We start from the raw sequence: 113,577 nt of genomic DNA, 5'->3' as shown, positions 1-113,577 counted from the left end.
CGGTCGGCGGGCGTCGGGTGCGTCGTGCCCAGGCCCGGCAGCAGCTCGTCGTCGCCCGCGTCGTCGTCCGGGTCCCCGGTCTGTGGAGCCGGTGCTCCGGTCTGCGGGGCCGGTGCTCCGGGTGCCCCGGTGGCGCCGGCCGGTTGGCGCCGCTTGTCGGGCGTCCAGGCGAAGGCGAGTGCCCCGCCGACGAGGGCCAGCAGCATCCCGACCAGGAAGCCGCCCAGGTTCGAGGTCAGCCAGGAGACCAGCCCGAGCAGCAGGGAGAGCACGGCGTAGAAGACCCGCTGCTGCGGAGTGGCGACCAGCAGCACCCCGCAGAGCACCAGGACGGCCGGCACCAGGTACGCGGCCAGCCCCTGCGGCCCGACGTGCAGCAGCACCCCGAGCGGCGCGCGCAGGGTCACGAGCATCTCCGTGCCGCCGAGCGCGATCAGCACCCCGGCGGTGAACGGGCGGCCCCGCCGCCAGCGGCGCCAGCGCCCGCCGGGTCGGCGGGCGGCTGGCACCGGGTGGTGTCCCGCGGTGGTCACGTCAGCATCCGTCGGAGGTGAACGCCATGCGCAGGTCGGGCAGGTTGAAGACGGCGGCCGTGGTGGCGTAGTTGTTCTGCCGCAGGTTGGTGATGATCACCGTGTCCGACTGCTGGGCGAAGACGCCGGGGTTGCCTTTGACCCCGGGGACCTGGTCGAGGGTGCTGGCGTCCTGCCCGACGTTGATGTTCTTGAAGGAGGCGTTGCCGGCGACCTCGTCGCCGTCGACGACCAGGGTGCGGGCGGTGACCGGCGTGCCGGCGCCGCCGGCGGTGATCTTCAGGTAGACGCCGCCCAGGTTGATGCTCTGGCAGAGGTTCGTCAGCTCGGCCTTGTCGATCGCCGACACCATCACCAGCACCTGCCCGCCGGTGTCGCCCTGGTTGGGGCTGTCCGGAATCATCTGGTCGATGGTGGCGAACTGCTCGAACCCCGTGCCGGTGAGCTTGTCGGCGGTGACGGTGAACGGCATGCCGGAGATGGCGAACTGCGCGCCCAGTACGCCCTGGGCGGTCAGCACGACCATGCCGGCGGCACCCGCCACGACGGTGCCCAGCGTGGCGGCGAACCGGCGCCAGCGCACGCCGCTGCGCGGCGGATCGGGTTCGATCGGTGCGATCTGCTCCGACATGGCGGGCTCCCTTTCGAAGATCGATTGATCGGCGACAATGGGAAATCGGCTCAAGCTCTGCGCAGGCTGAAGTTACCGCCGAGTAAATGCCGGGTCAACGGCCGGTGGGGGCAGGTTGAGGCGGTATCTGCCAAATGCGGCCAAAGTGAAAAACCGCTGCGGTTTCCGACCGCGCGGTGTCGGCTGCCCGGCCGGGGTCGGGTCGCCGTCAGGAGCGGGTGGCCGCCTCGCCGGCCGGCGCGCACGGCGCGGTCGTGCCCGGGCCGTCGGCCGGGCGTGCCAGCCGCGTCGCCCGGGCCGCGTCGTCGGTGCCGAGGAAGGGCGCGGTGGCCGCGTAGGTGAGCACCGGCAGCAGCTGGGGCAGCTCCGTCGCCCGCCCCTGGGCCACCCGGCTGCGCACGGTGGCGTGGATCCCGCCGACCACGGTGGACACCAGCGCGTCCCGGTCCACGTCCGCCGTCGGCCCGGGGCCGGCGTCGGCGAAGAACCGGCGGAAGCTGCCGAGCAGGGCGTCGCGCTCGCGGCGGGCGTCCGGGCCGGCCGCGTCCACCTCGACGAGCGCCATCCGGGCGAAGGCGGGCACGCTCGCCAGCACCTCCAGCAGGGTGCGCAGGGCGGCGCGGGCGGCGTCCGACCACGTGGGCCCGGCCTCCCGGTAGGCGCTCTCCATGAGCTGCGACAGCACGGCGACGCCGTGCCGGTACGCGGCGAGGAAGGCGTCCTCCTTGCCGCTGAAGAGGGCGTAGAAGGCCGGTCGGGTCACCCCGGCGGCGTGGCAGATGTCGGTGACCCGGGCGTTGTCGTAGCCCTTCGTCGCCACCTCCCGCACGAGCCCGTCGAAGAGGCGGTCGCGCTGGGTCGCGGCCACCGCCTCGGCGGAGAGCCGGCGCGGACCACGTTTGATCGCGCGATCGGGGTCGCGACCGGGGCGTGCGCCCGGCAGGGGCGCCGGATGCGGGCGGCGCTGCGTGGTCAACGTGCCTGCCTCTCCGTTCGATTGACTTTACGACCCTCCGGGGTTTATAACTTTCTGCACGCTCAGTTGGGATCCCGTCACCATGGGTGATCTTCCGGATGGTCACCCGTCGGCTCATCGAAGGAGGGCTCGATGGCTGCCATTATCGCGGAACAGGAGCGCCCTCCCAAGGCCGGAAAGACGCAGGTGACGCCGCTGCGCCGCGGCGCGCCACGCCGGCCTGCCCGCTGACTCGCCGCACCACCACCGCCACCGCCGTCCATGACGCGACGGCCCCGGTCGCCACGCGGGCACCCCCCGCCCGCGCGAGTCGACCTCCCCCGCCCCCGGAAAGGAAGAACCATGCTCAGGTACGGACGAATCGGCGTGGGTCTCACCACCCTCGCGCTGCTGACCGGCCTCGCCGCCGCCCCGGGCTCCGCCGCAGCTCCGCGCTCCGCCACCCCGGCACCGTTCGCCAACAACGTGCTGACCTACCCGACGCCGGGCGGCACCGCCGTCGCCGTCAACGACGTGATCCGGGCCAGCCTCAGGACCGGCACCAACGCCACCTTCTACTCCTCCGCCTCGGGCACCACCGGCGTGAAGTGCGCCGTGTCCACCTTCAGCGCCAAGGTGCTGAGCAACCCGGCGGCCCCGGGCACCGCCACCGAGAGCCTGACCGCGCAGTCCTTCACCAACTGCACCACCAACGTCATCGGCACCACCGGGGTGCAGAGCGTGACCGTGCAGAACCTGCCGTACGCCACCTCGGTCACCAGCGCCGGCGTGGTCAAGATCAGCGGCACGGCGGCGGCGCCGATCCAGAGCACCGTCGTGCTGAACTCGCTGCTCGGCGCGATCACCTGCGTCTACCGGACCAGCACCAACAGCCTGACCGGCACGGCGACCAACGCCAACAACTCGATCACCTTCACCAACCAGACGCTGACGAAGTTCTCCGGCCCCAGCCTCTGCTTCGGCACGGCGTACTTCTCCGCGGCGTACTCGCCCGTGCAGGACGCCAGCAAGGGCAACGCCCCCGTCTACGTCAACTGAGCGCGGTCCACGGGCCGGCGCGCGGCGATCCGTCGCGCGTCGGCCCTCGGCCGTGGGCCGCTCAGCCGTCGCCCAGCGCCGTGTGCAGGGCCCGCACGGACCGGATGGCCGAGCGGATCTCCTGGAGGTAGCGACCCGGGGTGAGCGCCGGTTCGGGCAGCCCGGCCAGGTCGGGCAGGGCCGGGTCGACGCCGACGGTCTCGATCGCGCAGCCGTACGGCACGGCGAGGGTGCGCAGCGCGTCGCAGTGCTGGAACGGCACGTAGATCGGCGCGGTCACCATCAGCACCGCGTCGCCCGCGCGCAGGCGGACGTGCTCGGCCCAGAACCGCTGGGTGTCGGCGGTGTGCGCGCGGCGCCGCGCGGGATCGCCGGACGGGGCGGCCAGTACGCGCACCGGCGGGCCGCCCTCGGGCCGGTACGTGCGCGACGACCAGGAGCGGTGCGGGTGGTCGGCGTCGTGGCCGTCCTCCTCGGCCGGGACGGCCACCGCGAACTCCCGCCGCACCGCCGCGTCCAGCGCCGCCACCTCGGTGTCGCAGGGCGGGACGCCGGCCACCTCCAGGGCCCGGCACTCCGCGTCCGACAGCGGGCGGAAGCTGCCCAGCACCGCCACCTCGCCGCCGACCCGGGTGCCGCCGCGCAGCAGGTGCGCCGCGTACGCGACCCGGCGCTGGCAGGCGTGCGCCAACCCGCCGAGCACGACCAGGTGGGCGTACCGCGAGCGGGCCGGCGCCGCCGGACGCACCATGCCGAGCGCGGCGGCGGTGGCGAGCACCAGCCGCGCGGTGGCCGCGTCGACGGCCGGTTCGCGGGCGTCCGGCCGCTCCCGGCCACCCCGGAAGTCCCAGTGCCGGGCGGAGAAGTCGTCGAGGCCGGCCAGCACGCCCGCCACGTCCCCGTCCGGCCACGTGCCGCCGAAGTGCCCGACGAGGTCGCGCAGCGGCCCCGAGCCCAACCAGGCCCGTACGCCGGCCGCGATCGCTCCGACGCTCGTGCCCGCCGCGCCGGTCGGCAGCGCCGGCGCCCCTCGTGGCGCTTCCTCACCGGTCCGCACCGCCGGATCGTACCGGCGGCCGGGCGCCCGGGCGGCGCACGACCGGGCCCGGCGACGGTGTGGGGCGGGCCCGGTGCCGCGCCACCCACCGGCCCTTGTCCCCGCCGCCGGCTGGTGGCAGCGTGCGGGTACCGCGAACGCCGCTGAGAGGGTGCGACGATGACCACCGACGATCTGCTGGCCCGGCACCGGGCCGTGCTCCCGTCCTGGATGCCGCTCTACTACGCCGAGCCGATCGAGCTGGTCTCCGGCTCCGGCCGCCGGGTCACCGACGCCCGGGGCCGCAGCTACCTCGACTTCTTCGGCGGCGTGCTGACCAACATGATCGGCTACGACGTCCCGGAGATCCGGGAGGCCGTCGAGCGGCAGTTGCGCACCGGCATCGTGCACAGCTCCACCCTCTACCTGATCCGACAGCAGGTCGAGCTGGCCGAGAAGATCGCCCGGCTCTCCGGCATCCCCGACGCGCGGGTCTTCTTCACCAACTCCGGCACGGAGGCGAACGAGGCGGCGCTGCTGGCCGCCACCAACCACCGCCGCTCGCACCAGATCCTCGCCGTGCGCAACAGCTACCACGGCCGGTCGTACGCGGCGATGGGCGTGACCGGCAACCGGGGCTGGTCGGCCAGCGCGCTCAACCCGCTCCAGGTGGCCTGGCTGCACTCCGGCGAGCGGCTGCGCGGCCTGCTGGCCCGGCTGGGCGAGGCCGAGCGGGTCGAGGCGGCCGTGGAGGACCTGCACGAGGTGCTCGCCACCCAGACCGCCGGCGACGTGGCCTGCCTGATCGCCGAGCCGATCCAGGGCGTGGGCGGCTTCGTGCACCCGCCGGACGGGCTCTTCGCGGCCTGGAAGAAGGTCCTCGACTCCCACGGCATCCTGTTCGTCTGCGACGAGGTGCAGACCGGCTGGGGGCGTACCGGGGAGCACCTCTGGGGCTACCAGGCGCACGGCGTGACCCCGGACCTGCTCACCTTCGCCAAGGGCATCGGCAACGGCTTCGCCCTGGCCGGCGTGGTCGGCCGCGCGGACGTGCTGGAGTCGGTGCCGGGGATCAGCTTCTCCACCTTCGGCGGCAACCCGGTCTCGACGGCGGCCGGCAACGCCGTGCTCGACTACCTGCTCGACCACGACCTCCAGGCCAACGCGGCCCGCACCGGGGCGATCCTCGCCGACGGGCTGCGCGCCGCCGTGGGGGGTCTCGACGGCGTCGCGGAGGTACGCGGCAAGGGGCTGATGCTCGGCGTCGAGTTCGTCCGGCCGGGCACCGCCGAGCCGGACCCGGCACTGACCGACCGGGTCTTCGAGGCGTGCCGGGCCGGTGGGCTGCTCACCGGCAAGGGCGGCCTGTACGGCAACGTGCTGCGGATGGGCCCGCCACTGACCCTGACCGAGGACGAGGCCCGCGAGGGCCTGGCCATCCTGGTCGACGCGATCCGCTCCTGCGTGGCGGCGGAGGTGGCGGCGTGAGCGCGGCGGAGCACGGCGTGGACGTCATCGGCCACTTCGTCGACGGCAAGCCGTTCAGCGGCTCGTCCGGGCGGCACGGGGACGTCTTCGACCCGGCGACCGGTCGGCGTACCGCCCGGGTGGAGCTGGCCTCGGCGGCGGACGTCGCGGTCGCGGTGGAGGCCGCCGGGCGCGCGGCCCGGCTCTGGCGCGACGCGTCGCTGGCGAGGCGGACGGCCGTGCTGTTCGCCTTCCGGGAGCTGGTGCACGCGCGGCGGGACCGGCTCGCCGGGGTGATCACCGCCGAGCACGGCAAGGTGCTCGCCGACGCCGCCGGCGAGGTGCAGCGCGGCCTGGAGATCATCGAGTACGCCTGCGGCATCCCCTCCGCGCTGCGCGGCGGGTTCAGCGAGAACGTCTCCACCGAGGTCGACTCGTACAGCTTGCGGCAGCCGCTCGGCGTCGTCGCGGTGATCTCCCCGTTCAACTTCCCGGCGATGGTGCCGCTGTGGTTCCTGCCGATCGCGGTGGCCTGCGGCAACGCGGTGGTGCTCAAGCCGAGCGAGAAGGACCCGGGCGCGGCGCTGCTGCTGGCGGAGTGGTTCACCGAGGCCGGCCTGCCCGACGGGGTGCTCAACGTCGTCAACGGCGACGCCGAGGCCGTGGACGCGCTGCTGGACCACCCGGTCGTGAAGGCCGTGTCGTTCGTCGGGTCGACCCCGGTCGCCCGGCACGTCCACCAGCGCGGCACCGCCGCCGGCAAGCGGGTGCAGGCGCTGGGCGGGGCGAAGAACCACATGGTGGTGCTCCCCGACGCCGACCTGGACCTGGCCGCCGACGCGGCGGTCAACGCGGGGTTCGGCTCGGCGGGGGAGCGGTGCATGGCGATCTCGGCCCTGGTCGCCGTGGAGCCGGTCGCCGACGCCCTGGTCGCCCGGATCGCCGAGCGGATGGGCCGGCTGCGCACCGGCGACGGCCGGCGCGGCTGCGACATGGGCCCGCTGGTCACCGCCGCGCACGCCGCCCGGGTGCGTGCGTACGTCGAGGCGGGGGTGGCCGCCGGCGCGGTGCCGGTGGTGGACGGCCGGAACGTCGAGCCGGACGGCGACCCGAACGGGTTCTGGCTGGGCCCGACCCTGTTCGACCGCGTCACCCCGGACATGTCGATCTACACCGACGAGATCTTCGGCCCGGTGCTCGGCGTGCTGCGGGTCGGCTCGTACGACGAGGCGGTGGAGCTGGTCAACGCCAACCCGTACGGCAACGGCACGGCGATCTTCACCAACGACGGCGGCGCGGCCCGGCGCTACCAGCACGAGGTGGAGGTGGGCTTGGTCGGCGTCAACGTGCCGATCCCGGTGCCGATGGCGTACTACTCGTTCGGCGGCTGGAAGGCCTCGCTCTTCGGCGACCTGCACGCGCACGGCGAGGACGGGGTGCGCTTCTTCACCCGGGCCAAGGTGGTCACCAGCCGCTGGTTGGACCCCCGGCACGGCGGGGTCAACCTCGGCTTCCCCACCCAGACCTGAGCAGGCGCAGGGTGCCGGCCCCGGCCAGGTACGCCACCAGCGCCGCCGCCGGTAGCCCCAGCGGCTCGGGCGCCGACCTCGGCGTCTGGGCGTTGACCACCAGGGCGTACACCACGGCGGCGAAACCGGCGGCGGTGAGCGCGCTGCGCACGGTGGCCCGCCACCCGCCGCCGGCCGGCGCGCGGCCCGACACGGCCCCGCCGCCGGCCGGCCGACCCTGCCCGGCGTGGCCGGTGCGGCCGGTGCGGCCGGCGTGGCCGGTGCGGGCCTCGACGGGGCCGAAGACGGCGACCAGGGCGGCCAGCACCACGGTCAGCATCAGCACCCACGGCACCCGCCAGGCCAGCCAGGCCGCCGATCCCGCGGGTGGGGTCGGCAGCCTCCCGGCCGCGTCCAGCGCGCCGACCAGCAGGATCGCGGCGGTGAGGTGCCAGAGGAAGACGGTGAGCACGACGGCGTTCACCGCGATCACCGCCTGCCACGGGCGGGGGCGGCGCAGCCAGCGCTCCGCCGGGTCGCGCAGCAGCAGGATCAGCCCGAACTGGGCGGCGGTCAGCGTCAGCAGGGCCAGGCTGGGCGGGGCGGCGTTGTCCAGCCGCTCGCCCGGGACGTTGAGCATGCTCACCGGGTACGGTCCGACGGTGGTCAGTAGCACCGTCGCGGCCAGGCCGCCCAGCAGCGCCGCCGCGCCCGCGCGCCGCGACAGCGGCAGCCGACGTTCGCGTGGCCGGTCGCGCGCGGACGCGGGGCGCGGCGGATGCCCGTCCGTCGCGTCCGGGTGGGCGTCGTGACGCCCGGCGTCGGCGTCGCGCCAGGCGATGCCGAGCTGGTGCACGGCCAGCCAGCCGAGGACGTAGTTCGGCAGCGCCAGCTCCGCCGGGCCCAGCGCCCGCCCCACGTCGCCGGCGACGACCAGCGCGGCCAGCGCCGCCGGCACGAGCAGGCCGAAGCGCCGGTGCAGGGCGAGCATCGCCGGGGTCAGCGGCACCACGATCAGGTAGGCGGCGAGGAACCAGAGCGGGATCGTGGCGAACCAGGCGACGGTACGCACCAGCGTCGCCCCGACGCCGACGAGCGACGCGAGCGCGGCGCCGCCGGCGATCACCAGCAGCAGCGCGGTCGTCGGGCGCAGCAGCCGGGCGCCCCGGTCCAGCAGCCACGCGGTGGCGTCGACGCCGGCGGCCCGGCGGGCGGTCAGCGAGGCGGCGTTGGCGTACCCGCCGACCAGGAAGAAGACCGGCATGACCTGGGCGACCCAGGTGAGCGGGTACGCCCACGGCAGGTCGGGCAGCGCCGAGCGCCCCGTCGGCCGGCCGGCGGCGTCCTCGCCGATCGCGGCGACCGCCCAGTGGCCGAGAACGACCATGCCGATCGCGAGCGCCCGGAGCAGGTCGACGTAACGTTGCCGACCAGCGGGGGTGCGCGCGGCGAGTTGCCGCAGGCGGCGCATGGCCCCGAGGGTACGTCAGGCGTGGACTGGCCGCTGCTGATAACGGTTCGGTCCCCGGGGGTTGAAGTCCGCGCCCTCCTGCCGTAGAAATTCTTCAGCAACATATTGCGAACTGAAGACAAATTCCCCCTGCGCCTCGTGCGGCGGTCACCATCCCCCATCCGGTGACCGCCCGGACCGATCCGAGGAGAGACCATGAACAGGCGTGACATCCTGCGGCGCACCGCCGCCGCCGGCCTCCTGGCCACCCCCGCCGCCGGCCTGCTGACCGGCTGCGCCACGGGCGGCGGTGACGACGACAAGGGCGACGCCGGCACCTACAAGGGCACCAAGAGCGAGCAGAACCCGCTCGGTGTCAAGGAGGACGCGCCCCTCGAGGTGGTGATCTTCAACGGTGGCTTCGGCGAGGAGTACGCGAAGGCCCACGAGGCCATGTACACCGAAAAGTACCCGAAGGCGAAGATCAACCACTCGGCGACGCAGGAGATCGCGAAGACCCTCCAGCCGCGCTTCGTCGACAACACCCCGCCGGACGTGGTCAACAACTCCGGCGCCAACCAGATCGACTTCAACGGCCTGGTGTCGCAGAACGCCATCGCCGACCTGGGCGAGCTGCTGGCCGCCCCGAGCCTCGACATCCCGGGCAAGACGGTCAAGGACACCCTGCTGCCGGGCGCCGTCGAGGTCGGCTCGTACGACGGCAAGTTCCTGGTCATGAACTACACCTACACCGTCTACGGCATCTGGCACTCCACCAAGCTCTTCGCCGAGCGCAAGTGGGAGTACGCCAAGACCTGGGACGAGCACATCGCGCTGTGCAAGCAGATCAAGGCAGCGGGCATCGCCCCCTGGACGTACGCGGGCGCGCACCCGCGCTACATGAGCTGGCCGGTCATCTCGACCGCCATCAAGTTCGGTGGCCCCTCGGTCGCCACGGCGATCGACAACCTGGAGCCCAACGCCTGGAAGTCCGACGCGATGAAGACCGCGGCCGACGCCTGGCACCAGATCGTCAAGGACAAGTTCATCCTGGAGGGCTCGCCCGGCCTCGACCACAAGCAGTCGCAGACCGCGTGGTGCCAGGGCAAGGCGGCCTTCATCTCCTGCGGTTCCTGGCTGGAGAGCGAGCAGAAGGACGTCACGCCGGCCGGCTTCAACATGACCATCCAGCCGACCCCGAGCCTGGGCAGCGGCGACAAGCTGCCGTTCGAGGCCGTCCGGGGCACCGCCGGCGAGCCGTTCATGGTCCCGGCGAAGGCCAAGAACGTCGCCGGCGGCCTGGAGTTCTTCCGGGTCATGCTCTCCAAGAAGGGCGCGCAGGACTTCACCAAGAAGGTCTCCAGCCTGACCGTGGTGGCCGGCGCCAGCGAGGGCGTCGAGCTGCCGTTCGGGCTGAACACGGTCGTCAAGGCGCTGGAGGCATCCGGCAGCAACGGCTTCAACTGGGTCTACAACAACTACTACCGCAAGCTGGAGCGCAACCTCATCGACGCCGCGTGCGGCGAGTTCTTCAGCGGGCGGATCGGCCCGGCGGAGTTCCTCGACCAGTGCCAGAAGGGCGCGGACTCGATCGCCCAGGACAGCTCGATCAAGAAGTACAAGCGGGCCGCCTGACACCCCGGCCGGTGGGACGGGGTGGACCGCCCCGCCCCACCGGGCCGCCGCTGAAGAGGTAGGACCTCATCGTGAGACATGGCAAGTACCCGCTGATCGTCACCTTCCTGGTGCCGCCGGTGCTGCTCTACGTCATCTTCGTCGTGTCGCCGTACCTGCAGGCGTTCCAGATCTCCACCACCGACTGGCTCGGCTACTCGGCCGACGCCAACTCGGTCGGGCTGGCGAACTTCAAGACGCTCTGGAACGACGACTACGTCTGGAACGCGTTGAAGAACAACGCGATCCTGCTGGCGCTGGTTCCGGTGCTGACGATCGTGCTCGGCCTCTTCTTCGCCGCCATGCTCAACATGGGCGGGCGCAAGGGCCGGGCGGGGGTCAGCGGGGTGCGCGGCTCGTCGTTCTACCGCACGGTCTACTTCTTCCCCCAGGTGCTCTCCGTCGTGATCATCGCGCTGCTGTGGAAGGAGGTCTACCACCCGAACAAGGGCCTGCTCACCAGCGCCCTGAACAGCGTCGGTCTGGGCGCGCCCACCTGGCTGGGGGATCCGCGGACCGCCTTCTGGTGCGTGCTCGCCGTGATGATCTGGAGCAACGTCGGCTTCTACGTGGTGCTCTTCGGCGTGGCCATGTCGGCCATCCCCAAGGAGATCTACGAGGCGGTCATGCTCGACGGCGCCTCCCGGCTGACCACGCTGTGGAAGGTGACCATCCCGCTGCTCTGGGACACCGTCCAGGTCGCCTGGGTCTACCTGGCCATCTTCGCCCTGGACGGTTTCATCCTGGTGCAGTTGATGACCAACGGCGGTCCCAACTTCTCCACCGACGTCATCGGCGTACGCATGTACGACACGGCGTTCGGCAGCGAGACCAAGTTCGGCTACGCCTCGGCGATCGGCGTGGTGATGTTCTTCCTGACCCTCACGGTGGCGGTGCTGGCGCTGCGGGCCAGCAAGCGAGACAGGATCGAGTACTCGTGACGACTCTGGACAAGCCCGCGTCCGTGGCGCTGCCCGACGAGCCTCCCGGCCCCGCCGACCGCCCGGTACGCCGCGAACTCGGCGTCGCCAACGCGCTGTCGCACGGCTTCCTGCTGTTCTGGGGTGCGCTGACCGTACTGCCGCTGCTCTGGATGTTCATCAGCTCGTTCAAGAGCAACGCGGAGATCCTGGCCGACCCGTGGTCGCTGCCCGGCGCGTTGCGCTTCGACAACTGGTCGCGCGCGTGGAGCGGGGCGCACATCGGCCAGTACTTCCTGAACAGCCTGGTGGTGGTCGCGGGCTCGGTCACCCTGACCATGCTGATGGGCGCCACCGCCGCGTACGTCTTCGCGCGCTACGAGTTCCGGGGCAAGCAGGTCGTCTACTACCTGTTCGTCGGCGGGCTGATGTTCCCCGTCTTCCTCGCCCTGGTGCCGCTGTTCTTCGTGGTGCGCAACGCCGGCCTCTTCGGCACCTGGACCGGGCTGATCCTGGTCTACGCGGCCTACTCGCTGCCGTTCACGGTGTTCTTCCTGACCGCCTTCTTCCGTACCCTGCCCACGGCCGTCGCGGAGGCGGCGCTGGTCGACGGCTGCGGTCACTTCCGGCTCTTCTTCCAGGTGATGCTGCCGATGGCACGTCCGGGACTGATCAGCGTCGCGATCTTCAACTTCCTCAGCCACTGGAACCAGTTCCTGCTGCCCCAGGTGCTCATGCAGGGCGACGAGTCCAAGTGGGTGCTCGCCCAGGGGCTCGCCGCGCTCTCGGTCAACCAGGGCTACGCTGGCGACTACGCGCAGCTCTTCGCCGGCCTCACCATCGCGGTGGTCCCGGTACTGCTGGTCTATATCCTCTTCCAGCGCCAGGTCCAGTCCGGCCTGACCGCCGGCCAGCTTAAGTAGTCCCGTCCGCTACCGATCATCCGGCCCGGAGCCTCGGGGCCTCGGGGCCTCGGGGCGGCGGGCGGCGGGAGCGGCTCGTCCGTCTCGTCGCCCGACCGCCCATGACCGACCGGCAGGGAGGGCGGCGGTCCGGACGCGCTCGCTGTCGAGCTGCCCCATCCATAGGACCACCACGCCGTTCCCGCAGGGCCACCACGCCGTTCGCGGGACGATAACGCCGTGCCTGCGCCGGTGCCTCGCTCTGGCAACCGATGCGCAAAGACCGCGTCGACGTCTCCTTCCACACCCGCTTCGACGCCACCGGGTTGACCGGCAGTGCAGGTGGCGGCTGCCTGCCAAGGCCGGCCTGTCCGTCCGGCGGTCCGACGCGACCGGGGTGGAGGCGTGTCCGTCCGGCGGCCCGACGCAACGGGGGCGAGGCGTGTCCCACCCGGTGCCCCGAGGCCACCGGTGTGAACGATCCACGCTGGTGGCGGCTCCCCGCCAGGGGGCGGTATGTCCGCTGGGCGGATCTCGTGGCCACGCAGACCGGTGGTCTCACAGATGGGGCAGCTCGACAGCGACCGCGCACCCGTGTCGCGGTCCCTCGCACGCCGTGTCACCGCCCGGCGGCCTCTCGTCCCGCAGCCTCGCCGTCCCAGAGACCCGCTGCTCCCCGGCCCTGCTGCTCCCCGAACCCGCCGCTTCGCAGACCCGCCGCTTCGCAGACCGGCTGCTCTTCAGCGCCGGCCGCAGCCCATGAGCCGGGCCTCCTGGGACGGCGCCGGGCCGGTCAGGCGGTCCGTGGCACCAGGAGGGCGTGCAGGGCGACGGGGTCGGTCACCTCGGGCAGGTCGCGGGCGGCGAGCCAGGCCGCGGCGGCCGCGCCGTCGCCCGCCGAGTGCAGCGGCGCGTCCGGCCACCGCCGGGCGATCTCGGCCCGGACCGCTGCGGCGAGCGGGGTGGCGCCGGTCAGCAGGCCGCCGCCGAGCACGATGGGGGAGACCTCGCCCGCCGGGCGGATCCGCGCCGCGCTCTCCGCCAGGTGCGCGGCGGCCTCGTCGAGGAGCCCACAAGCGACCGGCTCCCCGTCGACGGCGGCGGCGACCACGAGGGGCGCGAGCCGGGCCAGTTCCACGGGGGGTCGCCGGGTCACCGTCTGGACCAGGGCGTCGACGGTGTCCCGGGGGCGGGCCGCCACCTCGGCGGAGCCGAGCAGTTCGGTGAGCACCCCGGTCGCCAGCCGGCCCGGTGCGTGCCCCCGGTCGAGGTCGGCCAGCAGCCGGCGGACCGCCTCCCGGCCCAGCCAGAAGCCCGAGCCCGCGTCGCCGAGCAGCCAGCCGTGACCGTCGGCGACCCGGTCCAGCCGCAGCTCTCGAACCCCGGCGGCGATCGCCCCGGTGCCGGCGATCAGCACCGTGCCGTCCGGGCTGGCGGTGCCTGAGGCGTACGCGACCAGCGCGTCGCCGTGCACGGCGTACGGGCAGCGCAGGCCGGCGTCGTGCCAGGCCCGGTCGAAGGCGTCGCGGCCCGCCGGATCGGCGAGCAGCAGGCCCGCCCCGGCCAGTCCGATCGTGCCGCCACGCACCCGGGCGGGATCGACGCCGGCGAGCGCCTCCCGCAGGGCGGCCAGGAGTTCGCCCGCCGCCCGCTCGGCACCATGGCTGGTGGGGTTTCCGCCGCCCGCCCGGCCGCTGCCCAGCCGCCGCCCGTCGAGGGCCAGGGCGGTCGCCCGCGTGGACGTACCCCCGACGTCGAGACCGACCACGACGCTGCCGGACATCCGCACCCACCTCTCGATCGACGCCGCGTTCATGCTGGTCGGCCCGGCGGCGGTGGGCAAGGGGCGGACAGGCTCGGGAGCCGTGCGCCAGGTAACAGTTTGAAAACTTCGCCCGCAGCCTTGACACGGAGGGGCCTTTAGTAAGAACTTTTACCACTAACAGTTAACACTCTTTTCCGAAAGGTGCCCCATGGTTGATCACGAGGTGGACGCCTCCGCGGGGACCGCGGTGGTCGACGCCGGCGCGGTCGACCGGCGGGGTGCGCTCGGGGTCGGCTCCGACGGCGTGCTGGCGCGGGTCCGGGCCGGCGCGGGCGAGCTGACGGGGGCACTGCGCCGCGTCGCCGAGCACGTGCTCAGCGACCCGGAGGCCGCCGCCCGGGCGACAATCGTGGAGTTGGCCGAGCGAAGCGGCACCTCCCCGGCGACGATCACCCGGTTCTGCCGGGCGATGGGCTTCGACGGCTACGCCGACCTGCGACTCGGCATCGCCGCGGAGACCGGCCGGGCCCGCTCGGCGGGCTGGACCGTCGACATCGGCCGCGAGATCCAGCCCAGCGACCCCCTCTCCCGGGTCCTCGACCAGATCATGGCCGCCGACACCCGCGCCATGCACGACACCGCCGCGCTGCTCGACCTCGCCGAGGTGGAACGGGCCGCCGTCGCCATCGCCGGGGCGTCCAGGGTGAACATCTTCGGGGCCAGCGGCAGCGCCCTGGTCGGCGAGGAGATGCAGTTCAGCCTGCACCGCATCGGGGTGGCGGCCTGGGCCTGGAACGACGTGCACGAGGGCCTCGCCAGCGCCGCGCTGCTGCGCCAGGGCGACGTGGCGCTCGGCATCTCGCACACCGGCCAGACCCGGGAGACCATCGAGATGCTCGCCGAGGCGGGCAGCCGGGGCGCGACCACCGTGGCGCTGACCGGGTTCCCGCGCTCGCCGCTGGCCGAGCTGGCCGACATCGTGCTGCTCACCGCCAGTCAGGCCACCACCTTCCGCCCCGACGCGCTCTCCGCCCGGCACCCGCAGCTGGTCGTGCTCGACCTGCTCTACATCGCCGTCGCCCAGCGCACCCACGACCGCGCCCACGCGGCCTTCCGGCGTACCGCCCAGGCCGTCGACGGGCACAAGGCCGCGAAGGGGGCCACCGCATGATCAGCGCCCAGGGGTACGCCGACGCCGTCCGCCCGGTGCTCGACCGGCTCGTCGACGCCAGCGCCGACGCGATCGGCGCCGCCGCCGACCTGATCGCCACCAGCCTGCGCACCGGCGGGGTGCTCCAGGCGTTCGGCGCCGGCCACTCCGAGGCGTTCGCCGCGGAACTGGTCGCCCGGGCTGGCGGGCTGGTGCCCACCAACCGGCTCTCCCTGCACGACCTGGTGCTGCACGGCGACGCCCCGCGCGACGTGCTCGCCGACCCGAAGCTGGAGCGCGACCCCGCGGTCGCCCACCAGCTCTACGAGCTGGCTGCACCGCAGCCGCAGGACGTGTTCGTGGTGGCGTCGCAGTCCGGCATCAACGGCTCGGTGGTCGAGCTGGCGACGCTGGTCACCGGACGCGGCCACCCGCTGATCGCGGTCACCTCGGTCGCGCACACCGCACGGGTCGCCCCGCGGCACCCGTCCGGCCGGCGCCTCGCCGACCTCGCCGACGTCGTGCTGGACAACGGCGCGCCGTACGGCGACGCACTGCTGCCGCTCGAGGGCGGCGGCGCGGTCTGTGCGGTCTCCTCGGTCACCGCGGCGCTGCTGGCGCAGCTGCTGACCGCCGAGGTCGTACGACGGTTCCACCAGGCCGGGGAGGTACCCCCTATCTACCTCTCCGCCAACGTCCCCGGCGGGGACGAGCACAACCACGCCCTCGAGTCGCGGTACGCCGGGCGCCTCCGGCGGACCGCCTGACCCGAACACACAAGGAGAGACGACGATGTCGATTACCCCCGACAACCCGGCCGACCTGAGCCGCCGGACCGTGCTGCGCCGGGCCGCCGCGGTGGGCCTGCTCGCCACCCCGGCCGCCGGCCTGCTGAGCGCCTGCGCGACCAGCGGCGGCGACGAGAAGAACGAGCAGGTCGCGGACGGTGCGAAGAGCGCCACCAACCCGCTCGGGGTGGCCGAGGACGCCCCGATCGAGGTGGTCATCTTCAACGGTGGCTACGGCGAGAAGTACGCCACCGACGTGCACCAGCCGCTGTACAAGAAGGCGTTCCCGAAGGCCGAGGTCAAGCACCAGTCGACCCAGGCCGTCTCCACCGTCCTCCAGCCGCGGTTCGCCTCGGGCAACCCGCCGGAGTTCGTCAACAACTCCGGCGAGAAGCTGATGGACTTCGGCGCCCTGGTCGCCGACGGTCAGCTCCAGGACCTCACCGAGCTCTGGGACGCCCCGTCGGTCGACGACCCGAACAAGAAGGTCCGCGACACCGTGGTGCCGGGCACCGTCGACGTCGGATCCTTCAACGGCAAGCCGTACGTCCTGTACTACGTCTCCACCGTCTTCGGCATCTGGTACTCGGGCAAGCTGTTCAAGGACAACGGCTGGGCGCCGGCGAAGGACTGGTCCGAGTTCACCGCCCTGCTCGACAAGATCAAGGCCAAGGGCATCACCCCGTACGGCTACGCCGGGGCGAACGCCGCGTACTACCAGTGGAACGTGATCCTCACCCACGCGGCGAAGATCGGCGGCACCGACGTGCTGAAGAACATCGACAACCTGGAGGACGGCGCCTGGCAGCAGGACGCGGTCAAGCAGGCCGCCGCGGCGTGGGCCGAGATCGGCGCCAAGTACGTCGACAAGAGCTTCGAGGGGCTCAAGCACACCGACGTGCAGCTGCGGCAGAACCAGTACAAGCTGGCGTTCTACCCCAGCGGCGACTGGCTGGAGGGCGAGCAGAAGAAGGACACCCCGTCCGGCTTCGACTACCAGCTGATGCCGGTGCCGAGCCTGTCCGCCTCGGACAAGCTGCCGGCGACGGCGCTGCGGGCGACCGCCGGTGAGGGCTACTTCGTCTCGGCCAAGAGCAAGAACCCCAAGGGCGGCCTGGAGTACATGCGCCAGATGCTCTCGGTGGCCGGCGCGAAGGGCTTCACCGAGGTGGTCAAGGCCCCGACCGTGGTCACCGCCGGCTCGGAGGGCTTCGCCTTCCCGCCCGGCGTGGCCAGCTCGCAGGCCGCGCTCAAGGCCGCCGGCCAGGACGTGTTCAACATCTACTTCGACGGCTGGTACAAGGAGCTCGACACGGAGGCCCGCACGGCCACCAACGAGCTGATGTTCGGCCGGATCAAGGCGGACGCCTTCGTGGAGCGCATCCAGAAGCGTGCCGACGCGATCAAGAAGGACAGCTCCATCACCAAGTTCAAGCGCTGATCGGGGCGTGGGGGTCATGCGGCACGGCAAGTATCCGTTCGTGATCGGGTTCCTCTTCGTTCCCGTCACGCTGTACGTCGTCTTCGTCATCGCGCCGTACGCGCAGGCGTTCCAGATCTCGATGACCAACTGGCGGGGGCTCTCCGCCCCGCAGTGGGTGGGCTTCGACAACTACCGGAGGTTGTTCGACGACGTCAACTTCTGGAAGGCCGTCCAGCACCACGGCGTACTGCTGCTTGCCCTGCCGCTGATCACCATCGCCATCGCGCTGTTCTTCTCCTTCATGCTCAACGTGGGTGGGAAGAGCAGCGGCGGGCAGCGCCAGGGGGTCTGGGGGTCGAAGTTCTACCGGGTGGTGTTCTTCTTCCCCCAGGTCCTGGCGGTGGCCATCATCGCGGTGCTGTTCCAGATGGTCTACCGGCCGAACGAGTCCGGCCTGATCAACGGCGTGCTGATGAAGCTCGGCTTCGACCCGGTGCTCTTCCTGGTCCGGCCGAACCTGGCGCTCTGGTCGATCATCGGCGTGCTGGTCTGGCAGGCGGTCGGCTTCTACGTGGTGCTCTTCTCGGCGGGCATGGCCTCCATCCCCGGCGAGATCTACGAGGCCGCCGAGGTGGACGGGGCGAGCCGGGTGACGCTCTTCTTCCGGGTCACCCTGCCGCTGCTCTGGGACACCCTCCAGGTGGCCTGGGTCTACCTGGGCATCGCCGCCTTCGACGCGTTCGCCATCGTCTCGGTGCTCTCGGTGGACGGCGGCGGCCCGGACGGCGCCACCACCGTGCTGGCCATGGAGATCTACCGCAACGCCTTCGTCTACTCGAAGTACGGCTACGCCTCGGCCATGGGCGTGGCGCTGTTCTTCCTCACCCTCACGTTCGCGGCGCTGACGCTGCGGCTGACCAAGCGGGAAAGCGTGGAGTACTGATGAACCCGCAGACGACGCTGCCGCCGACGCCGGCGGCGCTACCGCCGAAGACCGTGAAGCCGGGCGCCGCGGGTGGGCGCGGAGGCAGAGGCAGGCGCTCGGAGGTACGGCTCTTCGCCAACCTCGGGCACGTGGCGCTCGCGGTGTGGGCGGTCATCGTGATCGTGCCGATCCTCTGGACCTTCCTCGCCTCCTTCAAGAACACCACGGAGATCTTCAGCAGCCCGTGGACCATGCCGGCCGAGCTGCGCTTCGAGAACTACGTCCGGGCCTGGAACAAGGCGAACGTCGGGCGCTACTTCATCAACAGCGTGATCGTGGTGGCGTGCAGCACCTTCGGCACGATGCTCTTCGGCTCGATGGCCGCGTACGTGCTGGCGCGCTACAAGTTCTGGGGCAACCGGGCGATCTACTACCTGTTCGTCTCGGGGCTCGCGTTCCCGGTGTTCCTCGCCCTCGTGCCGCTCTTCTTCGTCGTGCGCAACCTGGGGCTGCTGGACACCCACACCGGGGTGGTGCTGGTCTACATCGCCTACTCGCTGCCGTTCACGGTGTTCTTCCTGGCCGCGTTCTTCAAGACGCTGCCGTCCTCGGTGGCCGAGGCCGGGATGATCGACGGCTGCTCGCACACCCGGCTGTTCTTCCAGGTGATGCTGCCGATGGCGAAGCCGGGCCTGATCAGCGTCGGGATCTTCAACATCATCGGCCAGTGGGGGCAGTACCAGCTGCCGCTCGTGCTGCTCTCCAACGCCAAGGACAAGTGGGTGCTCACCCAGGGCATCGCCGACATCTCGGTCAACGCCGGCTACGAGGCCGACTGGTCCGGCCTCTTCGCCGCACTGACCATCGCCATCCTCCCGATGATCGTCGTGTACGCGATCTTCCAGCGGCAGATCCAGTCGGGCCTCACCTCCGGCGCGGTGAAGTAGACCCGGGCGGGTCAGGGGTGCCAGGAACGCCACAGGGCGGCGTACGGGCCGTCGGCCCGGACCAGCTCGTCGTGGCTGCCGAGCTCGGTGATCCGGCCCCCCTCCAGCACGGCCACGCGGTCGGCGTCGTGGGCGGTGTTGAGGCGGTGCGCGATCGCGATGACGGTCCGCCCGGTGAGCAGGGCGGCCAGGGCCCGCTCGGTGCGCCGGGCGGTCGTCGGGTCGAGAGCGGCGGTCGCCTCGTCGAGGATCAGCGTGTGCGGGTCGGCGAGCACCAGCCGGGCCAGCGCGAGCTGCTGGGCCTCGGCGGCGCCGAGCGGGTGCGCCCCGTCGCCGAGCAGGGTGTCGAGGCCGTCGGGCAGACGGGCGTGCCAGTCGGCGCCCACCGTGGCCAGCGCCGCGCGCATCCGGTCGTCGGGGGCGTCCGGGGCGGCGAACGCGAGGTTGTCGCGTAGCGAGCCGATGAACACGTGGTGTTCCTGGGTGACCAGGGCGATGCGCCGCCGGCGCTCGGCCGGGTCCAGGTCGGTCACCGGGCAGCCGCCGACGCTGACGACCCCCTCCCGGGGCGCGTCGATCCCGGCGAGCAGCCGCGCCAGGGTGGACTTACCGGCCCCCGACGGCCCGACGAGCGCCAACCGCTCGCCGGGCCGCACCTCGAGGTCGATGCCGTGCAGCACGTCGGGTCCGCCGCCGTACGCGAACCGGGCTCCCCGGACGACCAGCCGCTCGTCCACCGGCGCGGCGGCCCGGCCGGGCCGCTCCGGCGGCACCTGACCGACACCGAGCACCCGGGCGAACGAGGCGAAGCCGCGCTGCGCCTGCTCCGTCCACTGGAGGATCCGGTCCAGCGGCTCGATGGCCTGCTGAAGGTAGAGCGTGGCGGCGACCACCGCGCCGAGGGACACCTCGCCCCGCGTGAGCAGGAGTCCACCGGCCAGCAGCAGCACGGCCACGGGCAGCGGGTAGCTGGCCTCCACCACGGTGAAGAACACGGTGCGCAGCGCCAGGGTCGCCCGCCGGGCGGCCCAGACCCGGCCGATGCGCGCGGTGCCGTGCCCGATCCGTTCGTCGGCTAGGCGGAACGCCTCGACCGTGCGGGCGCCCTCGGCGGTGCTCGTCAGCGTCTCGGTCAGCTCGGCGGCAGCCGCCCCCTCGACCAGGTACGCCGGGCTGGCGCGGCGCAGGTACCACCGGGTCACCAGCGCGATCGTCGGCAGACCGGCGAGCGCGGCCAGCCCGAGCAGCGGGTGCAGCAGGAACACCGCCCCGAACAGCAGCGCCAGCTGCACCGAGGCGATGACGATGGTGGGCACCACGTCCCGGACGGTGGTGCCGACCGTCGCCACGTCGACCGAGCTGCGGGTGGCCAGGTCCCCGGCGCCGGCGCGCTCGACGACGCCGACGGGCAGGTTGAGCGTGCGTTCGACGAACTCCTCGCGCAGGCGGGCCACGGCCCGCTCGCCGAAGCGGTGGCCCGCGTACCGCGCGTAGCGCGACAGCAGCGCCTGGACCAGCACGGCCCCGCCGATCGCCAGGGCGAGCCGGTCGACGGTGGCGACGCCGGCCCCGGCGGACACCCGGTCGACGATGGCGCCGAGCAGCCACGGCGGGGCGAGCCCGGCGACCGTGGCGGTCGAATGCAGTGCCAGCACGACCGCGACGGCGCGCCGGTCCCGGGCGATCAGCCGACGCGTCGCCCGGCGTACGGTGGCCCGGTCGGCTACCGGCAGCCCGCTCACCGCAGCGCCTGCTCGGCGTCGGCGTCGCCGCGGGCCACGAGCCGCCGGTAGCCCGGGTCCCGGTCGAGCAGGTCGGCGTGTGTGCCGGTGGCGGCGACGCGCCCCGCGACCAGGTGCGCGACCTCGTCGGCCCGTCCCAGCAGCAGCGGCGAGGTGGTGAGCACGACGGTGGTCCGTCCGGCCCGCGCGCGGCGCAGCCGCTCGGCGATGCGCGCCTCGGTGTGCGCGTCGACCGCGGAGGTCGGCTCGACGAGGATCAGCACCTCCGGTTCGGCGAGCAACGCCCGGGCCAACCGGACCCGTTGCCGCTGGCCGCCGGAGAGGGAGCGGGCGCGGGTGTCCAACGGGGCGTCGAGCCCGTCCGGCAGGGCGTCGACGACGTCCTCGGCCGACGCGGCGTGCAGGGCGGAGGTGATCCGCTCCCGGTCACCGTCGGGGCGGGCCCCGCGCAGCACCTCCCGCAGCGTCCCGGCGAACAGGTAGGCGTCGTGGTCGGCGACCAGGATGCGGGCCCGCACCTGATCGAGTTCGACGGCGGTCAGCGGTACGCCGCCCCAGGTGGCGTCGCTGACGGCGTACCGACCGAGCCGGTCGGCCAGCGCGAGGGCGTCCGCCGGGTCGGCGGCGGCCACCGCGGTGAGGCGACCGGCCCGGACGGTCAGCCCGCTCGACCGGTCGTGCAGGCCGGCGGGACCGCCGGGGGCCGCGACCGGGCCGGCGGGGCGGGCCGGCTGGCGGCTGCCGGGAACCGTCGCCGCGCGGGCCCGGGCCGGCGTGTCGTGCGGCCCGCCGACGCCGTCCGGCTCGACGGCGAGCAGGGCGACGATCCGGCGGGCCGCGACCCGGCCCCGGATCAGCTGGTGGCCGCCCTCCAGCAGGAACCAGACCGGCACGACGAGAGTCGCGACGTAGCCGTAGACGGCGACCAGCTCCCCGACGCTGACGTCGCCGGTGGCCGCCATCCGGGCCGACAGCCACACCACCGCCGCGAGAAACAGCCCGGGAATGGCCACCGTCGCCGCGTCGATCCAGCTGTTCACGGCGCCCACCCGGTAGCCCTCGACGAGCAGGTCGCGGGAGCGGGCCGCGTAGCGGCGGGCGAACAGGCCCCGGCCACCCACCCCGGCGAGCACCCGCAGCCCGGCCACGATGTCGCCCGACCGGGCGGTCAGCTCACCCTGTTGCTGCCGGTAGACCGACTCCGCCCGCTCCAGCCGGCGCAGCAGGGGAGCGACGACCAGGACGACCGACGGCACGCCCACCAGCACGCAGAGCGCGAGCAGGGGCGAGATCGACCAGAGCACGACGGCGACGACCAGGTATGCGACCACCGCGCCGACGCCGGGCCCGGTCACCGTCATCACCTGCGCCGCCCGGTCGATGTCGGTGCCGCCGACCGTGGCCACCTCGCCCGCCGCGGCCCGGCGCGGCAGCACGGCGCCGACCCGGGACAGCTGGCGGAGCACCACGGCGGCGGAGCGCGCCTTCGCGTCCTCCCGGATGAAGGTCATCGTGCGGTGCCGCATGATGCCCAGCCAGGACAGCGCGACGCCGGCGACGACGATCGCCGCCACCCACAGGGCCAGGGACCGGTTGTCGCCGGCCCGCAGTCCGTCGTCCACGGCGCGGGAGATCAGGTAGGGCCGGACCGCCAGGCCGGTCATCCAGGCCGTGCCGAACAGGCTGCCGCGCAGCACCCGCCACGGCTGGCAGCGGACCAGCCACCACAGGTACCGCAACGGGCCCCGGAGGTCCGGAGTACCGGGCTCGGGATGGGGGATCCGTGGTGGCACCGGCCCACGCTACCGAGCCGCGGCACCGTCGCACCGCCCCGTTTCCGCCGTACCGCCCGCCGACGTTTCGTCGGCGACGCTCGCGGCCGGCCCGCCCGGCGTGGGGGGCGCGCCGGGGTGGTTGGTGGGTGGAGTGTCGCAGGGGCGAGGCAGAATCGCATCCGTGCTGGTGACGGTGGCCTCGGACGAGCGGGGCGGGGGAGCGCTGCAAACCCTCGACGCCGCCGGGCTGCCCGTCGGCCCGGTGCAGCCGGTCACCGACCTGGCCGCCGCCGTCGCGGCGCGCGAGGCGGCGGACCGGCCGCGCTGGGTGTGGGCCTCCGGCGCGACCGTCTACCCGGCGCTGCTGCGCGCCGGGGTGCGGGTCGAGCGCTGCCACGACATCGAGCTGACCGAGGCCCTGCTGCTCGGCCACGCCGGCCGCTGGGGCGAGCCCCGTTCGTTCACGGCGGCCTGGGCCCGGCTGACCGGCGCGCCGGTGCCGGCCGACCCGCCGCCCCGCCCGGCCGCGCCGCCCGGCCACGGGCAGGGCGCGCTCTTCGACGCGCTGCCCGGCCCGCCGGGCCCCGGCGTCGAGGCCCTGACCCGGGTGTACGCCGACCAGCTCGCCCGGATCGCCGCCACCGAGCATCCCGGTCGGTTCCGGCTGCTGGTCGCCGCCGAGTCGGCCGGCGCGCTGATCGCCGTGGAGATGGGGGCCGCCGGGCTGCCCTGGCGGGCCGACGTGCACGACCGACTCCTCGCCGAGCTGCTCGGTGAGCCGTCGCCGGTGGGCGGCCCGCCCCGCCGGCTGGCCGAGCTCGCCGCGCGGATCGCCGACGCGTTCGGCGTACGCCAGCTGCACGCCGACTCCCCGGCGGAGCTGTTGCGGGCGTTCGCCCGGGCGGGGGTGGAGCTGCCCAACACCCGGGCCTGGGTGCTGCGCGGGGTGGACCACCCGGCGGTGCCGCTGGTCCTGGAATACAAGGAGCTCTACCGGATCTGGACGGCGCACGGCTGGGCCTGGCGCGACGCCTGGGTGCGCGACGGCCGGTTCCAGCCGGAGTACGTCCCGGGCGGGGTCGTCTCCGGCCGCTGGGCCACCCGGGGCGGCGGCGCGTTGCAGATCCCCAAGGTGATCCGGCGGGCGGTGGTGGCCGATCCGGGCTGGCGGTTCGTGGTGGCCGACGCCGGCCAGCTGGAGCCGAGGGTGCTCGCCGCGGTCTCCGGCGACGCCCGGCTCGCCGCCGCCGGTGGTGCCGGCGACCTCTACGCCGCCCTCGCCCAGGACGCCTTCGGCGGCGACCGGCCCCGGGCCAAGGTGGCGCTGCTCGGCGCGATGTACGGGCAGACGGGCGGGGCGGCGGTGCCGGCGCTGGCGGTGCTGCGGCGCAACTACCCGACGGCCTTCGGCTACGTGGAGGCGGCGGCCCGCACGGGGGAGGCCGGCGGGCTGGTGCGCTCCTGGCTGGGTCGCACCTGCCCGCCCGGCACGGCCGGGTTCGGCGACCCCGACGCCGACGTGCCCGACGGCGGCGACGATCCGCAGTCGCCGCGGGCGCGGGCGGCCCGGTCCCGGGGGCGGTTCACCCGCAACTTCGTCATCCAGGCCACCGCCGCCGAATGGGCCTCGACCCTTCTGGCGACGCTGCGCGGCCGGCTCGCCGCCACCGGCGGTGAGCTGGTCTTCTTCCAGCACGACGAGGTGATCGTGCACTGCCCGGCGGAGCGGGCCGACGCGGTCGCCGACGCGGTCACCCGGTGCGGGGAGCAGGCCGCCGCGCTGCTCTTCGGCGACACCCCGGTCCGCTTCCCGCTGGACCTGTCCGTCGTCGACTGCTACGCCGACGCGGCCTGACGGCTCCCGTTCCGGCTCAGGAGACGCCGGAGTCGGGGTTGGCGGCGTCCCACGCGTGCCGCGACTCGGCGATGGCGTCCTTGTGCGCGAGCGACCAGTCGGCCAACTGCCGCACCAGGTGCGTGAGGCTCCGCCCGCGCTCGGTCAGCTCGTAGGTGACGGTCACCGGGACGGTCGGGTACGCGGTGCGCAGCACCAGCCCGTCGCGCTCCAGCCGACGCAGGGTCAGGGTCAGCATCCGCTGCGAGATGCCGTGGACGGCCCGTTGCAGCTCCCGGAACCGGCGGACGCCCGAGGAGAGCTCGACGATCGCGAGCACCGACCACTTGTCGCCGATGCGGTCGAGCACGTCGCGGATCCCGCAGTCGGGGTGCTCGGGCAGGCCGCAGGGCGCCAAAGCGTCGGTTACCGCCGTGTGCCCTGCCGACATCGAAGTGCCTCCTTGTGGCCGCGTCCGTGGTTCCCGACGATGAGGCTAGTTCCGATCCGGTACCACCGAAAGGCTCGCCACATGCTGCTGGTCACCGGCGCCTCCGGGCACCTGGGCTCCCTCATCCACGCCGGGCTGGTCGAGCGAGGGCTCGCCCCGCTCGCCGGTACCCGTACGCCCGGTCGCTTCGGCGACGCCGGGCGCAGCGTGGACTTCGACGACCCGGCGGGGCCGGACCTGACGGGCGTACGCGTGCTGGTGCTGGTCTCCGCCGGGTACGGCGAGGACGACGTCGTCACCGCCCGCCACGACCGGGCGATCGCCGCCGCCGAGCGGCACGGGGTGCGGCACGTGGTCTACACGAGCCTGGTCGGCGCCGGCGACCACCTGGCCTTCGCGCTCGCGCACCGGTGGACGGAGCGTCGACTGCGGGAGAGCCGGCTCGACTGGACGATCCTGCGCAACGGCCTCTACGCCGAGCTGTTCGGTCAGCTGGCCGCCCCGGTCGGCGGCGCGGTCACGGCCCCGTTCGGCACGGGAGCGCTGGCTGCGGTGGCCCGACAGGACCTGGCCGACGCCGCCGTGCGGGTGGCCGCCGACCCCGCCGCCCACCGCGGCCGCACGTACGAGCTGACCGGGCCCGTCGCGCTCACCGCGGCCGGTGTCGCCGCCGGGTTGGGCGTGCCCTACCGCCCGGAGTCGCTGGGCGAGCGGCGTGCCGCCCTGACGGGCGCGGGCCTGCTGCCGTTCCAGCCGGCCATGCTCATGTCGATCTACTCCGCCACGGCGGCCGGGTTCCTCGCACGGACCCACGGCGACCTGGCGCGCCTGCTGGCGCGTCCGCCCCGCGACCCGATGCCGGTCGCGGTCGCCGCCGCCGGGGCGCCGTCCTGACCGTACGCACAGCCTCGACAGGGCTACCCGACTCCGAGCCGGACGGGCCGGAGGCGGGCGACGCGGTGCGGTTCCGGGCCGGTAACGGTTGCACTATTTTCCCTTTTCGCCCCGCTACCCGGTCTGCCTTGTCCTCGTTGCTCCCGATGTCCGTACGACGGAGCGGGCCGTGCCCTCGCGCCACGGTCCGCTCCACGGTGGAGGGGGCCCAGCTGAACCGGATCGCAGGAATGATCATCGCCGCGGGCGGGGGGCGTCGCATCGGCGGCCCCGAGGCGCTGCTGCACCAGGGGGAGAAGCCCCTGGTGAACCAGATGATCGACACGATGACCGAGGCGGGCTGCGAGCGGATCGTGGTCGTGCTCGGCGCCGCGGCCGACCAGGTCCGCGAGACGGCGGACCTGAGCCGGGCCACGGTGGTGATCAACCGGGCGTGGGGGACCGGCGTCGGCTCGTCCATCCGGGCCGGCCTGGCCGCGCTCGACGACGAGGGCATCGAGGCGGTCGTGGTGGTGCCGGTGGACATGCCCGGCCTGACCGCCACCGCTGTGCGTCGGGTCGTCGCGCTGCCGTACCCCGACGTGCTGGTCTGCGCCACCTACGACGGGCTGCGCGGCTACCCGATGCTGTTCGGACGCCGGCACTGGTCCGGCATCGCCACCCTGGCCAGCGCGGACGTGGGCGCCCGGCCCTACCTGCTCGCGCACAAGGACCAGATCGTCGACATCTGCTGCGACTCGGTTGCCGACGGCAGCCGGGTCGACACCCCGGAACTGATGGCGCTCTACGGGCTGACCGTTCCACCCCAGCGCATCGGCGCCTAGCCGTTCGGTCAGAGCGGTGACGGGTCGTCGCGCAGCCGGCTGTAGAGCCACCCGTCGCGCCAGGCGCCGGCCCGGAACTCGCAGGCCCGCACGACCCCCTCCAGCTGGAAGCCGGCCTTCTCCAGCGACCGCTGCTCGGCGGTGTTCTCGGCGTGGGTGCTGGCCTGGATGCGCTGCGCCGGGGTGTGGCTGAACAGGTAGTCGCAGAGCAGCGCCTGGGCCCGCCAGCCGATGCCCTGGCCGCGCCACTGGGGCAGCAGCACGATGCCGATCTCCCAGTACGGTGCCCGCCCGCCGTACTGGCCCTGGAGATAGCTGAGGTAGCCCGCCGGGGCGTCCGCCGCCGGCTCGACCTGCACGATCAGGCCGCCGGTCCGCTCGCCGAGATAGCCGTCTTCGGCGAAGCGGCGGGCCGGCGCGGCGGCGTCCCGGAAGCCGGCCCAGTCGAGCCCGATCAGCCCGGGTTCGACCGCGAACCGGCGCAACATCGCCAGATCGTTCTCGGCCACCGGGCGCAGCCGTACGGTCGAGCCGGGCGCCTGGTGCACGATGCCGGCCACCAGCGGATGGGAACTGTCCATCCTCCGCACCGTAGCGACGGGCCGGGCCGCCCGCTGCCCCGTGCCGGCTCAGGGTGCGGCGCGCCGTACGACGAGGCCCGGTGAGGGCGTGGGCCCGGACGGACGGGCGACCTGCCGGGCGGCGGCCAGGATGTCCGGCTTCTGCGCGATGATCGGTGGGCCGGGGCACTTGTCGTGGCCCCAGGCCGAGCCTCCCATGCTGTGGTGGCCGAGGCCTGTGCCCGACGGGTCGGCCGTCAGGGCGAGCGGGACGCCGCACTCCTCGTGCACCCTGGCGAAGATCCGGCCGAGGGCGGCGATCTGCTTGTCGGTCAGCCTCTCCCAGCCGGGATGGCTGGCGTGGTGCGGGCTGCCGACGCTGAACCCGGAGCACTCCACCGAGAGCCAGTGCCCGTTGCCGGCTCGCTGGGTCCAGGCCTTGTCCGCCGTGTCGACCATCTGCGCGATGTCACCCTCACGACTGACGATGAAGTGCGAGGAGTTCTCGGTGCCCGGGTCCCGCTGGTGGCTGATGGTGCCCTCATAGGTGCCGTCGGCGATGTGTACCACCAGGCCGCGAACCTCCACCATGCCGTTCGGGACCCGGTTGGCGGTGGGGCCGCGCCAGCTCGCGAGATCCTCCCAGAGGGCCATCGAATGCTCCTTTCGGACGCCGGTGCGGATGGCCGGCCGGGGGCTCGACAACCCGAACGTATCGTCGTCCCCAGTCCCGTTGCCGGCGATTCGGCCGACTGCTCGTGCGCCGCCTGGCTGGTGGGCGTCGCCGAGGGACCGGCCGGCTACCTGGCGCTGGAGGCCCCGTGACCACGTCCCGCCCGCCGACCGACCTCGTCCCCGCCGACGTGCCGGCCGGGCAGCTCACCCACAACGTGCTCAACGGGGTGACCGACGGCATCTGGCGCACCCGCCGGGACGGGCGGTCGGTCGTGCTGAAACTCCTCACCCCGCCCGGCCGCCCCGGCCCGGCGCACTGGGCCGGCAGCGACGAGCCGGGGCACTGGAACTACTGGCGCCGCGAGGTCGAGGCGTACCGCAGCGGGCTGGCCGCCGCCGCGTACGCCGACGCCGGGCTGGCCGCGCCGACGGCGCTGGCGGTCGACGACCGGCCGGACGGCTCGGTCGCGCTGTGGCTGCCCGAGGTCGCCGGTCGGCCGGGCGTCGCCTGCACGCCCGTCGACCTCGGCGAGGTGGCCGTCCGGCTCGGCGCCGGACACGCCCGCTGGCTCGGCGACCCCGCGGCGCGGGAACTCGCGGCCGGCGGTCGCCCGCCGGACTGGCTGGCGCGCGACTGGCTGCGCGACTACACGCTGAGCCGCCCGGTGGCCATTCCGGTGCCGTGGGAGCACCCGGTCGCCGTCGCCGCCTGGCCGCGCCCCCTGCGCGACGCGCTGCGGGTGCTGTGGGAACGGCGGCACGACGTGCTGGCCGCCACCGACCGGCTGCCGCGTACGCTCTGCCACCACGACTGCTGGCCGATGAACCTGGTGTTCGCCGCCGACGGCCCGGTGCTGCTGGACTGGTCCGGCGTCGGCCCCGGGCCGGTCGGCGAGGACGCGGCCAACCTGGTGCTGGACACCTTCCTCGACGGGCTGGTCGACGTCGCGCTGCTCGACGAGGTGGCCGCGACCGTGCCCGACCGGTACGCCGAAGGGCTGCGCGGTGCGGTCGCGCCGGTGGAGGTGGCCCGTGCCGTCCGCCTGACCGGTGCGGCCAAGTACTTCTGGCTGGCGCCGATGATGCTCGGCCGGCTGGGCCGCTCCGCCATCAGCGGCACCTACGACGCCCGCGACGAGGCGGAGATGATGGCGGGCCGCCGGCCCGTGCTGGAGCTGCTGGCCCGCTGGGCCGCCGAGGCGTGGGACTGACCGGGCGCGGGCAGGCCGTCAGACGTCGATGTTGAAGCGTTGCAGCACCGACGGGGCGACCAGCCCGGCCGCCGCGAGCACCGAGATCGCGGTCAGCACGGCCCGGACGACCACCACCTCGGTCTTGCTGCCGGCCCGCAGGGCGATCTTGTTCGGCAGGCCGATCGGCGTCCACATCCGACGCTTGATCGGGATGGGCCAGAGGATGGGCACCCCGGCCCGGGTGATCATGTCGCCGAGGATGTGCACGAAGCAGCCGACCCCGACGGCGGTGCCGATCAGCGGGTAGCCCCGGCCGCCGGGCAGGTTGGCGAAGGTGTACCAGGCGGCGGCGGCCGACGCGAGGGTGACGATGACCCAGCCGGCGCGCTCCGCCCACTTGTCGAACAGGCCGCGCAGCGCCAGCCCGAACATGAAGAACAGGATGCCGATGACAGCCCACTTGCCGTACGCGGCGCAGAGCGTGGTGGTGCCCCAGCCGACCAGCAGGGTGAACGGGATGGTGTGGGTCAGGGTGCGGTGGCCGTTGTTGCGGCGCGGATCCTTGCTGAGCTTCGTCGCGTAGTAGACCCCGAGCGAGACCTTCTCCATCACCTCGGCGATGAAGAGCGAGAACACGCCAAAGGTGCGGGCGACCGTCGCCCCGCCCTGGTTGCGGGTCACCTTGCCGGAGAGGTCGAGGTCAGGGAAGAGCGCGCCACCGGCGCAGACGGCGGTGCCGACGGCGAGCTCCAGCGGCGACTGGTGGTAGTCGGCGAACTGTTGCAGCGCCCAGGATCCGGCCAGCCACACCGCCGCGCCGGACAGCGCGTGGGACGGTCCCATCATGTCGGCTCACCCTCCCCAGGGATCTTGAGCGCCAAAACTACGCCACTGTAGTTCGCCGACGCTCCGCAGGGGCATCGCCCGGACGGTCCACCGGGGACGGTGGCGGGGAGGGGTGGGTGGATCTGCCGCACCGGCAGGAAGTATGCCCTTGCCGGGCGGCGGACGGGGCCGGTCTGTCGGCCACCGGACGGCGGGGAGGCGGCGACGGCCCGCTCAGCGGACGGCGCCGCCGACCGCGAGCAGGTTCCCCTCCGGGATGGTGATCTTCTGGCGGGCCCCGCCGAGTCGGGCGGCGGCGCGCCGGGCCTGCGTCGGGCCGTGCTCCCGGCCGACCGTCGCGTACGTGCCGGCGGTCCGGGCGGCGATGGTCGTCCAGCCGTAGTGACGGCCGACCATGGCGCGCGCCCGCCGGGCCACCCGCCGGGCGAAGACCTCGTCGCCGAGGAGCTGGTCGACCGCCTCGCCGAGGGCGCCCGGGTCGCTGTGCGGGAAGGTCACCCCGGTCACGCCCGGCTCGACGATCTCGGCGAGGCCGCCGGTGCGGGCCACGGCCAGCGGCGCACCGGCCGCCGCGGCCTCCAGGGCGACCATCCCGAACGGCTCGTAGAGGCTGGGCACCACGGTCGCGTCGGTGGCGCCGAGCAGCGCCGGGAGCCGGGTCGAGTCCAAAAATCCCGCGAAGCGTACGGTCTGCCCGAGCCCGAGTCGGTGGGTCTCCTCCTCCAACTCGCCGCGGTAGGGGCCGTCGCCCGCGATCACCACCCGCAGCCCGGGGTGCCGGTCGCGCAGGTACGGCACGGCGTGCACCAGGTGCTGCACGCCCTTCTCGTAGACCAGCCGGCCGGCGTACCCGACGAGCGGGCCGTCGCCGGCGAACCGGGCCCGGGCGGCCGTGACCGCCCCCGGCCGGGCGCGCCAGGCCCGGTCGTCGACCCCGTTGGGCACCACGTCGACCTGCCCGGCCGGCACGTCGAAGAGCGTGGCGACCTGCTCGCGCATGTAGCCGGAGCAGACGATCACCCGGGCGGAGGCGTTGCTCAGCCAGTGTTCGACGCCGTGGATGGTGCGGTTCATCTCCTCGGGTAGCCAGCCCTGGTGTCGGCCGGCCTCGGTGGCGTGGATGGTGCTGACGAGGGGGATGTCGAGGTGTTCGCGCAGGGTCATGGCGGTGTGGGCGACGAGCCAGTCGTGGGCGTGGATGACGTCGTAGGTGCCGGCTTCGGTGGCGCGTAGGGCGGCGCGGGTGAGGGTGTGGTTGAAGGCCATGGTCCAGGCGAGCAGGGAGGAGGTGGCCAGGGGGAAGGTGACGGGGTCTTCGGCGGCGCGGACGATGCGGACGCCGTCGGCGTACTCCTCGAGGGGTGCGCCCTCGCTGTGGCGGGTGACGACGGTGACCTCGTGCCCGGCGGCGGCGAGGGCGACGGAGAGGGCGTGCACGTGCCGGCCGAGCCCGCCGACGAGGACCGGCGGATACTCCCAGGAGAGCATCAGCACCCGCTGTCGCCGGGCGGGATGGATGTCGATCACGTCGGCGTCAGGTGACAATGCGGCCCCCTTGAGTTGTCCCCGAGTGCGCGTCGGCGACACCGGAGCGGTGCCCGTGACGGTCGGGACTGGATCGGGACCCATCCTGCTGGCGGCTGGCTAACCGCCGGAGACGCCGCCGTTGCGGTCGTGTAAAGCGCTACCGGCCGTTCCTGCGGGCGCGTAGCAGTTCGGCGACCGACCACGCCTGGAACGGGCACCCGGTGGCGGCGTGCGGCGCGAGTCCGTCGGCCGTCTCACTCACCGATCCCAGGCCATATTCGGTCAGATGGGCCTCGATGCCGACGAAAAGGTCATCGACCGGCATCTTGGCCCGCCGGGCGGCGTCGGCGTACGGGCCGAGCAGCCACGGCCAGACGGTGCCCTGGTGGTAGGCGCCGTCCCGCTCGGCCGGACCGCCCCGGTGCCGCCCGACGAACTCGGGCGCGTCCGGGGAGAGACTGCGCGGGCCCAGCGGGGTGAGCAGCCCGCCGGCGACCCGGCGCACGGTGGGCTCGTCGGGCTCCAGCGGGGCGTACGGCAGCGACCAGGCCAGCAGCTGGTTGGGGCGCAGCAGGTCGTCGTCGTGCTGCGCGGCCCCACCCAGCGGGTACGCCGGCGCGGGCGCGTCCACCACGTCGTGCAGCCAGCCCGTCGGGGCCGGGAACCGGTGCCGGAACGCGGCGCCGGCCCGCTCGTGCAGCCGCCACAGCTCGCCCGCGTCCCGCCCCGCCAGCTCGGTCAGCTCGGCCAGGCCGGCCAGCCCGTTGACCCAGAGCGCGTTGACCTCCACCGGCTTGCCGGTGCGCGGGGTGACCGGCACCCCGTACACCCGGGCGTCCATCCAGGTCAGCGCCGTGCCCGGGGTGCCGCCCTGGGTGAGCAGCCCGTCGGCCGGGTCGACGGCGATGCCGAAGCGGGTGCCGGCGAGGTGCGCGTCGACCACCCCGTGCAGCGCGGGCAGCAGCTCGTCGCCGAGGTCGGTGTCGCCGGTGACGGTGACGTGCCGGCTGACCGCGTGCAGGAACCACAGGGTCGCGTCGACGGTGTTGTACTCCACCCGTCCGGTGTCGGCGGTGTTGGCGAGCATCCCCTCGGACAACGTCGCCGCGTACGCCCGCAGCAGCTCCCGGCCCTCGTCGGCCCGGTTGGTGCAGAGGAACAGCCCCTCGTAGGAGATCATCGTGTCCCGCGACCAGGCGCCGAACCACGGGTAGCCGGCCACCACGTCCGGCCCGGTGGAGGTGCGGACCACGAACGCGTCGGCGGCCAGCGCGAGCGTCGCCTCGACCGGGTCGGCCGGCTTCGCCGCGGCCACCACCCGCCGGTTGCGGGCCCGGGCCACCGCGACCACCTCGGTCGCCGGCGGCGGCTCCTCGGCCAGCTCGCCGGCCCAGGCGAGCACCGACACCGTGTCGCCCGGGCGACCCAGCTCGCCCGAGAACCGGCCCGCGTACCAGAGGTCCTCGTCGGGGTTCAGCCCCCGCGCCGCCTCCTCCCGGTGGTGCGCGCCGAGCCACCACTGCCCCTGCGGGGTCCAGTCCGGCCCGGCGAGCCGGAACGCGCCGTCGACCACCGCCCCGCCAGGCACCGGCTCCACCCGCGGGGCCGGGCCGTCGGCACGGCGCTCGCCGTGCGCGTCCCGCCAGGTGCAGGCCGCCGCGAGTTCGAGCCGCACCGGCCCGCCGGAGACCAGCCGGTGCACGACGGCCACGCAGGAGCGGCCGTACGTCATCGCCAGCTCCCGCTCGATCACCACGTCGCCGACGCGCCAGCGCCACCGGGGCAGGCCGTCGGCCAGGTCGAAGCGCTCCAGCAGCTCGAAGCCGCGCGGGTCGACGTCGCCGGAGGCCCACTCGTGCGCGCCCAGGCGCACCCGGGCGCCGGAGGGGAACAGCACGGCCGGGTCCAGGCCGACCAGTCCCACGCGGCGGGACGCCGGCGTCTCGCCGGCCACCACGAGCAGCCCGTGGTACCGACGGGTGCGCAGCCCGCTGACCGTGCCGGTGGCGTAGCCGCCGAGACCGTCGGTGACCAGCCACTCCCGGGCGGTGCCGCCGGTCAGGTCGCCGCACACCTGCGGGCCGAAGCGAATGTCGATCAACTTTCCTCCACCGGCGGCGGGGTGCAACACGCCACGACGAGAATGGCTCCTGTGGTGAAGTCCCCCGTCGGCGTCGAAGATGTGCGAGTGATCACCGACGTGCCGCCCCCCGACGACTCCGCGCCCGACCCCGAACGGCTCCGGCTGGCTCAGGCCGACGCCGGGGAGCAGGACTGGCGCGCATGGGGTCCCTATCTGTCCGAGCGGGCGTGGGGGACGGTACGGGAGGACTACAGCGAGCACGGTACGGCCTGGGACTACTTCCCGCACGACCACGCGCGGTCCAGAGCCTACCGCTGGAGCGAGGACGGCATGGCGGGCGTCTGCGACGACCGGCAGACGTTCTGCTTCGCCCTCGCCCTGTGGAACGGCAGGGACCCGATCCTCAAGGAGCGGATGTTCGGCCTCGGCGGCGACGGCGGCAACCACGGCGAGGACGCCAAGGAGTACTGGTGGTACGAGGACTCCACCCCCACCCACTCGTGGATGCGCTGGCGCTACCACTACCCGCAGGCCGCCTTCCCGTACGACGAACTGGTCGCGGTGAACGCGCTGCGCGGCCGGGACGACACCGAGTACGAGCTGGTCGACACCGGCATCTTCGACGACGACCGGTACTGGGCGGTGACCGTCGACTACGCCAAGGCCACCCCGACGGACCTGTGCGTCGTCGTCACCGTCGCCAACCGGGGCGACCGGGCGGCCACCCTGCACGTGCTGCCCACCCTCTGGTTCCGCAACACCTGGGCGTGGGGGCTGCCCGGCGGTGACCGGGTGCCCCGGCTGGTCGGCGAGGGATCGCGGCTCGTCGGCGAGCACCGGGTGCTCGGTCAGCTGCTGCTGGAGGGCGACGGGGAGCCCACACCGCTGCTCTGCGACAACGACACCAACGCCGAGCGGCTCTGGGGGCTGCCCGGCCGCTCGGCCTATCCGAAGGACGGCATCAACGACCACGTGGTCGACGGGGCCGACACCGTCAACCCGGCCCGGGAGGGCACCAAGGGCGCGCTGCACTACGTGCTGGACGTGCCGGCCGGGGCGCAGCGGCGGATCCGGCTGCGGCTGACCCGTACCGCCCCACCGCCCGGCGGCGCCCCGCCCCCGCCGGCGGACCTGGGTGACGGCTTCGACGCGGTGGTGTGGGCCCGGCGGGCGGAGGCGAACCGGTTCTTCGCCGGCGTCATCCCGGCCGCCGCGACACCGGACGAGACCCTCATCGCCCGGCAGGCGATCGCCGGGCTCATGTGGGGCAAGCAGTTCTACCACTTCGACGTCAAGCGCTGGCTGGAGGGCGATCCCGGCTCCGCGCCCCCGCCCTCCGGGCGGCGCCACGGGCGCAACAGCGCCTGGTGGCACATGACGAGCTTCGACGTGATCTCCATGCCCGACCCCTGGGAATATCCCTGGTACGCGGCCTGGGACCTGGCCTTCCACTGCGTCAGCATCGCCCGGGTCGACCCCGGCTTCGCCAAGGAGCAGCTGCTGCTCCTGCTCCGCGAGTGGTACCTGCACCCCAACGGCCAGATCCCGGCGTACGAGTGGGCGTTCGGCGACGTGAACCCGCCGGTGCACGCGTGGGCGGCGCTGAAGGTCTTCGAGATCGACGGCAGCCGGGACCACGACTTCCTGGCCCGGGTGATGCACAAGCTGCTGCTCAACTTCACCTGGTGGGTCAACCGCAAGGACACCGGCGGCAACAACGTCTTCGAGGGCGGCTTCCTCGGGCTGGACAACGTCGGCCCGTTCGACCGGTCGGCGGCGCTGCCCGTGGCCGGGGTGCTGGAGCAGTCGGACGGCACCGGCTGGATGGGCATGTACGCGCTGAACCTGCTGGACATCGCCATTGTGCTGGCCGAGCACGACCGCACCTGGGTCGACACCGCCACCAAGTTCTTCGAGCACTTCGCCTACATCGCCGCCGCCGCGTACGAGCAGGGCCTGTGGGACGCCGAGGACGCGTTCTTCTACGACGTGCTGCGCCTCGCCGACGGCTCGAAGGTGCCCCTGAAGGTCCGCTCGGTCGTCGGCCTGCTGCCCCTGGCCGCGACGACCCGGCTCACCGCCCACACCCTGCACCGGCTGCCCGAGCTGCACGCCCGGTTGCGCTGGTTCCTCGCCAACCGCCCCGAGTACGCCGACGTCATCGGCGCCCGCCGGCTCGGGCCCGACGGCCGCCAGCACCGGCTGCTGTCCATGGTCGGCCCGGAGCAGATCGCCCGGCTGCTCGCCCGGATGCTCGACACCGACGAGTTCCTCTCGGAGTACGGCCTGCGCACGCTGTCCCGGGCCCACCTCGACAAGCCGTTCTCGGTGACCCTCGGCGGCCAGGAGTTCAGCGTCGGCTACGAGCCGGCCGAGTCGACCAGCGGCCTGTTCGGGGGCAACTCGAACTGGCGCGGCCCGATCTGGATGCCGACCAACTTCCTGCTGATCAGCGCGCTGCGCGACTACGCCGCCTTCTTCGGCGACGACCTCCAGGTGGAGTATCCGACGCGGTCGGGGGTGAAGCGGACCCTCGACGAGATCGCCGACGACCTCTCCGCGCGGCTGATCTCGCTGTTCACCCGCGACGGCTGGGGTCGGCGGCCGATCTACGGCGCCGCCCAGCTCTTCCAGACCCACCCGGACTGGCGGGACCTGATCTGCTTCCCCGAGTACTTCCACGGCGACAACGGCGCCGGGCTGGGCGCCTGGCACCAGACCGGCTGGACGGCCCTGGTCGCCGACCTGATCCTCACCCTGCGCCGCTGATCCCGGGCGGGCCGTGGCCGCCGTGCCGCGGTCGCCGTGCCGGCCCGCTCCCAGACGGTCGCGGCACGGCGAGGTGAACGGGGCAGATCTTGGCAGGAATCGGCCCCTCTGAGGGCGCTCCGGTACCAAGATCTCTGGCGACGGCGACGGCGACGGCGACGGCGACGGCGACGGCGATGGGCGCAGAGTCGTCAATCCGTCGCGGATGCCTCACGGGCGGTGACGGTCGCTAGCATCGGCGGCGTGTCGCCAGCAGAGGAAGCAGACGCCGCGCCGGCCGAGCGGGAGCGCCTCGTCCTGGCCGCCCGCCAGCTGGCCGAGGCCGAGGGGTGGGCGGCGGTGACCCATCGCCGGCTGGCCGAGCGGACGGGGATCGACATCGAGGCCCTCTACCGTCGCTTTCCGGATCCGGCCGCGTTGATGTCCGCCGTGGCGGTGCTCGGCTTCGCCGACCTGGCCGCCGCGCTCGCCGCCGCCCGGGACGCCGCCACCGGAGGCGAGCGCGGGCAGTGGCCGGCCGTGGTGACGGCCTACCTGGACTTCGCGTACGCCAGTCCCGAGGTCTACGACGCGATGCTCGCCCACACCTCGGACCTCACGCTGGGCCGCGACCCGGGGCCCGGGGCGCCCCGGGCGGCCTCCGCCGAGCTGCGCGCGGCCCTGACGCCATTGGCTGCCGGCCGCGACCCCGACACCCTCGCCGAGGTCGGGTGGGCGCTGCTGCACGGCACGGTCATGCTGACCCGGGGCGGGCGGCTGCGCCCGGACGTTCAGGAACAGCGCGAGGAGATGATGTTCGGCATATTCGCCGCCCCCTGACCCCGCGCCCCAACCCCCGCTCCCCAACCTCCGGTGCCGCGGCCCGGCCCCTCCCCGGCCACACGCTGCGCGGTCCCGCCGCCCCGCCGCCGCTCGCAACCCGCTTGCCGCTCGGAATCTTGGACAGTTACGGTGCGCACCGCACGGTAAGTGTCCAAGATCAGAAGCGTGCGCCTCCAGGACGGTGCGGGAGCCGCATCGCGGGGAGGGGAGGCATGGGGAACGTGACGCGCCGCCGCGACGGGCAGGTACTCGTCTTCGACGCCGACGACACGCTCTGGGAGAACAACGTCCTGTTCGAGCGGGTGATCGACGACTTCCTGGAGTGGCTGGACCATCCGACCCTCGACCGGGCCGAGACCCGGGCCATCCTGGACGACATCGAGCGGGCCAACGCGGTCGCGCACGGCTACGGCAGCAAGGTGTTCCTGCGCAGCCTGGGGGAGTGCCTGGAGCGGCTGCGGCAGCGGCCCGCGACCGAGGCGGAGCGGCGCGAGATCGAGGAGCTGGCGGCGGCCCTGGTCGCGCACCAGGTGGAGTTGATGCCCGGGGTGGCCGAGGCGCTGGACACCCTGGCCGTGCGGCACCACCTGCTGCTGCTGACCAAGGGCGAACGCGAGGAGCAGCAGCGCAAGCTCGACGCCTCCGGTCTGCTGCACCACTTCCGGGCCGCGCACATCGTGCCGGAGAAGGACGTCGACACCTACCGGTGGCTGGTCCGGGAGCACGGCGTCGACCCCGCCGTCACCTGGATGATCGGCAACTCCCCGAAGTCCGACATCCTGCCCGCCCGGGCCGCCGGGCTGAACGCCGTGTTCATCCCCAACGACAACACCTGGGTGCTGGAGCACGAGGAACTGGACCCGGCCGACCCGGGCGTGCTGCGGCTGTCCGCGTTTCCCGACCTGCTGCGCCACTTCTGAGTCGCGACTGCGCCGCCGGGGAGCCGCAGCCGGGCCGCCGGGGAGCCGCAGCCGGGCGGCCGGGAAGCTGCGGCTGCGCCGCCGGGGAGCCGTGGCCGGGCCGCCGGGGTGCGGCGGCGGCGCACCGGACACAATGGTCGCCTCGACGGGAAACAGCGTTGGCCCCGGAGGGCGTGTTACGTCGACATGCCGCTTTTTCACCTTGACATCAATCACGCCCCCGTGGCCCCGGCTCGTCCTTGTCCGGGCCCCGGCGGCACGCCTAGCCTGATTCGGCGCTCACGGCCCTTCGGGGTGGGCCGGGAGCGTGCCGAAGTCCGGTTGCCGGGCACACGGAGCTGAGTGCAGGCGGCAGGCTCGCCGCGTCGAGCCCGGCGTGGGCGGCGTGCCACGCCCACGTGCTCACGCGGTGCGTCCGTTACGACGCCGGACGGCTGGGGGCAGGACCGGGGAGTTGCGGCCCCGGTCCTGACACCCTCGGCGACCGAGGAGCGTGCGGCGGGGTTCAGCAGCTCGGGGCGACGGTGCCCGACGAGCCCGGGTGGACGAGGCCGTCGGAGACGGACCGCCCGTGCCGACCACGTCTCAGGAGACCTCGCCGCGCACGATCGCCACCGCCACCCGGCAGAACTCGTCCATGTCGGGGTTGAAGCCGGCGGCGATGTCGGGGTGCAGCCCCGAGCGCGTCTCGTCGAGCAGCCGCTGGCAGACCTGCTCCACCGGCTCGCCGGCATAGCTGGCGCTGACCCGTTCCGTGGCGGCCTGCAACGCCGAGGTCAGCTGGTCCTCCAGCGGGCCCTGCAGCTTCTGCTGCACGGGATCGAGCCCGCGAGGGTCCAGCGTGACGTGTGGCTCCGACATCGGCGCTCCCTTCGTCGGCGTCCGCGGTACCCCACCGCGGCCGTCGGTCAAACCACGTGCGGTACGGCGGCCACCCGCACCCGGTACGAGAAGTCCTCGGCCGGCTCCTGCGCGTACGACAGCCGGCGGATCTGCCGGTCGTCTTCGTAGAGGGCGACGTCCACCAGGACGCCGAGGTGGGCCAGGCCGATGCTGGCCACCCGCTTCTTGTCCTGGAGCACCGCGCACACCCCGCCCAGCAGCGTGCTGGCGTCGGAGGTGCGGTGCCCGGGCGGGCAGCGCAGCACGAGGTCCACCTCGATCGGCCCCGACAGCGGCGTCCAGCCGGTGCGCTGGGCCGCTTCGCAGGCCGCCTCGAGCAGGGCGCGGACCCTCGTCGCCTGACGGTGCCCGGCGGCGAAGACGGACAGCGCCTCGGTCCTGACCGGTGGCAGGCCACTCACCTCGAACGTCAGGGCGAGAGCGCGGGTGTCCTGCACGACGGCACCTCCTCGTTGGCAACGATCCTGCCCAACCGGTGTGGCGGCGGCGGGGGTTCCCGCGAGAACCCACCGATCGGGGCAGGGTGGGGCGATCTTGTTACGGTGTGGCCGTGGCGGGTGGAGCGGCTGGTTGGGGGAGGAAGGTCCTGCTCTGGGCCGGGCTTCCCTTCCTCGCCCTCCTCGGGCTGGCTCTCGGCGTACCCGACGTCGCCCCGGCCTGGCAGGCGAAGTCCGGTGGCGGCACGGCGGGGACGTTCACCGCCCTGCACGAGAGGTGCAGCCGCTACTGCGTCTGGTACGGCGACTTCGTCCCGGACGGGGGCGGGACGCCGCGTCACGACGTCATCGTCTACGACGGGCCGGACCGGCTGACCCAGGGGACCACCGTGGCGGCCCGCGACACCGGCGCCCGCAGGGGCGTCTTCGCCGTCCGGGGCGGCGACACCTGGCTGCTCTTCTCCGGGCTGGCGGGGGCCGGCGCGCTCGCCGCGATCGGCTGGGTGGTGCTGCTGGTGCGCGCGATGACCAGCCGGCGCCGGGTCGGGCCCTGACAGGGCCGGCCGGCCACGCCGCGCCGACCGGGCGAGGCGCCTCGCCCGGGAAGACCCGAACAGGCGACTGCCGCAGGCCCGGGAGGCGACGCCGCAGGCTCGGGGCAGCAGCCGACTGCCGCAGGCCCGGGGCAGGCGACGGCCGCAGGCCCGGGAAGGCGACGCCGTAGGTCAGTGGCGGGCGCGCTTGACCTCGTGGAAGGCCGGCATCCGGATCAGGGGTAGCAGCGAGTCCCAGATCGTCAGGGCGTCGTCGGTGCCGGGGACCTCGGTCAGGATCGGACCGTGGATGCCCCGCTCGGCGCCCGGGACCATGAGCACCGGCGCGCCGATGTCCGGGCCGGCCGAGGCGTACGCCAGGGCGTGCGACTCGCGTACCGCCTCGTCCCAGCGGTCGTCGTCGAGCGCCGGCGCGGCCTCTCGCAGGCCCGCCGCCTCGATGGCCGCGTCCACGATCTTCGCTGACAGCGGGTTGCCCGCGTCGTGGCTGCGGGCGCCGACCTCGGCGTAGAACCGGGCGACGTCGTCGTGGCGGCCCTCGGCGCGCAGCGCCTCCACCAGCCGCAGCGCCCGGCTGGAGGCGGTCATCGCGTCGGCGTACTCCGGCGGCACCCGCCCCGAGTTGAGGATGGCCAGGCTGAACGCCCGCCACTCGATGTGCAGGCCCCGGGCGTCGGCGACCGCGACGAGCCAGCGGGAGGTGCGCCAGGTCCACGGGCAGGCGGGGTCGAGGAAGAAGGTGGCGTCCATCGGCCGAGCCTACGGGCGACCGGGCCGGCCCGCACGGCGGTGATCCGCGTCACAGTCGGTGCTGTCGGCACCGTCCCAGCAGCGTCAGGTTTCGCAACTTCGCAGGTCGGGCAGTGTTGGGGCCACGAAACGTCCGGGCGACGGAACCGCTGGTCAGACGGCCCGAACGGCTCGCCGTGTGCCGGGGCGCGGAGCCTCTCCCCGGCCTTGGCCGACACGAGGGGAGGGGTGATGAGCGACCCTGACAAGGCCCGACGCCGACGGCGGCCACGCGTGCGCGCGGTGGCTGCCGCCGCGGCGTTGACGCTGGTGGCACCGATGGCGGCCGCCTGCGGTTCCGACGGGGACGGCGGCACACCCACGATCAACCTGTACTACCCGCCGGAGCAGAACCTGCAGAAGGTCGTCGACGACTGCAACGCGCAGGCCCAGGGGCGCTACAAGATCGTCTACCGGGTGCTGCCCCGGCAGGCCGACGACCAGCGGGTGCAGATGGTCCGCCGGCTCGCCGCGCAGGACAGCGGGATGGACGTCCTCGGCCTCGACGTGACCTGGACCCAGGAGTTCGCCAGCGCCGACTGGATCAGGGAGTGGACCGGTCAGGACCGGGCGGAGGTCGAGCAGGGCACCCTCGCCGGCCCGCTGGAGACGGCGCGCTACGAGGACAAGCTCTACGGCGCGCCGAAGAACACCAACGTCCAGCTGCTCTGGTACCGCAAGGACCTGGTGCCACAGCCGCCGAAGACGTGGGACCAGATGATCTCCATCGCCCAGGAGCTGAAGCAGCAGGGCAAGCCGCACCAGGTGCTCACCATGGGCGCCCAGTACGAGGGCCTCGTCGTCCTCTACAACACCCTCGCCGAGAGCGCCGGCGGCAAGATCCTCAGCGACGACGGCAAGCAGGCCGTCATGGACGAGGGCACCGTGCGGGCGCTGGAGCAGCTCCAGCGCTTCGCCACGTCCGGCGTGACGTCGCCGTCGTTCAGCAACGCCACCGAGGACCCGGTCCGGCTGGAGTTCCAGTCCGGCGACGGCGCGTTCCAGGTCAACTGGCCGTTCGTCTACCCGGCGCTGCAGGAGGCCGACCCGGAGCTGGCGAAGAAGGTCGGCTGGGCCCGCGTCCCGGGCGTCGACGAGAACACCCCGAGCAAGGTCACCATCGGCGGGATCAACATGGCCGTCAGCGCCTACTCGAAGCACCCCGAGGAGTCCTTCGAGGCGGCCCGCTGCATCCGCAACGAGAAGAACCAGAAGTTCTCCGCGGTCAACGACGGCGTGCCGCCGACCATCGAAAAGGTCTACGCCGACCCGGAGATGGCCGAGGCGTACCCGATGCGGGACACCATCCTCGAAGAGCTCAAGGAGCCGGCGGTCCGGCCGCTGACCCCGGCGTACCAGAGCATCTCCACCGTCATGTCGGCGATCCTGTCGCCGCCGTCGGCGATCCGGCCCGAGCAGACCGCCGACGAGCTGCGCGACGCCATCGCCGACGCCCTCGAATCGAAGGGGGTCCTGCCGTGAGCCAGCGCACCCGGCGACTCGACGCCGACCGCCCGGAGGTGGCGGCATGAGCGTCAACGCCACGCCGGCGGGCGCCGACGTGGCCGCCGACGAGACGGCCGCCCGGCCCGGCCGGGACGCCAAGGTGCCGGCCCAGCGCGCCGGTCGGGGCCGCAAGGCGCCGCTGAGCGAGAACAAGAAGGCCGAGCGCCGGTTGGGCTGGCTGCTCTGCGCACCCGCCGCGCTGGTCATGGTGCTGGTGACCGCGTACCCGATCATCTACTCGGTATGGCTGTCCCTGCAGCGCTACGACCTGCGCTTCCCCGCCGAGCGCGAGTTCGTCGGGCTGGAGAACTACGCCACCGTGCTGACCAACGAGTTCTGGTGGACGGCCTTCGGAGTCACCGTGTTGGTCACGGTGGTCACCGTCGCCGTCGAGCTGGTGCTCGGCATGGGACTGGCGCTGATCATGCACCGTACGCTGGTCGGCCGGGGCATCGTGCGGACCGCCGCGCTGATCCCGTACGGCATCGTCACGGTCGTCGCGGCCTTCTCCTGGCGGTACGCGTGGACGCCGGGCACGGGCTACCTGGCCAACCTGTTCAGCGACGGCGCGCCCCTGACCGAGCGGGCCAGCTCGCTGGCGATCATCATGCTGGCCGAGATCTGGAAGACCACGCCGTTCATGGCGCTGCTGCTCATGGCCGGCCTCGCCCTCGTGCCGGAGGACCTGCTCAAGGCCGCCTCCACCGACGGCGCCACCTCCTGGCAGCGCTTCACCAAGGTGATGCTGCCGGTGATGAAGCCGGCGATCCTGGTCGCGCTGCTGTTCCGCACCCTCGACGCGTTCCGGGTGTTCGACAACATCTTCGTGCTGACCGCGGGCGGCAACGAGACCTCGTCGGTGTCGATGCTCGCCTACAACAACCTGATCCGGGGCCTGAACCTCGGCATCGGGTCGACGATGTCGGTGCTGATCTTCCTCACCGTGGCGATCATCGCCTTCGTCTTCGTGAAGCTGTTCGGTACCGCTGCCCCCGGCAGCGACGACGGGGAGAGGCGTTGAGATGGCTGACACCACCACCCGGGCCAAGCTGCGCTGGGGCCTGCTGGACGCCATCGTGGTCGTCTTCGCGCTGGTGCCGGTGCTCTGGATCATGTCGTTGTCGTTCAAGACGCCGGCGACCCTGACCGACGGGAAGTTCATCCCGCAGGAGTGGACGCTGGACAACTACCGGACGATCTTCCAGACCGACCAGTTCGTCCGGGCCCTGGCCAACTCGATCGGTATCGCGCTGATCGCCACCGTGATCGCCGTCGTGCTCGGCGCCATGGCCGCGTACGCGATCTCCCGGCTGGACTTCCCCGGCAAGCGGCTGCTGGTCGGTGTCTCCCTGCTGATCGCGATGTTCCCGCAGGTGTCCCTGGTGTCGCCGCTGTTCGAGATCGAGCGGCAGCTCGGCCTCTTCGACACCTGGCCGGGCCTGATCCTGCCGTACATCACCTTCGCGCTGCCGCTGGCGATCTACACGCTGTCGGCGTTCTTCAAGCAGATCCCGTGGGACCTGGAGAAGGCGGCGAAGATGGACGGCGCGACGCAGGCCCAGGCGTTCCGGCGGGTCATCGCCCCGCTCGCCGCGCCGGGGCTGTTCACCACGGCGATCCTGGTCTTCATCTTCTGCTGGAACGACTTCCTCTTCGCCATCACGCTGACCTCCACCGAGCGGGCGCGCACGGTGCCGGTGGCGCTGTCGTTCTTCACCGGCGAGTCGCAGTTCGAGGACCCCACGGGGGCGATCTGCGCCGCCGCCGTGGTGATCACCGTTCCGATCATCCTGTTCGTCCTCTTCTTCCAGCGCCGCATCGTCTCCGGCCTGACCTCCGGCGCAGTCAAGGGATAGGTGGTACTCATGGCTGACATCGTGCTCGACAAGGTCTGCAAGAAGTTCCCGGACGGGACCGTCGCGGTGGCCGACGTCGACCTGGAGATCGCCGACGGCGAGTTCGTCATCCTGGTCGGCCCGTCCGGCTGCGGGAAGTCCACCACCCTCAACATGATCGCCGGCCTGGAGGACATCAGCTCCGGCGAGCTGCGCATCGGTGGCCAGCGGGTCAACGACAAGGCCCCCCGGGACCGGGACATCGCGATGGTGTTCCAGTCCTACGCCCTCTACCCGAACATGACCGTCCGGGAGAACATGGCGTTCCCGCTGCGGCTGGCGAAGCTGGACAAGGAGACGATCAACCGGAAGGTCGAGGAGGCGGCGAAGGTCCTGGAGCTGTCCGCGCTGCTGGACCGGAAGCCGGCCAACCTCTCCGGCGGCCAGCGCCAGCGGGTCGCGATGGGCCGCGCGATCGTCCGGCAGCCCAAGGCGTTCCTGATGGACGAGCCGCTGTCCAACCTGGACGCCAAGCTGCGGGTCCAGATGCGCACCGTCGTGTCGCGCCTGCAGAAGAAGCTGGGCACCACCACCGTCTACGTCACCCACGACCAGACCGAGGCGATGACCCTCGGCGACCGCGTGGTGATCATGCGGGGTGGCGCGGTGCAGCAGGTCGGCCCGCCGCAGGAGCTGTACGACCACCCCCGCAACCTCTTCGTCGCCGGCTTCATCGGCTCGCCGTCGATGAACTTCCTGCACGCCGCCGTCGAGGACGGCACGCTGCGCACGGCGCTGGGCGACGTGCCGATCGGCGAGCGGATCCGGCGCGAGCTGGAGGGGGCGGACGCCCCGCGCGAGCTGATCCTCGGCATCCGGCCGGAGCACTTCGAGGACGCCGCGCTGATCGACGACGACACCCGCCGCCGGGGCGCGGAGTTCGAGGCGCCCGTCGACATCGTCGAGTCCATGGGCTCCGACAAGTACGTCTACTTCAGCGTCGAGGGGGAGCGGGCCAGCGCCGCCGAACTGGAGGAGCTGGCGGCCGACGCGGGCGCCGACTTCAGCGGCGGCGGGGCCAGCCTGGTGACCCGGCTCTCCGCCGAGTCCCCGGTCGAGGAGGGACAGACCCGGCGCGTCTGGTTCAACCTGGAGAAGATCCACCTGTTCGACCCGTCCGACGGGCGCAACCTGACCCTGCACGAGGGCCGGGCGGCGGGCGCGCTCGCCGACTGACGTACGCCGCGACGGGCGGGTGGGTCGAACCGACCCACCCGCCCGTCCCATGCCAGCGGTCAGCGGCGTCGCCGGCTGCGCTCCGGGATGTCCGCGTCCACCCGCTCCCGGCGGATCTGGTCGTCGATGGGCTGCTCCTCGACGACCTCCTCCTTGGCCAGGTGGACCCGCTCGACGGGCACCGTCTCCTTGCCGACCACCGGCCGCTCGGCCCGCAGGGTCATCTCCTGCTCGGCCTCGCCGATGTCGGCGCGCATGCCACGCGCGTCGCGGGCGGCGATGGGCTCCCGCTCCACGCGCACCTCGTCGTGTTCGACGGGCACGGTGGTGTGCACGTCCTCGGTAACCACGTACTTGCGCAGTCGGGCGGCACCGGCGGGCTGGCTCTCCGTGCCGACCCGCAGCCGCTCCTCGGACCGGATCAGGTCCTCGCCCGCCGCCGGCGCCCGTCCCTGACCGGCGGCCGGCGGGGGCTGCGGAGCCCGCGGGGCCTGCGGCGTGAGACGGTAGTGGGCGTAGAGCTGCTCGATCTGATCCGTGTCCAGCGGCTGGTCGGTGCCGGCGTCCACGGCCGGGGCGTCCTTCACGGTGGACTTGTCGTAGTCGACCGCGAGCCCGCTGTCGGTGATCCGGGCCTTCTCCAGCGGAGCCATCGACTCCTTGTGGCCCATCAGGCCGGTCTTCACACTGACCCAGGTCGGCTCACCGGCGGCGTCGGCCCAGATCTGGCCCACGCTTCCGATCTTCGACCCCGAGCGGTCCTTGACGTCCTGCCCGTACAGCGAGTTGGCCTGCTGTTCGTTGAGCCTCATGGTCGTCATTCCTCCCTCTCGGTTCACGGCCCGGATACCCGGCCGGCCGGCCCGGATTCGTCGACGACCGGACGGATAGGAGCAGCGCCGGAAGGCCGGCGAGCGCGGCGGGACGACTGGGGCCAGCGGGACCGGTGGGGCCCCTGGGCCGGGCCGCCGCCGGCGGCCCGCCGGTCAGCCGGGCCAGTCGACGCGCAGCGGCAGGCCCAGGAAGTCGGCGTAACGGCCCAGCGCGCCCGCCACGCGGGCCCGGGTCCGCTCGTCGAGGGGCACCAGCGGGAACACCGTGACCGTCACCCGGGTCCTGCCGACCGCGCGCTTCCACGTGCCCACGACCCGCCCGTCCTGGACGACCGTGGGCTGGAAGACGCCGTTGCGCCCCGGCACGATCGCGTCGGCGTGGGCGGGGTCCAGCATCAGCGAGCGGTCCTTGAAGCCCAGCAGGTACTCGTCGAAGCCGGGCAGCACCAGCAGGTCGTCGACCGGCTCGCGGGGCGCGTCGAGCAGGGCCGCGTCGACGAGCGCCTCCTGCCCGTCGACCCGCACCACGGTCAGGGCGTCGCCGGCCGCCGCGAGGCCCCGGCGCGCGTCGGTGAGCGTCAGCCCCGTCCAGCCGGCGAACTCCCGGGCGGTGACGGGCCCGTGCCCCCGCACGTAGCGGTGGGCGAGCATCGCCAGGGCCTCGTCCCGCTCCGGCCGGCGCGCCTCGGGCGCCCACTCGTCGAGCAGGGCGAAGGTCTGCTCGGTGCCCACGTTCGGCGCCAGGCACGTGACGCCGCGGACGCTGGCGTACCAGAGCAGGTGGTAGCCGCGCTGCTCGCCGGTGTCGATGCCGGCCGCCTCCAGCGCGGCCAGGCACCGGGCCCGGGTGAGCCGGCCGCCGCCGGCCAGCGCGGCGCCGAGCACGTCGAGCGCGCGGTCCGCGTCGGTCTCGGTGAGCCCGAGCTGCGCGCGGCGGGTGGCGGCGCCGGCCAGCGAGCGTACGCCGGTCAGCTCCAGCATCCAGCGGGCGTCGCGGGGCGGCACGAGGTGCACGGTGCCCCGCATCGGCCAGGTGCGCAGCGCCTCCAGGCGCTCCAGTGCGGCGTGCACGTCGACGTGGCCGAGCGTGGGCAGCCGCACCCCGAGCGACCACATGCCGCTGGCCAGGTCCTGCGCCTGCATGGCCCCGAACCACTCCACCACGTCCTCGACCCCGCCCACCGCCGCCGTGGGATGCGGGCGCAGCAGCAGGCCGGTCATCCGCAGCGCGAGCGCCTCGCGCCCGGTCAGCTCCGCTGGCATCAGGCTCCTCCGCTCGGGTGGGGCACCAGCCTAGGGCCCACCCCCGACAGCCGACGCATGACCGCCCTCGCAGCGGGAAAGCGGCCGGCCAGCAGGCGCGCCGTCCGCGCGCCCGGAGGGAGCGACATGACCGCGTCCAGCGAGCCGGCCCGGGGCGCCGGCGTACCGACCCGTGCCGGCCGGGGCGGCCCGGCCGCCAAGACCAGCGCCGCCGCCGCCTTCGCCCTGGTCTTCGGGGTGGCCGCGCTGATCAGCGTGCTGACCGTGATCCTGTCCTGGATCGGCCTGCTGCTCGGCATCATCGGCGTGATCCTGGGCATCGTCGGGCTCAAGATGGCCGGTCGGCCCGGGGTGACCGGCCGGGGCGTGGCGATCGGCGGCCTGGTGCTCAGCGCCCTGGCGGTGCTGATCGGGCTGGCCTTCGCCGCCGGGGTCACCACCTTCCTCAACGACGAGGGCGGCGTGAACCGGATCCAGCAGGAGGTCGACGACCTGCGCGACCGCCTCGACACCTGACGATCGGGTGCTCACCTGATCGCGCTTCGCCGGCGACGCTGCCGGCGCAGCGCGATCCCCCGTTCAGGGTGGCCGGTGCCGGGCGGTTGCCGGTCCGCCGGCGCCGTGGCACCAGCATCCCCGGCCGGCGGTCGGACCGGCACCGGAACGGATCGAAACTTGCGGACATCTTGAGCTACCGACGGCAGCGGGACCGTCACAGCCGGCGGTGCGTGACGGGCAGGTCCACGAAGCCCCGGGCCGGGCGCGCGACCCCGGGTGACCGTTTGACGGCGCAAACATCGGGTAGTCGCGGGAGCTGACCCGACATGAGGAGGGAACACCCGATGGCTGCCCAGACCAAGGTCGCGGTGATCTACTACAGCGCCACCGGCATCACGTACCAGATGGCGCAGGCGGCGTGCGAAGGCGCCGGTGAGGCGGGCGCCGAGGTGCGGCTGCGCAAGGTGCGCGAGCTGGCGCCGGACGAGGCGATCCGTTCCAACTCGGGCTGGCACGCGCACCACATGGAGACCCAGGACGTCCCCGAGGTGCAGCTGGACGACCTGTCGTGGGCCGACGTGGTGATCTTCGGGACCCCGACCCGGTACGGCGTGATGGCCGCCCAGCTCAAGCAGTTCATGGACACCACCGGGCCGCTGTGGTCGCAGGGCGCCCTGGCGGACAAGGTCTATTCCGCGTTCTGCTCGACGGCCACCTCGCACGGCGGGCAGGAGGCCACCCTGCTGTCGATGTTCAACGTCTTCTACCACTGGGGCGGGGTGGTGGTGACCCCCGGCTACACCGACCCGAGCCAGTTCGTCGCCGGCAACCCCTACGGCGCCTCGCACACCAGCAACAACGGCGAGACGGCGCCGGACGACATCGCGCTCGGCGCCTGCGCGTTGACCGCCAGGCGCGCGGTGCAGATCGGCGCGGCGCTCAAGGCGGGCCTGGCCGGCTGAGCCGGCGCCGCCGGTTCACCGGCTGGACCGGCACTGCCAGCGGGTCGGCGGTACCGGCGCGACCGGCGGCCCGGGCGGGGGCTCTCGACCCGTCCGGGCCGCCGGTCGCAGCACCCCTACCCCCGATCGGAGCGGCTATGCACGCTGGGCCGCTCCCGACACCGTGCCGTGCGCCGCCGCCGGTCGCCCCGCCGGCGCCGGCAGCAGCCCGCCCAGCAGGTCGGCGAGGACGGCCACGCCGTCGGGGCTGAGCACCGACTCCGGATGGAACTGCACCCCGGCGAACCCGCGCCCGCGCAGCGCGTGCACCGCGCCGTCCGCCGCGTCCCGGGCCAGCTCCACCGGGCCGTACGCGGTGTCCAGCCGGTCGGCCTCGGCGCGCGCCGTGAAGGTGGCGTAGAAGCCGACCCGTCGGCGCGTGCCGAAGACGTCCACCTCCCGCTGGAGCCCCTGGTAGGGCGCGTCCCGGCGGTGCGGCGCCAGCCCGAGCAGGCCGGCGAGCAGTTGGTGGCCCAGGCAGACGGCCAGGGTCGGCCGGCCCTCGGCGAGCAGGCCGGCGAGCAGCCCGCGCATCGTGCGCATCTTCGGCTCGGTGGTGCTGCCCGGGTCGCCCGGACCGGGGCCGACCACCACCAGGTCGTGGCCGTCCACCGGACCGGCGGCGTGCCACGGCCGCAGCGTCACGGCCAGGCCGAGCGCGCGCAGCTGGTGGGCCAGCATGCCCGTGAAGGTGTCCTCGCCGTCGACGATCAGCGCCCGCCGGCCGGCCAGCCCGGGCAGGCCACCGGCACCTGGCGACCGCTGGTCGAGCCAGAACCGGGCCAGCGGCGCGTTGCGCGCGGCCAGCGCGGCCCGCACCTGCGGGTCGTCGGCGAGGCGTACGGCGGGCTCCGGGCCACCGGCGGGCGCCTGCGGGCCGAGGCCGAGCGCGGCCAGCACGCCGGCCGCCTTGGCGTGCGTCTCGGCCACCTCGCCCTCGGCGGTCGAGTGCCGCACCAGGGTGGCCCCGACCGGCACCCGCAGCTCGCCGGCGGGGGAGATCTCGGCGGTGCGGATCAGGATCGGCGCGTCCAGGCTCTGCCGGCCGGCGTCGTCGTGGCCGAGCAGCGCCAGCACCCCGGCGTAGTAGCGCCGCCCGGTGCCCTCGTGCCGGGCGATGACCCGGCAGGCGTTCTCCATCGGGCTGCCGGTGACCGTGGGCGCGAACATCGTCTCCCGCAGCACCTCCCGCACGTCCTTCGTGCCCCGGCCGGCGAGCAGGTACTCCGTGTGGGCCAGGTGGGACATCTCCTTGAGGTGGGGCCCGACCACCTGGCCGCCGTGCTCGGCGACCGTGGCCATCATCTTGAGCTCCTCGTCGAGCACCATGTACAGCTCCTCGACCTCCTTGGGGTCGGCGAGGAAGCGCAGCAGCGCGGCCCGGTCGGCACCCGCGCCGGTGTGCCGGAAGGTGCCGCTGATCGGGTTCATCATGACCAGGCCGTCGTCGACGCTGACGTGCCGCTCGGGACTGGCCCCGACCAGGATCCGGGTGCCGGTGTGCACCAGGAAGGTCCAGTACGCGCCGCGCTCGCCCCGCAGCAGCCGGCGCAACGCGGCGAGCGCGGCGAGCAGCGGCGGACCCTGCACGGTGGCGCGCAGGCAGCGGTGGATGACGAAGTTGGCGCCCTCGCCGCGCCCGATCTCCTCGGCGAGCACCCGGCCGACGGTGGCGGCGTACTCGTCGTCGGTGACGTCGAAGGCGGCATCGGCGGTGCGCACGGGCACGTCGGGCAGCGCGGCGAGCGCCTCGGCCAGGGCGACCCGCTCGTGCCGGTCGATCTCGAGGAACTCCAGCGGGACGCCGTCGTCGACGCAGGCGAAGCCCCGCTCGGTGATCTGCCGGTAGGGCACCAGCGCCAGCGTCCGGGGGCCGGGCGCCCCGCCCGGCAGGGGGAGGTCGGCGAGCCGGCCCGCCGTGCGTACCGTGCCGGTGAACAGCTCCAGGTGCGCGGCGCCCTCGCGGCGGACGAGCGCGAACGGGCCGGGGTCGCCGCCGCCGGCGACGGCGGCGAGCAACTCGGTCAGGTGGGTCATCGGGTCTCCTCGGGCCGGGCGGCGCCCGGCGGGGCGGCCGGGAGGGCCGGGGAGAGACCGGCGGCCGCCTCGTCGGGCGGCCGCGTGGGAAGCTACGCGCGGGGGATGGCCGCCGGGTCGGCGGGCCACCAGCAGGACAGGTGCGCGGGCATGCGATCACCCTACGGCCCCGTGCGGGCACCGCAAAGCCGATCGGGCGTACGGCCCACGCGCTGGGACGCCGGGGCGCGCCGCACCGGGTAACTTGACCCGCGATGAACATTCTCGCGCTCGATCTGGGCACCTCCTCGGTACGCGGACTCGTGCTGGACACGGACGCCCGCCCGCTGCCCGGCGCGCTGGCCCGGCGCAAGGTGAGCCTCGTCGTGCACGACGACGGCACCGGCACGCTGGACGGCCCCGGCTACCTGGCCTGCCTGGTGGCGTGCCTGGACGAGCTGGCCGCCAACGGCCACCTGCGCGACGTGTCGCTGGTGGCGACGTCCGGGCAGTGGCACTCGGTGGTCCCGCTCGGCGCCGACGGCGCGCCTCTCGGGCCGGTGCTGACCTGGCTGGACACCCGTCCCGAGGTGCCCGCCGGGGCGGCCGGCCCGGCCGACCCGGCCGACTTCCACCGGCGCACCGGCACGTGGTGGCACCGCTGCTACTGGTCGGTCCGGCTGCCCTGGCTGCGGGAACACACCGGCGGGCGGGTCGCCCGGTTCGCCGGCCTGGCCGAGTACGTGCTGGGCGAGCTGCTCGGCCCGGCGCCCATGTCGATCTCCCAGGCCTCCGGCACGGGCCTGCTGGACCTGCGGACGCTGGACTGGGACGCCGAGGCGTGCGCGCTGGCCGGCAGCCGTGCCGAGGAGCTGCCCGAGCTGGCTCCGGCCGGGTGGCGGGGCCGGCTACGGCCGGCGTACGCGCGGCGCTGGCCGCAGCTCACCGACGCGCCCTGGGCCGGCCCGGTGGGCGACGGCGCGGCGTCGAACGTCGGCTCGGGCTGCGTCGAGCCGAGCCGGGCCGCGGTGACGGTCGGCACGTCGGCGGCGGTGCGGCTGGTGCAGCGCGTCCCGGCGGGGCAGGCCATGCCGCCGCTGCCCGAGGAGCTCTGGCGCTACCGGGTCGACCACGACCACGTGGTGACCGGCGCCGCGTACTCCTCGGGCGGCAACCTCTTCGCCTGGGCCGACCGGGAGCTGCGGCTGCCCGGGGGCAGCGAGCTGGAGGTCGCCCTGGCCCGGGTGCCGCACGACAGGACCCTGCCGGTGAACGTCCGCTTCGGCGGGGACCGGCCGCCCGGGATGTCCCCGGCCGGCTCGGGCGTGCTGGGGGGCCTGAGCCTCGGCACCACCGCGGTGGAGATCCTGGCGGGGCTGATGCGGGGCCTGTGCGACCTGGTCGCCGACGACCTCGTCGTGCTGGAGTCCACCGTGGACGAGTCGGTCGAGGTGGTGCTCGGCGGGGGAGCGGTGGCCGCCTCCCGCTGGTGGCGTACGTCGTTCGCGGCGGCCCTCGCGCCCCGGCCGGTGTGGTACGGGAGCAACCCGGAGGTCGGGGCGAGCGGCGCGGCGCTGGTGGCCCTGGGCCGCGTCGGTGACGCCTCCCGGCTCGCCGCCATCGTCCGGACGGACGAGACCGCCTCACCCTCCTGAGTAGCACCTCAGCCCGCCCCGTTGACACGGCTCGCGGGCCTGGTTGGATGGACTCCGCTCCCCGGCTCGCGGCGGACGCGGGACAGGGAGGGGGCAGGTGTTGGGGACAGGTCCGGAACCGTCCGACGACGGGGTGTCGCAGCACCGCCGGCGTCGGTTCGACGTCCGGGTCGTGCCGCACCGTCGCCGTTCCCCGTTCCGGCTGCGGGACTGGCGGATGCGCACCAAGCTCGTCACCGTGCTGGTCATCCCGTCGGTCGCTTTCCTGGTGCTGGCCGGCGTGCAGACCCACACCCTCGTCGGGCGGACGACCGCGTTGGGCGACTTCGCCCAGCAGGTCGGCATCGGCCGGGAGATCGTCGCGCTGGTGCACCGACTTCAGCAGGAACGCGACCGGGCCGCCGGTGAGCTGGGCGAGTTGCGCCGGGGCGGCGTGGGCGCCGACCGGGACGCGGCGATCGTGGTGCTGAGGCCGTTGCAGGCCGCCACCGACCAGGCGCTGCGCGACCTGCGCCGGGCCGCCGGGCCGCTGGCCGACGCCGACGCTTCCTGGCGGGTGGCCTACTCGGAGGTGCTGGAGGCCTACGACCAGGTCGCCTACATCCGGGCCGCGATCCCCCCGGCGGTGCTGGGCAGCGACACCATCCTGAGCAACTACCACCGGGCCGTCGACGCCCTGCTGCGCCTGCTCGCCGAGCCCTCGCCGGGCGAGGACCGGCCCGCGCTCAGCGACGCGGTGCTGCGCTACGTGCAGCTCGCCCGGGTCAAGGAGCTCTCCTCACGGGTCCGGGCCCAGCTCTACGAGGCCGCCCGCGCCGGCCGGTACGGCGTGGAGGACCAGGTGGTCCTGACCGACCTGCGCGCCCAGCAGCTGACCGCCCTGGGCGCGTTCCGGGTCGCCGCCACCGCCGAGCAGGTCCGCCGCTACGACGAGACCTCGACGGACCCGACGTTCCTGACGGCCACCCGGCTGGAGGAGCAGAGCCTGGTGACCGGGGCCGCCGCGCCGAGCGTGCTGCCGGCGCCGCAGTGGTGGGCGGCCGGTGAGCAGCGTCAGGAGCTGCTCCGCCGCATCGAGGCGTCGGTGCTCGACGACGCCGTACGGCAGGCCGACGAGGTGAGCGCGACGCAGCTGCGGACCACGCTGCTGGTCGTCGGCAGCATCCTCGCGGTGCTGCTGGTCGCCCTGCTCATCTCCGTCCTCGTCGGCCGGTCCATGGCCCGGTCGATGCGGCTGCTGCGCGGCCAGGCGCTGCGGATCGCCCAGCTGGAGCTGCCGGACGCCCTGGACCGGCTGCGTACCGTGACCGGGGGTGTCCCGGAAATCGAGGTCCCGCCGGCGGTGGTCCGTTCGCTCGACGAGATCGGCGAGCTGGCGGAGGCGTTCGTCGCGGTGCACCGCAGCGCGGTCAACGTCGCCGTCGAGCAGGCGACCACCCGGCGCAACGTCAACGCGATGTTCGTCAACCTCGCCCGGCGCAGCCAGGTGCTCGTGGAGCGCCAGTTGGAGCTGCTCGACGACCTGGAGCGCGAGGAGAGCGATCCGGACCAGCTGGAGAACCTCTTCAAGCTCGACCACCTGGCCGCCCGGATGCGGCGCAACGACGACAGCCTGCTGGTGCTCGCCGGGACCGAGTCGACCCGCCGGTGGAACCGGCCGGCGGCGCTCGGCGCGATGCTGCTCGCCGCCAGCGCCGAGATCGAGCACTACCAGCGAATCCGGCACGGGGCGGTCGCCGACCTGCACGTCGTCGGCCACGCCGTCGGCGAGCTGGTCCACATCCTCGCCGAGCTGCTGGAGAACGCCACCTCGTTCTCCCGTCCCGACACGGTCGTGGCGGTCACCGCCCGGAGCGAGGGCGCCGGCGCGGTCATCGAGATCACCGACCGGGGGATCGGCATGAGCCCGGCCGCGCTGGCCGAGGCGAACGCCGTCCTGGCCACCCCGCCGGCCGCGGACGTGGCGACGGTCGAGCGGATGGGCCTGTTCGTGGTCAGCCACCTGGCCGCCCGGCTCCGCGTCGAGGTGCGCCTGGCCGGCGGCGAGGAGGGCCTCGTCGCCCGGGTACGGCTGCCCGGTGGCCTGCTGGCGCCGGCGCCCGAGGGGGAGGCGCCCGTCGCGGCCCGGATGCTGACCGCCACGGCGTGGGACGGGCCGCCGCCGCCCGGTGGGCTGCCGGTGGCCGGGCGACCGCCGGCGTGGGCCGGTGCGCGACCGGCGGGCGAGCTGCCGGCGGCCGGGCGGCGATCCGAGGTCCCGCCCCGGCAGGCCCGGTCGGTCCCGGTGCGGGCCGAGGACGTGCTCGCCCCGGCGGCCCGGGCGACCGCGTCGACCGGTGGGGGCTGGTGGTCGCGGCAGGGGCCGTCGCCCGGTCCGGTGCGGGGGGCCTCGCCGACGCCGCCGGCGGTCCCGGTCACGGGCGGGACCAACGAACGCGGCCTGCCCGTCCGGGTGCCGATGGCGCAGCTCTCCGCCGTCACCCGGCCGGCGCGGCCGGAGCAGCCGGCGGTACGCCACGACCCGGACCCGGAGGCGGTCGGGGGGATGCTGTCCCGGTTCTACAGCGGGGTACGGCGGGCCGAGGCCGAGGACACCACGGAGATTTCCATGCCGCCGGGCGGCGTACGCACCGAAGGGGGACAGCGATGACGACGTTGAGCCGGGAGGCCCGCGACCTGAGCTGGCTGGTCAGCGGGTTCGCGGATCGGGTGCCGGGGGTGGTGCACGCCATCGTGGTCTCCTCCGACGGCCTGCTGGTCGCGATCTCCGACCACCTGCCCCGGGACCACGCCGACAAGCTCGCGGCCGTGACCTCGGGGTTGATGAGCATCACCGCGGGCGCGGCGCAGATGTTCGACGGGGACATCGTCAAGCAGACGGTCGTCGAGATGGGGCGCGGCTACTTCCTGGTCATGCAGGTGCGTGACGGGTCCATCCTGGCCACGCTGGCCGGGGCGGAGGCCGACATCGGCGTGGTCGGCTACGAGATGGCGCGGCTGGCCAAGCAGGCGGGGGAGATGCTCACCCCGGCGCTGCGGGCGGAACTCCAGCAGGCCCTGCCCCGCTGACCGGGTCGGCGCGCCCGCCCGGCGTCCACCCGGCGGGTGCGCCGACGGCGTCCACCCCGGCGCCGCCGAGGCGGCGCCGGGGTGGCGGGTGCCGGGCGGTCAGAGTCCGTTGGCGGCGATGACCTGGCGGTACCAGTGCGCGCTGCGCTTGAGCACGCGCCGCTGGGTCTGGTAGTCCACGTGGACCAGGCCCCAACGCTCGTCGTAGCCCGCGTCCCACTCGAAGTTGTCGAGCAGGGACCAGACGTGGTAGCTCTCCAGCGGCACGCCGGCGGCCATGGCCCGGTGCACGGCGGCGAGGTGGTCGCGCAGGAAGGTGACCCGCCCGGCGTCGTCGACCGTGCCGTCGGCGTCGAGGGTGTCCGGGGTGGGCAGGCCGTTCTCGGTGACGGTCAGCGGGATCGGTCCGTAGTCGCGGGTCACCCGGGTCAGGATGTCGTACATCCCGTCGGGGTGGATCTGCTGCCAGGAGGCCTGTGAGGTGGGCCAGCGCCCGACCGTCGCGCCGTCGCCGGTGACGTAGTAGGGCGTGTAGTACTGCACGGCGAGCAGGTCGACCGGCGCGGCGATGGTCGCCAGGTCGCCGTCGTGGATGCCGCGGACGAGCCGGCTGTCGGGGCCGAGGTCGTCCAGCACGTCCTGCGGGTAGCGGCCGGTGAGGATCGGGTCGAGGTAGAGGCGGTTCTCGTAGCCGTCGTAGAGCCGGGCGGCCCGGGCGGCCTCGGGCGAGTCGTCGGCCGGGTAGCAGGGGTGCAGGTTGAGCGCCGGGCCGATCCGGCCGGAGCCGGTGGCGCGGAACGCCGCCACGGCGAGCCCGTGGGCCAGGTGGAGGTGGTGGGCGACCAGGTACGCGGCGTCCGGGTCCTGCCGGCCCGGGGCGTGGTGACCTTCGAGGTAGCCGTTCTGCACCACCGTCTTCGGCTCGTTGACGGTCAGCCAGACCGGCACCCGGTCGCCGAGCGCGCGGAAGACGATCTCGGCGTAGTCGGCGAACCGGTGGGCGACGTCGCGCGACTCCCAGCCGCCGGCATCCTGGAGGGACTGCGGCAGGTCCCAGTGGAACAGCGTCGCCATCGGCGCGATGCCCCGCTCGTGCAGCCCGTCGACGAGACGGCGGTAGAAGTCGAGCCCGCGCTGGTTGGGCGCGCCGGTGCCGTCGGCCTGTACGCGCGGCCAGGAGATGGAGAACCGGTAGCTGTCCAGCCCGATGTCGCGCATCAGGTCCAGATCCTCGGCGTACCGGTGGTAGTGGTCGGCGGCGACGTCGCCGGTGTCGCCGTTGCGGGTGCGGCCCGGCGTGTGGCTGAAGGTGTCCCAGATCGACTCGCCCCGGCCGTCCTCCTTGGCCGCGCCCTCGATCTGGTAGGCGGAGGTGGCCGCCCCCCAGCCGAAGCCCGGCGGGAAGCGCAGGCCGGCCGACGGCGTCTCGTCGGCGCGCGGCGCGGGGCCGGTCGTGGCGGCGGGGGCGGTGGCGGAGGGCGCGGCGCCCTGGGGCGGGCGCGGGGTGGGCATCGACATCGGTTCTCCTCATGGTCTGCGTGGCCACCGCCGGGCCGGGAGCGCTCCCAGCATAGGGCAGGAGCCGCCGGCCGGTCGCGTCCGCCCGGCCGGGCGAAGGGCGATCGGGAACGGCGGAGGGGTGCGTGCTGCGCCCGTGGCGGCGGTGCGGGAGCGGGGGCGCGCGGTGGCGCCGGCGCTCGGGTGGCCGGCCGCGGGACGCGGGGCGCCGGGGCGCGGGGCGTCGACCGGGCGGTACGGGCGGACAGCGGACGAGGCCGGTCGGAACGGCGACACGGCCAGTCCCGTCGGCCTCTTTTCCCGCCGTGGCGGGAGGTTTAGTGTGTGGGGACGGGGGAGGGCAACCCCCGTCCCCACCATTGCTGCACACGCACGGGCGGAATTGGCGTCCTGTCGTGCGTGTCGCGCGGGAGCCGGGCCACGCGAGTGGCTAGAGGATCCACCTCCCTCCATGTCGGTGGGAACGGCTGACGGCGGTGTCCGGGCTGGCCCGCCGTCAGCCCTCGGGCTGAGTCCCCGGGGTCCGTCGTGGACGGACTCCGGGTGATCTTCTAATTGGATCTCCGTCGATGGAAGCGCTCCCATCGACCGATGCTGCGACTGTAACGCCCGTCACGGCTTTGTGAAAGCCCCAAAACGAGATCGAAACATGTTGCTGCTTCGGTGCGCCTCCGGCCATTGTGGGAGCGCTTCCATGCATGGCACACTGTCGCCACCGCGACGCGGAGCCAGATCGCGCAAGCGTGGGTCGCCGAGGGCAGCCGGTGTCTCCGGTACGGCATCCGACGCAGTCGGCGGAGCAGTAGCCCCGCAGGGGGCGCCGCCCGCCGTACCCCGGCCTCGGGCCGGGGCGACCACCATCCCGGGTGCCCCCGAATCCCCGTTCGCGGGAGGGCGCCCCGCCGGGGCCCTTCGTCCCCGGCCAGGTCCGAGGAGACACCGCGCACATGAGAAATCTGGCAAGACGTCGCCGCCTGGCGATGGTCGCCGCCGCCGCGCTCGCCGTCGGCGGGGTGACCCTGCCGGCCGGCGCCGCACAGGCCGCCCCCGCCTGCGACGTGGTCTACGCGACCACCGACTGGAACAACGGCTTCACCGCCAACGTCACCATCAAGAACCTCGGCGATCCGATCAACGGCTGGACGCTGAAGTTCGCCTTCCCCGGCGACCAGCGGGTGACCCAGGGCTGGTCGGCCAAGTGGAGCCAGACCGGCAACCAGGTCACGGCCACCAACGAGTCCTACAACGGGGGCATCGCCACGGGCGCCTCCACCAGCATCGGCTTCAACGGCTCGCACGGCGGCGCCAACCCGAAGCCGACGTCCTTCTCGGTCAACGGCGTCACCTGCGGCGGCACGCAGCAGCAGCCGCCGACGGTTGCGCTGAACGTGCCGGCCGGCCCCTTCGAGGCCCCCGCCGACGTGCCGCTGAGCGCCACCGCCAGCGACCCGGACGGGACGATCAGCAAGGTCGAGTTCTACCGCAACGGCCTGCTGGTCAACACCGACACCACCGCCCCGTACGGCTACACGCTGGAGGACCTGCCGGCCGGCGCGTACACGGTGCAGGCCAAGGCGTACGACAACGCGAACCTGACGGCCACCGCGGAGAAGGCCTTCACCGTCACGCAGGCGTCCGGGCCGGTGCTGGTGGCGACCCCGTCGGCGGTGAGCGTGACCGAGGGCGGCAGCTCGACGGTCAACCTCAAGCTCAGCGCCGCGCCGACGGCCAACGTGCCGGTCTCGCTGGCCCGCACCGGCGACACCGACATCACCGTCTCGCCGGCCTCGGTGACGCTGACCCCGAGCAACTGGAACACCGGGGTGAACGTGACCGTCGCGGCGGCGGAGGACGCCGACACGCTCGGTGGCACCGCCACCGTCACCGCCTCGGCCACCGGCTACGCGCCGCTGGCGATCACCGCCACCGAGATCGACAACGACAACGGCGGCGGGGACAACACCTACGTCAAGCGGTTCCTCGACCAGTACGGCAAAATCAAGAACTCGGGCTACTTCAGCCCCGAGGGCGTGCCGTACCACTCGATCGAGACGCTGATCGTCGAGGCGCCCGACCACGGGCACGAGACGACCTCCGAGGCGTTCAGCTTCTGGCTGTGGCTGGAGGCCCAGTACGGACGGGTGACCCAGAACTGGGCCCCGTTCAACAACTCCTGGAACGTCATGGAGAAGTACATCATCCCGTCGCACGCCGACCAGCCCACCGCGGGCGCGGCCGGCACCGCGCAGTACGCCGCCGAGCACGACCTGCCCAGCCAGTACCCGTCGCAGCTGGAGCCGTCCGTGCCGGTCGGCCAGGACCCGCTGCGCGCGGAGCTGCAGAACACCTACGGCACCGGTGACATCTACGGCATGCACTGGCTGCTCGACGTGGACAACACCTACGGCTACGGCCGCTGCGGCGACGGCACCACCCGGCCGGCGTACATCAACACCTTCCAGCGGGGCACCCAGGAGTCGGTGTGGGAGACCGTGCCGCAGCCGTCCTGCGACACCTTCGCCCACGGCGGCCGCAACGGCTACCTCGACCTGTTCGTCAAGGAGGCGAACGCGCCGGCGAAGCAGTGGAAGTACACCAACGCCCCCGACGCCGACGCCCGCGCCGTGCAGGCCGCGTACTGGGCCCTGACCTGGGCCAAGGAGCAGGGCAAGGAGGCCGACGTGGCGGCCACCGTGGCCAAGGCCGCGAAGATGGGTGACTACCTGCGCTACGCCATGTTCGACAAGTACTTCAAGAAGATCGGCAACTGCGTCGGGGCCGCCACCTGCCCGGCCGGCACCGGCAAGGACTCGGCGCACTACCTGATGTCCTGGTACTACGCCTGGGGTGGCGCGTACGAGCCGAACCAGAACTGGTCGTGGCGGATCGGCTCCAGCCACAACCACTTCGGCTACCAGAACCCGTTCGCGGCCTGGGCGCTGACCAACATCAACGAGCTCAAGCCGAAGTCGCCGACCGCGGTCGCCGACTGGACCAAGAGCCTGGAGCGGCAGCTGGAGTTCTACACCTGGCTCCAGTCCGCCGAGGGCGGCATCGCCGGCGGCGCGACCAACAGCTGGGGCGGCCACTACGGCCAGCCCCCGGCCGGCACGTCGACCTTCTACGGCATGTACTACGACGTCGACCCGGTCTACAACGACCCGCCGTCGAACCAGTGGTTCGGCATGCAGGCCTGGTCCATGCAGCGCATCGCCGAGCTGTACCTGGAGACCGGCAACGCCAAGGCCAAGGCGCTGCTGGACAAGTGGGTGCCGTGGGCGATCGCCAACACCACGGTCGGCACCAACTGGTCGATCCCGTCGGACATGAAGTGGACCGGCCAGCCGACCACCTGGAACCCGGCCAACCCGCAGCCCAACACCAACCTGCACGTCGAGGTCACGGTCAAGGGCCAGGACGTCGGCATCGCCGCCGCCTACGCCCGCACGCTCATCGCGTACGCGGCGAAGTCGGGCAACGTGGCGGCGAAGAACACCGCCAAGGGCCTGCTGGACGCGCTGCACGGAGCCAGCGACGCCCAGGGCGTGTCCACCGTGGAGAAGCGGGGCGACTACCGCCGCTTCGACGACACCTACGACGCCAGCACCGGTCAGGGCCTCTACGTGCCGCCGGGCTGGACGGGGACGATGGCCAACGGTGACGCGATCGCACCGGGCAAGAGCTTCCTCGACATCCGTTCCTTCTACAAGAACGACCCGGCCTGGCCGAAGGTCCAGGCGTACCTGGACGGCGGCCCCGAGCCGGAGTTCAAGTACCACCGGTTCTGGGCCCAGGCGGACGTCGCCATGGCGTACGCCGACTACGGAAAGCTGTTCCCCAACGGCTGACCGACTCCTCCGGGTGGGTGGCGCGGCCCGCCCGCCCGGAGGCCGGCCGGGCGGGCCTGGGGGAACGGAGACGCCCGGTCGGCGGACGGCCTGACTCCCACGGTCAGGCCGGGGTGGGCCGGTCAACCGGCCGACGCAGCGGGGCAGCCGGCCCACCCCACCACACCCGGATATGCACCGGGCGCGAAAACGCCCGAAAAACCGGCCACCACGGGATCACGCATGGGGCCGGGACGGAGTAACGTACGTCACCGGAGAGGCCGCTCCCCCCGTGGCGGCCTCTCCCTTACTTTCCCGCCGGCTCCACCGGCGCACGGGTCGGCTCGACCGGGTGGCGCAGCCCCGGGTGACCGGCCGGCAACGACCGGCGCACCACCACCCAGCTCACCGCGAGCACCGCCGCCACCAGCGGCCAGGACAACACGACCCGGGCCACCGTCAGCGCGACCACCTGACCGCCGAGCCACAGCGGCAGGAACACCGCCACCCGCAGCACGTAGGACGCCGCCCAGACCCAGCTGCCCCGGCCGTACGCGCGCAGGAGCGCCGGATCCCGCCGCCACCGGGTCCGCTGGCCGAGCGCGACGCCCACCACCGTTCCGAGCAGCGGCCAGCGCACCACGATGCTGACCACCCAGGCCAGCGCGCTCGCCGCGTTCGACAGCAGTTGGACGAGGAAGAAGTCCTCGGCGCGCCCGGTGCGCAACGCGACCAGCGCGGCCACGCAGACGGCCAACAGCCCGACCAGCACCGAACGCGGCCGGTCGCCCCGGTGCAGCCGCCAGCCGGCCAGCGCGGCGCCGGTGACCACGGCCGCGCCCACCCCGCCCCACAGCGAGTGCCCGCCGAGCAGCCAGCCGAGGGCGAACGCCACCGGCGGCAGGCTGGCGTCGACCGCGCCCCGGCGCCCGCCGAGCAGGTCCGCGAGCGTCTCCGGCCGGTCCGTCGGGGCCGGCGCACCCTCCGGTGTACGCGTCACCGCACCCTCCTCACGTCCGCCACCAACCTAGCCGTAGCCGAGCGACAGGCCACCCGCCGACCGGGCCGCGCCTGCCGCTACGGTGTGCGGGTGCGAACGACGCCGAGGGGTTGGACCGCGGTCTGGTTGGTCGTCCTGGCGCTCGTCCAGGCGGCGGCCTTCATCGCGGTGTGGCGGGTCGCCATGCACGTCGAGATCGGCCAGTGGGTCGACACCGTCGCCCTGACCGGCAACCGGATCGGGCAGGACCGCATCGACGGCCCGGTGGACCGGATCCTCAACGCCATGTCGGTCGTCTCGCTGCTGGCGGCGACCGCGGTGATCGGCTTCATCGCCCTGATCCGGGGCCGGATCGCCCTGGCCGTCACGGCCACCCTGCTGATCGCCGGCGCCAACGCCACCACCCAGTTGCTCAAGTACGGCCTGACCCGACCCGACTTCGGCATCGACCCCGAACGGATCTACGCCGGCAACAGCCTGCCCAGCGGGCACGCCACGGTCGCCGCCTCGGTCGCGGTGGCCCTGGTGCTCGTGCTGCCGCGCAAGGTGCGGGTGCTCGGCGCCTTCCTCGGCGCCGGCTACGCCGCGATCGCCGGGGTGGCCACCCTCTCTGCCGGCTGGCACCGGCCCAGCGACGCGGTGGCCGCGTTCCTGGTGGTCGGGGTCTGGGCGGCGCTGGCCGGGCTGGTGCTGCTGATCACCCAGCGGGAGCAGGCGCAGGTGGAGTCGGCCGACGCCCACCGGGTCGCCGCGACGGTGCTCGGCGTCGGCGGCGTACTGGCGGTGGTGGCCTGCGGGTTCGCCCTCTCCTGGCTGGTCGACCTGCGCGCCACCCCGCCCAGCGAGCTGGCCCGCAGGCCTCTCCTCGTCGGCTACGCCGGCAGCGCCGCCGGGATCGTCGGCACGATGGGCGTGGTCATGGCGCTGGTGCTCGCCGCCGTGCACCGGCTGGTGCCCCGGGTCAAGGGCTGACCCGCTCAGCGGGAGTAGGTGCCGACCATCGTCCCGCTCGCGGCGTCCCGCTCGACGAGCAGGCGGTGCACCTCGTCGGCCCGTGGCGTCCCGGGCAACTCCAGCGGCCGGTCCAGCGCGTAGAGCCGGAAGAAGTACCGGTGGGGATCGTCGCCCTGGGGCGGGTGCGGGCCGCCCCACCCGGTGGTGCCGAAGTCGTTGGGCCACTCGCGGCCGCCCAGGGGCACGCCGCCCTCCGGCGCCCCGGCGGCGCTCGGCGCGATCCCGGTGACCAGCCAGTGCAGGAACGGCGTCCTACCCGCGTCCGGGTCCTCGACGAGCAGGACCAGCTCGGCGGCGGACTGCGGCACCCGCTCCCACTCCAGCGGCGGCGAGACGTTGCCGCCCTCCTTCGAGAAGCGGTTCGGCAGCATGTCGTGGTCGTTGAACGCGGTGCTGCGCAGCATGATCCCGGCCATCCCTGGCGCTCCTCTCGTTGGCCCGGCCGCGCGCGTACCCGCCGGGCGGGCCCCGAAACGGCCGCGCCGGTGTGAGAGGGTCGGGCGGGACGGGGGAGGGGATCGTGGAGAGCGTACGGGCGGCGTTCCGGGACGAGTGCGAGCGCCTCGGCGAGGTGCTGCGCGGCGTCGACGGGGCGGATCTCGACCGGCCGACCGACTGCCGGCCGTGGACCGTACGCGAACTGCTCGCCCACGTACGCACCGGCGCGGGCCGGCTGGTCGACATGCTCGCCGCGCCCGCCCCGCCCCGCGCCGAGGTCGACGCCGCCGCCTACTACGGCGCCGCCAAGTTCACCCCGTCCGTGGACGCGGCCCGCGTCGACAGCGGCCGGCGGGAAGCCCGGGAGCTCGACGGTCCGGCCCTGGTGGCCGACTTCGACCGGGCCTGGCGGGCCGCCCTCGACGCCGTCGACGCCGCACCGCCGGGTCGGGTGGTGCGCACCCGGCACGGCGACGCGATGGTGCTCGGCGAGTTCCTGCGTACCCGCGTGGTGGAGGTCGGCGTGCACGGCCTGGACCTGGCGGCGGCGCTGGCGCGGCGGCCGTGGCTGACGCCGACGGCGGCGGAGGTCGTCGCCGGCCTGCTCACCGGCGGGCGGGCGGTCCCGCCCGGGCTGGGTTGGGACCGGCTCACGCTGATCCGCAAGGCGACCGGCCGGGCCGGCCTCACGGACCGCGAGCGGGCCGTCGTCGACGCCGCCGGCTTCCGCTGGCTCTCCTTCGGCGGCTGATCCGGGCGGACCCCGAGCCGGCACGGGGCCCGGCCCCGCAGGCGGGTCAGGCGTCGGCGCCGAGCGGGTCCGCCTCCGGGCGCGGGGCGGGCACGTGCGGGGCGGCCCTGCGCAGGTGGTCCAGCACGACCGGGTCGATCCGGCCGGGCACCAGGCGCTCCTCCAGGTTCTCCAGGCCGGCCCAGGAGAAGAGCGCCTCCTCCGGTCGCGCCGGGTCGACCGGGTGACCGAGCGCGCCCAGCAGCGCGCCGACCTCGGCGGCGACCGCGCCCGTCAGGTCGAGCAGGGTGGCCGGGTCGGGCCGGCCGAAGAGCAGGGTGTGCACCGCGAGCAGCCGGCCCAGCTCGGTCACCGGATCGGGGTGGTCGTCGACCCGCAGGTCGACAAGCACGTCGCCGGTGCCGTCGTACCCGCCGCCACGCTCGACCACCAGCAGCCCGGCGCTCTGCCGGCCGCGCCGGTCGCCGCCGGCCTGGTCCCCGGCGTGCAACGCGGCCAGCAGCCGGTCGGGGAACGGCAGAGCGGCCCCGCCCAGCCAGGCGTCCCGGACCGCGTCGATCACCTGCGGGCCGACCAGGATGTTGCCCTGCGCCGCCCAGCCGTCGCCGGCCTGGCCGCCGGCCCAGGGGTGGCAGCTCGGCCCGGTCCAGGTCGCGCCCACGCCGGTGGCGGCGACCACGCCGAGCTGGCGGTGGTCCCGGTCCGGGTCGGCGGCGACCAGCCCGGCCACCACGTCGGCCGCGGCCACCCCGGTGCGCAGCAGCGTCAGCCCCTGCGGGCGGTAGGCGAGGTTGACGTGCGCCTGGGTGGCGAGCGCGCCGACCTCGGCCTCGGCGGCCGGCACCAGCGCGCCGGCGGCCAGGAACCGGCTGGCCACGACGACGCCGTGGTGGCGGCCGTCGGCGGAGCGGGCGACGAGCGAGAAGGTCACGCATGGAGACTATCCCGCGTCACCGGGTGTCGATCGCTGAGCGTCGATGACTAGAGCGGTGGGGCCCATCAGGCAGTCGCACCACCCGGGGGTGCCGGGCTCGCGGTATCCGGGAAAGTCACAGGATCTTGCTCTGCGGCCCGGCGAGCGGGCACCATCGACCGATGACGACGCGATGGGGCATGACCGTGCCGCTGGACGGCATCCCGCTCGCCGAGCACGCCGCGATCTACGCGGCCCTCGACCGGGCCGGCTTCACCGACGTGTGGTCCTCGGAGGTCAACGGGGCGGACGCGTTCACCCCGCTGGCACTCGCCGCCGCCTGGCAGCCCCGGCTGCGCCTGGGCACCGCGATCACGCCGGTCTTCACCCGGGGCCCGGGCCTGCTGGCGATGAGCGCGGCGGCGCTGGCCGACGCCGCCCCGGGCCGGTTCGCGCTCGGCATCGGCGCGTCCTCGCCGGTCGTCGTGGGCAACTGGAACGCCGTGCCGTTCGAGGAGCCGTTCCGGCGCACCCGCGACGTGCTGCGGTTCCTGCGCGCGGCGCTGGCCGGGGAGACCGTCGACGAGGAGTACGACACCTTCGCCGTGCGCCGCTTCACCCTGGACCGCAAGCCGGCCGTGCCGCCGCCGGTGCTGCTCGCCGCGCTGCGCCCGGGGATGCTGCGGCTGGCCGGCGCCGAGGCCGACGGCGTCATCCTCAACTGGCTCGCCGCCACCGACGTGCCCCGGGCTCTCGCCGAGGTCGGCGAGCGGCGCCCCGGCTTCGAGGTGGTCGCGCGGATCTTCGTCTGCCCGACCGAGGACGCCGTGCACGCCCGCGCTCTGGGCCGCCGGCTCATCACCAGCTACCTTACCGTCGCCGCGTACGCCGAGTTCCACCGCTGGCTGGGCAGGGAGGAGGTGCTCGGGCCGATGTGGCGGGCCTGGGCCGCCGGGGACCGGCGCGGCGCGGGCGCGGCGGTGCCCGACGACGTGGTCGACGCGTTGGTGCTGCACGGCTCGCCGGAGCACTGCCGCGAGCAGGTCCGCCGCTACGCCGACGCCGGCGTGGACGTGCCGGTGCTGGCCCTGCTGCCCACCCCGGAGCTCGCCGCGGGTGGCGCGGCGGCGCTGGGTGACCTGATCACGCGCCTGGGTGGGGGTGGGTCGCGGTGAACCTGACCGACCGGGTAGTGATCATCACCGGCGGGGCCGGCGGGATCGGCGCCGCCCTGGCCCGCCGCTTCGCCGCCGAGGGCGCCGCCGCCGTGGTGGTGGCCGACCTCGACGCCGACGCGGCCCGCGCGGTGGCCGACGGCCTCGGCCCGGTCGCCCACGCCGTCGGGCTGGACGTCACCGACGAGGAGCAGGTCCGCGCGCTGGTCGCCGACACCGAGCAGCGGTACGGGCGCATCGACCTGTTCTGCGCCAACGCGGGCGTCACCTCCGGCGGCGGGATGGAGGTCGACGACGCCGGCTGGGACCGCGCCTGGCGGGTCAACGTGCTCTCCCACGTCTACGCGGCCCGCGCGGTGCTGCCGGCGATGCTCGCCCGGGGCAGCGGCTACCTGCTGCACACCTGCTCGGCGGCGGGCGTGCTGACCTCGATCGGCGACGCCCCGTACGCCACCACCAAGCACGCCGCAGTCGGCTTCGCCGAGTGGCTCTCCGTCACCTACCGGGACCAGGGCGTCCGGATCAGCGCGCTGTGTCCGCAGGGCGTGGACACGCCCATGCTCGCCGACGGGCTGGCCGCCGGTCACCTGGGCGCGCGGGTCGTGGCCGCCTCCGGCGCGGTGCTCACCGCCGACCAGGTCGCCGACGCGGCGGTCGCCGGCCTCGCCGAGGAGCGCTTCCTGATCCTGCCGCACCCCGAGGTCGCCGACTACGCCCGCCGCAAGGCCGAGGACCCGGACGGCTGGCAGTCCGGCCTGCGCAAACTCGTCCGCCGCCTGAGGGCGTAGCCGCTGTCGTCGGGCGGAGGTCGACCGGCGACGGCGGAGGTCCGACCGGGCCGGTTCCCGGCGGCGCGTGAGACCGAAGCTCGTGGCGCGCGTGGGCGTGGGCTCGGGCCGCGTCCGCCCGCGATTCGGACCAAACCCGCCCGCTGTTGGCGTCGAACCCAACCGCTGTTGGCGTCGAACCGCAAGGACCAGGAGGCTCATGTCCCGCAGCAGTAGGTCGGTGGGGGTTCTCGTCGTCGACGACCAGGTGCTGATTCGCGCCGGTCTGGCCGCCCTGCTTCGGGCCGCCCCGGGGATGCGGGTGGTGGGCGAGGCCGCCGACGGCGCCGAGGCCGTGGCCGTGGCCGCCGCCACCCGGCCCCACGTGGTCCTGATGGACCTCCGTATGCCTGGCGTCGGCGGGATCGCGGCCACCCGTGAGATCATCGCCGCGGCCGGCGACGACCCGCCCCGCGTCCTCGTGCTGACCACGTTCCACACCGACGAGTACGTCTACGACGCGCTGCGTGCCGGGGCCAGCGGTTTCCTGCTCAAGGACACGCCCCCGGAGCGGCTGCTGGCCGCCGTCGCCACCGTGGCGCGCGGGGACATGCTCTTCACACCCCGCGTGGTCCACCGACTCGTCGAGTCGTTTGCCGCCTCCGCCGCGCCGCGGCCCGGTGCGCTGCCGGCGCTCGACGTCCTCACCGGACGGGAGCGGGAGGTGCTGCGGCTGGTCGGCACGGGCCTCGACAACTCGGAGATCGCCGGGCGCCTGGTGATCGCGGAGGCGACCGTCAAGACCCATCTGAACCGGACCATGGCCAAGCTCGACCTGGCCAGCCGGGCGCAGGCGGTGGTCCTGGCGTACGAGTCCGGTCTGGTCCGGCCAGGTGAGAGGGGGCGACGGGCAGGCTGAGGGTGACGGTGAAGCCGCCGCCCGGGGCGGTGCCGGCGTGCAGGCTTCCGCCGTACAGCCGTGCCCGCTCGCGCATGCCGGCGAGACCGTGGCCGTGCGCCGGCCCGTCAGGAGCGCCGGGGCCGTCGTCGGCGACCCGGATGGTCAGCCGCTCCGGCTGGCCGTAGTCGAGCGTGACGTTCGCCCGGGCCCCGCGCGCGTGCTTCAGGACGTTCGTCAACGACTCCTGCGCCACCCGGTACGCGCAGAGGTCCGTCCCCGGTGGCAGTGGGCGGGGCGAACCCACGACCATCACCGCGACCTGGACGCCGGCGGCCCTGATCCGCTCGACGAGTTCGTCGAGCCGACCCAGCCCCGGTGCGGGGTCGCGGCCGTCGCCCTCGCCTCGCGGATCGGCGTCGGACACCCGGAGCAGGGCGAGCATCCGGCGCATCTCCTCCAGCGCTTCGTGGCTGCTGTCGGCGATGGTGTCCAGCGCCGCGCCCACCGTCGCCGGATCGGTGGCGAGGACGTACCGGGCCAGGCCGGCCTGCACCGAGATCACCGACATGTGGTGGGCGACCACGTCGTGCAGCTCGCGGGCGATACGTATCCGTTCCGCCATGACCGCGCTGCGGGCCCGGGCCTCCCGCTCCCGGCGCAGTTCCTCCGCTAGGGCGAGCAGTCGCCGGTTGCGGTCGGCCAGCCGTCGGGCCCCGGCCCCGAACAGCCAGGCCACCAGGGTCGCCACCAGCGCCTGGGCGAGCGCCGTCCACAGCGTGTAGACCTCGACCACCATGCCGCTGTAGAAGGTCACCCCGGCCGTGGCCGCGGCCCCCGGCAGGGCGGTGCGGGTGGGACGCGTCGCGGCCACGGTGTACATCGCGAGCAGCGGCCCGAACAGGTTCAGGCTGGGCACGTAGCCGAGGGTGAGAAACCACGCCACCACGGTGCAGCAGGTCAGCAGGACGGTCACCGGGGCGCGGCGGCGTGCCGCGAGCGGGATGTTGGCCAGGCAGGTCAGGACCAGGGCCGTGCCGTCGAACTCGCGGAAGCCGGGCAGTTGGTAGTCGCGCCCCATCCAGGCGGTGACCGCCACGATGCCGGTGGCGACCGCCGCGTCGACGACCGTCGCGGGCACGTCGTGCAGTCGTTGCCGGAGCCGCTCGCGGTGTGGCACCGGTAGATCCTAAGTGGTCGGTGCGAGGTCGAGCGGTGGCGATGAGGGCCGGTGTCCCGCGGGTGGCGCCGTACAACCGCTGCGGTAGGCAGCCGATCCGGATACCGCAGCGGTCGTGGTAGGGGATCAATCAGCGGGACGATGTGGACGGACGCCGTGCAAATTAACGTCTCAGGTGCAAGCCAAACACTAAAGGGAGTACGAATTGAAGAAGCGTCGTTCCGCCGTCGCCGCCCTCTTGGGAATTTCCGCTCTGTTCGGTACGGTCGTGATTTCTCCGGCCCCGGCCCAGGCGGCCACCGAATGGTCGATGAGCAACACGAGCGCGGATGTCTCCGGCGCCTGGGTGCACGGTAGTTGGCGGTGGGGCGACAACGGCCGACTGTACGTCGAGGTGAAGGTCAAGGACACCGTCGCGAACGACCGCAACGCGAAGGCGCGGCTCATGGCCTACTACCGGGACGGCGGAACGCGTTACGAGGAACTCGCCAACGACAACGGCATGAACTCGACGGTCTCCAGGACCTACAACTTTGCCTCGAATGTCACGCGGGTCGAGATCAACGAGTGCACCGACAATTCCCTGAGCGCCAACATCTGTGGAAGGTACAGCACGATCTTCTATCGTTCCTGAACGACCGGCGCAGGCGCGGCGGCACCCGCGCGGATCTTCGTCTGCCCGACCGAGGACGCCGTGCACGCCCGCGCTCTGGGCCGCCGGCTCATCACCAGCTACCTTACCGTCGCCGCGTACGCCGAGTTCCACCGCTGGCTGGGCAGGGAGGAGGTGCTCGGGCCGATGTGGCGGGCCTGGGCCGCCGGGGACCGGCGCGGCGCGGGCGCGGCGGTGCCCGACGACGTGGTCGACGCGTTGGTGCTGCACGGCTCGCCGGAGCACTGCCGCGAGCAGGTCCGCCGCTACGCCGACGCCGGCGTGGACGTGCCGGTGCTGGCCCGGCGCTAGAAGCTGCTGACGAGCTTGACGAACGCGTCGTCGATCTTCGCCGGGTCGCGGGCGTCGAACGCCTTGCCCGCGGACGCCTTGGCGATCCGGTCCAGCGTCCCGAAATCGGACTTCTCGTCGAAGGCGATGCAGAAGATCTTGATCGGTCGTTCCGGATCCAACGCGACATCCTTCAGCAGCCGGGCGAGGTTGTTGTCCTTGGTGTACTCGTTCGTGCCGTCGGTCAGCACGACCACCGCGTTGATCCGGGACTGGTCGTAGTGATCGAGCATGTGCCGGTGTGCCGCCCGTACGGTGGCGTACAGCGCGGTGCCGCCCTCGACGTGGAGATTGTTGATCTCTCTGGTGAGTGACTTCTGGTCGAAGGGGGACAGCCGGACCTCCTCGCTGTACGGCGACTTCGGCCGCTGCGGGGTCTCGGACGAGAACGACCAGAGTGCGACCTTGTCCTCGGAGTTCAGGAGGCCGAAGCCCTTGGTGGCGGCCCTGGTCGCCACCTGGAACCTGGTCCGGTCACCGATCTTCGCGTTCATCGACCCGGACGTGTCGACGGCCACGAGGATGTTGGCCTTCTTCCGGAGCGTGCCCCAGCCGGTGAGGATCGCCTTGACCACGGTGGGATCCGGCGGGTCGAAGTAGGTCAGGTTCTCGGCCCCCCGCCCGCCGACGGCGGCGATCAGCGGGCCGGCCGCGTTCCGCTCGTGGTCGCGGAACCCGTGCCGGCTGAAGCTCTGCTGCTGCGGCGGCTCCTGGAGGAACTTCAGGAAGTCGGCGGCGGCGTCGCGTTGCTCCGGGCTGGCCGAGGGAAGCACCACGTACGGGTGGTCGAGGTTGAACGTGCCCTCCTTCGGATACATCGCGATCAGTGGGACCCTCGGCTTCTCGCCCGGACTCGGGCTCAGCTTCCCTTCGTTGTACTGGTAGACCAGTTCTTCCTGGGTCACCACGGCGCTCATGTCCGTCGGTGCCGCCGTGCCGGCGCTGGACAGGTCCGCCTCGGCGCGGTCCTTCAACAGGTCCACGATGTCGTCGCTGTAGTGGGACACGTTGGCCTCGATGCGGCGGACGAACTGGGTCACGGCCGGATTCGCGACGTCGCTCTCGGTCAGGTCGCTGGCCCGGTTGATGGCTGCGTAGTAGCTCGCGATCGTGGCCGCCAGCCCGGAGGTGGACAGGTTCGGGTTGACCTTGCCGAAGCTGAACCGTCCCCACTCGGGGCGACCGAAGGCGGCCCAGCCCGTGCGCCCGGACGAGCCCAGGACCTCACCCCAGCCGAGTGGACCCTGTTGCTGGAGGTGCTTCCCCTTCGGCTGCGGCATCGCGATCACCAGCGGGCTGTTCGCGATCGACGGGTACCGGCCGGGGGTCTGCGCCGGGCGTCCGGCGGCCTCGTCCAGCAACTTCAACTGCCCGGTCCACAGGCTCGACGTCGGCAACCACACCTGCGGCCGTGGCAGGTCGGGCTGCTTGACCGCCCAGTCCCCGGCCAGTGCGTCCGTCGACGCACCGGAGGCGAGGCCGTGCACGGTCACCACGGCGCACCGGCCGCCGGTTCGCCGATCGCTCTTGTTGTAGCGTTCCGCCAGCTCGCCGAGCAGCACGTCCTTCTCGATCGACGAGCTGACCTCCAGCGGCGTGCATACGGCGTCCGACGCCGGCCGGGCGATCAGGTAGGCCGCCGCGATGACCGCGGATCCGGCCACGATGGCCGCGGCGTACGGCAGCCACGGTCGGGCAGTCGGTCGACCTGAAACCATCTGGTCCCTCCAGGGGTGCGGTGGTGGCCTCGGCGATGGCCTGCCGGGTCGGCCGCTAGCCGGCAGCCGTGTCCGTCTCTGCCCCGGTGGACGACGCCTCGGCCGCCCACGCCTGGCCGGCCGATGAGCTGGCAGGGCCCCGTCGTGCACGGAGGACACGGAACCGGTGGCGTGGTGCCCGGCATCGCTGCCCTGTCAGCCCAGCCATCACGACTCCACCGGATCCTTGACCAGCCGCGCCGAGGCGGCGGACGACAGAGACATGGTGTCACGGCCCGGTGGCACGAAAGCCACTCGCCTTCGGCGTGTCGTGTCGTCTCGCGGTTCGACCAAAGTAACGATGGTAGTGGATTCGCCGCGCACGAGGGCGGTGAGTGGCTCGTCCGCCAGCAGCCGGTCGCTTGCGCGTCCGCACCGGGGCGAAGAACACCTCGTCGGCGGCGACGGGCCTGTTCCGGCCGGCGGTGGGGGTGCGGTCTTCCGCACCCCGGCGGTTGCGGTCGGCCCGCTGAGGCCGGCGGTCGACCTCATGGTCCGGGCCGTGGCGAGTTCATAGCGTCATCGGCATGATCCGTTTGTCGCAGGTGTCGATGCACGCCGGCCGGTTGGCCGAGGAGTCCGATCCGTCGCAGGGCGGCCTGACCGGGTTGGTGACCGATCTGACGGAGGGGCTCGGCGCCCCCGGTGTCGGCCTGGCGGTCGCGTTGGAGAACCTGTTCCCGCCGATCCCGAGCGAGGTGATCCTGCCGATGGCGGGGTTCACCGCCGCGCAGGGCAGGATGAACCTGTTCGCCGCGATCCTCTGGAGCACGATCGGTTCGGTGGTGGGCGCGGTGGTGTTGTACCACGTCGGCGCCGCGCTCGGGCGCGACCGGGTCCGCGCGATCGCGGCGCGGCTGCCGTTGGTCAAGGTGAGCGACATCGACCGGACGGAGGCGTGGTTCGCCCGGCACGGGGTGAAGACCGTCTTCCTCGGGCGCATGATCCCGATCTTCCGCAGCCTCATCTCCATCCCGGCCGGTGTGGAGCGGATGCCGCTCGCCACGTTCCTGCTCTACACCACGCTGGGCAGCCTCATCTGGAACACCCTGTTCGTGACGGCCGGCTACCTGCTCGGGGAGAACTGGCACTCCGTCGAGGCGTACGCCGGGACGTTCCAGAAGGCCGTCATCGCGGCCTGCGCGCTCGCCGTCGGGTACTTCGTCGTCTCCCGGCTGGTCAGGGCGCGCCGCCCGCGACCGGCGACGGGGAACGAGGTGGAACCGGACAGGTTCGGGCCGGGCGCACCCGTCGAGCCGTACGTCCACTCCGGTCACCCGGCCGGAGCCGTACGTGGCACGGTGTACGCAACCCCGCGCCGGTCGGCGGACGGCCGATGACGGGCGTCGGAGACCCCGCACCGGCGGGTCGCCGCCGACGGCACGCCGTCCGCGTTCCCCTCACCACGCGGGTTGGCCGGTGGAGCGCCAACCATCCGTGGCTCGCGATCACCGCCTGGCTGTGTTTCGTGCTGGCCAGCGTGGTGGGTGGCAGCCTGGTCGGCACGGTGAAGGCCACCACGCAGGACAGCCTGCACGGGGAGTTGGCCCGCGCGGACCGCATCGAACAGGCCGGCGCGTTCCCCGACGCCCCGGCGGTGGAGAGCGTGCTGATCACGGCGCGGACCGGCGGTCTCGATCTCCCACGTGCCGAGGCGGTGGCCGCCGACCTGTCGACGCGGCTGCGCGCGGTGCCCGAGGTGGCGCGGGTCGGCGACGCGGTCACCTCCCCGAGCCGCGACGCAGTGCTGATCGAGGTCGAGATGACCGGTGTGGCGAAGGACGCCGACGCGCGGGTCGGACCACTGCTGGAGGCCACCGGGCAGGCGCAGCAGCGGCATCCCGACCTGCGGGTGGAACAGGTGGGGTCGGCGTCCCTGTCGAAGGCGCTGACCGAGACGTTGGCGGCGGACTTCGTCAAGGCGGAGCTGATCAGCGTGCTTCCCCGGTAACGACCTGGGTACCAGCCACGTCGTCGCGATCCGCACCGACGCCGCGGGCGCGCCGGCTGTCGAGCGGGAGATCGCCGATCTCGCCACGCGGATCGAGGGGGACGGCCGGTTCGCCCAGGGCCGCCCTCTGACGGTGCGCAGGTCCGCCGACGGCACGGTCTTCCTGGCCACCGTCCGGGTGGCGGGCGCCAGCGACAGCAGCGAGGCGACGCTGTCGCTGCGGCGGCTGCGCGACGTACTGCTGCCGCAGACCGTCGGCACCGTCCCGGACACCGAGTGGGCGGTGGCCGGCCGTACGGCCAGCGACGCCGACTTCCGCGACCGCATGGCCGCGGCGCTGCCGCCGGTCGTCGCGTTCGTGTTCGGCATGACGTTCCTCGTCATGCTCGTCACGTTCCGGTCGATGGTGGTGGCCTTGACCTCGATCCTGCTCAACACGATCTCCGTGGCTGCGTCGTACGGGCTGCTGGTGCTGGTCTTCCAGCGCACCTGGGCGGAGGGCCTGCTCGGGTTCACCTCCAACGGCGCGGTCGTGTCCTGGCTGCCGCTGATGCTGTTCGTCATCCTCTTCGGGCTGTCGATGGACTACCACGTGTTCGTCGTGAGCCGCATCCGCGAGGCGGTCCAGCGCGGCGTGCCGACCCGGCAGGCGATCGAGCAGGGCATCGTCTCGTCGGCGTCCACGGTCAGCAGTGCCGCGATCATCATGGTCGCCGTCTTCTGCATCTTCGCGACCCTGTCGATCGTCGAGTTCAAACAACTCGGCGTGGGGCTCGCCGCCGCGATCCTGATCGACGCCACCATCATCCGCGCGGTCGTCCTGCCGTCACTCATGCGGCTGCTCGGCGAGGCGAACTGGTGGGCCCCGAGATTCCCCACCGGCCGCCGCAGGACCGATGCCACACCGCGCGACAGCGACGCCGACACGCAGGTCATCATGGTCGCCGGTGACCGGTAGCCGGGTCGGTGGCGGGCGGTCGGACACGCGACCGCCCGCCACCGATCCGGGACGACACGAGCTACGAAGGGAGGCCCCGGTGCCAGCGCGCGCGACGCACGATCGGTGGTCGTGGATCGGCGCCGTGGCCCGCAGGGGCCGGCCGGCGGCGGGCGTGGCGGTCGGCGTCCTGACCGCCGGGGCCGAGTTGCTGTTCCTGCTCCTCGCCGGGCTCGCCGTGGTCGCGGTCTCGCCGGCGCCGGCGGCGCGCCGCCACGTCGGCGCCACCACCGTCTCGTACGCCCGACGCGTCGCCGGGTGGGAGCGGCGCCGCCTGGCCGACATCGCCCTGGAACCGGCCCCGCCACCGGTCCGGGCGGGCGGACCGCGGGTCCTCGGCTACCTCGCCACCCGGCTCCTGCCGGCGGCGCTCGGCGCGCTCACCGTCGGCCTGCTGGTGGTCGGCGTCGTGCTCGCCGCCATCGTGGTGCGGTCCTTCGTGGCGGGCACCATGAGCCTGGCCGGTCTCCTGTCGCAGGGGCTCATCGGGACCGCCCTGCTGGTCGTGAACCTCCAGGCGATGGCCAGCGTGGCCACACTGGACCGCTGGCTGGCCCGCAGCCTGCTCGAATCCCACACGCGCCAGGCGTTGCAGCGGCGGATCAGCGAGCTGGCGGTCAGCCGGGCCGGCGTGATCGCCGCGGTCGACGCCGAGCGCCAGCGCATCGAACGCGACCTGCACGACGGGCTGCAACAACACCTCGTCGCACTCGGCATGCTGCTCGGGCGGGCGCGCCGCAGCCGCGACCCCGACAAGGCGCGTGCACTTCTCGCCCAGGCGCACGAGGACGCCCAACGCGCCATCGACGAGCTGCGGGACGTGGCCTGGCGGGTCTACCCCGCCGCACTCGACCACACCACCCTGGACGAGGTGCTGAGCATGGTGGCGCAACGATCGGCGACCCCCGTCAGGATCAGCTACGACGTGCCCGTCCGGCCCGCCCGACCGATCGAGACCGTGCTGTACTTCGTCGCCTGCGAAGCGATCACCAACGCCACCAAACACGCCCGGGCTACCCTGGTCGCCATCGACATCGAGGCGCGGGGGACGACGATCGAGATGCGCCTGCGCGACGACGGCATCGGCGGCGCCGACCCGCACGGCAGCGGCCTGCAGGGCCTCGCCCGCCGGGTGGCCGCGCTCGACGGCCGGTTCGACGTGCACAGCCCACCCGGTGGCCCCACGACGATCCGAGCGGAGCTACCGTGCGCGTAGTCCTCGCCGAAGACTCCACCCTGCTCCGCGAGGGGCTGGTCCGCCTCCTCGCCGACGAGGGACACCAGGTGCTGGCCGCCGCCGCGGACGCCGACCAGCTCGTCACCGCCGTCGAAGAGCACCGTCCCGACGTCGTCGTCACCGACGTCCGCATGCCGCCCACCAACACCGACGACGGACTGCGGGCCGCGCTGGAGATCCGCCGCCGGTGGCCCCACGTCGCCGTGCTCGTCCTGTCCCAGTACGTCGAGAAGCGCTACGCCGCGAAGCTCCTCGCCGACCGGTCCGAAGGCGTCGGCTACGTCCTGAAGGACCGCGTCGCCCAGGTCGAGGACTTCCTCGACGCACTCGACCGCGTCGCCGCCGGTGCCACGGCGCTCGACCCCGAGGTCGTCCGGCAGCTCATGTCCGCCACGAGCCACAGCGACCCGCTCAACCGCCTCACCCCGCGGGAACGCGACGTGCTGCACCACATGGCTCAGGGGCACACCAACGCCGCCATCGCCGAACGCCTGCACGTGTCGCAGAGCGCGGTCGAGAAACACATCAACACCATCTTCGACAAGCTCGACCTCTCCCACGTGACCGGCTACAGCCGCCGGGTCCTCGCGATCCTGCGCTACCTCGGCTCCTAGCCGCTCACGATCGCCGGCCCGTACCGGAGGGCTGCGTGCGGGGCCCGCTCACAGTCGGACGATCTGCCCCACGCGGGGCGGCGTCCGGCCGGCGAGCACCTCCAGCCAGGCGCGTTCCAGGGCGTCGGGGCCGGTGTCGACCCGGACGTCGAGCCACCCGCCCACGACTCCCGTGAACCGTCGCCAGGCGTCGGCGAACCGCTGGTCGAGCCCGTCGCGCCCCCAGTCCCGGCGGCGCTTGCGCATCTGCACCGGGGCGAAGAACACCTCGTCGGCGGCGTCGGCGTTCGGGATCTGGGTGGTGAGCCCGACCGCGACGTCCCGTACGAGCCGGTCGCCGAGGTGCCGCCGCAGGGCCGCGCGGATGGCGGGCGCCCCCGACAGGTCGAGATAGACGGTCGGTACGGCGTCGAGGGCGGCGATGTCGTCGTAGGTGAGGACGTCGTCGTAGCAGCCGAGGGACCGGGTGAACGCGAGGTTGCCGGGGGAGGTGAGCCCGACCAGGCGTGGGCCCCGGCCGTGCAGCTCGAACGCGGCGGCGTACGCGGTCTTGCTGGACGCCGACGACAGCACCAGGGTCGCCGCCCCGTGGAAGTCGTTGTCGACGACCTGGTCGGCCAGCATGAAGGAGGTGAAGAACAGCGGCCGGAAGAGGACCAGCAGGTCCTCCTGGTCTTCCCGGTACGCCGGGTCGCCGGTGGTCGACCGGTACACGTTGTACGGGGAGGGCAGGTCGGCCCGGTGTCCGCTCGCGTCGCGGAATCCGGACGCGTCCACCCGGTCCGGCCGCAGCAGGAGGTGACCCGCCGGCGGGAGGTAGCCGTAGACCCGCTGCCCGGCGGTGACCCCGTCGACCGTCGACGCGACCACCTCGGCGAAGCCCCACAGTGGCGGGAGTCCCCACTGCGGGCCGAGCCCGCGGGGGCCGGGCGGGAAGAACTTCCAGTACCGCATGGAGTCGCCGAGCACCGCGTAGGTCACGTTGTTGGCGGTCAGGCCGACGCGGTCCACCCGCAGCAGTGCCTCGCCGTCGGCCAGGGTGGGCGTCACGTCTTCGGCGAGGGTGGTCCGGCTCAGGTCGTCACGGGCCACGGCGAAGGTCCAGGAAGCAGGCATGATGCGACGCTAGGCAGCCCCGGAGACAGAGACAAGTGCACTGCGAGTGCAAAATCCCACTCGCCGTCCGGTTGACGGGGCGACCACCCGGGCGCGGCGACCGGGACGGCGGCAGCGACGGCGATGGATCGCGTCGCGGAGGGGATCAGCGCGGCCAGCGCAGGGGACCGGGGCGCACCGACCAGAGGAGGCGCCGCCACCAGGGGCGGGCGGCGCGCAGCGTGGCGACGTAGTCGGCGGCCGTCGCCACGGCCCGCGCGGCCTGCTCCGCCGTGGCGGTGCCCGGGGCGAACGCCGTCCGGTTGAGCAGCTCCGCCAGTTCCTCGACGTCCGCCCCGACGGGGAGCACGGCGCGGGCGTGCGCGGCGACCTCGGAGGCGGAGAGGTCCCCGCCGACCGGGTGCCCGGCCAGCCGCAGCGCGTCGGTCACCTCCCGCCAGGCGCCGGCGATGCGCTGGCCGGGGTCGCCCCGCTCCAGCCGCGCCCGGGTCAGTGCCCGGCGCATCAGCAGCAGCGCGAGCAGCGCGGCCACGACCAGCAGCAGCATGCCGCCGCTCCCGCCGCCGACCAGCAGCGCCGTCGACGGTCCACCGGAGCCGGCCGGCCCGCCCGGCGCGGCGGCCGGTTCCGGGGTGGCGGTCGGCTCGACCGTCGGCTCCGGCACCTCCGACGGGGGCGGCTCCTCCGGCGTGGGGCGGAAGTCCTCCTCCACCGGGCGCGGTTCCTCGTCGGGCCTGGGCAGCGGGTCGAACGGCACCCAGCCCAGCCCCTCGAAGAGCACCTCCGGCCAGGCGTACGCGTCGCCGGCCCGGACCGGACCGTCGCCGGCGGCACGAAAGCCCACCACCACCCGGGTCGGCAGCCCCGTCAGCCGGCCCAGCACGGCGAACGCCGCCGCGAACTGCTCGGAGGTGCCCCGCTGCCCGCCGGCGTTGCGGGGTCCGAAGAGGAAGAAGTTCAGGTTCGGGTACGCGTGCCCGCTGGGCGCGTCCGCGACGAGGCGGTAGTGCTCGGCGAGGAACTGCTCCACGGCGGCGGCCCGCGCGTACGGGGCGCCGTTGGACTCGGCGAGCTGGGCGGCGAGCCGGCGCAACGGTTCCGGCACCCCGTCGGCGACCCGCAGCACCCGGGCCACCTCCTCGCCGGCCGGCACGTCCGCCGTGGCGAGCAGGTTGAAGTCGGGCGTCTCCAGCGCCGACGTCACGCCGTAGCGCAGCCCCGGGGTCAGGCCCTCCGGGCGGATGAGCGTCCCGGTCGTCGGGTCGTACGCCACCCGGGCGCCGGTGACCTGGCGCGGGGTGGCGACGGCGGGCAGCAGCCGGCCGCTCAGCCCGGCGACGGTGATCTCCTGCCGTACCGTCTCCACGGTGCTGTCGGCCGCCGGCGCCGTCACGGGCAGGATCCGCCCCGCGTTGCGGTACGTGGCGCCGACGCGCCAGGTCACCCCGTCGTAGTCGCTGAGCACCGCCAGCCGGACCGGCACCGGGCGTGCGGCGGCACCCGGCCCCGGGGTGGGCCCCGGCTCCCCGGCCGGCACGGAACCCGACGGGCCCGACCGTTGCGTACGCACGTCGAGCAGCTGCTGCCCCGGGTTCAGCGCCCAGCCGGAGATCCGGATGAGCGGGTTCTCGTCGAGGGTCTCCACCTGCGGCGGCTCGACGTACCGCCGGGGGTCCACCGGCCGGCCGTCGACCTGGCCGGCGAGCAGCGGACCGAGCAGCGCGACGAGGCCGACCACCACCGCGAGGCCGGCGGCGGAGGCGGCGGCGAGCCGGGCCCGGACGGCCGCGCGGACCGCCGGGGCCAGCCCGGCGGCCGCGTCGGCGCCGGCCGCCCCGCGCGGCGGCACCGCCAGCCCGAGCACCGCCACGGCCACGAGGGCCAGCGTCGGCCCGATCGCGGGATCGGCGTTCGGGCCGACCACGTAGAGCGCGGCGGCGTAGAGCAGCACCGGCGGCAGGTAGCCGAGCAGCACCCGACCCGCCCGCATCGCCACCTCCGCCCCGGCGAGACCGGCCAGCCACGCGGCGACCAGCGGCACCAGCACCGTGTCGGGGGTCGGCTCCACCGGGATCATCGCCGTCAGCAGCCGGGGAATGCCGTTCGCGGCGGCGTCCGCGCTCACCTCGGCCAGGCCCCCGGGCAGCTCGGCGCGGGTCGCGGTGAGCCGCAGCGACCAGGCCGTCCAGCCCGCCATCGCGAGCACCGACACGGGTGCGACCAGCCACGAGGGCAGCCGGCGGGCGGCCACGCTGACCAGCACCGAGCCCACCGCCGCCCCGAGCACCAACCAGGTCAGCAGCGGGCCGGCGTAGACCCGGCCGAGCACCGCGCCGGCCAGGCCGATCATCGCGATCAGCGCCAGCGGCACCGGGACCGCCCGCAGCGCCCGCGCCAGCGCCCGTCCCACCCTGCCGGCACCGCCGCCAGCTCCGCCGCCGCCAACCCCGGCCGGTCCGGTGGCGCCCGTCGTGCCGCCCCCGCCGGCGGCACGCCCCGCCGCGTCGTCGGGCGCGCCGCCGGCACGCCCCGCCTTGCCGTCGGGCGCACCGCCGGCCACCGTCACCACCTGCGCACCCCGTCCCACTCGGCGGCGAACGCCGCCCCGTCCGCGGCGTCGATCACCACCAGACCGGCCGCGCCCGACGGCGCCGGCTCCGCCGCCCCGAAGACCCCCACCACCACCGACGGGTACGCGGCCCGTAGCGCGCCCACCGTCCCCAGGTCGTCCCGGCCGCCCGGCCCGGTGAGGAAGACAAGCGTGTCGCCGAGCCGTTCCCGCCGCAGCCGACCGGTGGCGGGCTGAAGGTCGCCCCCGTCGGCGAGTTCCGCCGCCGCGAGCCGGTCCAGCGGCCCCTGCGCCACCGCGTCGCCGCCCGCCGGTTCCGGTGCGACCAGCAGCAGCACCACCGGCAGATCCTCGCGGTACGCGGCGACCAGCACCGAGGCGGCGGCCTCACACGCCGACTCGAACGACTCGGCCACCCCGGCCAGGCGCTCCGGGTGGGCGGCCGTCCGGTTGTCCAGCAGCACCACGATCCGGGGCAGGCTGGTGTCCACGTTCTCCCGCACCATCAGCTCGCCCACCCGGGCGCTGGTCCGCCAGTGCACCCGGCGCAGCTCGTCACCGACCACGTACTCACGCAGCGAGTCGAAGGTGATCGACCCGTGCGGCACCTTGTCCACCCGCCCGTCCAGGCTGCGCCCCGCCCCCGTAGGCACCGCGTTCAGCGGGTGCACGCGCGGGTGCACCCAGACCGGCACCGTGCCGCCGTACGGGCGGGCCAGCGCCACCAGGCCGAGGGGGTCGCGCCGGGTCACCCGCAGCGGCCCCACCGGCACCACGCCCCGGCGGGCGGTCGGCACCTCGTAGCGGACCGTGGTGTCGCGGCCCGGTCGCAGCCGCAGCAGCGGCACCGGAACCGACCGGTCCCCGCACCGGTCCTCGGCCACCAGGCTCGCCGCCCGCAGCCGCCCCGCGTTGCGCACCGTCAGGGTCATCGCGGCCGGCTCTCCCCGCGCCACCCGGTCCGGGTCGGCGCTGCGGGTCACCTCCAAACGGGGCCGCCAGGCCGCAGTCAGCACGGCGTACCCGACGGCGATGCCGGCCGCCGCCCCGAGCAGCGTCAGCTCCGGGTACGCGAAGCGGAAGCCGACGCCGAGCAGCACGACGGCGGCGACGAGCAGCCCGACACACCGGGCGGTGAGCGCGGACACCGGCGTCGCCGGTCAGCCCTGGACCGGGGCCGGCTGGCCCGAGGGGAGCGGCACCGGAACCGAGGCGACCGCCTGGCGCAGCACCTCGGCGGCGGTCACCCCGCGCACCTGCGCGTCGGGGGTGAGCAGCAGCCGGTGCGCGAAGACCGGCTCGGCCAGGGTCTTCAGGTCCTCCGGCATGATCCAGCCCCGCCCGTCGATCAGCGCGTACGCGCACGCCGCCCGGGTCAGCGCGATCACGCCCCGGGGACTGACGCCGACCCGCACCTGCGGGTGGGTGCGGGTGGCCGCGGCCAGCCGCACCGCGTACGCGTAGAGCGGCTCGGCGATGTGGACCCGGCTGGCCATGCGGACCATCTCCCCGACGGTGGCCGTGTCGGTGACCGCCGTCAGCGCCTCGGGGGAACGGACCGTCGCCCCGCGCAGCACCTCCACCTCGACCGCCTCGTCGGGGTAGCCGACGGAGAGCTTCACCAGGAAGCGGTCGAGCTGGGCCTCGGGCAGCCGGTACGTGCCGTCCATCTCCACCGGGTTCTGGGTGGCCACCACCAGGAACGGCTGCGGCACCGGGTGCCGGACGCCGTCGACGGTGACGGTGCGTTCCTCCATCACCTCCAGCAGCGCCGACTGGGTCTTCGGCGACGCCCGGTTGATCTCGTCGGCGATGACGATGTTGGCGAAGACCGGGCCCGGGTGGAACTCGAAGCCCCGGGTGGCCTGGTTGAAGATCGTCACCCCGGACACGTCGGAGGGGAGCAGGTCGGGGGTGAACTGGATGCGCCGCCACTGCCCCTTCACGGTCGCCGCGACGGCCCGGGCCAGGGTGGTCTTGCCGACCCCCGGCACGTCCTCCAGCAGCACGTGCCCCTGGGCGAAGAGCGCGGTCAGCGCCAGCCGGACCACCTGGGGCTTGCCCAGCACCACCGCGTTGACGTTCTCGGCCAGCCGGGCGGCGAGGGCGGCGAAGCCCTGCACCTCCTGCTGGGTGAGCGGTTCTGGGGTGTTCACGCGGGTGGTGCTCCTTGCCTGGGTGGGTCAGCAGGTGGGCAGGTCCTTGATGTTGTCGCCGCCCTCCAGGTTGAGCCAGGCCCAGGGGATGTAGTTCTTCCCCTTGAAGTCGACCCGCACCCACCAGGTGCTCTGCTTCTGGTTGTTGTAGATCCAGGAATCGACGTTCTCACCCGACTTCTTGCAGTACGCCTTCAGCCGGGTGCCGGGCTTCGCCCAGCCGGCCTGCTGGTCGTTGTCCTGCCGGGTGACCTTGAAGACCTCGTTGCCGTTGCGGCCGTCGACGTCCCTGTCGCAGTACGTACGCTGATCGCCGTCCGGCCCGTTCTTGCAGGTCGCGATGCCGTAGAGGGCGTCGGTCGCCTGGGCGCGGCTGCCGGTGCCCTTGCCGGCGGCGTTGCTCGCGGTCACGGTGAACGTGTACGCCGTGCCCGGGGTCAGGCCCGTCATCGTGATGCTGGAGCAGTTGCCGGTCTTCGCCGGCTCACCGGCCGTGCTCAGCGAGCAGGTCGCCTTGCCGCCGCCGGCGTCCACGGTGAACGTCACCGTCGCCGACGTGGCGGTCGCCGAGGAGCCCGTCACGGTGACGCGCGGCTCGGCCACCGTGCGGGCCGTGGCGGTGGCCTCCGGACCCGGGCCGGCCTCGTTGACCGCCCGCACCTTCACGGTGACGTTCTGGCCGTTGCCCAACCCGTCCACCGTGGCCCGGGTGTCGGTCACCTCGCTGCTGCGCCCGCCCACGTCCACGACGTACTTCGTCACCGGCCGGCCGTTGGCCACCGCCGGGGACCACTGCACCGCGACGGCGCCCGGCCGGTCGGCCACCGTGGTCGCGCGCAGGTCGGTGGGCCGCTCCGGCGGCGCGTACGGCACGACGGTGTTGCTCACCGGCGAGGCCGCCGAGCCGGCGCCCCGGTCGTTGACCGCCACCACCGTGAACGCGTACTGCGTGCCGTACTCCAGCTCGCCCGCCGGCACCACCAGCTCGGTCCTGCGGGACTCGCCGGCCGGGGCGTTGGCGCCCGCCGACGTGGCCGTGACCACGTACTTCGCGATCGTGTTGCCCTGCCCGTTCGCGGCCGGCCACTTCACCAGCACCGTGCCGTCGGGCCGCTCCTTCGCGGTGACGCCGGCCGGCGGATCCGGCACCGCGGCCGTCGGCGTCACCGGGTTGCTGGTCCGCGCGGGACCGTCGCCCTTCGCGTTGACCGCGTGCACCGAGAACCGGTACGTCTCGCCGTTGGTCAGGCCCTTGATCTCCACGGCCCGCTGGTTGGCGCCCACCTGCACGCGCTGGCCGGCGCCCTGCACCACGTACCGGACGATCTCCGCCCCGTTGGCCGGAGCCGGCCGCCAGCTCACCCGGGCCTCCGCGTTGCCGGCGGCGGCGGTGACGCCGCGCGGGGCGCCCGGCTTGCCCACCTCGGGCTTCTTCGGCGGGGGCGGCGGCGGGGGAGCCGGCGGCGGGTCACCGCCGAGCACGTCGTTGGCGTACTTGTCGACCTCGCGGACCTGGTGCTTGTCGTCCACCACCTGCGCGGTCGCCGAGTCGGGAGCGTTGATGAAGAGGTGGTTCTCCCGCACCTCCAGCTCCAGCGGCCCGGTGCCCCGGCCCCGGATGGTGTCGACGAGCTGGCCGCCGGAGTCGAACGCGTAGACCGTGCCGGACGCCTCGTCGGCGCAGTAGTAGCGGCCGGCCCACGCCACGGCCGGGCTGAGCTGGTCGCCCGCGCCCGGCACCGTGAACGCCCGCACCGCGCCACCACTGTCGACCACGTGCACCCGCCGCTCGCCGGGCACCGTCACGGGCACGTCCGGCCCGCTGGTCCGCGCCGGCAGCGCGCCCGGTGCGGCCATCGTCAGCGGCGTCTTGTGGACCTTGCCGCCCTGCACCCGCACCAGCGTCCCGGCCGTACGGTCGAGCACGGCGACGCCGTCGTCCAGGGTGGAGAGGACCAGCTCGTGGCTGGCGTCCGCGACGTCGTACGTCTCGACCTTCTTCGGGCTGAGACCGGCCCCGGCGGGGGCCGCCGACGCGGGCGCGGACGGCAGCGGCGCGGCGGTGACCGCCGAGACGGTGCCCTCGCTGGGCACCGCGATCCACAGGCGCCCCTCGCCGTCGAAGGATCCGCCGGTGATGCCCGGCGGGTAGCGCACCGGCTCGCCGATCGGGGTCAGCGACCGCGGGTCGAGCTGCCGGACGACGCCCTGCACGGCGTCGACGACGAACGCCGCGTCCTCGTGCAGGGCGACGTTGACGCCGAGCCCCGGGGTCGTCCGGGTGGTCGCGGTGATCTGAAGGGTGGCCAGGTCCAGCGAGCTGACCTGCCCGGTGTTCAGGTCCCGCAGGACCAGCAGCCGGTCGGTCTGGGCGACCTGCACAGGGTGCCGGCGGGCGCCCGGGACCCCGACCCGGGTGTCGACCCGCGCGGTGATCCCGTTGACGCGGGCCAGCTCGCTGCGCGCGGCGCTCCACAGCCAGGAACTCGCGTCGTGGCTCGCCACCGCGTTGTCCGCCGCGCCGAGGCCGTGAACGGTGAGCCCCATGGCGGCCAGCAGCGCGGCCACCGTCGCGATGGTGACGACCCCGCCGCGCATCCGGCGGGGCCGGGGACGCGGGAGGCCGGTGCCGGCGTGCCCGGCGTCGTCGATGGTGGCCACTACCGGCTGCCTCCCGTGTCGTTCCTGGCAGGTGGCACGCCATGACGGCGACCCTCCCCTGAGCCGGGTGCCATCATATGGCCGGGTCGGTGGCATGGGAACCCGCACCGTCCCCCTGTGGACACCGAGCGTGTGCGCCGCGCCGTGGTGGCCGGTCAGCTCGACGGCGTGTCGCCCTCCCGTTCCGTGCAGACCTGCCCCGACGTGGCGAACGAGTCCGTCGAGTAGACCGCCAGCACGGTGAAGCAGTAGTCCACCCGCGAGTTCAGCCCGTTGACCGTGTAGCTGGTCCGGCCCGGGTCCACCGTGGCCATCACACCCAGCGCCTGGCCGGTCCGGCCGCCGGCCACCATGAACGGCACCCCGCCACCCGCCGGGTCCGTCCAGTTGAGGGTGATCGTCGCCGAGTCGTCCTTCAGCGTCAGCCCGCCCGGCGGCGGGCCGGCCGCCGACGCGGACGGCGCGGCGGCCGACGGCGCGGCGGGTCCCGCCGGCGCCGCCGCGTCCCGGTTGAGCACCAGCACGCCCACGCCGACGAGCGCCACCACGGCCAGGACCGCGACGACGACCGCGACGATGACCGCCGTGCGGTTCCGGCCGCCCTCCTCGGGCTCCGGCATCATCGGGTACGCCGGCGGCGGCGGGAAGGCCGGCGCCTGCTGCTGCGCGGGGTGCTCGGCCGTCGACCGGGTCCGCACGGGCTGCGCCTTCATCGGGAACGTCTCGTCGATGTCGAGGTACGCCGGTGGCAGGTCGTCGACCCGCTCCCGCTCCGGCTCCGGCTGCTCCACCTCCTCCCGCTGCCGTTGCGACTCGGCCCGCTCCAGCTCCTCCTCGACGTCCGGCTGCTCGGCGTCGGCGCCGGCGTCGGTGGTCGCACCCGTGAGCGCCTGCGGGGGAGCCGTGCTGCTCCACGGCGGCGCGGACATGCTCCACGGCGGCGCGCTCACCGGCGGTTGCACCCCGGGCGGCGCGCTGAACTGCTGCGGAACAGCGGGCGGCGCGCTGACCGGCGGTGGCATCACCGACGGTGGGGGCGGGATCGGCGGCAAGGGGGGAACCGGCGGCGTACTGACGCCCCGCGGCGGAGCGCTGAACGGCGGGCCGCTCGTCGGGTGCGCGGGCGGTGTGCTGAACGGTGGGCTGCTCGTCGGGTGCGCGGATGGTGCGCTGACGGGGGGCGCGGGCGGTGCGCTGACGGGCGGGCTGCTCGTCGGGTGCGCGGGCGGGGCGCTGACCGGAGACGTCGGTGGTGCGCTGACGGAGGACGACGGTGGTGCGCTGACCGGTGGTGCGCTGACTGGCGGTGCGCTGACCGGTGGTGCGCTGACCGGTGGTGCGCTGACCGGTGGTGCGCTGACCGGTGGTGCGCTGACCGGCGGTGCGCTGACCGGCGGTGCGCTAATCGGCGCGGCGCTGACTGGCGCGGCGCTGACTGGCGGTGCGCTGATCGGCGCGGCGTGTGCCGCTGCCGGTGGCGTGTCGAGCGGTGGCGTCTCGGATGATCGGGCGGGGCTGACCGGAGCATCCGGTCCGGCGGAAGCGCCGGCGGCGCGAGCGATCTCCTCGGCGAGCAGCGGTTCGATCTGCTTGACCTGGATGGTCGGCTTGGCCCATCCGGGCGCCGGCCCCGCCGGGCGCTCCGGCGTCGCCGCCTCCGCCTCTGACGCCGCCTCCGCCGCCGAGGCGGTCGTCTCCGGGGCCGCTGTGCGCGGGGCCTCGTCGACGGAGCCGGTCAGCCGCGAGGACCGGACGTCCGGCGCGGCAGGCTCGGGAGCCGGCGCGCTCGGTCCAGGCGACGCGGCGCTGGTCGTACCGGTGGTGGAGGACGGTTCGGCGGCGGGCCCCGCTGTCGGTTCGGGCGGCGTGGTGCTCGACGGTGACACTGCTCCGGGCGCCGCCGTCCCGGCCGACGGGCCGACGGCCGGAGACGGCTCGTCGGCGGCCCGGTGTCGCGGCGCAACGGCGGGTCCCGTCGGGGGCACCGCAGCCCTCGCCTGCGCGGGCGGCTCGGCGCCGGCCGGGGAAGGAACGGGCGGCTCCGGGGCGGCCGGCGCGGCCGGCACGGATGGGGCGGGTGGCTGCGGCGTGGCCGGCACGGGTGGCTCCGGCGTGGCCGGCACGGGCGGGGCGGGCGGCTCCGGCGCGGCGACGACGGGAGCGGCGGCCGCGTGACGCGGGAGCGGCGGAGCGGGTGGGGGCACGGCAGGCGGAGACGACACCGGGGCCGCTGTCGCTGGCGGGGCCGGCGGCTGCGCCGTCCTTGGGGCCGGAACGACGGAGGCCACCCCGGCCGTCGCGGGCGGAGCGGGACGCGGCGGGCGCTGCGGCGCAGGTGTGGCGGGACCCGGCATCGCCGGCGGTGGGGTCGGTCCGGGGGCAGGCGCCCAGGGAGACTGCGGAGACGCCGGTGCGGGGCGTTGCGCCGGGACTACCGGGGGCGGCGGCACGGGCGCCGACGGCACCTGAGGGTGCGCCGGGGCGGCGGTGGACGCCGACGGTACGACCGGGGGCGGCGGGATGGGCACCGCCGGGGCGTACGGCGGCTGCGCCGAGGGCGGCACGGCCGGAGGCGGGGGTACGGCGGCCCGGCCCGTCCCCGCTGACGCGGGCACGACCGGCGGCGGCGGGATCGTCGGTGGTGGCGGGATCCGCTGCGGCGGGGCGGCGTAAGGGGTCGCCTGTCCCCGCCCGGGGGCATGCGGTGCCTGCGGCGGGGCCGGCACGTGGGGCGGCGGCGGGGCCCACGCCTGCCGGGGCGGGGCGGGCACCACCGGCGGGGGCGGAACCTGGGCGGCCTGCGGCGGGGCCGGATACGGATGCGGCGGCGCGGGCGGCACCTGCGCCGCGTGGCCGGCCGGGTGGGGCGGCTGCGGGGACGCCGCAGGGTGCGGCGCCGGGGCGACGGGGGTGGCGCGTCCCACGCCGCGTACGCCCGGAACGGGTGGCGGCGGCGGGATCGGCGGGGCGTACGGGGCACCCGGCGGGGCGTACGGGGCGCCCGGCGGGCCGCTCGCGACGTGCGGCGTGGGGTGCGCGGCGGGCGGCTGTGGGGGGCCGGCCGCGGCGGGCTCGTGCGGCCGCCAGGTGGTGGAGAGCACCGCCAGCGACATCGTCGGCTCGGAGAGCGCGGACATGGCGGGCCGCGCGGCCGGCGGGGCGGGCTGAGGGACGGGAGCGGCGTCGCCGAGATACTGCCGTGCCGTGCGTACCGCAGGATGGTCGGCGCCGAGCACGGCGGGCCCGAGGGCGGCGACGCGGGTGTAGTTGCGGCGCGCCTCGTGCCGGTTGCCCAGCTCGTCCGCCACCGCGGCCAGCTCGAAGGAGAGCGCCAGCATCAGCGGGTCGGACGGCGGCCAGAGGCGCTCGCCGGCGGCGAACGCCTCCTCCAGCACGCGCCGGGCGGCACCCGGGTCGTCCGCCTCCCGGTGCAGGCGGGCCAGCAGGTGCGCGGTGCTCAGCACATCCGGGTGGTCCTTGCCGTACGGCGGCCGGGCGGAGCCGACGGCGTCGTTGAGCAGTCGACGGGCGGAGTAGAGATCGCCCGCGGCGCGCAGGGCGAGCGCCCGGTGCTGCACGGCGGCCAGGGGAGAGGGATGGGACACGTGGCCATGCTGCCGCGTGAGGCCTGTCGGACGCTACCCAGGTCCACCGGTTGGCTGCGGCTCACACGGGTCCGGTCACCCGTCCGACCTGCGGCGACCCGTCGGCCGGAAGCTGATGTGCATGATCCACCCGGGCCGTGTACAGTAACTCCCCGTGCGGCCCACCAGGGCGGTCGACGGGTGAAAGATCCCCTCGGTCGACACGGTAGGCTGGACGAGCAGGTCCGGGTGGCGGAATGGCAGACGCGCTAGCTTGAGGTGCTAGTGCCCGTATAGGGCGTGGGGGTTCAAGTCCCCCCTCGGACACGTTAACCCCCACGGGTGGTCTTCACGGTCAGTGAAGCGCTTCGGTGGGGGTTTCTGCTGTTCGGCGCTGGTGCGGGACCGCGGATGCCCGGTGCGCCGGCACCCGGGCAGGGATCTCGGTGATGGTCAGTGTTCCGCCGATTGCGCAGGTGACGTGCAGATCGCGCCAACCGGGCCGTGTGCTGCCACACGATTCGTCGTCCGAGTGGGCGCGGCTGACGATCGACGGTGGAGGTCTCTTCCTTCAGCCGCGTCCGCCTGGGGCTGGTGATCAGCCGCGAGGGTGGGGGACCACGTTCGGGACGAGTTGCTCGGTGCCGTCGACGACTGCCTGAGCCAGCTCCGACAACCGGCGGTTGTGTCTGCGGGCACCGTCGCGCAGCAGGGCGAAGGCGTCACTCACGTCGACCTGGAGGCGTTCGGCGAGGACTCCCTTGGCCTGTTCGATCAGGACCCGGCTGTTGAGCGCGGTCTGCAGTTGCTCGGTGAGGATGCCGCCGCGGCGGATGGCGCGGTGCTGAAGCAGCCCGATGGTCGCCACGTCGGCGAGCGCCTGGCCGATGCGCAGCTTGCCCTCGTCGAGGGCGCCTGGCTGGACGTCGAACAGGTTCAGCGCGCCGATCACCTCGGTGCGCAGCCGCATGGGCAGGGCGTGTACCGCGGCGAACCCCACCTCGGCTGCGGCGGTGGTGAACCTCGGCCACCGCTGCGCGGCGGGCAGGTCGGTCACCGACACCGGTCGGCCGGTGCGGAAGCAGTCGACGCAGGGGCCCTGGTCGGTCTGCAACTGGAACAGCTCCAGCAGCCTGGTCCGCTCCGAGGAGGCGGCGACCAGCTGCAGCGAATCCTGCTGGTCGGTCAGCAGCAACCCGGCCGCCGAGACACCCAGCAGCTCGACGCACCGCTCCGTCAGCACGTACAGGAACTCGAGCACGTCGAAGTCACCGACGAGCGTGTCGGCCATCTCCACGAACACGTCCGTTAGCTGGCTCTCGGCCATGTCACCCACCTTCAGCCACACCATAGACTTACCGGTACGTCGGCGATACCGGACAGGAGGGCGGCTGGTACGTGAGCGGCTCCACCGTCCCCGCTCGTCACGAGTCCCGCTCCGCTGCTAGTTCGGGCTCGAAGCGCAGGCGTCGGCCGACCACGTCGCCCGCCACGTCCCGCAGGCTTCGGTCGTGTGCGTACGCGTAGGCCCGCAGGCGGACGAGCGCCACGTCCACAGACACCCCCATCTGGACGGTGACCATCCCGGTGGCCTGATGCACCTCGGGATGCCGCAGGGCCGGCTGCGCGGGCCAACGCCCGTCCTGGTCCGGGCGGGACTGGGCCGGCCCGTCGAGGAGCACCGCGCACACGGTGTCAGCCAGGACCAGAGCATCGGCCAACTGCTCACCGTCGAGGTCCCCGGCACGCGCGCGGTAGAGATCCAACACACCGAGACGGATCCCGCCGATCTGCAGAGGCAGCGCGAACACCGCACGGACCCCGCCGGCCACGGCGGCCGGCGCAAACGCCGGCCAGCGGGCCTGGCAGTACGGTGCCGTCAGGTCCCCGACCAGGGCGGGGCCGCCACTGGTCGCATCGACGGACGGACCCTCCCCGAAGGTCACGGTCAGCTCCGCCACGCGAGAAGCGACCGGGTCACTGGCCCACAGCACCTCCCGTGGGGTGCTACGCAGGGATACCGCGACGGCGGCGGAGTCGGCACCGGTCACCGTCACCGACACGGCGCAGACATGCTCCACCGCGACGACGGCGCCACGCGCCTCGGCGACGACCAGGTCCCACAACCGAAGCCTGCGTTCGGGACTCATCGGCACGCCGTACCGCGCGAAGACCGGATGGCACGGTCGGACCACGCCCGTCCCGACAAGACCACCGACGGGGCCCGGCACCGTCTGCTCCACCAGTTGGTCGCAGGTGCGTCCACGGTTCAGTGCGAAGGTGCCGGAACGGTCCGGTGAGGTGGCCGGATCGGCGTTCCAGCCCGCGCCAACGGTTCCTTCCCGACAGTGAGAACGAATTCGTGACCGAGCGTGTCGTCGACGCCGGTAGCGCTCCGGCGTCGGTGCTGCTCGAATTCCCTAATCCTGTCCGCGACGTGGCGAGCGGCAATGGCGTTCACCCAGGCGAGTCCGTCGAGGTGGTGCGAGGCGTGCCCCGGCGCGAGCCGCCACACCTCCACGAAGACCGCCCGGGTCACGGCCACCGCGAGCGCCGGACTGTCCAGGCTGTCCGACAGCTGGGTGAACACGGCGCGGACGAGCCGGCGGTAGAAGCGACCGAAGGCGGCCTGGTCGCGGTCGCCGATCCGCTTCACAAGATCACTGACTGTTTCCGGGCCCGGCATGACGACGTTCGGCGGAACCGACATCCGACGCTCCTGGAGGTGTGCCTGCGGCTACGGGGCACCACCAGGGACCAGGGCGGCTGGGACTCCCGTCAGCGTACGCCGGCGGTCAAGCCCGGAGCCAGGCCAGGCCCCCCCGTGGCACTGTGGCCGACGAGGCCATCCGAGCGCAACGCCGCCCGGGTCGGGCACCCGACGCGGTGGAACAGGGAGCCCGCCGCAGGCGCACGGCGCGTACCGTCAAGCTGTCGCTCTGGTCCCCGGTGGCTGCCCACTTCCGCCGCTCGACGGACCTTGGAGTTCACGATGAAGGCACTCGTCTATCACGGACCAGGCGCGAAGGCATGGGAGGATGTCGCTCTCCCCGAGCTCGCCACTGACAGCGACGCGATCGTGCGGGTCGACACGACCACGATCTGCGGTACGGATCTGCACATCCTCAAGGGTGATGTGCCGGCGATGGTGGACGGTCGGATCATCGGACATGAGGCGGTCGGCACCGTCACCCAGGTCGGTGCCGCGGTCCGGACCACCGCGGTCGGCGATCGGGTGCTGGTGTCGTGCGTCAGCGCGTGCGGCGCCTGCCGGTTCTGCCGAGACCGCCGCTACGGCCAGTGCAACGACGGCGGATGGATCCTGGGCAACGAGATCGACGGGACCCAGGCGGAGTACGTGCGTGTTCCTTTCGCGGACAACTCGACCTATCCGGTGCCGGAGGGGGTGAGTGACGAGCAGTTGCTGATGCTGGCCGACATTCTGCCCACCGGCTACGAGGTCGGCGTCCTCAACGGCAACGTCCAACCCGGCGACGTCGTCGTCGTGGTGGGCGCGGGGCCGATCGGGCTGTCGGCGATCAGCGGGGCCCGGTTGTTCAGTCCCAGTCTGATCGTCGCGATCGACCGGTTGCCGGGCCGGCTCGACGCAGCGAAACAGTTCGGTGCCGACGTGCTCGTCAACAACGCCGAGCAGGATCCGATCGCGGCGGTGCGGGACCTCACCGGAGGGCTCGGCGCCGACGTCGCGATCGAGGCCGTCGGAGTGCCGGCGACCTTCGAGCTGGCGGTGGAGTTGGTGCGGCCGGCGGGGCGGGTCGCCAACATCGGCGTACACGGCAGACCGGTCACCCTGCACCTGGAGCGGCTCTGGTCGCGGGACCTGACGATCACCACGGGGTTGGTCGACACCTCCTCGACGTCGACCCTGCTGCGCCTGCTCGCCGCCGGCCGGGTCGACGCGGCGCGCTTCGTCACCCACCGTTTCGGCCTGGACGACATCATCCGGGCCTACGACACGTTCAGCGACGCCGGACAGACCGGAGCGCTGAAGGTCGTGCTCAGCCGCGTCTGACGTCCCGACTGCTGCCCCGCGGTCACGGACCAGGTCTGGCAGCAACGTCAGCCTGCAATTCGTCACCGGGTCACGGCCCGACCGGATACACCGGTCGGGCCGTGACCGTCTCCGGATCAGCGTGCCGCGCCCCCTAGCACGGCGCGCGCCCGGTCGCCGTACCCCGCCGCGACGAGAACCTCGAATCGGCTGGGCACGGTGGCAGTTCGAGAGACGTCGTCGTCGCGCCCTCCGGTCAGGCCGTACGCGGCGGTCATCGCCGACTCCCGATCTCGTCCCGCTCGGGGTCGGTCGGCGGGACCACCACGACCGGGCAGGGTGCGTGCTGAACGCAGTGCTGGCTGACCGATCCGAGCAGCATCCCGGCGAAGGCGCCGTGTCCTCGGCTGCCCACCACCAGCATCTGCGCCCCGTGGGCGGCTTCGAGTAGCGCCTGGGACGGATGGCCGTGCACGACCCGGGTCAGGATCTCCGCGGGTGGCCGCCCGGCGGTCTCGTCCTCGACCGTCTCCGCGAGCATCTTCCCGGTGATGGCGGCGAGGTCGACGTCTTCGAACACCGACGGCGACCACGCGTACGCGAACCCGTACACGGGCGGGCCCTGCCACGCGCTGACGGCTTCGACCGTCGCGCCGGTCAACTGACCCTGGTCGATGGCCCAGCGCAGTGCCGTCCTGGAGCCTGTCGACCCGTCGACGCCGACGACGATGCGCCGGTCTCGCTCCTCGGCCTGGTTCACCGTGTCGTCGTCCTCACGGCCTCTCGGATCCTCGGCACCGGCCGGCCCTACCTGAGCCATGCGGATCGTCGTACCAACGGGGCCTCGGCCCACCGGGCGCCCAGGCCCAGGGTGCGGCCGGCGCCCAGGAGGGCGAGGACGACCAGCACGGCGGCGTAGACGAGGTGGTCGTCCATGAACGGGTTGCTGGCCGGCGGCAGGACCACGGTCCACATCATGACGGTGAGCAGCGCGCCGGCCCCGGCGGCAAGTCTCATCGCGACCCCGAGGAGCAGAGCGACACCCACCGCGAGCAGCGCGCCCATGAACAGCGTGTCCGTCAGCCAGCCACCGGCGATCGAGTGGTAGAAGCCGGTGAACGGGCCGGTGGCCGCCGAACCCAGGAACCCCTCGGTCGGGCTGCCGCCATTGGCCCAGGACCTCGCCGCGGTCGTCTCGTGTCCCAGGCCGAACAGCTTGTCCAGGAAGGCCCAGAGGAAGATCCATCCCAATGCGAGACGGATCCCCGCCAGCAGGTAACGGACCGGTGCGCTCAGCTGCGGACCGGCTCCGCTCGCGGCGGTCGGTGTCGTTTCGCGGCGTGCCGCGGTGGGTGCCGGACCGACCGGTTCACCCGGCCCGGGCAGGTGCCCAGCGACATCGGGCGCCGGTCGCGTCAGCCGGGCGGTTGGTGCGGCGACGCGCGCCGCGCCGTTGTGGTCCTTGGCGATGTAGGCCATCGCGCTCACATTCCCTCGCTGCTCAACTACGGGCCCACAGCCTTAATGACCATGGGTGGTTCCGGTTGCCAGGAAGGCGATCCACAGGCCGCGACATGCTCCACCACGCGTGTGGCGTTGTCGGCGGTGGCGGGGGACCGGTCAGCTCCTGGGCGGATCGACGACGGTGGGCGGTTAGCCACCGGGGGCCCGAGCGACGCCCTCACTCTACGCCCGGTCGGTGGAAAAGGCGCCGCGTGCACTGAGGGTTGTTCACTGATCGGCACGGGCTACGTCCCGAGGTGGGTAGGTGTCGGCTGTGGCGCGCCGCGCGTAGGGTGAGGGCCCCGCCCCGGACCCCGGTGGCTCTGACCGTCTTCGCCGTTGTGTCCTCCCGGCGGAGTTGCGGGCGGCACGCCCTACGCACCACGCCCGGCGCCGGCCATCGACGGCCGCCCCGTCACCGGCTGATTCGATCCGAGCTCGGTTCTCCATCCTGCCGCGGAGCGCCACCGCGGATGTCGCGGTAACGGCATGAGGACGCCGTAGTTGCTGGCCGAACCAGATCGTCGACCGACGGCGGTCGGGCACCCACCCGCCCGGTCCCTGCGTCCCGCGACGCGTCCCGTCAGGACGGGCGGCGGCCACCATGGCCTCGGCACACCATCGGCATCCTGCCAACCAGTACCGGCACGACCACCGCAACGCTGGACAGCGCCTGGCGGACTCGGTAACCGCGGTGTTCGGTTCCTGGCGCTTCATCATCATCCAGACCGGCATAGTCACCGTCTAAATCGGGGCAAACATCATCGCCGTCCTACACCACTGGGATCCTTACCCGTTCATCCTGCTCAACCTGCTCTTCTCCACCCAGGCTGCATATGCGGCCCCGCTGATCCTGCTCAGCCAGAACCGGCAGGTGTCCTTCAGGTGTCGAGGACAGGCAGTGCGGGGCGGAGCAGCGCGAAAGCGGCGGTGGGCGAGACGGAGGGCGCGGATACGGCGGGACGCGTCGTGCGTGAGCAGGTGGTGCTCGGCCGGGTGCGAGCGGGTCCCGGGCCGAGGCCGTCACCGGAGGCTCGACAATCGGGCCCCTGCCGGGCCGAGCGGAAGGGGGCACCGGGGTCCCGAGCGACGACCCCACCGTACGCGCCATGCGCGGGGTCGACGTTGTCGATCAGAGCCGTGGGCCGCGCGGTACGACGGATGCCGCCGACAGGCGTATGGTCAGGTTGTCGCCCTGGACCCCGGTGGCCGGTAGTTGGCCGTTGCGGGCACCTCGACGATCTTCGCCTCCGCAGCGATCGGGTGCGCTTCTCGCTGGGCACTGTCTCTCGCGCACGAAGATCCGGCTGCGGCCGAAGTCAGGAACCTGTCATGTCGTACGTGTGGCTCGTCGTCGTCCTGGTACTGGTTCTGTTCCTGTTGTCGCTGGCGTTGAAAGTTGTCAAGCAGTACGAGCAGGGTGTGCTGTTCCGGCTCGGCAGGGTCATCGGGGTCCGCCGCGCGGGCCTGACGGTGATCATCCCGTTCATCGACGTGCTGAACCGCGTCAGCCTGCGGATCATCACCATGCCGATCCAGTCGCAGGGCATCATCACCAGGGACAACGTCAGTGTCGACGTCTCCGCAGTCGCGTACTTCCGGGTCGTCGACGCGGTGAAGTCCGTCGTCGCGATCGAGAACGTCGGGGCCGCCATCAACCAGATCGCGCAGACCACCCTGCGCAAGGTCGTCGGGCAGCACACCCTCGACGAGACGCTGTCCGAGACCGACCGGATCAACGTCGACATCAAGACGATCCTGGACGTGGCCACCGAGGACTGGGGTGTCGAGGTTACCATCGTCGAGCTGAAGGACATCCAGCTGCCGGAGAGCATGAAGCGCGCCATGGCCCGTCAGGCCGAGGCGGAGCGCGAGAAGCGCGCGAAGATCATCGCGGCTGAGGGCGAAGCGCTCGCCGCGGACGCGCTCGGCGCCGCCGCGGACATCATGATGGCCCACCCCCTGGCGTTGCAGCTGCGTAACCTGCAGAGCCTGGTCGAGCTCGGTGTGGACAAGAACACCACCGTGGTGTTCCCGGCGCCGCTGATGAGCACGATCGGCGAGCTCGGTGCCTTCCTCGCCCGGGAGGCCGACGCGGCGAACGTCGCTCCGGCGCCGCGTGGCCCCGTCGTGGACGCCGCCCCGCCGGTCAACGGCGCGGTCCGCACGGTGCCCGCCTCCTGAGGCTGCCCCCCGGCGTGCCGTCGATACGTCGCGACTCGTCCCCCCGCCGCGCCACCGCGTCGCATGACGCTCCAAGCCGGAAAGGCGACACCCCGATGACCGTGACCAGCACCCCACCCGAGCTGGACGCCTCAACCTTCCAGATCGCCGACGCCCGACCCTTGGGCACGGACGAACTCGAACGCGTCGACGCGTACTGGCGGGCCGCGAACTACCTGTCCGTCGGTCAGATCTATCTGATGGGGAATCCGCTGCTGCGGGAGCCGCTGGTGCCGGAGCACGTCAAGCCACGGTTGCTCGGACACTGGGGTACGACGCCCGGCCTGAACCTGCTCTACGCGCACCTGTCGCGGATCGTCGCGGCCCGGTCCCAGAAGGTCATCTACGTGACCGGCCCGGGTCACGGCGGCCCCGGCCTGGTCGCGAACACCTGGTTGGAGGGCACGTACTCCGAGGTCTACCCGAGGATCTCGCGGGACGGGGCCGGGATGGGTCGACTGTTCACCCAGTTCTCGTTTCCCGGCGGTATCCCGTCGCACGTCGCGCCGGAGACGCCCGGGTCGATCCACGAGGGCGGCGAGCTAGGGTATTCGCTCTCGCACGCGTACGGCGCCGCCCTGGACAACCCCGACTTGGTCGTGGCATGCGTGATCGGTGACGGAGAGGCCGAGACCGGGCCCCTGGCGGCGTCGTGGCACTCCAACAAGTTCCTCGACCCAGTCGGTGACGGCGCGGTACTGCCGATCCTGCACCTGAACGGGTACAAGATCGCCAACCCGGCCGTGCTGGCCCGGATCGGCGACGACGAGCTGTGCGCGCTGTTGGTCCGGTACGGGCACAAGCCGTACCTCGTCTCCGGCGACGACCCCGCCACCGTGCACCAGCTGCTGCCGCTGCTCCCGGCCCAGATCCTCTGGATCAACGTGCTCACCCACGGCCTGCCCGGCCTGGCGATGGGCAGCGAGCCCGCCGACCCCGACGCCATGCGCCAGCCCCCACGCCCGCCAGCTGAAACCGTCCTCGGCGCCGGACTGTGGCAACGCGTCCTGCGCGTCGCGGCGGTCATCGCCGCCGTCACGATTGGCGTCGGCGTGTGGGCGCACACCACCGACCGGCCATGGCAGACCTTGACGTTCCTCGCACTGGGCCTCACCCAACTCGCCGTGGCCCTGGGATCACGCGCCCGCCCCGGCACAGCCGCCAACCCCATGCTGTTCGCCGCCGTCGGCGCCGCTCTACTGCTGCAACTCGCCGCCATCTACGCTCCGCCACTGCGTCAGCTGCTCGGCACCGAACCAGTCACCGCAACCGACCTGCTGATCGTGACGGCCGTGTCCGTCCTGGGCTACGCCGCCATCCGCCTCGACCGCCGCATCCACTCGACCGCACCACCACCAGCGGAGGTTGGTAGGCCCATTTCGGAATCCCCGGAGGCGACCTGAGCTGGCCGAGCGGTTCACGAGAACCCGCACGACGAGACTGACAGGATCTGTCATGCAGAAATTCTCCCTGCCCGCACTGGCCAGCCAACAGCTCAAGCTCGCGCACAGCGCCTCCAGCGGGCGTAGCAGCTCCACCGTTCACGGCGGCCACGAGCACCAACTCCGCCAGACGATGATCGCGCTGGCCGCCGGCCAGATGCTCAGCGAACACGAGAACCCCGGCGAGGCCACGGTCCACGTCCTGCACGGCCGGATCCGGCTCGGCGCTGGCGAAACGTCCTGGGACGGCGCACCTGGCGACCTGCTGATCGTGCCGAATCGTCGGCACACGCTGGAGGCGCTCGAAGACGCCGCGGTGCTGCTCACCGTCGCCAAGCACTCATGACCGGCCCGCTTCGCCGCCCATCCCACCGCCGTGGTGCAGGGCCCACCGGACATTCATCAGCATCCACCGGAGGTAAACCATGACCGGTCCAGCAATCCTTGTCGGAGTCGACGGGTCTGACTGCAGCCTCGTCGCCGTTGACCTCGCAGTCCATGAGGCCGCGCTACGCGGACGTCCGGTACGCATCGTGTACTGCGACCCATGGGCCGATCACCCCGCCTGGGCGCACAACGACCCGGCCGGCGAACTGGCCGGCGGAGTCCTGTCCGACCCGCAGCGGGCCATCCGAGCCGCCATCGACCGAGCAAACACCGACGAGGTGCCGGTGACCGGCGAGGTGCTGGCCGGGAACCCGACCACCGTCCTGATCCGCGAGTCAGCCGACGCGGACCTCCTCGTTCTCGGACACCGCGGTCGGGGCGGCTTTCCCGATTTGCTGCTCGGTTCGGTCGCGGTGACGGTGGCCGCGCACGCCGCCTGCCCTGTCCTGATCACACGTGGGACGCCGACGACCGGAGGTGAGGTCCTGGTCGGTGTGGACGGCTCGCCAAGCAACCACGCCGCTATCGGTTTCGCCTTCCACGAGGCCGCGCTTCGCAGTGTTGATCTGCGGGCTCTGCATACTCGGCGTGAATCGAACATCACCGACCACGGTTCGATGGCCATGGTCGACTCCGGGTCCGAATACGTCGAGCAGGACCAGGTCCTGACCGAAGCACTGGCGGGCTGGTCGCAAAAGTACCCGCAGGTGGTCGTGCAGCGGCAACTGGCGACCGGCCGAGCGGCACACGCGCTCGTCGCCGCCAGCGACCGCGCCCAACTTGTCGTACTCGGGGCCCGCGGACGCGGCGGGCTTCATGGTCGCCGCCTCGGCTCGGTCAGCCACGCCGTCCTGCACCACGCGGCCTGCCCGGTCACCATCGTGCACGACGTATCGCAAGAACAAGGGGTCGCGACAACCTAGACACGCCGCCCTCGCCACGATGCACCTCTATGGCTGTGATTGGGGTGGCGACATCGCGCGGGTTGACTTACCTGCAGCTACTCGACGGGTCGCCTCGACTGGCCAAATGCCGTGCCGCGGTCAGCTACCCGGCGGCTGTCCGTCAACTATTTGATGGAGTGAATCATAAACGAGCTTTTCAACGGGGTCAGATCCCGACACCGCACCGCTGGGCCTTGTTCAGGTTCGACGGACCCGCCAGGGCCGGCTGAGTCCGACAGAACCTGCCCGGTCGTATCCTTGGCGTGTCGGTGAGCACCGAGCGCAGGCTTCGGTTGTGGGCCCTGGCCGTGGCCGAGGCGCGGGGTGCGACCGTCGCGGTCGAGCACCTCTGCGGCGTGTCGGTGGCGGTGACCGGTGTCGACTGCGCAGCCGTCGCGGTGTGCCTGCGCGACACCCGACGGGAGGTCCTGGGTGCCAGTGACCTGGTGGCCTCCGACCTGGAGGAGCTGACCTTCACCCTGGGGGAGGGCCCCTCCGTCGACGCGATCAGCGGTGGTCCCGTGTTGGTCGCGGACCTCGCGGCGCCGCATTGCCAGGACTGGTGGTTAGTATTCGCGAAGGCAGCCATGGCTGTCGGGGTCCACGCGGTGTTCGCGTTGCCGCTGCAACTCGGTGGGATCCGTCTCGGCGTCCTGGACCTCTATCGGATGCGGGCCGGGAACCTCGACGACGAGCAGTTGGCCGACGTTGTGGTGATGGCTGACACGGTGTGCGCGATGCTGCTCGACGGCCTGCCGGGAAGGCGTTCGGACCAGGACGATCACTGAACCGAGCAGTCAGGCCTGCGGCATCCCGAGGTGCATCAGCCCACCGGGATGATCAGTGTCCAGTTGGGGGTTCCGCTGTCGGTGGCGCTCGTCCAGCTACGCGTCTTCGCCTATGCCCACGATCGGCGCCTGCGGGACGTCGCGAGTGACGTGGTCGCCCGACGACTACGTTTTGACCCCGAACCGCCGGAGAGCGGCCGGTGACGGGCGCGAAGATGGTGGAGTCGTTTGCGGACCGTCCGCACTTCTGCGGTGTCGCCGAGGACCGTGCGAGGCTATGGTGTGAGCGAAGGTTGGTGACATGACCGAGAGCCAGTTAACGGACGTCCTCGTGGAGATGGCCGACACGCTCGTTGGCGACTTCGATGTGGTCGACTTCCTGCATGTCCTCACCAACCGGTGCGTCGAATTACTGCGCGTCTCCGCGGCGGGGTGCTGCTGACCGACCAGCAGGGCGCGCTACAGGTGGTGGCCGCCTCCTCCGAGCGGACCAGACTGCTGGAGCTGTTTCAGCTGCAGATCGACCAAGGCCCCTGTGTTGATTGCTTCCGCACCGGCAGGCCCGTGTCGGTGGCCGACCCGCCCAACGCGGACCGGTGGCCGAGGTTCGCCGCCGCCGCCGAGGTCGGCTTCGCTTACGTACATGCCGTGCCCATGCGCCTGCGCTCCGAGGTGATCGGGGCGCTGAACCTGTTCGACGTTCACCCGCGCACCCTGGACGAGAGCAAGCTGCGTGTCGACAAGGCCCTCGCCGACGTGGCAACCATCGGGCTGCTCCAGCAACGCGCCATCCACCGCAGCTCGATGCTCATCGAGCAACTCCAGACCGCGCTCAACAGCCGGGTCCTGATCGAACAGGCAAAGGGCGTCCTCGCTGAACGCCTCCAGGTTGATGTGGATGAGGCGTTCGCCCTGATGCGCAGCGGCGCTCGAAGCCGCAACCGGCGGTTGTCCGAGTTCGCCCAGGCAATCATCGGCGGCTCGGAGGATTTCTCCCCGGCTGCGGTCGCCCGCCAGCCCGGGGTGCCGACACCACGATAGAACCCAACGCTCGCGTCGCGGTTTGACGTGATAGGGCGTACGATGAGGTTGTCGCTCAGGTCCCCGGTGGCAAACAGCCCAAAGCCGTAGAGTGCCCCTGATTTGCCAGCAGGGGCGTCCACCGAGTCGACCCCTGATCACGCAATTTGCAGCCATGTGGACTATGACATGGCAGCGCCCTGCCCAGTGGGGGTGCCGCATTGCTGCGTGTGATCCTGGCGGTCTGCGCCGATCAGCCATCGGATAGTCGTCACAATCCACTACTACGGCTGGGCTCGCGGTCTCATTCATCGAGTGGTGCCTTTAACATCGAGTGGTGCCTTTAAGGACGCAATGAGGCGATGCTGCTTCGACGAGCGCCCCGGCAGGTCCTACGCGTCAGCTGATCGTCGGCGGCGGCCTGAGCTTCGAGCCTTGTGGCGACGAGGCGATCGACGGGCCGGCCACCAGGCCCGTCCGGCTGGTGAGGACCGCGGACTGAATGGTTCCACCTCTAGCTCCCAACTGGCGGAGACCGCCGAGCAACGCCACACAGCGGCGTCTGTTTGACGGCAAGTAGAAAGAACGATGGGTGTGATGGTCGATACCGCCGATCAGCAGTCAGTCGCCTTTTTCTACGATGGCCGTCCCCTGGGCGTCATGATCCCCGCGAACCCGTCAACGCCATTGACTTCACGGCAATCGCCAGCTCGCGGCGCTTCCTCCGGCAATCAACCCAATGCCACTGCGGCGATCGACGCCGCACCCACTCCGCAGGCGTCCAATAGCGCCTCATCATGAAGGAGTACGTGTTCTGATGACAACGGCAATGACCAACAACGAGCAAGCCACACCGACAGCGCCAGCAAACAGCACAGTCACCCTGCCACGCACGCGGCAGAGCCGACTGAACACCGCCGAGGGCAAGATCACCGTCGCCGAGAACGTCGTCCAGAAGATCGCCGGGATCGCTTGCCGTGAGGTGTCCGGGGTAAATGCGATGGGCAGCGGCACCACTCGCGCGTTTGGCACTCTCCGTGAGCGGATCCCGGGCAGCAACGGCCCGAACGTCGCCCAGGGCGTGGGCGTCGAGGTCGGCGAGACCCAGGCAGCGATCGATCTGGACATCGTCGTCGAGTACGGCATCAGCATCGCCGAACTCGGCCGCAGTATCCAGCGCAACGTCAAGACCGCGATCGAGCGGATGACCGGCCTGGAGGTCGTCGAGGTCAACATCAGCGTCGACGACGTGCACATGCCCGAGGCACCCGAGGACCGTCCCGAGTCCCGCGTCGCATGACCGTCACCGTCCTGGCCGGGCGGCCGTTCACCGCGATCGTCGACGGGGTCGACGTCGACCTCGTAGCCGCCGCGGTGCGCGGCTGCCCGGCCGTGGCGGATCTGGTGGCCGGAGCGCCTTCCGGCGCGGCCACCTATCTCCCCGGCCGGCGGATCGACGGGATCACCGTCACCGCCGGCACGGTCCGGATACAGGTCCGCAGCCGCTGGGCACCGGCCACCGAACTCGCCGCGCAGATCCGCCGCGCAGCTGGCGCGGTGGCACCGCTGCACCGCGTCGATGTGATCGTCGCCGACATCGAAGACCCACCGCCCATTCGGATAACCCGATGACGGAACAGACTGGGAGAGAGAACGCCATGAACCGCATGTTCCTGGGGACCATCGTCGGCCTGGCACTGGGCTTCGCCATTGCCTTCGGCGGCTTCGGACAGATGCTCATCGTCGCCCTGTTCGGCGGCCTCGGCCTCGCAGTCGCCCGGGTCCTTGCAGGCGACCTCGACCTCAGCGGCTACCTGCAGGGCCGACGGAGCCCTCGATGACCCTGACCGCCGAACCGGACCTCCGCCCCTGGCCAGTGCCGCCGAAATCGGACGAATCACTATTGCCGACCGGGTTGTCGAGAAGATCGCCGCGCAGGCCGTCCTCGAGATCCCCGACGCGGGCGGCGCCGCGCCGCGGGTGTTTGGCCACGCGATGCCCGGCGCCGGACACCTCGGCATCCGCCGCACCGGCCTGCGCCAGGCGCCGAAGGCCTCCGCGGACGTCGACGGCCGGACCGTCTACCTGGACCTGGCCATCAGTACCCGGTGGCCCGCTTCCATCGTCCACGTCAGCACCCAGGTACGCGAGCATGTCCAGAACCGGGTGCATGACCTGACCGGTCTGACCGTCGCCGAGATCCGGATCAGCGTCACCGGACTGATCACCGCCTCCAACCCCACCGAACGTGTTCGGCCGTGAGAGTCCTCAACCGCCTGCTCGCGCTGCTCCTGGCTGTCGGCGCTATTCTGGCCGCGACCGTCGGGGTGATCGAGGTGATCGCGCAACGCGCCGACCACCGCCCGGTGCTTCTCAACTGGCCCGGCGTCTACGACTGGGCTGCCCGCACCTCATGGGGCGCGGCGCCTGTCCTGCTACTCAGCGTCGGCCTGGTGGCAGTCGGGCTGCTGCTGCTTATCGCGCAGCTCACACCACGACGTCCGGCCCGGCTGCCGATCGCCGCCGTCAACGTGGCCACCGACGCCGCGATCACCCGCCGCGGCCTGGCGCACAGCCTGCGGCGGACCGTCACCGGCATCGACGGCGTCAGCCACGCCCACGTCACCGTCCGGCGACACCGCGCCCGCATCAGCGCCACCACCCGCGCAACCGGCGACTCCGACACGGGCTCGCTGCGGACAACCCTGACTGAAGCTGCCCGACAACAGCTCAACGCCCTGCACCTGAGCCGCCCACCGAGACTGTCGGTCCGGGTCACCACCCGGGAGCGCTGATGCACGCCGACCGCACCACCCGCGCCCTGCTCACTGTCCTCGGCATGGCTCTGCTAGCCGCCGGCACTGCAGGGATCCTCGCCGGCACCGACGTCCTCGGCCACCACCTCGCCGACCGACACCTGACCGACAACCCGATCGCCCGGTACCTCGGCGACAACAACGTCTGGTTCTGGCCGGTAGCCGCCCTCGTCGGCCTGGCCGCGGCCATACTCGCCCTGCGCTGGCTCATCGCCGTCCTGACCCCACGCTCACGCGCCGCCGACATCACCATTACCTCCGCTCCATCCGCAGGCTGCACATCGCTGGACGCCAACGCCCTCACCGACGCTGTCACCACCGAGATCAATTCCTACAGAGGCGTCGACACCAGCCACGCAAAGGTCTATGGGAGCCCCACCGATCCCCGGCTCACGATCACGGTGCGCACCGAAGACTCCGCGAACATCGCCGCCATACGAGACCGCATCGAGAGCAACGCCCTCGCTCACATTCGCCAGGCCCTCGAACGGCCAGACCTGCCCATCATCCTCAACATCAACATCGGTGATCGACAGTCCAGCCGAGCCGCCCCGCGATGAACGACGCTGCCACCAACTACTTAACCCGGCGAGGGTTGCTATCCACCGATCGGGATGGCGCCGACGATGCGCAGCCCGAGTTGGGCATCGGTTCGTGTCAATCATCGGACACCAAATTGCAGCATCCATGCTGTGTTTCGCGTACTGGTGGTCAGGCGCACTTGACCACGCGAATCTGATCTCTGTCACCGCCTCTACCGGCTTGGCTCCGGACGAGGGCGGTGGTCGTTGTGGCTGAGCCCTCGATAGCTTCGGTCGTTCCTCCGGTTCTGCTTCCGGACCAGTCGAGGGCCGCTCGGGCCGGCTCCGCCGCTCCGTTGCGTCGGGCGCCCTTACCAATGCCGGCTCTCCCGCAGCAGCGCACCGAAGCGCGGATGTATCGCCTGGCTTCGGTCGACAGCAGCGGCCGGATCCGTGCTCGGGCGATCATCGGCGCGCTGGGCTGGGGGCCTGGCGTGCGGCTGGACATCCGTCACGGTGCTGGGGCCATCGTCGTGCGCCGTGATCCCCGGGGAGTCTTCACCGTCACCGGTCAGGGGCACCTGTCATTGCCGACTGCGGTGCGGCACTGGTGCGGGCTCGGAGCGGAGGAGCGGGTCCTGCTGACCGCGGAGCCCGCCGCGAACCTACTCGTGGTGTATCCGCCAGGGTTGTTGGACGAGATGGTCGCCCACGCCGAGCGAGCGGTGCTGGGTAGTGATGACGCGTGAGCGCAGCTATGGCGGGCAAGGCGGAGCTGGATGCCGCGCGGCTGTTGCTGTCGCGGATGGGCATCTCGCCCGCCGACCTGATGGAAGCGATGGCGGATCGTCCGCCGGCGCCGACGTTCGCGGAGTACGTGCCGGTGGTGGCCGCTGCGGTCAGTGCCGGCAACCGGCGCGCGTACGGGTCCTACTGGAAGCGTGTGGTCGAGCAGTGGGGCCAGCGGCGCATTGACGAGCCGACGCCGTCGGAGATCGAGCGGCTGGCGGAGTATGTCAAGACGCACGTCGTCGCCCGGCGCAACGCCCGGGGTGGGCGAAGCGCGGCCGAGCACCTGATCGCATCGTTGCGCTGCCTGTACCGGCGGGCGGTCGCCGACGGGTTGCTTTCGGAGGCGGACAACCCGGCGCTGAAGGTGGCGAAGCCGCGGCGGCTGCCGAGTACGCGGCGAGCGTTGGCGGACGCCCGGTTGGCGGAGATCAACGAGGTCGCGGCATCCACAGCGAGGATCACCCCCGCGTGCGCGAGGAGCAGCGTCTCCGTGTGCAGCTCGATCTTCCCGTGCGGGATCACCCCCGCGTGCGCAACCTGACGCACGCCCGCAGCGCGTCAGGGCGCAGCGCGGAACTCGCCGTTCGACCGGGGCCATGATATCGCTAACATTACTCGACATCTATTTCCCTGACCGAGGTCGCCGGCCCGGACACCCAGTCGGGATGTCGCGGTCCAGCGGGGCCGACGCCGGCTTCTCGCTCGCCGAACCCGATCTCTCGGACGTGCGCCCCCGGCGATGCGCGCCGCGCCCGGCGCGCTCCGACTGTGCCCCGGAGGTGTGGGCATTGAGGCGCCGGCACGTATTGACGAACGAGATGTTATCGCTCACCCTCGATGTCGAGGATGACGGCACCTGTGGCTCACCGGGCGAGCTCGCTGGCCGAACCTCGCGTCCAGGGCATCCCCAGGGGTGCGCGGACGTCGCTTCAGGACGATCAGCAGCTGTGTGCGACAGCCGGTCGGACTGCCCGTGCCAGCGCGGACCGGCCGACGACGACCGGCGGAGCGCACCTGGGCGGCGTCGCCACCCACCCGTCTGACCGTCCGCGAGGCGCGTCCGCCGTCCCGGACCGGCTTGCCCGAGCGAACTGGCACATCACCACCACCGGATTCACCGGAAAGGAAAGCCATGAGATCCAAGAGAACCCTGCTGTCGACGATGGCCCTCGCCGTCGCGTTGACCGCGGGTATGACGGTGGCGCTGGCCCCGACGGCCAGTGCCGGGACGACCCTGAAAGCGTCCGCCGCCGAGAAGGGGCGCTACTTTGGCGCGGCCGTCGCGACGGGCAAGCTCTCCGACAGCCAGTACGTTGGCATTCTCAACCGCGAGTTCAACAGCGTTGTCGCCGAGAACGAGATGAAGTGGGACGCCACCGAGCCGCAACAGGGTCGGTTCAGCTACACGGGCGGTGATCGTCTCGTCAGTCACGCTCGAGCCAACGGCATGAGCGTGCGGGGTCACGCCCTGCTGTGGCACGCCCAGCAGCCGGGTTGGGCGCAGAGCCTCTCCGGTAGCGCGTTGCGCAACGCCGCGATCAACCATGTCACCCAGGTCGCCACCCATTTCCGAGGCCAGATCCACTCCTGGGACGTGGTGAACGAGGCGTTCGCCGACGGTGGCAGCGGCGGTCGGCGTGACTCCAACCTGCAGCGCACGGGCAACGACTGGATCGAGGCGGCGTTCCGCGCCGCCAGGGCGGCCGATCCCGGCGCGAAGTTGTGCTACAACGACTACAACACCGACGGCGTCAATGCGAAGTCGACCGGTATCTACAACATGGTGCGGGACTTCAAGTCCCGGGGCGTGCCGATCGACTGCGTCGGTTTCCAGTCCCACCTGGGAACCTCGATCCCGGGGGACTACCAGGCCAACCTGCAGCGCTTCGCCGACCTCGGCGTCGACGTCCAGATCACCGAACTCGACGTCATGAAGGGCTCCAACCAGGCCAACATCTTCGCCACGGTCACCCGCGCCTGCCTGGCCGTCGCGCGCTGCAACGGCATCACGGTCTGGGGGGTGCGGGACAGCGACTCCTGGCGCGGCGACGACGACGCCCTGCTGTTCGACCGGTCGGGCAACAAGAAGGCGGCGTACGACGCCGTTCTCAACGCCCTCAACGCCGGCACCAACCCGCCCACCACGCCTCCGCCGGGCTCCCCGGTCGACACCAGCGCCTGGTACGTGCTGGTGAACCGGAACAGCGGCAAGGCGTTGGACGTCTACAACCTCGCGACCAACGACGGCGCCCGGATCACCCAGTGGTCCCGCAACAACGGCAACCAGCAGCAGTGGCAGTTCGTGGACTCCGGCGGCGGCTACTACCGGGTGAAGTCCCGGCTCTCCGGCAAGGTGCTGGACGTCTACAACTTCTCCGGCTCCGACGGTGCGGCGATCGTGCAGTGGAGCGACGGCAACGGCACGAACCAGCAGTTCCGCCTCGCCGAGTCGGCCGGGGGTTACCTGCGCCTGGTCAACCGCAACAGCGGCAAGGCCGTGGAGGTGCAGGGCGGGTCCACCGCCGACGGGGCGAACATCGTCCAGTACACCGACTGGGGCGGCAACAACCAGCAATGGCAGCTGATCCGCATCGGGTAGCTGGTCCTCCGTTCGGTGGCGCGGACAGCATCCGTTCGCGCCACCGCAGGCGGGCAACCGGCCAGGGACGTGCGCCGGTGGCCGCATCGCGCCCGTACGACGAACACCGTGCTGACGCCACCAGACGTCGGCACGCACGCCAGGCCACCCGCGTGCGTTCCGCTCGCGGGTGACCCCGACCAGAGGAGTGGACCATGAATGCCATCGGTGCGGGTCGTCGCGCCCTTCCACCGAGACATCGCTGGCGGTCAGGGCTGGCCGCGACGGCTGCGGCGGTCATCGCGGCCAGCACGTTGGTCGCCGTGGACGCGGCCCCCGCGGCTGCGGCGACCGTGGACACCAGCGCCTGGTACGTCTTGCTGAACAGGAACAGCGGCAAGGCGCTGGACCTGTACGCCTCGGCCACCAACGACGGTGCGCGGATCAGCCAGTGGACGCGGAACGACGGGGCGAACCAGCAGTGGCAGTTCCTGGACTCAGGTGGCGGCTACTACAGGCTGAAGTCCCGGCACTCCGGCAAGGTCCTCGATGTGCACAACTGGTCGACCGCCGACGGCGGAGCGATCGTGCAGTGGTCCGACACCAACGCGACGAACCAGCAGTTTCGGCTCGCGGACTCGGACGGCGGTCACGTCCGGCTGATCAGCCGGCACAGCGGCAAGGCCGTGGAGGTGCAGGGTGCCTCCACCGCCGACGGTGGGAACATCGTGCAGTACTCCGACTGGAACGGCGCCAACCAGCAGTGGCAGCTTGTCCGGGCGGGCAGCGACGATCCGCCGCCGGGAGGCACCGGGTGCGGTAGGGCCCCGACGCTGTCCAGCGGCACGCACACGATTCAGAGCAACGGCAAGAGCCGCTCCTTCATCCTGCGGGTGCCCACGAACTACAACAGCAACAACCCCTACCGGCTGATCTTCGCGTTCCACTGGCGCGGCGGCACCATGCAGGAGATATCCTCAGGCGGCACCAGCGGGACGGCCTGGTCCTACTACGGGCAGCAGGAGCAGTCGAACAACAGCGCGATCCTGGTCGCGCCCCAGGGAATTGGCAACGGCTGGGGCAACGCCGGCGGTGAGGACGTCACCTTCGTCGACGACATGATCAGACGGATCGAGAGTGACCTCTGCGTCAACCCGAGGCAGCGGTTCGCCCTCGGCTTCAGTTGGGGCGGCGGCATGAGCTATGCGCTCGCCTGCGCGCGGGCCACCGTCTTCCGGGCGGTCGCGGTCATCTCCGGCGCACAGATCAGCGGGTGCAGCGGCGGTACGCAGCCCATCGCGTACTTCGGGCTGCACGGCATCTCGGACAACGTCCTGAACATCGCGCAGGGGCGTTCGTTGCGCGACACGTTCGTCCGGAACAACGGTTGCACCGCCCAGAACCCGCCCGAGCCGGGGCCGGGCAGCCGTACGCACATCACGACCACCTACTCCGGCTGCAGGGCCGGCTACCCGGTCCAGTGGGCCGCGTTCGACAACGGTCACATGCCCGGACCGGTGGACGGGACGTACGCCGAGAGTGGCGTCACCACCTGGACCAAGGGTGAGATCTGGAGGTTCTTCGCGCAGTTCTCGTGACGCAGACGGGTCAGGCGGCGCCGGCCCTCGCGACGCGGGGGCCGGCGCCGCCTGACGTCGGGCCGGGATGGCGAGGATCCTGAGCGCCGGCCTCCTGGCCGGGCCAGCGTTGCAGGCGGGTCGGCTTGCCCGAACCGCTGCGGCGGACCAGCCAGGCCTCGGTGATGTGGGTGAACATGGCCTCGGCCGCGCCGTCCGGGTCGTGCGCGGCGATGCGCTCGTAGATGCGCCGGTGGCCGCGGTTGGACGCCACGCACAGGGAGCGTTCGGTCCGGCCCATGTAGCGGGCGGTGTTGATGACCTGGCTCTCCAGCGCCTGTACGACACCGCGAGCGATGCGGTTCCCGGACGCCTGCATGACCGTCGCTGATCGGTCGGCGATGAAGGTGCTCCAGTGGGCGCCCGGACTGCGATTGAGCATCAGGGAGCGCCACGGGCTGATTGTGTTTCCGCGGATCCACAAGGCGTCTTCAAGGTGGCAAAGGAAGGGCTTGTCCGGCTGCCGGCCGAGTGGTCGGTGATGCCCTGGGTCCGGTTACGGGGAAATCCATGGGCCATGACCCGCGATACCGTGAGCGCCGTGCGGACAGCGGTCGACTTCCAGGGAGTCGTGTGATGACGATGCGGGTGAAAGCCGTCCTGCTGGACCTGGACGGCACTCTGCTGGACCACACGGGTGCCGCGGAGAAGGCATTCCTCGCCGCCTGCCTGCAATGGCTTCCCGACCTCGACGAGGAGGCGCGGTACGAGGCTCACGCAGAGTGGCAGCGGTTGGAGGCCGTCCACATGCGGGCGTACTTGGACAAGACAATGACCTTCCAGGAACAACGGCGGGCTAGGCTCCGCGGTGTGCTGTCCGCCTACGGCCGAGACACCGGAGCCGTGAGCGACGACCAAGCCGATGACCTCTTCACGCTCTACCTGCGCCACTATGAGAATTCCTGGGCAGCGTATAGCGACGTCCCGGAGGTGATGCGTTTCCTCGGCGGGGCACCCGCCGGTGTGGCGGTGTTGAGCAACGGCGATCGCGCGCAGCAGGAAGCTAAACTGGCCTCGCTCCGTCTCCCCTCGACGCCACCGCTGTTCACGCCCTCCGACGTCGGTGCTTCGAAGCCGAATCCCACAAGCTTCCTCGGCGCCTGCGAGCGGATGGGCTGGGAACCCTCCGAGGTTCTGTACGTCGGTGACGATCTTCAGGGCGATGCCTTAGCCGCCGCCGCCGCGGGATTACGGGGATGCTGGCTGGACCGGCAGCAGACGTACGGGGCCGCGGCGCCCGAGGGCATCCTTCGCGTACACAGCCTGTTCGACCTTGCGACGGCCGACCTCTTCGACCGGAGCGCGGCCTAGCTGTGCTGTCCAGGGACGTGGCGGAGCAGTACCCGAAGTCGAGATGAAAGTGCTCCGGTTCGCCTCTGTCGGGGGCGGGCCGGCACTAAGAGGGCATCTGATCCCGCTTGGCGAGGTGAGTCCGATTAAGGGCTTTCGTTTCGCCAGGTTAGGGTGGATTCTCCGGTGAGATAGCGGCTCATTGTGTTAGCCATGGCCCAATGGATCATCGCTCGCGCTCGCTGGGGAAGAGTCTCGTAATCGCGGGCGAGCCGTCGGTGTTGCATCAGCCAGCCGAAGGTCCGTTCCACGACCCACCGGCGAGGCTGGACGTGGAACCCTTTCTCCGCGCGGCGGGGCACCCGTTCGACGTCGATGCCGAGCCCGGCGCCGTGTCCACGTACGCGTGTGTTGTAGCCGCCGTCGACCCATGCCTTGACCACGGCTGGATGGTCCGCGGAGACGATGTCGAGCAGGTGCCGGCCGGCGGTGGAGTCCTGCACCGACGCGGCGGTGACGACTACGGCCAGGAGCAGGCCGAGGGTGTCGGTGGCGATGTGTCGCTTGCGTCCCTTGATCTTCTTCGCCGCGTCGATGCCCTGGCTGGACTCACCGACGTTGCTCGAGGTCTTCACACTCTGCGAATCCAGGACCACCGCCGAAGGGCTTGCGCTGCGGCCTCGAGCAACCCGGACCCGTTCTCGCAGCAAGTCGTGGATCCGCTGCGTGGTTCCGTCCGCTTCCCACTTGGCGTAGTAGTCGTACACCGTCTTCGCTGGCGGGAAGTCGTGCGGCAGGTACTCCCAGGCGATCCCCGTCCTGGCCACGTACAAGATCGCATTGACGATCTCCCGCAGCTCATGCACCGGCCGATTGATCCCCAAGCCCACCCGGCCAGCCCGCCACGCGGCCAGCACCGGCTCGATCAACGCCCAACGCTCGTCCGACAAGTCCGACCGATACCCACGCCGCTTCACACCCACGACCCGATCAACGAACCAAATCCGCCATCGCCACGACCGAACGTGAATCAACCACTACACGGATCAGATGCCCTCTAAGGCGTGTTTCGTAAGAGGTTGTCTCACGTGGCAAGTCTCGCGAGCTTCTTGTAGCAGGTCAGGGCGGTGGCCATGGCCAGGCCCCGGCTCTGCCGGTCGTTGCGGACCACGTACGGGATCTTGAGACCACGAGTAGCCCATGGCAGGCTCATGCCGCGTGATCGATGATTTCGCGAAAGCCAACCTGCACGGGAGACTGCGGCGGGACCGCAAGGCGCTGCTCTGGAAACTCGACGGCTTGTCCGAATACGACGCCCGCCGACCTTTGACAGCGACCGGGACCAACCTCCTCGGCCTGGTCAAACACGTGGCCACCGTCGAGGCCAGGTACTTCGGCGAGGTCTTCGACCGCCCTTCCCCGGAACCGCTGCCCCGGTGGCAGGACTCCAACGGCAGCGATCTGTGGGCGACCGAGGACGAGACCCGCGATCAGATCATCGCGTTCTACCGGCGCATGTGGGAACACTCGGACGCGACGATCACCGCGCTTCCCCTCGACGCCCCCGGCCACGTGCCGTGGTGGCCGGAGCCTTATGCCGACACGAACCTGTTCGCCATCATGGTCCATGTCCTTGGCGAGTCCATCCGGCATGCCGGGCACGCCGATATCCTGCGCGAGGGCCTCGACGGCCGGACCGGGTTGCGCGCCGAACACGAGAACCAGATCGACGAGGAAGCCCGTGCAGCCTACTGCGCGAAGATCGAGCAGGCCGCCAGGTCGGCTGACGAGGCGGCATGACCTGACCGACGGGCAGTGGGCTGTTCTGGCTCCGCTGCTGCCTCCCGCGCCAAAACAGGTCGTCCGCTGAAGTGGGAGAAACGACAGCTCATTGATGGATCCGGTGGCGGATCCGCATCGGCGCCCCATGGCGGGATGTCCCGGCTGAGTCCGCGCCGTGGCCCACCGTCTACGGCCTGTTCCGCCGGTGGCAGCGGGACGGGACCTGAGGACAAGATCATGTCGGCGTTGCAGGCCGCGGGCGATGCGCAGGGCCGGATCGGTTGGACGGTGAGCGTGGACTCGATGACCAGCCGCGCCCACCAACACGCCGCCGGCGCCCGCATCGACGGGCATCTGCAGAAGGAGCCGCCAGGCGGCGTGCACGACGAGCCGGCCGATCATGCGCTGGGCCGCTCGCGGGGCGGGCTGACCACCTAGACTCACCTGGCTCGCGAGCAGGGGCAGAAGGTGCGCGATCCCGGCGAAGTCGCTGACGCTGAACCTCAACGGCCTGACCTTTCAGGGGTTGTGGCAGGGGAGCACGGCGCTGGCGAACGGTGCCGACCACACCGTCTCCGGCAACACGCTCACGCTCACCCCGGCCGCGCTCACCCGGCTGGCCGGCAACCGGGCGTACGGCGTCAACGCCAGCATCGAGGCCCGCTTCTCGGCGGGCGTGCCGTGGCGGATCGACGTCGTCACCTCCGACCCGCCGACCCAGGCTGCCGCGACGGGGACGACGCAGTCGTTCGCCGTCCCGACCCAGTTCCGCGGCGACCAACTGCCGCCATGGAGGCGAAGTACGCCGACGGCAGTCCCGCCGGACCGGCGGACTGGACCCCGTACGAGGAGTTCTGGCAGCACTTCCAGCCCGACTACGCCGCGTCGACGATCCTTCTCAAGCCCGAGTTCTTCGCCGAGGTCGACGATGGCGCCGTCACCCTCACGTTCCACTTCTGGAGCGGCGCGCGGACCGCGTACCGCATCACCAAGACCGGCACCACGGTGACCGGCAGCACCCTCTGACGTCCGGCGGCGGCGCGGCCAGGCCGGCCGCGGCGCCCCCGCCCACC

103 protein-coding genes, 1 tRNA gene and 6 pseudogenes (1 of these 110 only partly in view) are annotated in these 113,577 nt (G+C 72.9%); 69 read left to right on the top strand and 41 right to left on the bottom strand.

Annotation, left to right across the window (positions count from 1 at the left end):
* The 3 genes from RM555_RS18800 to RM555_RS18790 all read right to left on the bottom strand — a co-directional run.
* Positions 1-533 carry the 5' portion of a DUF6114 domain-containing protein gene (locus tag RM555_RS18800; RefSeq protein ID WP_311412982.1) on the bottom strand. The gene continues 7 nt to the left of window position 1, outside the view, so 533 of the gene's 540 nt are visible here — the first part of the coding sequence; it begins with the start codon at positions 531-533; the stop codon falls past the left edge of the window.
* 1 nt (position 534) lies between these two features.
* Complete coding sequence (locus tag RM555_RS18795) at positions 535-1,164, bottom strand: DUF6230 family protein (RefSeq protein ID WP_151457472.1); 630 nt, start codon at positions 1,162-1,164, stop codon at positions 535-537.
* Between the two features lie 208 nt (positions 1,165-1,372).
* A complete protein-coding gene (locus RM555_RS18790) occupies positions 1,373-2,140 on the bottom strand; it encodes a TetR/AcrR family transcriptional regulator (RefSeq protein WP_311412981.1) in 768 nt (255 codons plus the stop codon).
* A 342-nt stretch (positions 2,141-2,482) separates the two neighbouring features.
* On the opposite strand from RM555_RS18790, the gene RM555_RS18785 reads away from it, so the two are divergent.
* Positions 2,483-3,178 (top strand): Tat pathway signal sequence domain protein, encoded by a 696-nt coding sequence (locus tag RM555_RS18785; RefSeq protein ID WP_311412980.1) that lies wholly within the window; start codon positions 2,483-2,485, stop codon positions 3,176-3,178.
* 61 nt (positions 3,179-3,239) lie between these two features.
* On the opposite strand, the gene RM555_RS18780 is transcribed toward RM555_RS18785, so the two are convergent.
* Positions 3,240-4,235, bottom strand: a complete 996-nt coding sequence (locus RM555_RS18780) for a hypothetical protein (protein ID WP_311412979.1) — start codon at positions 4,233-4,235, stop codon at positions 3,240-3,242.
* A 159-nt stretch (positions 4,236-4,394) separates the two neighbouring features.
* Here RM555_RS18780 and RM555_RS18775 point away from each other — a divergent pair, with 159 nt between their 5' ends.
* The gene (locus RM555_RS18775; protein WP_311412978.1) at positions 4,395-5,702 is read left to right on the top strand and encodes an aspartate aminotransferase family protein; all 1,308 of its coding nucleotides are present in this window, start codon (positions 4,395-4,397) and stop codon (positions 5,700-5,702) included.
* A gap of 17 nt (positions 5,703-5,719) precedes the next feature.
* Positions 5,720-7,210, top strand: a complete 1,491-nt coding sequence (locus RM555_RS18770) for a CoA-acylating methylmalonate-semialdehyde dehydrogenase (RefSeq protein WP_311412997.1) — start codon at positions 5,720-5,722, stop codon at positions 7,208-7,210.
* Here RM555_RS18770 and RM555_RS18765 read toward each other — a convergent pair.
* A complete protein-coding gene (locus tag RM555_RS18765; RefSeq protein ID WP_311412977.1) occupies positions 7,182-8,660 on the bottom strand; it encodes an acyltransferase family protein in 1,479 nt (492 codons plus the stop codon). The two genes, RM555_RS18770 and RM555_RS18765, sit on opposite strands and share 29 nt — an antisense overlap.
* Before the next feature lie 195 nt (positions 8,661-8,855).
* On the opposite strand from RM555_RS18765, the gene ngcE (RM555_RS18760) reads away from it, so the two are divergent.
* The 3 genes from ngcE (RM555_RS18760) to RM555_RS18750 all read left to right on the top strand — a co-directional run bounded on the left by ngcE (RM555_RS18760) (position 8,856) and on the right by RM555_RS18750 (position 12,156).
* Positions 8,856-10,274, top strand: a complete 1,419-nt coding sequence (gene ngcE, locus RM555_RS18760; protein WP_311412976.1) for an N-acetylglucosamine/diacetylchitobiose ABC transporter substrate-binding protein — start codon at positions 8,856-8,858, stop codon at positions 10,272-10,274.
* 71 nt (positions 10,275-10,345) lie between these two features.
* Complete coding sequence (locus RM555_RS18755) at positions 10,346-11,254, top strand: carbohydrate ABC transporter permease (RefSeq protein ID WP_311412975.1); 909 nt, start codon at positions 10,346-10,348, stop codon at positions 11,252-11,254.
* Entirely contained in the window at positions 11,251-12,156 is a 906-nt protein-coding gene (locus RM555_RS18750; RefSeq protein WP_396888801.1) for a carbohydrate ABC transporter permease, read from the top strand. The genes RM555_RS18755 and RM555_RS18750 overlap by 4 nt, the downstream gene beginning before the upstream one ends.
* A gap of 772 nt (positions 12,157-12,928) precedes the next feature.
* On the opposite strand, the gene RM555_RS18745 is transcribed toward RM555_RS18750, so the two are convergent.
* Positions 12,929-13,918 (bottom strand): N-acetylglucosamine kinase, encoded by a 990-nt coding sequence (locus RM555_RS18745; protein ID WP_311412974.1) that lies wholly within the window; start codon positions 13,916-13,918, stop codon positions 12,929-12,931.
* Between the two features lie 190 nt (positions 13,919-14,108).
* Between RM555_RS18745 and RM555_RS18740 the strand changes: the two genes are divergently transcribed.
* Genes RM555_RS18740 through RM555_RS18720 form a run of 5 tightly spaced genes read left to right on the top strand, consistent with a single transcriptional unit; the run spans position 14,109 to position 19,133 of the window.
* On the top strand, positions 14,109-15,071 hold the full coding sequence (locus RM555_RS18740; RefSeq protein WP_311412973.1) for a MurR/RpiR family transcriptional regulator: 963 nt from the start codon (positions 14,109-14,111) through the stop codon (positions 15,069-15,071).
* Positions 15,068-15,817 (top strand): SIS domain-containing protein, encoded by a 750-nt coding sequence (locus RM555_RS18735; protein WP_311412972.1) that lies wholly within the window; start codon positions 15,068-15,070, stop codon positions 15,815-15,817. The genes RM555_RS18740 and RM555_RS18735 overlap by 4 nt, the downstream gene beginning before the upstream one ends.
* A 25-nt stretch (positions 15,818-15,842) precedes the next feature.
* Positions 15,843-17,279 (top strand): N-acetylglucosamine/diacetylchitobiose ABC transporter substrate-binding protein, encoded by a 1,437-nt coding sequence (ngcE, locus tag RM555_RS18730; RefSeq protein WP_311412971.1) that lies wholly within the window; start codon positions 15,843-15,845, stop codon positions 17,277-17,279.
* Positions 17,280-17,295: 16 nt separating this feature from the next.
* Positions 17,296-18,204, top strand: coding sequence for a carbohydrate ABC transporter permease (locus RM555_RS18725; RefSeq protein WP_311412970.1), 909 nt, complete (start codon positions 17,296-17,298; stop codon positions 18,202-18,204).
* The gene (locus RM555_RS18720; RefSeq protein WP_311412969.1) at positions 18,204-19,133 is read left to right on the top strand and encodes a carbohydrate ABC transporter permease; all 930 of its coding nucleotides are present in this window, start codon (positions 18,204-18,206) and stop codon (positions 19,131-19,133) included. The genes RM555_RS18725 and RM555_RS18720 overlap by 1 nt, the downstream gene beginning before the upstream one ends.
* Positions 19,134-19,144: 11 nt before the next feature.
* On the opposite strand, the gene RM555_RS18715 is transcribed toward RM555_RS18720, so the two are convergent.
* Positions 19,145-20,875: an ABC transporter ATP-binding protein gene (locus RM555_RS18715; RefSeq protein ID WP_311412968.1), complete on the bottom strand. Its 1,731-nt coding sequence runs from the start codon at positions 20,873-20,875 to the stop codon at positions 19,145-19,147.
* The gene (locus RM555_RS18710; protein ID WP_311412996.1) at positions 20,872-22,572 is read right to left on the bottom strand and encodes an ABC transporter ATP-binding protein; all 1,701 of its coding nucleotides are present in this window, start codon (positions 22,570-22,572) and stop codon (positions 20,872-20,874) included. The genes RM555_RS18715 and RM555_RS18710 overlap by 4 nt, the downstream gene beginning before the upstream one ends.
* A gap of 229 nt (positions 22,573-22,801) precedes the next feature.
* On the opposite strand from RM555_RS18710, the gene RM555_RS18705 reads away from it, so the two are divergent.
* The gene (locus RM555_RS18705; RefSeq protein WP_311412967.1) at positions 22,802-24,505 is read left to right on the top strand and encodes a bifunctional 3'-5' exonuclease/DNA polymerase; all 1,704 of its coding nucleotides are present in this window, start codon (positions 22,802-22,804) and stop codon (positions 24,503-24,505) included.
* A 16-nt stretch (positions 24,506-24,521) separates the two neighbouring features.
* On the opposite strand, the gene RM555_RS18700 is transcribed toward RM555_RS18705, so the two are convergent.
* Positions 24,522-24,935, bottom strand: coding sequence for a winged helix-turn-helix transcriptional regulator (locus RM555_RS18700; RefSeq protein WP_311412966.1), 414 nt, complete (start codon positions 24,933-24,935; stop codon positions 24,522-24,524).
* A gap of 81 nt (positions 24,936-25,016) precedes the next feature.
* Between RM555_RS18700 and RM555_RS18695 the strand changes: the two genes are divergently transcribed.
* Both RM555_RS18695 and RM555_RS18690 read left to right on the top strand, forming a co-directional pair.
* Positions 25,017-25,829: an NAD(P)H-binding protein gene (locus RM555_RS18695; RefSeq protein WP_311412965.1), complete on the top strand. Its 813-nt coding sequence runs from the start codon at positions 25,017-25,019 to the stop codon at positions 25,827-25,829.
* A gap of 230 nt (positions 25,830-26,059) precedes the next feature.
* The gene (locus RM555_RS18690; protein WP_311412964.1) at positions 26,060-26,653 is read left to right on the top strand and encodes a nucleotidyltransferase family protein; all 594 of its coding nucleotides are present in this window, start codon (positions 26,060-26,062) and stop codon (positions 26,651-26,653) included.
* An 8-nt stretch (positions 26,654-26,661) separates the two neighbouring features.
* Here the strand turns inward: RM555_RS18690 and RM555_RS18685 are convergent, their stop codons facing one another.
* Positions 26,662-27,234 carry a GNAT family N-acetyltransferase gene (locus tag RM555_RS18685; protein ID WP_311412963.1) on the bottom strand — a complete coding sequence of 191 codons (573 nt, stop codon included), beginning with the start codon at positions 27,232-27,234 and terminating at the stop codon, positions 26,662-26,664.
* A gap of 48 nt (positions 27,235-27,282) precedes the next feature.
* Positions 27,283-27,867: an N-acetylmuramoyl-L-alanine amidase gene (locus RM555_RS18680; RefSeq protein ID WP_311412962.1), complete on the bottom strand. Its 585-nt coding sequence runs from the start codon at positions 27,865-27,867 to the stop codon at positions 27,283-27,285.
* 167 nt (positions 27,868-28,034) lie between these two features.
* Between RM555_RS18680 and RM555_RS18675 the strand changes: the two genes are divergently transcribed.
* Positions 28,035-29,099 carry a phosphotransferase gene (locus tag RM555_RS18675; protein ID WP_311412961.1) on the top strand — a complete coding sequence of 355 codons (1,065 nt, stop codon included), beginning with the start codon at positions 28,035-28,037 and terminating at the stop codon, positions 29,097-29,099.
* Between the two features lie 18 nt (positions 29,100-29,117).
* Here RM555_RS18675 and RM555_RS18670 read toward each other — a convergent pair whose 3' ends face one another.
* The 3 genes from RM555_RS18670 to RM555_RS18660 form a co-directional block, all read right to left on the bottom strand.
* Positions 29,118-29,927 carry a metal-dependent hydrolase gene (locus tag RM555_RS18670; RefSeq protein WP_311412960.1) on the bottom strand — a complete coding sequence of 270 codons (810 nt, stop codon included), beginning with the start codon at positions 29,925-29,927 and terminating at the stop codon, positions 29,118-29,120.
* A gap of 213 nt (positions 29,928-30,140) precedes the next feature.
* Positions 30,141-31,472 carry a glycosyltransferase family 4 protein gene (locus RM555_RS18665; RefSeq protein WP_311412959.1) on the bottom strand — a complete coding sequence of 444 codons (1,332 nt, stop codon included), beginning with the start codon at positions 31,470-31,472 and terminating at the stop codon, positions 30,141-30,143.
* Between the two features lie 139 nt (positions 31,473-31,611).
* Positions 31,612-33,555 carry an amylo-alpha-1,6-glucosidase gene (locus RM555_RS18660; protein WP_311412958.1) on the bottom strand — a complete coding sequence of 648 codons (1,944 nt, stop codon included), beginning with the start codon at positions 33,553-33,555 and terminating at the stop codon, positions 31,612-31,614.
* Between the two features lie 42 nt (positions 33,556-33,597).
* Between RM555_RS18660 and RM555_RS18655 the strand changes: the two genes are divergently transcribed.
* The 3 genes from RM555_RS18655 to RM555_RS18645 all read left to right on the top strand — a co-directional run bounded on the left by RM555_RS18655 (position 33,598) and on the right by RM555_RS18645 (position 38,048).
* Positions 33,598-36,306: an MGH1-like glycoside hydrolase domain-containing protein gene (locus RM555_RS18655; RefSeq protein WP_311412957.1), complete on the top strand. Its 2,709-nt coding sequence runs from the start codon at positions 33,598-33,600 to the stop codon at positions 36,304-36,306.
* Between the two features lie 243 nt (positions 36,307-36,549).
* Positions 36,550-37,125 carry a TetR/AcrR family transcriptional regulator gene (locus RM555_RS18650; protein WP_311412956.1) on the top strand — a complete coding sequence of 192 codons (576 nt, stop codon included), beginning with the start codon at positions 36,550-36,552 and terminating at the stop codon, positions 37,123-37,125.
* Positions 37,126-37,340: 215 nt separating this feature from the next.
* Positions 37,341-38,048, top strand: coding sequence for an HAD family hydrolase (locus tag RM555_RS18645; protein WP_311412955.1), 708 nt, complete (start codon positions 37,341-37,343; stop codon positions 38,046-38,048).
* A gap of 585 nt (positions 38,049-38,633) precedes the next feature.
* Here the strand turns inward: RM555_RS18645 and RM555_RS18640 are convergent.
* A complete protein-coding gene (locus tag RM555_RS18640) occupies positions 38,634-38,909 on the bottom strand; it encodes a hypothetical protein (RefSeq protein ID WP_311412954.1) in 276 nt (91 codons plus the stop codon).
* Positions 38,910-38,956: 47 nt separating this feature from the next.
* Positions 38,957-39,388, bottom strand: coding sequence for a RusA family crossover junction endodeoxyribonuclease (locus tag RM555_RS18635; protein WP_311412953.1), 432 nt, complete (start codon positions 39,386-39,388; stop codon positions 38,957-38,959).
* Positions 39,389-39,501: 113 nt separating this feature from the next.
* On the opposite strand from RM555_RS18635, the gene RM555_RS18630 reads away from it, so the two are divergent.
* Entirely contained in the window at positions 39,502-39,942 is a 441-nt protein-coding gene (locus RM555_RS18630; RefSeq protein ID WP_311412952.1) for a hypothetical protein, read from the top strand.
* A 171-nt stretch (positions 39,943-40,113) separates the two neighbouring features.
* Here the strand turns inward: RM555_RS18630 and RM555_RS18625 are convergent, their stop codons facing one another.
* Positions 40,114-40,692, bottom strand: a complete 579-nt coding sequence (locus tag RM555_RS18625) for a mycothiol-dependent nitroreductase Rv2466c family protein (protein WP_311412951.1) — start codon at positions 40,690-40,692, stop codon at positions 40,114-40,116.
* 231 nt (positions 40,693-40,923) lie between these two features.
* Here RM555_RS18625 and RM555_RS18620 point away from each other — a divergent pair, with 231 nt between their 5' ends.
* Genes RM555_RS18620 through RM555_RS18605 form a run of 4 tightly spaced genes read left to right on the top strand, consistent with a single transcriptional unit; the run spans position 40,924 to position 45,308 of the window.
* Positions 40,924-42,213, top strand: a complete 1,290-nt coding sequence (locus RM555_RS18620; RefSeq protein WP_311412950.1) for an ABC transporter substrate-binding protein — start codon at positions 40,924-40,926, stop codon at positions 42,211-42,213.
* Positions 42,214-42,259: 46 nt separating this feature from the next.
* On the top strand, positions 42,260-43,258 hold the full coding sequence (locus RM555_RS18615; protein ID WP_311412949.1) for a carbohydrate ABC transporter permease: 999 nt from the start codon (positions 42,260-42,262) through the stop codon (positions 43,256-43,258).
* A 1-nt stretch (position 43,259) separates the two neighbouring features.
* Entirely contained in the window at positions 43,260-44,093 is an 834-nt protein-coding gene (locus RM555_RS18610) for a carbohydrate ABC transporter permease (protein ID WP_311412948.1), read from the top strand.
* Positions 44,094-44,102: 9 nt separating this feature from the next.
* Positions 44,103-45,308, top strand: coding sequence for an ABC transporter ATP-binding protein (locus RM555_RS18605; RefSeq protein WP_311412947.1), 1,206 nt, complete (start codon positions 44,103-44,105; stop codon positions 45,306-45,308).
* Positions 45,309-45,367: 59 nt separating this feature from the next.
* Here RM555_RS18605 and RM555_RS18600 read toward each other — a convergent pair whose 3' ends face one another.
* Together RM555_RS18600 and RM555_RS18595 are read right to left on the bottom strand one after the other, a co-directional pair.
* Positions 45,368-46,120 (bottom strand): YsnF/AvaK domain-containing protein, encoded by a 753-nt coding sequence (locus RM555_RS18600; protein ID WP_311412946.1) that lies wholly within the window; start codon positions 46,118-46,120, stop codon positions 45,368-45,370.
* A 174-nt stretch (positions 46,121-46,294) separates the two neighbouring features.
* Positions 46,295-47,404 carry a winged helix DNA-binding domain-containing protein gene (locus tag RM555_RS18595; protein ID WP_311412945.1) on the bottom strand — a complete coding sequence of 370 codons (1,110 nt, stop codon included), beginning with the start codon at positions 47,402-47,404 and terminating at the stop codon, positions 46,295-46,297.
* A 126-nt stretch (positions 47,405-47,530) separates the two neighbouring features.
* On the opposite strand from RM555_RS18595, the gene RM555_RS18590 reads away from it, so the two are divergent.
* Both RM555_RS18590 and wrbA read left to right on the top strand, forming a co-directional pair.
* On the top strand, positions 47,531-47,920 hold the full coding sequence (locus tag RM555_RS18590) for a hypothetical protein (protein WP_311412944.1): 390 nt from the start codon (positions 47,531-47,533) through the stop codon (positions 47,918-47,920).
* A gap of 326 nt (positions 47,921-48,246) precedes the next feature.
* On the top strand, positions 48,247-48,864 hold the full coding sequence (wrbA, locus tag RM555_RS18585; RefSeq protein ID WP_311412943.1) for an NAD(P)H:quinone oxidoreductase: 618 nt from the start codon (positions 48,247-48,249) through the stop codon (positions 48,862-48,864).
* A 135-nt stretch (positions 48,865-48,999) separates the two neighbouring features.
* On the opposite strand, the gene RM555_RS18580 is transcribed toward wrbA, so the two are convergent.
* Positions 49,000-50,940, bottom strand: coding sequence for an anthranilate synthase family protein (locus RM555_RS18580; RefSeq protein WP_311412942.1), 1,941 nt, complete (start codon positions 50,938-50,940; stop codon positions 49,000-49,002).
* A gap of 254 nt (positions 50,941-51,194) precedes the next feature.
* On the opposite strand from RM555_RS18580, the gene RM555_RS18575 reads away from it, so the two are divergent.
* The 3 genes from RM555_RS18575 to RM555_RS18565 all read left to right on the top strand — a co-directional run bounded on the left by RM555_RS18575 (position 51,195) and on the right by RM555_RS18565 (position 55,643).
* On the top strand, positions 51,195-52,574 hold the full coding sequence (locus RM555_RS18575) for a gluconokinase (protein WP_311412941.1): 1,380 nt from the start codon (positions 51,195-51,197) through the stop codon (positions 52,572-52,574).
* A gap of 97 nt (positions 52,575-52,671) precedes the next feature.
* A complete protein-coding gene (locus RM555_RS18570) occupies positions 52,672-55,224 on the top strand; it encodes a sensor histidine kinase (protein WP_311412940.1) in 2,553 nt (850 codons plus the stop codon).
* Positions 55,221-55,643 (top strand): roadblock/LC7 domain-containing protein, encoded by a 423-nt coding sequence (locus RM555_RS18565; protein WP_425874650.1) that lies wholly within the window; start codon positions 55,221-55,223, stop codon positions 55,641-55,643. Before RM555_RS18570 ends, RM555_RS18565 begins: the two co-directional genes overlap by 4 nt.
* A 99-nt stretch (positions 55,644-55,742) precedes the next feature.
* Here the strand turns inward: RM555_RS18565 and RM555_RS18560 are convergent, their stop codons facing one another.
* Positions 55,743-57,161: a GH1 family beta-glucosidase gene (locus tag RM555_RS18560; RefSeq protein WP_311412939.1), complete on the bottom strand. Its 1,419-nt coding sequence runs from the start codon at positions 57,159-57,161 to the stop codon at positions 55,743-55,745.
* Positions 57,162-58,117: 956 nt separating this feature from the next.
* Here RM555_RS18560 and RM555_RS18555 point away from each other — a divergent pair.
* Complete coding sequence (locus tag RM555_RS18555) at positions 58,118-61,009, top strand: glycoside hydrolase family 48 protein (RefSeq protein WP_311412994.1); 2,892 nt, start codon at positions 58,118-58,120, stop codon at positions 61,007-61,009.
* Positions 61,010-61,295: 286 nt separating this feature from the next.
* Here RM555_RS18555 and RM555_RS18550 read toward each other — a convergent pair whose 3' ends face one another.
* Positions 61,296-61,988 carry a DUF3159 domain-containing protein gene (locus RM555_RS18550; RefSeq protein WP_311412938.1) on the bottom strand — a complete coding sequence of 231 codons (693 nt, stop codon included), beginning with the start codon at positions 61,986-61,988 and terminating at the stop codon, positions 61,296-61,298.
* A gap of 84 nt (positions 61,989-62,072) precedes the next feature.
* Between RM555_RS18550 and RM555_RS18545 the strand changes: the two genes are divergently transcribed.
* On the top strand, positions 62,073-62,960 hold the full coding sequence (locus tag RM555_RS18545) for a phosphatase PAP2 family protein (protein ID WP_311412937.1): 888 nt from the start codon (positions 62,073-62,075) through the stop codon (positions 62,958-62,960).
* Positions 62,961-62,965: 5 nt separating this feature from the next.
* Here the strand turns inward: RM555_RS18545 and RM555_RS18540 are convergent, their stop codons facing one another.
* Positions 62,966-63,418 (bottom strand): YbhB/YbcL family Raf kinase inhibitor-like protein, encoded by a 453-nt coding sequence (locus RM555_RS18540; RefSeq protein ID WP_311412936.1) that lies wholly within the window; start codon positions 63,416-63,418, stop codon positions 62,966-62,968.
* Positions 63,419-63,522: 104 nt separating this feature from the next.
* Between RM555_RS18540 and RM555_RS18535 the strand changes: the two genes are divergently transcribed.
* Positions 63,523-64,191: a maleylpyruvate isomerase N-terminal domain-containing protein gene (locus tag RM555_RS18535; RefSeq protein ID WP_311412935.1), complete on the top strand. Its 669-nt coding sequence runs from the start codon at positions 63,523-63,525 to the stop codon at positions 64,189-64,191.
* A 46-nt stretch (positions 64,192-64,237) separates the two neighbouring features.
* On the opposite strand, the gene RM555_RS18530 is transcribed toward RM555_RS18535, so the two are convergent.
* Positions 64,238-65,122: a DUF1028 domain-containing protein gene (locus tag RM555_RS18530; RefSeq protein ID WP_311412934.1), complete on the bottom strand. Its 885-nt coding sequence runs from the start codon at positions 65,120-65,122 to the stop codon at positions 64,238-64,240.
* Between the two features lie 182 nt (positions 65,123-65,304).
* Here RM555_RS18530 and RM555_RS18525 point away from each other — a divergent pair, with 182 nt between their 5' ends.
* From RM555_RS18525 to RM555_RS18515, 3 genes are all read left to right on the top strand, one after another.
* Positions 65,305-66,279 (top strand): LLM class F420-dependent oxidoreductase, encoded by a 975-nt coding sequence (locus RM555_RS18525; RefSeq protein ID WP_311412993.1) that lies wholly within the window; start codon positions 65,305-65,307, stop codon positions 66,277-66,279.
* Positions 66,276-67,067, top strand: coding sequence for an SDR family oxidoreductase (locus tag RM555_RS18520; protein ID WP_311412933.1), 792 nt, complete (start codon positions 66,276-66,278; stop codon positions 67,065-67,067). The genes RM555_RS18525 and RM555_RS18520 overlap by 4 nt, the downstream gene beginning before the upstream one ends.
* Positions 67,068-67,266: 199 nt before the next feature.
* Positions 67,267-67,965: a response regulator transcription factor gene (locus RM555_RS18515; protein WP_311412932.1), complete on the top strand. Its 699-nt coding sequence runs from the start codon at positions 67,267-67,269 to the stop codon at positions 67,963-67,965.
* Positions 67,966-68,008: 43 nt separating this feature from the next.
* Here the strand turns inward: RM555_RS18515 and RM555_RS31170 are convergent.
* Positions 68,009-69,085 (bottom strand): annotated as a pseudogene (locus RM555_RS31170) (sensor histidine kinase); the annotation flags it as partial.
* Positions 69,086-69,329: 244 nt separating this feature from the next.
* Between RM555_RS31170 and RM555_RS18505 the strand changes: the two are divergent.
* Both RM555_RS18505 and RM555_RS18500 read left to right on the top strand, forming a co-directional pair.
* Entirely contained in the window at positions 69,330-69,758 is a 429-nt protein-coding gene (locus RM555_RS18505) for a hypothetical protein (RefSeq protein WP_311412931.1), read from the top strand.
* 12 nt (positions 69,759-69,770) lie between these two features.
* A pseudogene (locus RM555_RS18500) lies at positions 69,771-70,079 on the top strand (LLM class flavin-dependent oxidoreductase); the annotation flags it as partial.
* Positions 70,080-70,084: 5 nt separating this feature from the next.
* Here the strand turns inward: RM555_RS18500 and RM555_RS18495 are convergent.
* A complete protein-coding gene (locus tag RM555_RS18495) occupies positions 70,085-71,845 on the bottom strand; it encodes a substrate-binding and vWA domain-containing protein (protein ID WP_311412930.1) in 1,761 nt (586 codons plus the stop codon).
* Positions 71,846-72,411: 566 nt separating this feature from the next.
* On the opposite strand from RM555_RS18495, the gene RM555_RS18490 reads away from it, so the two are divergent.
* The 5 genes from RM555_RS18490 to RM555_RS18470 all read left to right on the top strand — a co-directional run bounded on the left by RM555_RS18490 (position 72,412) and on the right by RM555_RS18470 (position 76,683).
* On the top strand, positions 72,412-73,224 hold the full coding sequence (locus RM555_RS18490; RefSeq protein ID WP_311412929.1) for a DedA family protein: 813 nt from the start codon (positions 72,412-72,414) through the stop codon (positions 73,222-73,224).
* The gene (locus RM555_RS18485; RefSeq protein ID WP_311412928.1) at positions 73,221-73,835 is read left to right on the top strand and encodes an MMPL family transporter; all 615 of its coding nucleotides are present in this window, start codon (positions 73,221-73,223) and stop codon (positions 73,833-73,835) included. The genes RM555_RS18490 and RM555_RS18485 overlap by 4 nt, the downstream gene beginning before the upstream one ends.
* 4 nt (positions 73,836-73,839) lie before the next feature.
* Positions 73,840-74,793: an MMPL family transporter gene (locus RM555_RS18480; RefSeq protein WP_311412992.1), complete on the top strand. Its 954-nt coding sequence runs from the start codon at positions 73,840-73,842 to the stop codon at positions 74,791-74,793.
* A gap of 79 nt (positions 74,794-74,872) precedes the next feature.
* Complete coding sequence (locus tag RM555_RS18475) at positions 74,873-76,048, top strand: sensor histidine kinase (protein WP_311412927.1); 1,176 nt, start codon at positions 74,873-74,875, stop codon at positions 76,046-76,048.
* A complete protein-coding gene (locus tag RM555_RS18470; RefSeq protein WP_311412926.1) occupies positions 76,039-76,683 on the top strand; it encodes a response regulator transcription factor in 645 nt (214 codons plus the stop codon). Before RM555_RS18475 ends, RM555_RS18470 begins: the two co-directional genes overlap by 10 nt.
* Before the next feature lie 48 nt (positions 76,684-76,731).
* On the opposite strand, the gene RM555_RS18465 is transcribed toward RM555_RS18470, so the two are convergent.
* The 6 genes from RM555_RS18465 to RM555_RS31045 all read right to left on the bottom strand — a co-directional run bounded on the left by RM555_RS18465 (position 76,732) and on the right by RM555_RS31045 (position 86,135).
* Positions 76,732-77,799: a DUF2855 family protein gene (locus RM555_RS18465; protein ID WP_311412925.1), complete on the bottom strand. Its 1,068-nt coding sequence runs from the start codon at positions 77,797-77,799 to the stop codon at positions 76,732-76,734.
* A gap of 145 nt (positions 77,800-77,944) precedes the next feature.
* Complete coding sequence (locus tag RM555_RS18460; RefSeq protein ID WP_396888806.1) at positions 77,945-80,359, bottom strand: DUF3488 and transglutaminase-like domain-containing protein; 2,415 nt, start codon at positions 80,357-80,359, stop codon at positions 77,945-77,947.
* A gap of 2 nt (positions 80,360-80,361) precedes the next feature.
* Positions 80,362-81,516, bottom strand: coding sequence for a DUF58 domain-containing protein (locus RM555_RS18455; protein WP_311412923.1), 1,155 nt, complete (start codon positions 81,514-81,516; stop codon positions 80,362-80,364).
* Positions 81,517-81,528: 12 nt separating this feature from the next.
* Complete coding sequence (locus RM555_RS18450; protein ID WP_311412922.1) at positions 81,529-82,524, bottom strand: AAA family ATPase; 996 nt, start codon at positions 82,522-82,524, stop codon at positions 81,529-81,531.
* A 27-nt stretch (positions 82,525-82,551) separates the two neighbouring features.
* Positions 82,552-85,185 carry a fibronectin type III domain-containing protein gene (locus RM555_RS18445; protein ID WP_396888800.1) on the bottom strand — a complete coding sequence of 878 codons (2,634 nt, stop codon included), beginning with the start codon at positions 85,183-85,185 and terminating at the stop codon, positions 82,552-82,554.
* Between the two features lie 155 nt (positions 85,186-85,340).
* Positions 85,341-86,135, bottom strand: coding sequence for a fibronectin type III domain-containing protein (locus RM555_RS31045; RefSeq protein ID WP_396888805.1), 795 nt, complete (start codon positions 86,133-86,135; stop codon positions 85,341-85,343).
* Between RM555_RS31045 and RM555_RS18435 the strand changes: the two genes are divergently transcribed.
* Complete coding sequence (locus RM555_RS18435; RefSeq protein WP_311412999.1) at positions 86,113-87,360, top strand: hypothetical protein; 1,248 nt, start codon at positions 86,113-86,115, stop codon at positions 87,358-87,360. The genes RM555_RS31045 and RM555_RS18435 overlap by 23 nt on opposite strands.
* A gap of 735 nt (positions 87,361-88,095) precedes the next feature.
* Entirely contained in the window at positions 88,096-88,353 is a 258-nt protein-coding gene (locus RM555_RS18430; RefSeq protein WP_311412998.1) for a hypothetical protein, read from the top strand.
* Between the two features lie 263 nt (positions 88,354-88,616).
* Here RM555_RS18430 and RM555_RS31040 read toward each other — a convergent pair.
* Positions 88,617-88,763, bottom strand: a pseudogene (locus RM555_RS31040) (hypothetical protein); the annotation flags it as partial.
* A gap of 249 nt (positions 88,764-89,012) precedes the next feature.
* Between RM555_RS31040 and RM555_RS18420 the strand changes: the two are divergent.
* Positions 89,013-89,096 (top strand) — tRNA-Leu (locus tag RM555_RS18420).
* A gap of 271 nt (positions 89,097-89,367) precedes the next feature.
* Here RM555_RS18420 and RM555_RS18415 read toward each other — a convergent pair.
* The 3 genes from RM555_RS18415 to RM555_RS18405 form a co-directional block, all read right to left on the bottom strand.
* The gene (locus RM555_RS18415; protein ID WP_311412921.1) at positions 89,368-90,096 is read right to left on the bottom strand and encodes a GAF and ANTAR domain-containing protein; all 729 of its coding nucleotides are present in this window, start codon (positions 90,094-90,096) and stop codon (positions 89,368-89,370) included.
* Positions 90,097-90,193: 97 nt separating this feature from the next.
* Positions 90,194-90,919 (bottom strand): GAF and ANTAR domain-containing protein, encoded by a 726-nt coding sequence (locus RM555_RS18410; protein ID WP_311412920.1) that lies wholly within the window; start codon positions 90,917-90,919, stop codon positions 90,194-90,196.
* 119 nt (positions 90,920-91,038) lie between these two features.
* Positions 91,039-91,479 carry a sigma-70 family RNA polymerase sigma factor gene (locus tag RM555_RS18405; protein WP_311412919.1) on the bottom strand — a complete coding sequence of 147 codons (441 nt, stop codon included), beginning with the start codon at positions 91,477-91,479 and terminating at the stop codon, positions 91,039-91,041.
* 282 nt (positions 91,480-91,761) lie between these two features.
* Between RM555_RS18405 and RM555_RS18400 the strand changes: the two genes are divergently transcribed.
* The gene (locus tag RM555_RS18400) at positions 91,762-92,802 is read left to right on the top strand and encodes a zinc-dependent alcohol dehydrogenase family protein (RefSeq protein WP_311412918.1); all 1,041 of its coding nucleotides are present in this window, start codon (positions 91,762-91,764) and stop codon (positions 92,800-92,802) included.
* Positions 92,803-93,055: 253 nt separating this feature from the next.
* Here RM555_RS18400 and RM555_RS18395 read toward each other — a convergent pair whose 3' ends face one another.
* Both RM555_RS18395 and RM555_RS18390 read right to left on the bottom strand, forming a co-directional pair.
* The gene (locus RM555_RS18395; protein ID WP_311412917.1) at positions 93,056-93,601 is read right to left on the bottom strand and encodes a universal stress protein; all 546 of its coding nucleotides are present in this window, start codon (positions 93,599-93,601) and stop codon (positions 93,056-93,058) included.
* Positions 93,589-94,077: a hypothetical protein gene (locus RM555_RS18390; protein ID WP_396888804.1), complete on the bottom strand. Its 489-nt coding sequence runs from the start codon at positions 94,075-94,077 to the stop codon at positions 93,589-93,591. Before RM555_RS18390 ends, RM555_RS18395 begins: the two co-directional genes overlap by 13 nt.
* Positions 94,078-95,032: 955 nt before the next feature.
* Here RM555_RS18390 and RM555_RS31035 point away from each other — a divergent pair.
* The 20 genes and pseudogenes from RM555_RS31035 (at position 95,033) to RM555_RS18290 (ending at position 109,393) form a co-directional block, all read left to right on the top strand.
* Positions 95,033-95,500, top strand: coding sequence for a DUF1003 domain-containing protein (locus tag RM555_RS31035; protein ID WP_396888803.1), 468 nt, complete (start codon positions 95,033-95,035; stop codon positions 95,498-95,500).
* 47 nt (positions 95,501-95,547) lie between these two features.
* Positions 95,548-96,468 (top strand): slipin family protein, encoded by a 921-nt coding sequence (locus RM555_RS18380; protein WP_311412916.1) that lies wholly within the window; start codon positions 95,548-95,550, stop codon positions 96,466-96,468.
* Positions 96,469-96,563: 95 nt separating this feature from the next.
* Positions 96,564-97,358, top strand: a pseudogene (locus tag RM555_RS18375) (phosphoketolase family protein); the annotation flags it as partial.
* On the top strand, positions 97,344-97,910 hold the full coding sequence (locus tag RM555_RS18370; protein WP_396888802.1) for a cation transporting ATPase C-terminal domain-containing protein: 567 nt from the start codon (positions 97,344-97,346) through the stop codon (positions 97,908-97,910). The pseudogene RM555_RS18375 and the gene RM555_RS18370, both read left to right, overlap by 15 nt.
* 52 nt (positions 97,911-97,962) lie before the next feature.
* Complete coding sequence (locus tag RM555_RS18365; protein ID WP_311412914.1) at positions 97,963-98,295, top strand: cupin domain-containing protein; 333 nt, start codon at positions 97,963-97,965, stop codon at positions 98,293-98,295.
* A gap of 79 nt (positions 98,296-98,374) precedes the next feature.
* Positions 98,375-99,259 (top strand): universal stress protein, encoded by an 885-nt coding sequence (locus RM555_RS18360; RefSeq protein ID WP_311412913.1) that lies wholly within the window; start codon positions 98,375-98,377, stop codon positions 99,257-99,259.
* A 290-nt stretch (positions 99,260-99,549) separates the two neighbouring features.
* Positions 99,550-100,068: a GAF domain-containing protein gene (locus tag RM555_RS18355; RefSeq protein WP_311412912.1), complete on the top strand. Its 519-nt coding sequence runs from the start codon at positions 99,550-99,552 to the stop codon at positions 100,066-100,068.
* Between the two features lie 301 nt (positions 100,069-100,369).
* A complete protein-coding gene (locus tag RM555_RS18350) occupies positions 100,370-100,510 on the top strand; it encodes a hypothetical protein (RefSeq protein WP_311412911.1) in 141 nt (46 codons plus the stop codon).
* Positions 100,501-101,109: a GAF and ANTAR domain-containing protein gene (locus RM555_RS18345; protein ID WP_311412910.1), complete on the top strand. Its 609-nt coding sequence runs from the start codon at positions 100,501-100,503 to the stop codon at positions 101,107-101,109. Before RM555_RS18350 ends, RM555_RS18345 begins: the two co-directional genes overlap by 10 nt.
* Positions 101,110-101,676: 567 nt before the next feature.
* Entirely contained in the window at positions 101,677-101,889 is a 213-nt protein-coding gene (locus tag RM555_RS18340; RefSeq protein WP_311412909.1) for a hypothetical protein, read from the top strand.
* Between the two features lie 16 nt (positions 101,890-101,905).
* Positions 101,906-102,388: an Asp23/Gls24 family envelope stress response protein gene (locus tag RM555_RS18335; protein ID WP_311412908.1), complete on the top strand. Its 483-nt coding sequence runs from the start codon at positions 101,906-101,908 to the stop codon at positions 102,386-102,388.
* Positions 102,385-102,720 carry a hypothetical protein gene (locus tag RM555_RS18330; RefSeq protein ID WP_311412907.1) on the top strand — a complete coding sequence of 112 codons (336 nt, stop codon included), beginning with the start codon at positions 102,385-102,387 and terminating at the stop codon, positions 102,718-102,720. Before RM555_RS18335 ends, RM555_RS18330 begins: the two co-directional genes overlap by 4 nt.
* Before the next feature lie 26 nt (positions 102,721-102,746).
* Positions 102,747-102,929, top strand: coding sequence for a hypothetical protein (locus RM555_RS18325; RefSeq protein WP_311412906.1), 183 nt, complete (start codon positions 102,747-102,749; stop codon positions 102,927-102,929).
* A complete protein-coding gene (locus RM555_RS18320; RefSeq protein WP_311412905.1) occupies positions 102,874-103,350 on the top strand; it encodes an Asp23/Gls24 family envelope stress response protein in 477 nt (158 codons plus the stop codon). Before RM555_RS18325 ends, RM555_RS18320 begins: the two co-directional genes overlap by 56 nt.
* A complete protein-coding gene (locus RM555_RS18315; RefSeq protein ID WP_311412904.1) occupies positions 103,347-103,883 on the top strand; it encodes a DUF6286 domain-containing protein in 537 nt (178 codons plus the stop codon). The genes RM555_RS18320 and RM555_RS18315 overlap by 4 nt, the downstream gene beginning before the upstream one ends.
* Positions 103,883-104,464 (top strand): alkaline shock response membrane anchor protein AmaP, encoded by a 582-nt coding sequence (gene amaP / locus RM555_RS18310; RefSeq protein ID WP_311412903.1) that lies wholly within the window; start codon positions 103,883-103,885, stop codon positions 104,462-104,464. Before RM555_RS18315 ends, amaP begins: the two co-directional genes overlap by 1 nt.
* A 374-nt stretch (positions 104,465-104,838) precedes the next feature.
* Positions 104,839-105,174 (top strand): AbrB/MazE/SpoVT family DNA-binding domain-containing protein, encoded by a 336-nt coding sequence (locus tag RM555_RS18305; RefSeq protein ID WP_311412902.1) that lies wholly within the window; start codon positions 104,839-104,841, stop codon positions 105,172-105,174.
* An 8-nt stretch (positions 105,175-105,182) separates the two neighbouring features.
* The gene (locus RM555_RS18300; protein WP_311412901.1) at positions 105,183-105,758 is read left to right on the top strand and encodes a hypothetical protein; all 576 of its coding nucleotides are present in this window, start codon (positions 105,183-105,185) and stop codon (positions 105,756-105,758) included.
* Between the two features lie 591 nt (positions 105,759-106,349).
* Positions 106,350-107,816, top strand: a complete 1,467-nt coding sequence (locus RM555_RS18295) for an endo-1,4-beta-xylanase (protein ID WP_311412900.1) — start codon at positions 106,350-106,352, stop codon at positions 107,814-107,816.
* 194 nt (positions 107,817-108,010) lie between these two features.
* Positions 108,011-109,393, top strand: a complete 1,383-nt coding sequence (locus RM555_RS18290; protein WP_311412899.1) for an RICIN domain-containing protein — start codon at positions 108,011-108,013, stop codon at positions 109,391-109,393.
* Positions 109,394-109,403: 10 nt separating this feature from the next.
* Here the strand turns inward: RM555_RS18290 and RM555_RS18285 are convergent, their stop codons facing one another.
* Positions 109,404-109,814: an FCD domain-containing protein gene (locus tag RM555_RS18285; RefSeq protein WP_311412898.1), complete on the bottom strand. Its 411-nt coding sequence runs from the start codon at positions 109,812-109,814 to the stop codon at positions 109,404-109,406.
* Positions 109,815-110,008: 194 nt separating this feature from the next.
* Here RM555_RS18285 and RM555_RS18280 point away from each other — a divergent pair, with 194 nt between their 5' ends.
* Positions 110,009-110,743: an HAD family hydrolase gene (locus RM555_RS18280; RefSeq protein ID WP_311412897.1), complete on the top strand. Its 735-nt coding sequence runs from the start codon at positions 110,009-110,011 to the stop codon at positions 110,741-110,743.
* 125 nt (positions 110,744-110,868) lie between these two features.
* Here the strand turns inward: RM555_RS18280 and RM555_RS18275 are convergent, their stop codons facing one another.
* Both RM555_RS18275 and RM555_RS18270 read right to left on the bottom strand, forming a co-directional pair.
* Complete coding sequence (locus RM555_RS18275) at positions 110,869-111,699, bottom strand: IS5 family transposase (protein ID WP_311412990.1); 831 nt, start codon at positions 111,697-111,699, stop codon at positions 110,869-110,871.
* A 107-nt stretch (positions 111,700-111,806) separates the two neighbouring features.
* On the bottom strand, positions 111,807-111,935 hold the full coding sequence (locus RM555_RS18270) for a hypothetical protein (protein ID WP_255474673.1): 129 nt from the start codon (positions 111,933-111,935) through the stop codon (positions 111,807-111,809).
* A 5-nt stretch (positions 111,936-111,940) separates the two neighbouring features.
* Between RM555_RS18270 and RM555_RS18265 the strand changes: the two genes are divergently transcribed.
* From RM555_RS18265 to RM555_RS18255, 3 genes and pseudogenes are all read left to right on the top strand, one after another.
* Positions 111,941-112,522 (top strand): DinB family protein, encoded by a 582-nt coding sequence (locus RM555_RS18265; protein WP_151452336.1) that lies wholly within the window; start codon positions 111,941-111,943, stop codon positions 112,520-112,522.
* Positions 112,506-112,939, top strand: a pseudogene (locus RM555_RS18260) (transposase); the annotation flags it as partial. The gene RM555_RS18265 and the pseudogene RM555_RS18260, both read left to right, overlap by 17 nt.
* A 91-nt stretch (positions 112,940-113,030) precedes the next feature.
* A pseudogene (locus tag RM555_RS18255) lies at positions 113,031-113,530 on the top strand (X2-like carbohydrate binding domain-containing protein).
* Positions 113,531-113,577 lie beyond the last annotated feature (47 nt).

This window comes from Micromonospora reichwaldensis, from assembly GCF_031845925.1.
GTDB classification, from domain to species: domain Bacteria; phylum Actinomycetota; class Actinomycetes; order Mycobacteriales; family Micromonosporaceae; genus Micromonospora; species Micromonospora reichwaldensis.
Note: the sequence above shows the minus strand (reverse complement) of the source record. Positions and strands in the feature narration are given on the sequence as shown.

Coding starts and splice junctions, on each gene's coding strand:
- RM555_RS18395 (WP_311412917.1), bottom strand. CDS start 93,601: ATGGCTCAGGTAGGGCCGGCCGGTGCCGAGGATCCGAGAGGCCGTGAG.
- RM555_RS18270 (WP_255474673.1), bottom strand. CDS start 111,935: ATGAGCCTGCCATGGGCTACTCGTGGTCTCAAGATCCCGTACGTGGTC.
- RM555_RS18540 (WP_311412936.1), bottom strand. CDS start 63,418: ATGGCCGGGATCATGCTGCGCAGCACCGCGTTCAACGACCACGACATG.
- RM555_RS18695 (WP_311412965.1), top strand. CDS start 25,017: ATGCTGCTGGTCACCGGCGCCTCCGGGCACCTGGGCTCCCTCATCCAC.
- RM555_RS18485 (WP_311412928.1), top strand. CDS start 73,221: ATGACGGGCGTCGGAGACCCCGCACCGGCGGGTCGCCGCCGACGGCAC.
- RM555_RS18700 (WP_311412966.1), bottom strand. CDS start 24,935: ATGTCGGCAGGGCACACGGCGGTAACCGACGCTTTGGCGCCCTGCGGC.
- ngcE (WP_311412971.1), top strand. CDS start 15,843: ATGTCGATTACCCCCGACAACCCGGCCGACCTGAGCCGCCGGACCGTG.
- RM555_RS18330 (WP_311412907.1), top strand. CDS start 102,385: ATGACCGTCACCGTCCTGGCCGGGCGGCCGTTCACCGCGATCGTCGAC.
- RM555_RS18595 (WP_311412945.1), bottom strand. CDS start 47,404: ATGCCAGCGGAGCTGACCGGGCGCGAGGCGCTCGCGCTGCGGATGACC.
- RM555_RS18735 (WP_311412972.1), top strand. CDS start 15,068: ATGATCAGCGCCCAGGGGTACGCCGACGCCGTCCGCCCGGTGCTCGAC.
- RM555_RS18360 (WP_311412913.1), top strand. CDS start 98,375: ATGACCGGTCCAGCAATCCTTGTCGGAGTCGACGGGTCTGACTGCAGC.
- RM555_RS18640 (WP_311412954.1), bottom strand. CDS start 38,909: ATGTCGGAGCCACACGTCACGCTGGACCCTCGCGGGCTCGATCCCGTG.
- RM555_RS18565 (WP_425874650.1), top strand. CDS start 55,221: ATGACGACGTTGAGCCGGGAGGCCCGCGACCTGAGCTGGCTGGTCAGC.
- RM555_RS18575 (WP_311412941.1), top strand. CDS start 51,195: ATGAACATTCTCGCGCTCGATCTGGGCACCTCCTCGGTACGCGGACTC.
- RM555_RS18350 (WP_311412911.1), top strand. CDS start 100,370: ATGACCGAGAGCCAGTTAACGGACGTCCTCGTGGAGATGGCCGACACG.
- RM555_RS18645 (WP_311412955.1), top strand. CDS start 37,341: ATGGGGAACGTGACGCGCCGCCGCGACGGGCAGGTACTCGTCTTCGAC.
- RM555_RS18495 (WP_311412930.1), bottom strand. CDS start 71,845: ATGGTTTCAGGTCGACCGACTGCCCGACCGTGGCTGCCGTACGCCGCG.
- amaP (WP_311412903.1), top strand. CDS start 103,883: ATGCACGCCGACCGCACCACCCGCGCCCTGCTCACTGTCCTCGGCATG.
- RM555_RS18775 (WP_311412978.1), top strand. CDS start 4,395: ATGACCACCGACGATCTGCTGGCCCGGCACCGGGCCGTGCTCCCGTCC.
- RM555_RS18560 (WP_311412939.1), bottom strand. CDS start 57,161: ATGTCGATGCCCACCCCGCGCCCGCCCCAGGGCGCCGCGCCCTCCGCC.
- RM555_RS18610 (WP_311412948.1), top strand. CDS start 43,260: ATGGCTGACACCACCACCCGGGCCAAGCTGCGCTGGGGCCTGCTGGAC.
- RM555_RS18490 (WP_311412929.1), top strand. CDS start 72,412: ATGATCCGTTTGTCGCAGGTGTCGATGCACGCCGGCCGGTTGGCCGAG.
- RM555_RS18465 (WP_311412925.1), bottom strand. CDS start 77,799: ATGCCTGCTTCCTGGACCTTCGCCGTGGCCCGTGACGACCTGAGCCGG.
- RM555_RS18720 (WP_311412969.1), top strand. CDS start 18,204: ATGAACCCGCAGACGACGCTGCCGCCGACGCCGGCGGCGCTACCGCCG.
- RM555_RS18655 (WP_311412957.1), top strand. CDS start 33,598: ATGGCTCCTGTGGTGAAGTCCCCCGTCGGCGTCGAAGATGTGCGAGTG.
- RM555_RS18300 (WP_311412901.1), top strand. CDS start 105,183: ATGGCGGGCAAGGCGGAGCTGGATGCCGCGCGGCTGTTGCTGTCGCGG.
- RM555_RS18590 (WP_311412944.1), top strand. CDS start 47,531: ATGACCGCGTCCAGCGAGCCGGCCCGGGGCGCCGGCGTACCGACCCGT.
- RM555_RS18515 (WP_311412932.1), top strand. CDS start 67,267: ATGTCCCGCAGCAGTAGGTCGGTGGGGGTTCTCGTCGTCGACGACCAG.
- RM555_RS18615 (WP_311412949.1), top strand. CDS start 42,260: ATGAGCGTCAACGCCACGCCGGCGGGCGCCGACGTGGCCGCCGACGAG.
- RM555_RS18625 (WP_311412951.1), bottom strand. CDS start 40,692: ATGGACGCCACCTTCTTCCTCGACCCCGCCTGCCCGTGGACCTGGCGC.
- RM555_RS18580 (WP_311412942.1), bottom strand. CDS start 50,940: ATGACCCACCTGACCGAGTTGCTCGCCGCCGTCGCCGGCGGCGGCGAC.
- RM555_RS18290 (WP_311412899.1), top strand. CDS start 108,011: ATGAATGCCATCGGTGCGGGTCGTCGCGCCCTTCCACCGAGACATCGC.
- RM555_RS18410 (WP_311412920.1), bottom strand. CDS start 90,919: ATGAGTCCCGAACGCAGGCTTCGGTTGTGGGACCTGGTCGTCGCCGAG.
- wrbA (WP_311412943.1), top strand. CDS start 48,247: ATGGCTGCCCAGACCAAGGTCGCGGTGATCTACTACAGCGCCACCGGC.
- RM555_RS18335 (WP_311412908.1), top strand. CDS start 101,906: ATGACAACGGCAATGACCAACAACGAGCAAGCCACACCGACAGCGCCA.
- RM555_RS18280 (WP_311412897.1), top strand. CDS start 110,009: ATGACGATGCGGGTGAAAGCCGTCCTGCTGGACCTGGACGGCACTCTG.
- RM555_RS18795 (WP_151457472.1), bottom strand. CDS start 1,164: ATGTCGGAGCAGATCGCACCGATCGAACCCGATCCGCCGCGCAGCGGC.
- RM555_RS18620 (WP_311412950.1), top strand. CDS start 40,924: ATGAGCGACCCTGACAAGGCCCGACGCCGACGGCGGCCACGCGTGCGC.
- ngcE (WP_311412976.1), top strand. CDS start 8,856: ATGAACAGGCGTGACATCCTGCGGCGCACCGCCGCCGCCGGCCTCCTG.
- RM555_RS18285 (WP_311412898.1), bottom strand. CDS start 109,814: ATGCTCAATCGCAGTCCGGGCGCCCACTGGAGCACCTTCATCGCCGAC.
- RM555_RS18745 (WP_311412974.1), bottom strand. CDS start 13,918: ATGTCCGGCAGCGTCGTGGTCGGTCTCGACGTCGGGGGTACGTCCACG.
- RM555_RS18525 (WP_311412993.1), top strand. CDS start 65,305: ATGACCGTGCCGCTGGACGGCATCCCGCTCGCCGAGCACGCCGCGATC.
- RM555_RS18365 (WP_311412914.1), top strand. CDS start 97,963: ATGCAGAAATTCTCCCTGCCCGCACTGGCCAGCCAACAGCTCAAGCTC.
- RM555_RS18325 (WP_311412906.1), top strand. CDS start 102,747: ATGAACCGCATGTTCCTGGGGACCATCGTCGGCCTGGCACTGGGCTTC.
- RM555_RS18400 (WP_311412918.1), top strand. CDS start 91,762: ATGAAGGCACTCGTCTATCACGGACCAGGCGCGAAGGCATGGGAGGAT.
- RM555_RS18340 (WP_311412909.1), top strand. CDS start 101,677: ATGGGTGTGATGGTCGATACCGCCGATCAGCAGTCAGTCGCCTTTTTC.
- RM555_RS18670 (WP_311412960.1), bottom strand. CDS start 29,927: ATGATGGGACCGTCCCACGCGCTGTCCGGCGCGGCGGTGTGGCTGGCC.
- RM555_RS18690 (WP_311412964.1), top strand. CDS start 26,060: ATGATCATCGCCGCGGGCGGGGGGCGTCGCATCGGCGGCCCCGAGGCG.
- RM555_RS18435 (WP_311412999.1), top strand. CDS start 86,113: ATGCTCCACGGCGGCGCGCTCACCGGCGGTTGCACCCCGGGCGGCGCG.
- RM555_RS18405 (WP_311412919.1), bottom strand. CDS start 91,479: ATGTCGGTTCCGCCGAACGTCGTCATGCCGGGCCCGGAAACAGTCAGT.
- RM555_RS18685 (WP_311412963.1), bottom strand. CDS start 27,234: ATGGACAGTTCCCATCCGCTGGTGGCCGGCATCGTGCACCAGGCGCCC.
- RM555_RS18605 (WP_311412947.1), top strand. CDS start 44,103: ATGGCTGACATCGTGCTCGACAAGGTCTGCAAGAAGTTCCCGGACGGG.
- RM555_RS18415 (WP_311412921.1), bottom strand. CDS start 90,096: ATGGCCGAGAGCCAGCTAACGGACGTGTTCGTGGAGATGGCCGACACG.
- RM555_RS18305 (WP_311412902.1), top strand. CDS start 104,839: ATGTATCGCCTGGCTTCGGTCGACAGCAGCGGCCGGATCCGTGCTCGG.
- RM555_RS18740 (WP_311412973.1), top strand. CDS start 14,109: ATGGTTGATCACGAGGTGGACGCCTCCGCGGGGACCGCGGTGGTCGAC.
- RM555_RS18725 (WP_311412970.1), top strand. CDS start 17,296: ATGCGGCACGGCAAGTATCCGTTCGTGATCGGGTTCCTCTTCGTTCCC.
- RM555_RS18680 (WP_311412962.1), bottom strand. CDS start 27,867: ATGGCCCTCTGGGAGGATCTCGCGAGCTGGCGCGGCCCCACCGCCAAC.
- RM555_RS18295 (WP_311412900.1), top strand. CDS start 106,350: ATGAGATCCAAGAGAACCCTGCTGTCGACGATGGCCCTCGCCGTCGCG.
- RM555_RS18785 (WP_311412980.1), top strand. CDS start 2,483: ATGCTCAGGTACGGACGAATCGGCGTGGGTCTCACCACCCTCGCGCTG.
- RM555_RS18600 (WP_311412946.1), bottom strand. CDS start 46,120: ATGAGGCTCAACGAACAGCAGGCCAACTCGCTGTACGGGCAGGACGTC.
- RM555_RS18765 (WP_311412977.1), bottom strand. CDS start 8,660: ATGCGCCGCCTGCGGCAACTCGCCGCGCGCACCCCCGCTGGTCGGCAA.